Annotated in this window: 102 protein-coding genes, 1 tRNA gene and 1 rRNA gene (1 of these 104 running past the window's edge); 67 read left to right on the top strand and 37 right to left on the bottom strand. The window is 38.4% G+C overall.

All coding sequences use genetic code 11. The features are described from left to right. Window positions 1-331 carry the 3' portion of a chemotaxis protein CheB gene (locus G521_RS0113700; protein ID WP_026899022.1) on the top strand. 254 nt of this gene lie to the left of the window's left edge, so the window shows 331 of its 585 coding nt (coding positions 255-585); the start codon falls outside the window, past its left edge; the stop codon is at window positions 329-331. Window positions 332-383: 52 nt separating this feature from the next. Continuing rightward, complete coding sequence (locus tag G521_RS0113695) at window positions 384-581, top strand: hypothetical protein (protein WP_026899021.1); 198 nt, start codon at window positions 384-386, stop codon at window positions 579-581. 112 nt (window positions 582-693) lie between these two features. On the opposite strand, the gene G521_RS0113690 is transcribed toward G521_RS0113695, so the two are convergent. The 3 genes from G521_RS0113690 to G521_RS0113680 all read right to left on the bottom strand — a co-directional run bounded on the left by G521_RS0113690 (window position 694) and on the right by G521_RS0113680 (window position 3,739). Next, complete coding sequence (locus G521_RS0113690; protein WP_026899020.1) at window positions 694-1,758, bottom strand: DNA topoisomerase IB; 1,065 nt, start codon at window positions 1,756-1,758, stop codon at window positions 694-696. Between the two features lie 68 nt (window positions 1,759-1,826). Beyond that, window positions 1,827-2,924 (bottom strand): MraY family glycosyltransferase, encoded by a 1,098-nt coding sequence (locus tag G521_RS0113685; RefSeq protein ID WP_026899019.1) that lies wholly within the window; start codon window positions 2,922-2,924, stop codon window positions 1,827-1,829. Between the two features lie 62 nt (window positions 2,925-2,986). Then, window positions 2,987-3,739, bottom strand: a complete 753-nt coding sequence (locus G521_RS0113680; RefSeq protein WP_026899018.1) for a glycosyltransferase family 2 protein — start codon at window positions 3,737-3,739, stop codon at window positions 2,987-2,989. A gap of 97 nt (window positions 3,740-3,836) precedes the next feature. Here G521_RS0113680 and G521_RS0113675 point away from each other — a divergent pair, with 97 nt between their 5' ends. From G521_RS0113675 to G521_RS0113540, 28 genes are all read left to right on the top strand, one after another. Beyond that, window positions 3,837-4,625 (top strand): polysaccharide biosynthesis/export family protein, encoded by a 789-nt coding sequence (locus tag G521_RS0113675; protein WP_026899017.1) that lies wholly within the window; start codon window positions 3,837-3,839, stop codon window positions 4,623-4,625. Beyond that, window positions 4,625-7,036 (top strand): GumC family protein, encoded by a 2,412-nt coding sequence (locus tag G521_RS17345; RefSeq protein WP_051189768.1) that lies wholly within the window; start codon window positions 4,625-4,627, stop codon window positions 7,034-7,036. The genes G521_RS0113675 and G521_RS17345 overlap by 1 nt, the downstream gene beginning before the upstream one ends. Continuing rightward, complete coding sequence (locus G521_RS0113665) at window positions 6,990-7,553, top strand: UpxY family transcription antiterminator (protein WP_081675103.1); 564 nt, start codon at window positions 6,990-6,992, stop codon at window positions 7,551-7,553. The genes G521_RS17345 and G521_RS0113665 overlap by 47 nt, the downstream gene beginning before the upstream one ends. 221 nt (window positions 7,554-7,774) lie before the next feature. Next, the gene (asnB, locus tag G521_RS0113660; protein ID WP_026899015.1) at window positions 7,775-9,556 is read left to right on the top strand and encodes an asparagine synthase (glutamine-hydrolyzing); all 1,782 of its coding nucleotides are present in this window, start codon (window positions 7,775-7,777) and stop codon (window positions 9,554-9,556) included. Between the two features lie 56 nt (window positions 9,557-9,612). After that, on the top strand, window positions 9,613-10,716 hold the full coding sequence (locus G521_RS17340; protein ID WP_051189767.1) for a glycosyltransferase family 4 protein: 1,104 nt from the start codon (window positions 9,613-9,615) through the stop codon (window positions 10,714-10,716). 102 nt (window positions 10,717-10,818) lie between these two features. Further along, window positions 10,819-11,679: an ABC transporter permease gene (locus G521_RS0113650; RefSeq protein ID WP_026899014.1), complete on the top strand. Its 861-nt coding sequence runs from the start codon at window positions 10,819-10,821 to the stop codon at window positions 11,677-11,679. Between the two features lie 72 nt (window positions 11,680-11,751). Further along, a complete protein-coding gene (locus G521_RS18065; RefSeq protein ID WP_081675088.1) occupies window positions 11,752-13,050 on the top strand; it encodes an ABC transporter ATP-binding protein in 1,299 nt (432 codons plus the stop codon). Then, window positions 13,043-13,636, top strand: a complete 594-nt coding sequence (locus G521_RS17895) for a methyltransferase domain-containing protein (RefSeq protein WP_051189766.1) — start codon at window positions 13,043-13,045, stop codon at window positions 13,634-13,636. The genes G521_RS18065 and G521_RS17895 overlap by 8 nt, the downstream gene beginning before the upstream one ends. Further along, window positions 13,609-14,592 carry a glycosyltransferase family 9 protein gene (locus G521_RS0113635; RefSeq protein ID WP_026899013.1) on the top strand — a complete coding sequence of 328 codons (984 nt, stop codon included), beginning with the start codon at window positions 13,609-13,611 and terminating at the stop codon, window positions 14,590-14,592. The genes G521_RS17895 and G521_RS0113635 overlap by 28 nt, the downstream gene beginning before the upstream one ends. Further along, window positions 14,589-15,629, top strand: a complete 1,041-nt coding sequence (locus G521_RS0113630; RefSeq protein WP_026899012.1) for a glycosyltransferase — start codon at window positions 14,589-14,591, stop codon at window positions 15,627-15,629. The genes G521_RS0113635 and G521_RS0113630 overlap by 4 nt, the downstream gene beginning before the upstream one ends. A gap of 125 nt (window positions 15,630-15,754) precedes the next feature. After that, on the top strand, window positions 15,755-16,702 hold the full coding sequence (locus G521_RS0113625; RefSeq protein ID WP_026899011.1) for a hypothetical protein: 948 nt from the start codon (window positions 15,755-15,757) through the stop codon (window positions 16,700-16,702). Continuing rightward, complete coding sequence (locus tag G521_RS17890; protein ID WP_051189765.1) at window positions 16,702-17,628, top strand: class I SAM-dependent methyltransferase; 927 nt, start codon at window positions 16,702-16,704, stop codon at window positions 17,626-17,628. Before G521_RS0113625 ends, G521_RS17890 begins: the two co-directional genes overlap by 1 nt. A gap of 8 nt (window positions 17,629-17,636) precedes the next feature. Next, a complete protein-coding gene (locus tag G521_RS0113615) occupies window positions 17,637-18,854 on the top strand; it encodes a glycosyltransferase (RefSeq protein ID WP_026899010.1) in 1,218 nt (405 codons plus the stop codon). 53 nt (window positions 18,855-18,907) lie between these two features. Further along, a complete protein-coding gene (locus G521_RS17320) occupies window positions 18,908-19,696 on the top strand; it encodes a glycosyltransferase family 2 protein (protein ID WP_051189764.1) in 789 nt (262 codons plus the stop codon). Then, the gene (locus G521_RS17315; RefSeq protein WP_051189763.1) at window positions 19,690-20,571 is read left to right on the top strand and encodes a glycosyltransferase family 2 protein; all 882 of its coding nucleotides are present in this window, start codon (window positions 19,690-19,692) and stop codon (window positions 20,569-20,571) included. Before G521_RS17320 ends, G521_RS17315 begins: the two co-directional genes overlap by 7 nt. Window positions 20,572-20,585: 14 nt before the next feature. Continuing rightward, window positions 20,586-21,407 (top strand): DUF5672 family protein, encoded by an 822-nt coding sequence (locus G521_RS0113600; protein WP_026899009.1) that lies wholly within the window; start codon window positions 20,586-20,588, stop codon window positions 21,405-21,407. A 24-nt stretch (window positions 21,408-21,431) separates the two neighbouring features. After that, entirely contained in the window at window positions 21,432-22,400 is a 969-nt protein-coding gene (locus G521_RS17310; protein ID WP_036679413.1) for a glycosyltransferase family 2 protein, read from the top strand. A gap of 19 nt (window positions 22,401-22,419) precedes the next feature. Next, window positions 22,420-23,094 carry a class I SAM-dependent methyltransferase gene (locus G521_RS0113590; RefSeq protein WP_026899008.1) on the top strand — a complete coding sequence of 225 codons (675 nt, stop codon included), beginning with the start codon at window positions 22,420-22,422 and terminating at the stop codon, window positions 23,092-23,094. Next, window positions 23,091-24,098, top strand: a complete 1,008-nt coding sequence (locus G521_RS17305; protein ID WP_051189762.1) for a glycosyltransferase — start codon at window positions 23,091-23,093, stop codon at window positions 24,096-24,098. The genes G521_RS0113590 and G521_RS17305 overlap by 4 nt, the downstream gene beginning before the upstream one ends. A gap of 27 nt (window positions 24,099-24,125) precedes the next feature. Next, the gene (locus G521_RS0113580) at window positions 24,126-25,157 is read left to right on the top strand and encodes a glycosyltransferase family 4 protein (RefSeq protein ID WP_036679411.1); all 1,032 of its coding nucleotides are present in this window, start codon (window positions 24,126-24,128) and stop codon (window positions 25,155-25,157) included. Then, entirely contained in the window at window positions 25,157-25,882 is a 726-nt protein-coding gene (locus G521_RS0113575) for an FkbM family methyltransferase (RefSeq protein ID WP_026899006.1), read from the top strand. Before G521_RS0113580 ends, G521_RS0113575 begins: the two co-directional genes overlap by 1 nt. A 51-nt stretch (window positions 25,883-25,933) precedes the next feature. Then, window positions 25,934-27,196 (top strand): glycosyltransferase family 4 protein, encoded by a 1,263-nt coding sequence (locus tag G521_RS0113570; RefSeq protein ID WP_026899005.1) that lies wholly within the window; start codon window positions 25,934-25,936, stop codon window positions 27,194-27,196. Between the two features lie 73 nt (window positions 27,197-27,269). Continuing rightward, on the top strand, window positions 27,270-28,502 hold the full coding sequence (locus tag G521_RS0113565) for a glycosyltransferase family protein (protein WP_026899004.1): 1,233 nt from the start codon (window positions 27,270-27,272) through the stop codon (window positions 28,500-28,502). Further along, window positions 28,493-29,800 carry a glycosyltransferase gene (locus G521_RS0113560; RefSeq protein ID WP_026899003.1) on the top strand — a complete coding sequence of 436 codons (1,308 nt, stop codon included), beginning with the start codon at window positions 28,493-28,495 and terminating at the stop codon, window positions 29,798-29,800. The genes G521_RS0113565 and G521_RS0113560 overlap by 10 nt, the downstream gene beginning before the upstream one ends. 90 nt (window positions 29,801-29,890) lie before the next feature. Further along, a complete protein-coding gene (locus tag G521_RS0113555; protein WP_245580873.1) occupies window positions 29,891-31,063 on the top strand; it encodes a glycosyltransferase family 4 protein in 1,173 nt (390 codons plus the stop codon). Next, window positions 31,047-31,901, top strand: coding sequence for an FkbM family methyltransferase (locus G521_RS0113550; protein WP_026899001.1), 855 nt, complete (start codon window positions 31,047-31,049; stop codon window positions 31,899-31,901). Before G521_RS0113555 ends, G521_RS0113550 begins: the two co-directional genes overlap by 17 nt. After that, window positions 31,898-33,307 (top strand): exosortase Y-associated Wzy-like protein, encoded by a 1,410-nt coding sequence (locus G521_RS0113545; RefSeq protein ID WP_026899000.1) that lies wholly within the window; start codon window positions 31,898-31,900, stop codon window positions 33,305-33,307. The genes G521_RS0113550 and G521_RS0113545 overlap by 4 nt, the downstream gene beginning before the upstream one ends. Further along, entirely contained in the window at window positions 33,308-34,519 is a 1,212-nt protein-coding gene (locus G521_RS0113540) for an XrtY-associated glycosyltransferase XYAG1 (protein WP_026898999.1), read from the top strand. A 197-nt stretch (window positions 34,520-34,716) separates the two neighbouring features. Here the strand turns inward: G521_RS0113540 and G521_RS18440 are convergent, their stop codons facing one another. Both G521_RS18440 and G521_RS0113530 read right to left on the bottom strand, forming a co-directional pair. Beyond that, the gene (locus G521_RS18440) at window positions 34,717-34,845 is read right to left on the bottom strand and encodes a hypothetical protein (RefSeq protein WP_262496288.1); all 129 of its coding nucleotides are present in this window, start codon (window positions 34,843-34,845) and stop codon (window positions 34,717-34,719) included. 59 nt (window positions 34,846-34,904) lie between these two features. Continuing rightward, entirely contained in the window at window positions 34,905-36,761 is a 1,857-nt protein-coding gene (locus G521_RS0113530) for an alpha-amylase family glycosyl hydrolase (protein ID WP_026898998.1), read from the bottom strand. 177 nt (window positions 36,762-36,938) lie between these two features. Here G521_RS0113530 and G521_RS17885 point away from each other — a divergent pair, with 177 nt between their 5' ends. The 5 genes from G521_RS17885 to G521_RS17290 all read left to right on the top strand — a co-directional run bounded on the left by G521_RS17885 (window position 36,939) and on the right by G521_RS17290 (window position 42,445). After that, a complete protein-coding gene (locus G521_RS17885; protein ID WP_051189761.1) occupies window positions 36,939-37,772 on the top strand; it encodes a LytR/AlgR family response regulator transcription factor in 834 nt (277 codons plus the stop codon). A 384-nt stretch (window positions 37,773-38,156) separates the two neighbouring features. Continuing rightward, the gene (locus G521_RS0113515; protein ID WP_026898996.1) at window positions 38,157-38,417 is read left to right on the top strand and encodes a hypothetical protein; all 261 of its coding nucleotides are present in this window, start codon (window positions 38,157-38,159) and stop codon (window positions 38,415-38,417) included. Between the two features lie 473 nt (window positions 38,418-38,890). Continuing rightward, on the top strand, window positions 38,891-39,931 hold the full coding sequence (locus G521_RS0113510) for a sugar-transfer associated ATP-grasp domain-containing protein (protein ID WP_036679403.1): 1,041 nt from the start codon (window positions 38,891-38,893) through the stop codon (window positions 39,929-39,931). Between the two features lie 6 nt (window positions 39,932-39,937). Continuing rightward, the gene (locus tag G521_RS17295; protein ID WP_051189760.1) at window positions 39,938-41,281 is read left to right on the top strand and encodes a phenylacetate--CoA ligase family protein; all 1,344 of its coding nucleotides are present in this window, start codon (window positions 39,938-39,940) and stop codon (window positions 41,279-41,281) included. A gap of 108 nt (window positions 41,282-41,389) precedes the next feature. Then, window positions 41,390-42,445 (top strand): ATP-grasp domain-containing protein, encoded by a 1,056-nt coding sequence (locus G521_RS17290; RefSeq protein ID WP_051189759.1) that lies wholly within the window; start codon window positions 41,390-41,392, stop codon window positions 42,443-42,445. A gap of 64 nt (window positions 42,446-42,509) precedes the next feature. Here the strand turns inward: G521_RS17290 and G521_RS0113495 are convergent, their stop codons facing one another. Beyond that, on the bottom strand, window positions 42,510-43,136 hold the full coding sequence (locus G521_RS0113495) for a sugar transferase (protein WP_036679402.1): 627 nt from the start codon (window positions 43,134-43,136) through the stop codon (window positions 42,510-42,512). Window positions 43,137-43,384: 248 nt separating this feature from the next. Further along, window positions 43,385-44,551 (bottom strand): glutathione-independent formaldehyde dehydrogenase, encoded by a 1,167-nt coding sequence (locus G521_RS17285; RefSeq protein ID WP_051189758.1) that lies wholly within the window; start codon window positions 44,549-44,551, stop codon window positions 43,385-43,387. Between the two features lie 189 nt (window positions 44,552-44,740). Here G521_RS17285 and G521_RS0113485 point away from each other — a divergent pair, with 189 nt between their 5' ends. Then, the gene (locus G521_RS0113485; protein ID WP_155975809.1) at window positions 44,741-45,280 is read left to right on the top strand and encodes a hypothetical protein; all 540 of its coding nucleotides are present in this window, start codon (window positions 44,741-44,743) and stop codon (window positions 45,278-45,280) included. Between the two features lie 93 nt (window positions 45,281-45,373). Here G521_RS0113485 and G521_RS0113480 read toward each other — a convergent pair whose 3' ends face one another. Both G521_RS0113480 and G521_RS0113475 read right to left on the bottom strand, forming a co-directional pair. Then, entirely contained in the window at window positions 45,374-45,919 is a 546-nt protein-coding gene (locus G521_RS0113480) for a nuclear transport factor 2-like protein (RefSeq protein WP_026898992.1), read from the bottom strand. Between the two features lie 118 nt (window positions 45,920-46,037). Beyond that, a complete protein-coding gene (locus tag G521_RS0113475) occupies window positions 46,038-48,818 on the bottom strand; it encodes a DUF5916 domain-containing protein (RefSeq protein ID WP_081675087.1) in 2,781 nt (926 codons plus the stop codon). A gap of 416 nt (window positions 48,819-49,234) precedes the next feature. On the opposite strand from G521_RS0113475, the gene G521_RS0113470 reads away from it, so the two are divergent. Together G521_RS0113470 and G521_RS0113465 are read left to right on the top strand one after the other, a co-directional pair. Beyond that, window positions 49,235-50,701 (top strand): patatin-like phospholipase family protein, encoded by a 1,467-nt coding sequence (locus G521_RS0113470; RefSeq protein WP_026898990.1) that lies wholly within the window; start codon window positions 49,235-49,237, stop codon window positions 50,699-50,701. Window positions 50,702-50,703: 2 nt separating this feature from the next. Beyond that, on the top strand, window positions 50,704-51,378 hold the full coding sequence (locus G521_RS0113465; protein ID WP_026898989.1) for a hypothetical protein: 675 nt from the start codon (window positions 50,704-50,706) through the stop codon (window positions 51,376-51,378). 65 nt (window positions 51,379-51,443) lie between these two features. On the opposite strand, the gene G521_RS0113460 is transcribed toward G521_RS0113465, so the two are convergent. The 4 genes from G521_RS0113460 to G521_RS0113445 form a co-directional block, all read right to left on the bottom strand. Continuing rightward, window positions 51,444-51,650 (bottom strand): hypothetical protein, encoded by a 207-nt coding sequence (locus G521_RS0113460; RefSeq protein ID WP_026898988.1) that lies wholly within the window; start codon window positions 51,648-51,650, stop codon window positions 51,444-51,446. 108 nt (window positions 51,651-51,758) lie between these two features. After that, window positions 51,759-52,616 carry a pirin family protein gene (locus G521_RS0113455; RefSeq protein ID WP_245580872.1) on the bottom strand — a complete coding sequence of 286 codons (858 nt, stop codon included), beginning with the start codon at window positions 52,614-52,616 and terminating at the stop codon, window positions 51,759-51,761. Window positions 52,617-52,695: 79 nt separating this feature from the next. Beyond that, on the bottom strand, window positions 52,696-55,146 hold the full coding sequence (locus G521_RS0113450; RefSeq protein ID WP_026898986.1) for a TonB-dependent receptor: 2,451 nt from the start codon (window positions 55,144-55,146) through the stop codon (window positions 52,696-52,698). A gap of 70 nt (window positions 55,147-55,216) precedes the next feature. Then, entirely contained in the window at window positions 55,217-55,597 is a 381-nt protein-coding gene (locus G521_RS0113445) for a hypothetical protein (protein ID WP_026898985.1), read from the bottom strand. A 292-nt stretch (window positions 55,598-55,889) separates the two neighbouring features. Between G521_RS0113445 and G521_RS0113435 the strand changes: the two genes are divergently transcribed. Continuing rightward, window positions 55,890-57,074 (top strand): MFS transporter, encoded by a 1,185-nt coding sequence (locus tag G521_RS0113435; protein WP_026898984.1) that lies wholly within the window; start codon window positions 55,890-55,892, stop codon window positions 57,072-57,074. A gap of 65 nt (window positions 57,075-57,139) precedes the next feature. Continuing rightward, a complete protein-coding gene (locus G521_RS0113430; protein WP_026898983.1) occupies window positions 57,140-57,592 on the top strand; it encodes a GNAT family N-acetyltransferase in 453 nt (150 codons plus the stop codon). Between the two features lie 72 nt (window positions 57,593-57,664). On the opposite strand, the gene G521_RS0113425 is transcribed toward G521_RS0113430, so the two are convergent. Next, window positions 57,665-58,102: a VOC family protein gene (locus tag G521_RS0113425; RefSeq protein WP_026898982.1), complete on the bottom strand. Its 438-nt coding sequence runs from the start codon at window positions 58,100-58,102 to the stop codon at window positions 57,665-57,667. 49 nt (window positions 58,103-58,151) lie between these two features. Next, entirely contained in the window at window positions 58,152-59,684 is a 1,533-nt protein-coding gene (locus G521_RS0113420) for a glycoside hydrolase family 32 protein (RefSeq protein ID WP_026898981.1), read from the bottom strand. Between the two features lie 233 nt (window positions 59,685-59,917). On the opposite strand from G521_RS0113420, the gene G521_RS17280 reads away from it, so the two are divergent. The 5 genes from G521_RS17280 (at window position 59,918) to G521_RS0113390 (ending at window position 65,975) form a co-directional block, all read left to right on the top strand. Beyond that, the gene (locus G521_RS17280) at window positions 59,918-61,306 is read left to right on the top strand and encodes a TrkH family potassium uptake protein (RefSeq protein WP_051189757.1); all 1,389 of its coding nucleotides are present in this window, start codon (window positions 59,918-59,920) and stop codon (window positions 61,304-61,306) included. A gap of 51 nt (window positions 61,307-61,357) precedes the next feature. Further along, window positions 61,358-62,032: a potassium channel family protein gene (locus tag G521_RS0113410; RefSeq protein ID WP_026898980.1), complete on the top strand. Its 675-nt coding sequence runs from the start codon at window positions 61,358-61,360 to the stop codon at window positions 62,030-62,032. Window positions 62,033-62,248: 216 nt separating this feature from the next. Then, window positions 62,249-63,802, top strand: a complete 1,554-nt coding sequence (locus G521_RS0113405; protein WP_026898979.1) for a SulP family inorganic anion transporter — start codon at window positions 62,249-62,251, stop codon at window positions 63,800-63,802. Between the two features lie 195 nt (window positions 63,803-63,997). Then, window positions 63,998-64,357, top strand: coding sequence for a hypothetical protein (locus G521_RS0113395; RefSeq protein ID WP_026898978.1), 360 nt, complete (start codon window positions 63,998-64,000; stop codon window positions 64,355-64,357). A gap of 1 nt (window position 64,358) precedes the next feature. Beyond that, window positions 64,359-65,975 carry an FAD-binding protein gene (locus G521_RS0113390; RefSeq protein ID WP_026898977.1) on the top strand — a complete coding sequence of 539 codons (1,617 nt, stop codon included), beginning with the start codon at window positions 64,359-64,361 and terminating at the stop codon, window positions 65,973-65,975. Window positions 65,976-65,996: 21 nt separating this feature from the next. Here the strand turns inward: G521_RS0113390 and G521_RS0113385 are convergent, their stop codons facing one another. The 4 genes from G521_RS0113385 to G521_RS0113365 form a co-directional block, all read right to left on the bottom strand. Continuing rightward, the gene (locus tag G521_RS0113385) at window positions 65,997-66,461 is read right to left on the bottom strand and encodes a YciI family protein (protein WP_026898976.1); all 465 of its coding nucleotides are present in this window, start codon (window positions 66,459-66,461) and stop codon (window positions 65,997-65,999) included. Window positions 66,462-66,577: 116 nt separating this feature from the next. Then, window positions 66,578-69,253 (bottom strand): DNA ligase D, encoded by a 2,676-nt coding sequence (gene ligD / locus G521_RS0113375; RefSeq protein WP_026898975.1) that lies wholly within the window; start codon window positions 69,251-69,253, stop codon window positions 66,578-66,580. A gap of 109 nt (window positions 69,254-69,362) precedes the next feature. Continuing rightward, window positions 69,363-70,043, bottom strand: a complete 681-nt coding sequence (locus G521_RS0113370; protein WP_026898974.1) for a LytR/AlgR family response regulator transcription factor — start codon at window positions 70,041-70,043, stop codon at window positions 69,363-69,365. 102 nt (window positions 70,044-70,145) lie between these two features. Then, a complete protein-coding gene (locus tag G521_RS0113365) occupies window positions 70,146-71,684 on the bottom strand; it encodes a sensor histidine kinase (protein ID WP_026898973.1) in 1,539 nt (512 codons plus the stop codon). A gap of 426 nt (window positions 71,685-72,110) precedes the next feature. On the opposite strand from G521_RS0113365, the gene G521_RS0113360 reads away from it, so the two are divergent. From G521_RS0113360 to G521_RS0113335, 6 genes are all read left to right on the top strand, one after another. Then, window positions 72,111-72,920, top strand: a complete 810-nt coding sequence (locus tag G521_RS0113360; protein WP_026898972.1) for an MlaE family ABC transporter permease — start codon at window positions 72,111-72,113, stop codon at window positions 72,918-72,920. 5 nt (window positions 72,921-72,925) lie between these two features. Then, on the top strand, window positions 72,926-73,699 hold the full coding sequence (locus G521_RS0113355) for an ABC transporter ATP-binding protein (protein ID WP_026898971.1): 774 nt from the start codon (window positions 72,926-72,928) through the stop codon (window positions 73,697-73,699). Window positions 73,700-73,702: 3 nt separating this feature from the next. Beyond that, the gene (locus G521_RS0113350) at window positions 73,703-74,680 is read left to right on the top strand and encodes an MlaD family protein (protein WP_026898970.1); all 978 of its coding nucleotides are present in this window, start codon (window positions 73,703-73,705) and stop codon (window positions 74,678-74,680) included. Between the two features lie 156 nt (window positions 74,681-74,836). Continuing rightward, a complete protein-coding gene (locus tag G521_RS0113345; RefSeq protein ID WP_026898969.1) occupies window positions 74,837-75,697 on the top strand; it encodes a glycosyltransferase family 2 protein in 861 nt (286 codons plus the stop codon). Then, window positions 75,687-76,265, top strand: a complete 579-nt coding sequence (xrtY, locus tag G521_RS0113340) for an exosortase Y (protein ID WP_026898968.1) — start codon at window positions 75,687-75,689, stop codon at window positions 76,263-76,265. The genes G521_RS0113345 and xrtY overlap by 11 nt, the downstream gene beginning before the upstream one ends. Window positions 76,266-76,283: 18 nt before the next feature. Continuing rightward, complete coding sequence (locus tag G521_RS0113335) at window positions 76,284-76,838, top strand: WcaF family extracellular polysaccharide biosynthesis acetyltransferase (RefSeq protein WP_026898967.1); 555 nt, start codon at window positions 76,284-76,286, stop codon at window positions 76,836-76,838. Between the two features lie 65 nt (window positions 76,839-76,903). Here the strand turns inward: G521_RS0113335 and G521_RS17275 are convergent, their stop codons facing one another. The 11 genes from G521_RS17275 to G521_RS0113280 all read right to left on the bottom strand — a co-directional run bounded on the left by G521_RS17275 (window position 76,904) and on the right by G521_RS0113280 (window position 88,433). After that, entirely contained in the window at window positions 76,904-79,618 is a 2,715-nt protein-coding gene (locus tag G521_RS17275) for a hypothetical protein (protein ID WP_051189756.1), read from the bottom strand. A 71-nt stretch (window positions 79,619-79,689) separates the two neighbouring features. After that, entirely contained in the window at window positions 79,690-80,214 is a 525-nt protein-coding gene (locus tag G521_RS17880; RefSeq protein WP_051189755.1) for a DUF4402 domain-containing protein, read from the bottom strand. Continuing rightward, on the bottom strand, window positions 80,214-82,802 hold the full coding sequence (locus G521_RS0113320) for a T9SS type A sorting domain-containing protein (protein WP_026898966.1): 2,589 nt from the start codon (window positions 82,800-82,802) through the stop codon (window positions 80,214-80,216). Before G521_RS0113320 ends, G521_RS17880 begins: the two co-directional genes overlap by 1 nt. Before the next feature lie 34 nt (window positions 82,803-82,836). Next, entirely contained in the window at window positions 82,837-83,676 is an 840-nt protein-coding gene (locus G521_RS0113315; protein ID WP_051189754.1) for a fimbrial biogenesis chaperone, read from the bottom strand. A gap of 120 nt (window positions 83,677-83,796) precedes the next feature. Continuing rightward, window positions 83,797-84,291 carry a DUF4402 domain-containing protein gene (locus G521_RS0113310; protein ID WP_026898964.1) on the bottom strand — a complete coding sequence of 165 codons (495 nt, stop codon included), beginning with the start codon at window positions 84,289-84,291 and terminating at the stop codon, window positions 83,797-83,799. Between the two features lie 263 nt (window positions 84,292-84,554). Further along, window positions 84,555-85,556, bottom strand: coding sequence for a GTPase ObgE (gene obgE / locus G521_RS0113305; RefSeq protein WP_026898963.1), 1,002 nt, complete (start codon window positions 85,554-85,556; stop codon window positions 84,555-84,557). Window positions 85,557-85,667: 111 nt separating this feature from the next. Beyond that, window positions 85,668-86,240, bottom strand: a complete 573-nt coding sequence (locus tag G521_RS0113300) for an adenylate kinase (RefSeq protein WP_026898962.1) — start codon at window positions 86,238-86,240, stop codon at window positions 85,668-85,670. A gap of 101 nt (window positions 86,241-86,341) precedes the next feature. Next, window positions 86,342-86,415: transfer RNA gene (locus G521_RS0113295), tRNA-Arg, on the bottom strand. 123 nt (window positions 86,416-86,538) lie between these two features. Continuing rightward, complete coding sequence (locus G521_RS0113290) at window positions 86,539-87,003, bottom strand: redoxin domain-containing protein (RefSeq protein ID WP_026898961.1); 465 nt, start codon at window positions 87,001-87,003, stop codon at window positions 86,539-86,541. 7 nt (window positions 87,004-87,010) lie between these two features. Beyond that, complete coding sequence (locus tag G521_RS0113285) at window positions 87,011-87,928, bottom strand: SDR family oxidoreductase (RefSeq protein WP_026898960.1); 918 nt, start codon at window positions 87,926-87,928, stop codon at window positions 87,011-87,013. 250 nt (window positions 87,929-88,178) lie between these two features. Continuing rightward, window positions 88,179-88,433 carry a hypothetical protein gene (locus tag G521_RS0113280; protein WP_026898959.1) on the bottom strand — a complete coding sequence of 85 codons (255 nt, stop codon included), beginning with the start codon at window positions 88,431-88,433 and terminating at the stop codon, window positions 88,179-88,181. Window positions 88,434-88,682: 249 nt separating this feature from the next. Between G521_RS0113280 and atpD the strand changes: the two genes are divergently transcribed. From atpD to ilvA, 12 genes are all read left to right on the top strand, one after another. Further along, a complete protein-coding gene (atpD, locus tag G521_RS0113270; RefSeq protein WP_026898958.1) occupies window positions 88,683-90,188 on the top strand; it encodes a F0F1 ATP synthase subunit beta in 1,506 nt (501 codons plus the stop codon). Between the two features lie 86 nt (window positions 90,189-90,274). Next, entirely contained in the window at window positions 90,275-90,526 is a 252-nt protein-coding gene (gene atpC / locus G521_RS0113265; RefSeq protein ID WP_026898957.1) for an ATP synthase F1 subunit epsilon, read from the top strand. A gap of 612 nt (window positions 90,527-91,138) precedes the next feature. Continuing rightward, the gene (locus G521_RS0113260) at window positions 91,139-92,029 is read left to right on the top strand and encodes a branched-chain amino acid transaminase (protein WP_026898956.1); all 891 of its coding nucleotides are present in this window, start codon (window positions 91,139-91,141) and stop codon (window positions 92,027-92,029) included. A gap of 5 nt (window positions 92,030-92,034) precedes the next feature. After that, a complete protein-coding gene (gene ilvD / locus G521_RS0113255; protein ID WP_026898955.1) occupies window positions 92,035-93,708 on the top strand; it encodes a dihydroxy-acid dehydratase in 1,674 nt (557 codons plus the stop codon). Window positions 93,709-93,724: 16 nt separating this feature from the next. Beyond that, window positions 93,725-95,455, top strand: coding sequence for a biosynthetic-type acetolactate synthase large subunit (ilvB, locus tag G521_RS0113250; protein WP_051189753.1), 1,731 nt, complete (start codon window positions 93,725-93,727; stop codon window positions 95,453-95,455). Between the two features lie 73 nt (window positions 95,456-95,528). After that, the gene (locus G521_RS0113245; RefSeq protein WP_026898953.1) at window positions 95,529-95,792 is read left to right on the top strand and encodes an ACT domain-containing protein; all 264 of its coding nucleotides are present in this window, start codon (window positions 95,529-95,531) and stop codon (window positions 95,790-95,792) included. Between the two features lie 12 nt (window positions 95,793-95,804). Then, entirely contained in the window at window positions 95,805-96,878 is a 1,074-nt protein-coding gene (gene ilvC, locus G521_RS0113240; protein WP_026898952.1) for a ketol-acid reductoisomerase, read from the top strand. Window positions 96,879-96,885: 7 nt separating this feature from the next. Beyond that, window positions 96,886-98,286: a 3-isopropylmalate dehydratase large subunit gene (gene leuC / locus G521_RS0113235; RefSeq protein ID WP_026898951.1), complete on the top strand. Its 1,401-nt coding sequence runs from the start codon at window positions 96,886-96,888 to the stop codon at window positions 98,284-98,286. A gap of 4 nt (window positions 98,287-98,290) precedes the next feature. After that, window positions 98,291-98,893 carry a 3-isopropylmalate dehydratase small subunit gene (gene leuD / locus G521_RS0113230; RefSeq protein ID WP_026898950.1) on the top strand — a complete coding sequence of 201 codons (603 nt, stop codon included), beginning with the start codon at window positions 98,291-98,293 and terminating at the stop codon, window positions 98,891-98,893. A 1-nt stretch (window position 98,894) separates the two neighbouring features. After that, window positions 98,895-100,001 (top strand): 3-isopropylmalate dehydrogenase, encoded by a 1,107-nt coding sequence (gene leuB, locus G521_RS0113225; protein WP_026898949.1) that lies wholly within the window; start codon window positions 98,895-98,897, stop codon window positions 99,999-100,001. Continuing rightward, complete coding sequence (locus tag G521_RS0113220) at window positions 99,985-101,499, top strand: 2-isopropylmalate synthase (protein WP_245580871.1); 1,515 nt, start codon at window positions 99,985-99,987, stop codon at window positions 101,497-101,499. Before leuB ends, G521_RS0113220 begins: the two co-directional genes overlap by 17 nt. Window positions 101,500-101,501: 2 nt before the next feature. Continuing rightward, the gene (gene ilvA, locus G521_RS0113215) at window positions 101,502-102,749 is read left to right on the top strand and encodes a threonine ammonia-lyase IlvA (RefSeq protein ID WP_026898947.1); all 1,248 of its coding nucleotides are present in this window, start codon (window positions 101,502-101,504) and stop codon (window positions 102,747-102,749) included. Window positions 102,750-102,756: 7 nt separating this feature from the next. Here the strand turns inward: ilvA and G521_RS0113210 are convergent, their stop codons facing one another. Continuing rightward, complete coding sequence (locus G521_RS0113210; protein WP_081675086.1) at window positions 102,757-103,617, bottom strand: alpha/beta hydrolase; 861 nt, start codon at window positions 103,615-103,617, stop codon at window positions 102,757-102,759. A 148-nt stretch (window positions 103,618-103,765) separates the two neighbouring features. Here G521_RS0113210 and G521_RS0113205 point away from each other — a divergent pair, with 148 nt between their 5' ends. After that, window positions 103,766-104,239, top strand: a complete 474-nt coding sequence (locus G521_RS0113205; protein WP_026898945.1) for a ribonuclease H-like YkuK family protein — start codon at window positions 103,766-103,768, stop codon at window positions 104,237-104,239. A 6-nt stretch (window positions 104,240-104,245) separates the two neighbouring features. On the opposite strand, the gene G521_RS17265 is transcribed toward G521_RS0113205, so the two are convergent. From G521_RS17265 to G521_RS0113190, 3 genes are all read right to left on the bottom strand, one after another. Then, entirely contained in the window at window positions 104,246-104,836 is a 591-nt protein-coding gene (locus G521_RS17265) for a DUF4468 domain-containing protein (protein ID WP_051189752.1), read from the bottom strand. 74 nt (window positions 104,837-104,910) lie between these two features. Then, window positions 104,911-105,978 (bottom strand): porin, encoded by a 1,068-nt coding sequence (locus G521_RS0113195; RefSeq protein ID WP_026898944.1) that lies wholly within the window; start codon window positions 105,976-105,978, stop codon window positions 104,911-104,913. 72 nt (window positions 105,979-106,050) lie between these two features. Beyond that, window positions 106,051-107,430: an ammonium transporter gene (locus G521_RS0113190; RefSeq protein WP_026898943.1), complete on the bottom strand. Its 1,380-nt coding sequence runs from the start codon at window positions 107,428-107,430 to the stop codon at window positions 106,051-106,053. Window positions 107,431-107,897: 467 nt separating this feature from the next. Between G521_RS0113190 and G521_RS0113185 the strand changes: the two genes are divergently transcribed. Beyond that, the gene (locus G521_RS0113185; protein ID WP_026898942.1) at window positions 107,898-108,392 is read left to right on the top strand and encodes an SRPBCC family protein; all 495 of its coding nucleotides are present in this window, start codon (window positions 107,898-107,900) and stop codon (window positions 108,390-108,392) included. On the opposite strand, the gene G521_RS0113180 is transcribed toward G521_RS0113185, so the two are convergent. Further along, window positions 108,376-109,341, bottom strand: coding sequence for a TIGR01212 family radical SAM protein (locus G521_RS0113180; protein ID WP_026898941.1), 966 nt, complete (start codon window positions 109,339-109,341; stop codon window positions 108,376-108,378). The two genes, G521_RS0113185 and G521_RS0113180, sit on opposite strands and share 17 nt — an antisense overlap. Window positions 109,342-109,457: 116 nt before the next feature. Between G521_RS0113180 and corA the strand changes: the two genes are divergently transcribed. Both corA and G521_RS0113170 read left to right on the top strand, forming a co-directional pair. Continuing rightward, the gene (corA, locus tag G521_RS0113175) at window positions 109,458-110,411 is read left to right on the top strand and encodes a magnesium/cobalt transporter CorA (protein ID WP_026898940.1); all 954 of its coding nucleotides are present in this window, start codon (window positions 109,458-109,460) and stop codon (window positions 110,409-110,411) included. An 88-nt stretch (window positions 110,412-110,499) separates the two neighbouring features. After that, the gene (locus G521_RS0113170) at window positions 110,500-113,868 is read left to right on the top strand and encodes a methylmalonyl-CoA mutase family protein (protein WP_026898939.1); all 3,369 of its coding nucleotides are present in this window, start codon (window positions 110,500-110,502) and stop codon (window positions 113,866-113,868) included. Between the two features lie 42 nt (window positions 113,869-113,910). Here the strand turns inward: G521_RS0113170 and G521_RS0113165 are convergent, their stop codons facing one another. Both G521_RS0113165 and rrf read right to left on the bottom strand, forming a co-directional pair. After that, entirely contained in the window at window positions 113,911-114,891 is a 981-nt protein-coding gene (locus G521_RS0113165; protein ID WP_026898938.1) for an acyl-ACP desaturase, read from the bottom strand. Window positions 114,892-115,048: 157 nt separating this feature from the next. After that, a 5S ribosomal RNA gene (gene rrf, locus G521_RS0113160) occupies window positions 115,049-115,160 on the bottom strand. Between the last annotated feature and the right edge of the window lie 183 nt (window positions 115,161-115,343).

Here is a 115,343-nt window from a genome sequence, read left to right as displayed (position 1 = left end):
GGCCGACTACCATCTGCTGATAGAAAAAGACCGGACATTTTCCCTGGATTATTCTGAAAAAATTAATTTTTCAAGGCCCTGTATTGACCTCACTTTTCAAACTGCTGCCGAAGTTTACAGGGAATCTCTGGCCGCCTTATTATTATCAGGAGCCAATGCAGACGGAGTTGAAGGATTGGAATTAATTCAGCTAACCGGAGGTCTTACAGCCGTTCAGAATCCGGAGGATGCTAAAATATCTTATATGCCTCAGCATGCGCTCGACAAATTAAAACCCGATTTAATTCTTAACAAGGATGAGGTAGCCGATTTTATCAACAGGCTGCACTAAACTTATTTACGAACAATACAACACTATGTTGGTTATTTAAAAAAACAGGAACATGAACAATCAAAGCAAAAAAGCAGAGAAACTGGAACCACAGGATTCAGAACAAAAAAATATTACTCCAGCAAATGATCACAAAGCGGTAGTAAAACCGGAAGATAAGGTATATACCAAAGATGAAGCAGAGTTTGAAAACCCCGCAAAAAAACGCGAAGAAGGAGAACAGCCGGTGAACCCCGGAGAAAAGAGATAATTGTATTTATACCCGGAAGAATCCGAACTGCACGAAACCAGAAAATCTTTTACATTCATCAATTGAAATTTCCGGTTTCGTGTTTTATAGACCAATATTCATAGAGCAGCTTTTATTTTTTTTGAAGAACTCTCTTTTTCCGTTCAGACTTTAAAAAATTAAGCAGCACCTTCTCATCCGAATTTAAACCCTTGTCTGAAGGTAAAGAAGCTAATTTCTTTACCTTTTTTAAATACGGGCGCAAATCTGCATTTAAATAAGAATCTAAAAGCGGAGGAAATACATATGATTTTTTACAGATTGTTCGGGTGTTGCCCAGTTTGGACGCCACTTCATCCAAAGCACTTACAATAATCTTCTTTTTTAAAGTTTCGTTTTCCGGATACTCCACAAAAGAAAGCTGCCGGAGCATTTCGAGTGTACCGGACCAGGTGCGGAAATCTTTTGCTGTAAAATCACAGCAACTTACTTCGCGGATATATCTGTTGATCTTTCCCGAATCAATTGAACGCCTCTCGCCATCTGCAGTATAATATTGAAATAATTCCTGTCCCGGAATATCCCGGCATTTTTTTACCAGATTTACCAGTTTCTTATCATGAAGATCAATTTCGTGCTCCACTCCCTTCTTTCCTTTAAAGGACAGCTTTAATGTATTGCCGCTGATTTTTACATGCCGGTCGCGAAGGGTGGTTAAACCGTAAGAGCCATACAGATTCTTATACTCTTCATTACCTACCCGGATAAGTGTTTTTTGCATTAAATTGACAGAAATAGCCAGAACCTTTCGCTCATCCAAATCTTTTCGACGAAGATCTTTTAAAATGTTTTTGCGAAAATCAGGCAACTTACTTCCAAACTCAAGTAATCTGAAATATTTGGTTTCATTGCGATGCCTGCTCCAATCATGGTGGTAACGATATTGTTTGCGACCAGCCTGATCAATACCAGTTGCCTGCAGATGTGCATTGGCTTTTGGAGCAATCCATACGTTTTCCCATGCAGGCGGAAGAACCAGTTTACTTATTCTTACAAGTAATTTGTCATCTGTAATTTTTTCTCCCTTTTTATCCAGATAAACAAATTTACCATTCAGCTTTTTACGGCTTATTCCGGGGCTTGAGTCGGTTAAATATATCAGGCCTGCATCTTCCAGTAACTGTTCTGTTTCGGTCATCCTCCAATAAGCAAAATATGCCTTAAAATGTTTAGCCCGAAAGGCAACACCACAAAGAAATTACAGGATTATGAATTTTGGATAGAAACTGCCCGGCGTTCAAATATGCTTATGAAGACGGTTAGCATCACATTAAAAAGAATACAGATGCAAAATAGGAGTGCAATTAAAAGATCATTGCCCATATCCTTATAATAAAGCACAAGCAATATAATTGATATATTAAAGCACATTAATGCAAAAGTGGTTTGCATATGAGAAAAGCCCAATCGCAGAAATCGGTGATGGATGTGGTTATTGTCTGCAATAAAAGGAGAGCCTTTTTTCAGGATGCGCAGGACAAAAACCCGTATAGCATCAAACAGCGGACCGATTAAGATACCCATTGCAATTGCAGGAGCAGAGACAAAGCCCACATTTTTCATAGTGCTTAACGTATTCAGCTCTATAAATTCAATGCTCATAATTGCCGCCATTAATCCCAGAAGCATGGAACCGGCATCGCCCATAAAAATCTTAGCGGGTGTAACATTAAACCAGAGAAATCCCAGACTAGCCCCGAACATGGTAAAAGCCATGCATGCATATTGGATATGATTCATGTAAACGAATAATATCGCAAAAGAAAGACTCACGATAACTGAAGTTATTCCTACAAGTCCGTCAATCCCATCAATTAAATTGAAGGCATTGGTAATAAAAATAATCACTAAAATGGAAAGAAAAACGCTGGAGAAATAAGGCAGTTCATAGATCCCAAATACTCCATGAAAACTTGTAAGGCGTATATCAGCCAGAAAAACGATGATTAAAGAAACAAGCAGCTGGATAAAGAATTTGGTACTTGGATTAACGCCCCAGAGATCATCTTTCAAACCCACAGAAAAGAGCAGGATATACGAAGTAATGATATAATTATTTATTTGTGTATTGCTAAAATTAGAAAAGAGCAATGTACAGATGATAAGACTTGCGAAAACAGCAATACCGCCCAAACGGGCTATTCCGTAATCATGCGATTTACGGGCTACCTCCGGATTATCAAATAAAAGGTGCTGCTTTGCTACGTGAATAATGGATGGAATAACCAGGAATACTAAAAAAAATGAAAAGGCAATGATGAGAGAATAATATAAGGGAGAATATTCCGGGTTCAACCAATTCATAGATATAAGTTAGTTGAAAATTTAACAGAAAAATTACATTTCATAGAGTTGTGCAATATTTGTTAGTTATGGTTAATAAATTGCTCAATTTTACGAATAGGTTTTAATATAAAAAACAGCCAGGAGAAACTAATTCCATTTTTTTTCATCGCCCTGCGATCATTTAAGCTCGCATTTATTCTGTTTTTTAGTGATTTATTGCTCAACCCTCCTGTTCTCATTTTCACAAATACCCTGTTCAGAAAAGATGATTTTTGATTGTGTTTAAATAGAAAGCGAAGCATCAGCTCGTAATCTGCAGCACTTTGGTAAAGCAGATCATAATTTCCATACCGGGCAAATAATTTTTTTCTGGCGTAAAAAGTTGGATGAGCGGGCATCCAGCCATATTTCATGGAATTTCTGTTAAAGGATTTCGAAATCCATTTACGAATTATTTTTGCAGGATCATTTCTTGAAACATACCATAAATTACCGTACACAATGTCGGCACCGCTTTTATTAAACTCTTCAGATATATCGCTTAAAACCCCATTATCCGCAAAATAATCATCCCCGTTTAATACACCTATAATCTCGCCGCTGGCCATATTAATGCCTTTATTCATGGCATCATAGATTCCCAGATCGGGTTCTGAAATATACTTGCTGATAAATGACCGGTATTTTTCAATAATTGCCGGGGTAGAATCTGTAGAATTACCGTCAACAATAATGTATTCGATATTGCTATAAGATTGATTAATAACAGATTGAATACAACCTTCAAGAAATTCTTCAGAATTGTAAGTAACAGTTATTAATGATATTTTCATTTGCTCTACAAAAGAATGGATAAAATGTTTAAAAATCCTTTATTTTTGATCGTATTATTAAATAATATCTCTACTTTAAGTCAAGCAGATACCATTCATGACAGACAAAATAAAAGAAGGCAATTTCCTGGTACTATGTATTTGTTTAATTTTTCTTTCCAGTTCCTGTACCACAAGGTATCGCAATGCGCTGTTCACAAGTGATAATGATCAGATTACCGACAGCATAAAAACTATTCATATTGTAAATTCTCCTGAACAATCTGCCAACGTTTATCGTATTAAACCGCACGATGTTCTCGCTATACGTAACCTTCAGGATATAAGTTTTATTTCTACGGGAGCAAACAGCGGGACCGCGGCAACAATTACAAGTTTTACTGTTGCAGAAGACGGAAGTCTGGTTTTGCCTGCTGTTGGAAAAGTAACTGTTGCCGGATTATCCCGCAAACAGGCGGCAGATAAAATTCAGCAGCTTTATAAAGAAACGTTATTAAAAGATCCGATCATCGAACTCTCAATCATCAATTTAAAAGTTACTTTACTCGGAGAATTTGGCACCCAGGGAGAATTTCTTCTGGAGAATGAAAATACTTCCCTCATCGATATACTCGGCAAAGCCGGAGGTTTCAGCCCCAGGGCAGATCCTAAAACATTAAAGATCATTCGCGGCGACCGTTCCAATCCCGAGATCATCTATGTGAATTTAAAAAATATAAAAAGCCTGGCAAGCCCTAAGCTTATGCTTCAAAATAACGATATCCTGTACATAGAGCCATTGGGTGTGTATAATGCTTCTGAGAAAATTAATTCTGCATCTACCATTTTACAGCCTGTATTGCTGATCATCAACTTTGCTTTCCTGATTTATAATTTCACCAAATAATGAAAAGCGAGTTACTGCAGGAAAATAAATTAGCTAATCAGGATATAGACTATAAGAAAGTCCTGAAAATACTCTGGAGCCGCTGGTACTGGATAGCTGCCTGCATATTGGTCTCATTGGTTATATCCTACATTTATCTCTGGTACACCCCCCCTATTTATTCTACATCGGCCTCTATTAAATTCGATGAAAAAAAATCAGAGATCTCTGAACTATTAAAGGTTAGTAATTTCTACGACCGCACCAACAAAATGCAGTCTGAAACCTTTGTAATTCAATCGGGGCCTGTATTGCTGAATGCCATTTCCCGTATCGATTATAAAATTTCCTATTACATTAAAGGCCGGGTACGCAGCACAGAAACCTACCCGGATATTCCTTATCCCATAGAGATTATTTCGCAGGATTCGGTAAATTTCAACAGAGAATTATTTGAGATCAGCAATGCCGACCGCAATACCTTTAATCTTTCGCACAGCGGCGGAGCCAAAGGAAACAAAAAGAAATACAGCTACGGCGAAACCATATCCATGCCGGGCCTGAAATTCAAAGTTAAAAACAGTTCTGCTGTTACCGGTTCCCTGTATAGTTTCAGATTTAATACGAAATACGATTTCATAGGCCGGGCGACCGGAGGTTTAAGCATGCGTGAGGCCGGCAAAGGTTCTAATGTACTGATCCTGGCTCAAACAGATGCCAACCCACATTTTGCGGCTGATATTTTAAATGCAATCATCAAAGAATACATCATATTCGACGGCTCGCAACGCAGTCAGGCCGCATCTCAAACTATTGAATTTATTGAAGGACAGCTCAAGTTTTTATCTGATCAGGTAAAAGAATCGGGAACAGCATTAGAACAATTTAAAAAGAGCAACCGGCTTATTGATATAAATACCAATACCCAGTTAAGTCTGGGAAAATTAACAGAGCAGGAAAGCCAGAAAAGTACGTTAAAACTAGAGGCCCTGGCTATTCAACAGCTGGAACAACAAATTGCCAATAACAGCGATAAAGTAAACCTGAATTTCAATCTTGAAGAATCCGGGGGAGGATTACTTTCCGGATTAATTGCTCAGTTAAACGAGCTTATTGTTGATCGGGATCAGAAACTGGTTCAATATAATTCCAACTCGCAGCCTATACTCGAAATCGATAAGCAAATAGCGGTTGTAAAATCTGCCATAATTAATAACATTAAGCTTGCCCGTGAGCGTAATCAACGTACGCAACGATATATAGACAACCAGATCGGACTGGCGCAGCAGGGTTTAAACTCTCTTCCAAGCGCCGAGCGGGATTTTGTGAACCTGCAATCCGTTTTTGATATCAACCAAAAAGTTTTCTCCTACCTTTCTGAAAAGAAACTGGAAGCTCAGATCAGTAAAGCCGCTGTTGTTCCGGGTGCTACAAGCGTAAATGAAGCGCCTCCGGGTTATATTATTGCGCCGGTTGCAAGTAAAATTTACACCAACGGACTCATGTTCGGATTAGTGGCAGGCATTGGTATCATCCTGCTGATCAGAATTATCAATCCTTACATTTACGATAAAGAGACCGTAGAGAGCCTCACAAATATTCCCATCATCGGCATTATCAGACGGTTTCCCAATTATATAGATAAAGATAACCGACAGATTTTATCCCTCGAAAAGCCAAAATCCATCTTTGCCGAATCGGTGCGATCTGTAAGAACCAACCTGAGTTACCTTGCAAGTGAAGAAAAAAGCAAGGTCATCTGCATTACTTCTGAAGTTGCCGGAGAAGGGAAATCATTTGTTACAGTAAATCTTGCCAGTACGCTTTCGTTGATTGATAAAAAAGTAGTGCTGGTTGCCGCCGATTTAAGGCGTTCAAAACTCCATAAAACCTTTAATGTAAATAATCAGAAAGGGCTCAGCAATTACCTCTCAAACCAGTTAAGTCTGGAGGATATAACCATCAAAACAGATGTGGAAAACCTGGATTTTATCCCTTCCGGACCGGTACCTCCGAATCCTTCAGAATTGCTTCACAACGAAAAAATGAAGGATTTTATCCGCATCCTGAAAGAAAAATACGATTTCGTTTTAATAGATACGGCGCCTGTGGGACTTGTTTCTGATGCCATTCCTCTCATCCGGCAGGCCGATATTAATTTGTATGTAATCCGCTCGGGAGTTTCCAAGCATTCTTCGGGTACTGTACCCGACCGCATATCGCGGGAGTACGGATTAAAAAATGTGGTGATTGTTCTGAATGCATTTACCGATGACGCTCTTTACAGTCGCTATTACTCCACCAATTACGCCACAAGTTCTCAGTCTACATATTATTATTATTCTGATTATGTGGGATATTCATCCTCCGGTTATTATACCGATGATGAAAAGAAAACCTGGTGGAAATTCTGGCAACGTTTCAAAAATTAATCTGCTTTTGAGTACTAATTCAGAATATAACTGGTATCCGGTTTATACCAATCCACGTGCAGAAAAAAAAGCTGCAGAATTGCTGCTGCAAAAGGGAATTGAAGTTTACCTTCCCCTGCATCGCCAGTTAAAGCAATGGAGCGACCGTAAAAAATGGGTCGAAGAACCGCTGATCAAATCCTACCTATTTGTATACATTAGCGTACAGCAGCAAATGGAAGTTCTGACAACCAGAGGAATAAGCCGGTTTATTTACTTTTCCGGCAAAATTGCCAGCATGCCGCAGCGACAGATAGAACAATTGAAATTACTTCTGGCTTCAGAAGTCGACCTGGAACTGGTAGACAGAAAGTTTGAAAAAGGAGAGCAGGTAAAGATTATTGCCGGCCCTTTAATGGGCCTGAAAGGTGAATTAGTTAATTTTCATTCGCAAAAAAGAATGATATTGCGCCTTGATCATACGGGACAGGCCGTGCTGGTGCAAATACCGGCGGTGTTTTTAGAACCGTTGATCTGAGTTGATCTGCCTGCAGGGCAGAAATTACAAACACAATACCCGCCGGCAACATGTGAAATGTGACTGACGCGGCGAAGCTGTGCGGAGAAAGAATATATGTTTATTGGTTTATAGGGTTATAAAGCATCAAATAAAAGGAATAGAATCATAACCTTATAACCCATAACCTTATCACCCTATCACACTATACCCCATAACCCTTTTACAAACTACCATAACACATGTGCCGCATAGCCGGAATTCTTTCTGATCATTCTCAACCCGAAAATCTGTACCGCCAGGTGAAAGCCATGTGCGACAGTCTGAGACATGGGGGACCAGACGATGAGGGAGTATTTTTAGATGAAGAAGGTAAAATTTGCCTGGGTAACCGCAGATTAGCCATACAGGATTTAAGTGCTTCAGGGCATCAGCCCATGCCTACCGCAGATAATAAAATTCATATCACGTTTAACGGCGAGGTTTATAATTTCAGACAACTGAGAGTAGAACTAGCAGCTTTAAATATTCAGTTTCATTCAGATACCGATACAGAGGTAGTGCTTAAGGCCTACCAGCAATGGGGATCTGAATCATTTAAACGCTTAAAAGGCATGTTTGCCTTCGCAATTACAGACCTTAGGCAACAAAAAACTTATCTGGTAAGAGATCCCGGAGGAATAAAACCACTCTATTATTCGCAGCAGGGGAAAGACCTGATCTTCGCCTCAGAAGTAAAGGCTTTTGCGGTCTGTCAATACAATTTCCCTGAAAACGCAGACTGGAAGGTTTACCTGCTTGCCCTTGGCCATATTCCAGAGCCCTATACGACCTTTAAAAATATTCACAGTTTGCCCAAAGGGCATTACCTTTGCTGGAACCATCAAACATCTTCAGCAAATATTCAGTCTTTTTACAGCTTTCGGTATTCTGAACAGATTACCGATAAGGAAGAAGCCATACTAAAAGTACAGCATGCAATAGACCATTCGGTTAAAAGGCATTTAATTTCAGACGCTTCAATCGCCGTTTTTTTAAGCGGAGGGATAGATTCAAGCATCCTTGCCCTGGTTGCCGACAGTTATCTGAAGGAAAGATTAAATACTTTATCAATCGACCTGGAAGAAACGGATTATTCGGAGTTAAAATACCAGAAACTGGTAAGCAACTTAACTTCCGGAGAACACCGCCAGGTTCAGATTAACTATAAAAGTTTTGAAAGTAATTTCAGTTCTGTCATCCGGGCTATGGACCAGCCCAGTACAGACGGGATTAATTCCTGGTTTATCAGCAAATGCGCAAAAGAAAATGGAATGAAAGCTGTAATTTCGGGTATTGGTGCCGATGAATTATTTGGCGGATATCCTTCTTTCCAGAGAACCAAAACCATCCATGCTTTAAAAAAATTGCCTAAAAGATTTCTCAGGCTGGCAGAAAATCATCCCGATCCAAAATACCGCCGCTTTTATTATCTGAGTTATGAGAATCCACTGGGAGAATATTTATTTTCAAGAGGTTTTTTTACTCCGAATACCATTGCAAGGGTTCTGGATGCCGAGCATAAAGAAATAGATCAGCTACTTGGGAATTTCCCGGGCGATGCACATTTCAATACTTTATCCGGAGGAAACAGGGCAAGCTGGCTGGAGACTAATCTGTATATGCAAAACCAGCTTTTAAAAGATACAGATTATATGAGCATGAGCCATGGCGTTGAGGTAAGGGTTCCTTTCCTTGACCGCGACCTGGTGGAACTCGCTTTATCCATTCATCCCGACCTGAAATACAGCAGAACCCAAATCAAGCCTTTGTTAATTAAAGCTTTTGAAAATCTTCTGCCCCGCCAGGTTTGGGATCGGCCTAAAATGGGCTTCTCCTTCCCGTTTCAGGAATGGATGAAAAAATACAAAAGCATGTCAGAGCCTTCGTTATATAAAAATAAAGTTTCAAGAAAATTAATGGAAGATTTTGGTAATGATAAGCTGCACTGGTCATCCGCCTTTGCGCTGTATCATATTGATTAATCTTTTACTGTAGTCTAACCTCTTTGAACCCAAAAGTCCTGTTCCTAACATTAAACATGTTCAGTCTTACCGGCGGAATTGAAAAAGTATGCCGGGTATTAAGCAGGGTTCTGTTTGATCTTGGATTTGATCTCAAAGAAGTCAGGGTGTATTCGCTGTATGATAAAACCGGCGACCGCAATTCAAAATATATAAATAAATCATCATTCCGGGCTTTTAACAAAGGAAGAATCAGTTTTGTACTCTCTTCACTGGTCAGGGGATTAGAAGCGGATATTGTGATTCTCAGCCATGTCAATCTTTTGTTCGTTGCTGTACTGATCAAATTATTCGCTCCAGGGAAAAGAATTATTGTTTATGCTCATGGAGTGGAAGTTTGGAGAAATCTACGCTCCTGGAAAAGCAGTTTCCTGCGTAAACATTGTGAAATATGGGCAGTGAGTGAATTTACTGCAGAAAAAATGCGTGAATCCGGATATGCCGATCCGCAGAAGATATATATCATACCAAACTGCCTGGACCCTTTTCTGGAAGTTCCGGATGAGTTCAATAAACCCGCTGAATTGTTAGACCGCTATCAGTTTACAGAAAACCAGCCTGTATTATTCACACTTACAAGGCTGTCATCATTTGAACTTTATAAGGGTTATGATTTGGTAATAGCCATTATACCCGAATTAATTAAAAATTACCCAGATATCCGATACCTGCTGGCAGGAAACGCTGATGCAAATGAGCGAAAGAGGCTTAATAAACTGGTTACAGATCTGGGCGTTACAGAGCATGTCATTTTTACGGGCTTTATTACCGATGAAGAACTCAGCAACCATTTCAGGCTCGCTGATATTTTCATCATGCCAAGCCGCAAAGAGGGTTTTGGAATTGTATTTATTGAAGCCGCCGCATGCGGTTGTATGGTAATCGGGGGAAATCAGGATGGAAGTACCCAGGCATTGCTGGGAGGCGAACTTGGCACACTGATCCATCCGGAAAAAAAAGAAATGCTTTTGGATGCCGTAAAGCAAAACCTCGAACGCCCGAATACAGCTTTATCATCAAAAGCAATTCAATCTCTTTGCCTTGAACATTTTAGTTACGGGCAGTATTTAAAAAGAGTGCAGTGCTTGTTGCTGGACAACAGATTGCTTCGTGCCTCGTAATTCGTGCCTCGCAATGACAGATTGCTTCGTACCTCGCAATGACGAATTGCATCGTACCTCGCAATGACGGATAAACTCGCAATGAAAACCATTAAACAATAAATGAACACCCTTCAAAACCCTGCCGAGACATGGGATATGGTGATCGAGCCGAAGACTTCCTGGTTCGATCTGCGACTGAATGAACTGTGGCAGTACAGAGATTTGCTGTTCATCATGGTGAAGAGGGATTTTATTGCCGCCTACAAACAAACTATCCTCGGACCGATATGGCATTTCTTACAGCCGCTTTTTACAACCATTGTTTTTGTGATCGTTTTCGGGCGCATTGCCCGAATTCCTACAGATAATGTGCCGGCACCACTATTTTATCTCTGCGGTTTAACATTATGGAATTACTTTTCGGCCTGCCTCAACGGGACGTCCAATACCTTTATCGCCAATGCAGGAATATTTGGCAAAGTGTATTTTCCACGACTGATTATACCGCTATCGGTAGTAATTTCCAATGCCATCAAATTAGGTATTCAACTCCTGCTGCTGATAGCCATGATGGCTTATTATGCCGCCTCCGGTTATCAGTTCAATATTGGTTTAACACTATTGTGGGTTCCGGTACTGATACTCATTGTCGCATTGCTGGGCCTGGCTTTGGGAATCCTGATCTCGGCCTTAACCACCAAATACAGGGATATGTCGGTATTGATGGGTTTTGGCGTACAATTATTAATGTATGCCACCCCGGTAATTTATCCATTATCCTACATACCCGAAAAATATAAAACCATCATCGGACTGAATCCCCTTACCTGGTTAACCGAAGCTTTCAGAAAGGGAATACTGGGAGAAGGAGTTCTTAATCTGCCCATGCTGGGATACGCGGCCGGAATAACGATCATCCTGTTGCTGGCATCCATCATGGTATTCAGTAAAGTGGAAAAGTCATTTATGGATACGGTATAACGAATCAAACATAACCCTATAACCTCCTAACCTTATAACCCTATCTAACCATAACCTTATAACCTTTTACCAATGTCCTCCCCCGTCATAAAAGTCGAAAATCTTTCTAAACAATACCGCCTCGGGCAGGTAGGCACAGGGAGTTTATCGCATGACATAAACCGCCTCTGGCATCGTGCACGGGGAAAAGAAGATCCATATTTAAAAATCGGAGAAGAAAACAAACGGGATACCAAAGGAAGCTCTGATTATGTATGGGCATTGAAGGATATCAATTTCGATATTGAGCAAGGCGACCGTGTAGGTATAATCGGTCGCAACGGCGCCGGAAAATCCACCCTTTTAAAAATCCTTTCCCGCACCACCTCTCCTACAACCGGCTCGGTAAAAATCAAAGGCCGCGTAGCAAGCTTGCTTGAAGTAGGTACAGGTTTTCACCCCGATCTGAGCGGCCGCGACAATATCTTTTTAAACGGCGCCATCCTGGGAATGAGCAAACGGGATATCAAAAGTCGCTTTGACGAAATCGTAGATTTTGCAGGAGTTGAACGGTATATCGATACCCCCGTAAAACGCTACTCATCCGGAATGTATGTGCGCCTGGCTTTTGCCGTAGCCGCCCACCTGGAATCTGATATCCTGATAGTGGACGAAGTTTTGGCTGTTGGAGATGCAGAATTTCAGAAAAAGTGTTTGGGGAAAATGGGGGAAGTGAGTAAGGGACAGGGTAAGACGGTATTGTTTGTGAGTCATAATATGGAAGCAATATTAAGACTTTGTCAAAAGTGCCTGTATCTTCATAATGGAGCAATTAAATGTATTGGAAGTCCTTCAATAACCATAGAAAATTATTTAAAAACAAGTAAGAAACAGGATCTAACTATCAATCTTTCCTTAATTAACAGAACATCAGAAATAATACTTCAAAAAAGGGCTTATTTTCAAACAATAAGTCTGGGAAATATAGACAGTGAGGCATGGACAATAAAATATGGCAACCCCATTTCTTTTGAACTGGGAGTTTTATTAAGAGATAATATTCAATCGCTCGAAATAGGTTTAGCAATATATAATAATAATGATTTTGAAATTGCATCCTCACTATCCTCAGATGCAGAAAAAATTGAAAATTTAATATCCGGGAATCATGTAATCACTTATTCCTTTCCAGAACTTGTTCTGCTACCGGGAACATATAAAATTGGATTAGGAATTCGCTCTGAAAGAGGTTTTGAGGATTATCTTCCACAGGTATGTCAGTTTGAAATTATTGTTTCCGAATATAGCGCTGTAGACCACACTAATACAAGAAAAGGAGTTTTGGTACCCAAAAACCAAATTACAATAGAACCATCCAAAATTCATGACTAAATTCTTAAAAAAAATTCTTAAAAAGCTTTCTGGCAGATTAGCAAATACTCCTTATGAACCTGAGCCTAATAAGCTAAATACTTTTGGCCAAAGCGAAACATCAAAATGCCGAAATCGTCTCGCTCCTTATTGCATAGGTTATGGTCTTGATTTAGGATTTGGAGGAGATCCAATAACCAGTTCTGCTATTAGAATGGATTTCCCTCTCCCCTACACACATGTTGGTGATTATCCGGTTCAACTGGGTGGTCAGGCTGAAAACCTTTACTGGTTTAATGATAATGTTCTTGATTATGTTTATTCATCTCATTTATTAGAGGACTTCCAGGACACTGAAAAAATTTTAAGAGAGTGGTTACGTGTAATTAAACCGGGTGGAAAGTTGATTATATTTTGCCCTGATGAACAAAGATTTAGAATCCATTGCAAAGAAACGGGGCAGCCCTATAATACTGCACATGTTCATGAATTCTTCTCATTAAAGTATGTGATTACATTATTGGAAAAAATTGGGGAAACAAAAGTTATTTACCAGGCTGACAACGTAGATATCTACTCATGGGATTTGGTTTGCGAAAAACTTTAGGCTTAATTAACTATACTTTAGGAATAAGTTTTGGGAAATTTGAGCGGCTGAGGAGGATAAGTTTTATTCTATGGACAAGTTATTTTAAAACCCTTTACGGCAATCCTCCTTACATTCTATTTTGGGGTCCCGCCTTGGGAGATTATTTGTTATTTACCCCGGCAATTGCATATCTTTTTAAAATTACCCGCAGGAAAATTTGGGTACTAACCCATTATCCTGAAGTTTTTGAGAATAATCCAGCTGTATTAATCATTCCCAATAATAAGGATTGGAAGATAGAGATTTTAAAGATGATGAATTTCCGAATGATCCAACCGGAATACACTGAATTCATAACTGACGATAAACAAAAATCTCCTGATAATCATATCATCCGGGAGATTGCCCGAAAAATGAATATTATTAATTTCAATATTATCCCTATCCAGCCGTTAATTTATCTGAAAAGTAACGAAATAGTAAAGAAAACAGGAAAAAAGCCGCGTATCATTATCCAGTCAGGCAGTACTGGTGCAAATTATTTCATGCTTAACAAACAATGGCATCCGGAACGTTTTCAGGAGCTGATAAACCTTTTGTTACCCACGGCAGATGTGATACAATTGGGGAGCGTAAATGATTATAAACTCGAAGGGGCGGTGGATTTAAGAGGAAAAACCAGTCTGCGTAATGCTTTTGGCTGGCTTGCCGGAAGTGATTTATTTATCGGCCTGGTGGGCTTTTACATGCACGCCGCCAAAGCGGTAAATTGCCATTCCCTGATTATTTACGGCGGCAGAGAGCATCCTTCTCAATCCGGATATGCAAATAATATCAATTTATTTACAGAAATGCCATGTTCCCCATGCTGGCAATGGAACCAATGTGATTATAATAAACAGTGCATGGATCTTATTAGCGCAAAGCAAGTGTACAAAGAGGTAGCAGCACATTTAAGCAGCTTACAACCATGATAGGAGTTTCTGTAATTGTATGCTGCCATAATAGCGAGAAGCGTCTGCCTGAAACTCTTAAACATCTAGCTTTTCAACTAATTCCTGAACAACTAAACTGGGAGGTGATTGTGATCAACAATAATTCAACTGATCACACAAACTCGGTTTCATATTCCGAATGGGCCAAATACAACCTAGCAATCGAAATTAAAGTAATCGATGAATCCAAACCCGGATTAAGCGCAGCACGGGAAAAGGGATTCTTCGAAGCCCGTTATGACTACGTACTCTTTTGCGATGATGATAACTGGCTATCAGAAAATTACGTATCTAATGCATTTAATATCATACACGGAGATGCCACGATTGGTGTTTTAGGAGGATGCGGGATCTTTGAACCTGAATTACCTGTCAATTCCGATATTGCCCAATATGCTTCTTATTTCGTTAATGGGCCGCAAACGTGGGCAGAATACGACCATTGGGTTTACGGAGCAGGAGCAGTATACCGGAAAAAAGTGTATTTAGAATTAAAGAGAAATGGTTGGAAGCAAATAACTTCAGACCGGATAGCTAAAAAACTTATTTCCGGGGGAGATGTAGAAATTTGCTTTATGTTTTATTTACTGGGTTATCGCATTATTGCAGACGACCGCTTACAATTCCAGCATTTTGTCCCTCTTAATCGCCAAACTTTAACCTATATTCTGAATCTCTCATTCTGGATAAATTACTCATACGTGTTTTTACATTGCTATGTAGTCCTTATTAACAATGACCAGCGATCGATCAAAGATATTTACAGCAAATGGTCCAAGAGCTTAGCTAAAACAACTCTTCAGCAACTTAAACTCCTAATCATTTCTAAATTAAAACCTGGCAAGAATCCCTTTGTGGATGAGAAAATAAATCTTCAGAAAAACCTGGGCATTTTATATTCCATTTTCAGGAATCAGAAAAAGATCAGCCTGCATCACGCCTGTATAAAATCTTTATTGAAAGATGCAACAGATTTCCAGAACAACCAATCAATTGTAAAACGCTTACCAGCTTAGCACCAGTTATTCAATTGTTACAAACTTTCAATGAGCATGACAACATTCGAAACAGTTCAAAAGGTTTTTTAAAAAGAGAAGAATCTGTTTAAGTATTATCCATTTTACCAATCTGTTAGCTAATCATGTCAGAGTTTAATACTCCAGTATTACTATTAATATTTAATCGACCTGAAACAACACGCCAGGTTTTCGAGCAAATTAAATCAATCAGGCCTAAACATTTGTTTGTCGCAGCGGACGGCCCTCGATTAGACCATGACGATATAAATTTATGCAATGAGTGTCGTGATATTATAACTAATATAGATTGGGATTGTGACTTAAAAACTCTGTTTAGGGAAAATAATCTCGGATGCGGAACGGGACCAGCTAAAGCCATTTCGTGGTTTTTCGAACATGTAGAAGAAGGAATTATTTTAGAAGATGATTGTTTACCTAACAGAAGCTTTTTTAGGTATTGTGAATTACTGTTGAAGAAGTATAGAAATGAGCATCAAATAATGCATATTGGAGGAAATAATTTCCAACGAGGAATTCAGCGAGGAAGTGGCGATTACTACTTTTCCATTTACAATCATATTTGGGGATGGGCAACTTGGAAACGAGCTTGGAGGCTTTACGATATGAATATGAGTGATTTTAATAAAGATCATTTGTCTAAACTACTGAAATCATATTTCAAAGCTAAACAACACCAGGAATATTGGTTAAATATTTTCGAAAGATGCCATAAAGATAAACCTTCTGATATCTGGGACTATCAATGGACTTACACAATCTGGAATAGAGGGGGATTTTCAATAACACCACAACGAAACTTAGTTTCAAACATTGGCTTTGGAGAGAGAGCCACTCACACTATAGAAAAAGAAAGTTGGCTTTCTAAGCTCCCATCAATTCCTCTAATTATTAAAAAACATCCGGAAAAAATTGAATTGAACTACACTGCAGATTATTATAGCTCAGTCAATGTTTTTAAATTGAACACGAGAAAGGATGAACTAGTGTGCTTTTTAAGAAGAGTAAAACAAACAGCAAAGACTTTATTGCAGCTTAAGAAAAATATTTAATGATTAACGTCTCTATTAATCCACTTCTGAAAGACCATCCAACCGTTTTAATAAAGAAATATTCCACGCAAAAGATAATTACCAATTACAAGAAGACATTTGATATTGATGTTAAGCGATTTTTCGAAAAGCTCCCTACTATTGAATTGCGTGAATGTATTAGTACCGGTTACAAGTTTTATTATCCTTTTGGTTTGGCTGGAGATGGAAAGTTCTATTCATCACTCCAGAAATGGGACTGGTATTATATGCCATGGAAATGGGAACATCAAAAAGCGTTTGAAATGATCGAACCCCATATGAAGGTCCTAGAAATAGGTTGTGCCGAAGGTAGTTTTTTAAAAAAATTAATTGAGAAACTCAATGTCAATGCTATAGGGTTAGAGTTTAATGAGGATGTTGTTGAACAAGCAAAATTAAACGGTTTACCAGTTTATAACGAATCTTTAGAAGACTTTGCTGTTCGCCAAGAAGGAAATTTCGATGCAGTCTGCTCATTCCAAGTACTAGAGCATATTGCTAATGTTAAATCCTTTTTAGAAAATAATATTAAATGCTTAAAAAAAGGTGGAAAACTAATTATTGGGGTTCCAAACAATAAATCGTTCCTAAGATTAGATGAATGGACTCTCTTAAATATGCCGCCGCATCATATGGGCCTTTGGACTGAGAAATCTTTAAAGAACTTAGAAAATCACTTCCCAATAAAATTGAAAGCAATTACCTTTGAGCCTCCTCAAGATTACCATTCTAATTTTTTCGCTAGCACTATAAATCAATATATTAATAAACAGTACGTCAGGCCCTATGGCCTAGTAGGTAAGTTTGCAAATAAATTTTTTAAAAAGGCGATTCTGATGTATCTAAATATCAAATATCCATCCTTAAAAAATGTGACAATTTTAGCTGAGTTCGTTAGGTTATAAATACTAATATGCTCAAGGTTGTACATATAACAACAAATATTCATGGTGGAGCGGGGAAGGCTGCGTTAAGGTTACACGAATGCATGCTCGATAAGACTGAAGTCAATTCATGGATAATTTCTGCCGAAAGTGAAATATCAAATTCTGCTCTTAACCAATTATCAGTCAAAACTAAACATCCAAACTACTTTCAACGAGTTGTAAAAAGATGTGGTTTCCCGATACGTAGGTCAGAAAAGAATATAAAATTGCTGGAGAGATATAGAGGCAATTATGAGATATTCTCATTCCCTACCTCAGATTACGAGTTAGAAAAGTTAGACTTAATTAATGGAGCTGATATAATAAACCTGCATTGGGTATCTAATTTTGTAAATTACCCCACGTTTTTTAAGGCCTTTAAAAACAAGCCTATAGTTTGGACACTACATGATATGAACCCGTTTATGGGAGGTTTTCATTACAGGAATGACTTCTTGAATAATTCTAAAATTCATAAGCTAGATGCTGCCCTTTTTGAAACAAAAAGAAAAGCGATCAATCAGCTTAAGAATTTGAATATAGTAGCACCATCGACGTGGTTAACTAACGAAGCTACTAAAAGTGGCTTATTTAATTCCAGTACCACATTTGAGACAATTCCTTACAGTTTAAACACAAACATTTTTAAACCAAAAGATAAGCTGGTGTCAAAAAGAAAATATTTAATTAACCCCAATTTGCCTTGCATCTTGATAGTTGCTCAAAATCTTAGTAATCACAGAAAAGGATTTGACCTATTACTTGAAGCATTAAACCAATTAAAAAATAAAAACTTTCAACTGATATCCATTGGCAATTCCATATTGAAATTTAATGATAATATCACAGTATTTCACCTTGGAACAATCAGCGATGATGATGAGTTAGCGACTGCGTATTCGGCGGCCGATTTACTAATCATCCCCTCACGCGAAGATAATCTACCAAACGTTATGCTCGAATCTCTGGCCTGCGGTACGCCTGTATTAAGCTTTAAAACTGGAGGAATGAAAGATTGGATAATCCCAGATTTCAATGGGCTTTTAGCTTCGGAAGGATTCAACGGCATACAAAGCGCACTTGAAATATTCTTAACTGGAAGTCAATATTTTGATCAAAAAAAAATTAGCTCTTTTGCTCATAGAGAATTTGGCCCATTAAGACAATTTGAAAATTATTTCAAATTGTACAGTTCCATAATGTAAGATTGAAAATCTTACGGATACAGGTCATTAAGGTTTTTCCAATATAGTAATTAATGTCAAATCCCTTAATTTCAATTATTATTCCGACTTACAATGCAGGGAGTGTTTTAAGAAACTGCCTTCAAAGTATAATTATCCAATCGTATAAAAATATAGAAGTATGGGTAATTGATGGAAAATCAACAGATGACACTTTAGCCATTATTGAAGAATATTCTCAAAAGCATCCTACTATTAACTTTATTACAGAAAAAGACAAGGGAATATATGATGCTATGAATAAAGGCATAAAATTGGCAAAAGGTGACTGGCTCTATTTTATCGGAAGTGATGATCAATTAAATAACTGTGACACAATAAACGACATCTTTGATACCCAACTTTCAGATTTTGACATTATTTACGGAAATGTCTATAACAAAAATGTAAACAGGGTATACGATGGTTATTTTTCTCTCGATAAGCTTTTTATTAGAAACATTTGTCACCAGGCAATTTTTTTCAGAAAAAGTGTTTTTAAAGAAACCGGGCCCTTTAATTTGAAATATAAAGCACTTGCCGATTGGGATCATAATTTTAAATGGTTTACTTCCACGAAAATTAGAAAAATTCATGTAGACAAAACAGTTGCTTTTTTCGCCGCAGGTGGATTCAGCTCATTAAATACAGACTCCAGATTTTTATGCCATAAAAATTTGAAATACTTAAATTACAGTAAAAAGGAATTACTTTTATTAGACAAATTGAGAGTTTTAAAACTAGAGTTACGAGGTGCAATTTTAGAAAGAAGAGGTAGAGATTTTATTGAAATTGTTTTAAATATACCTTCAATATTATGGTAGCGGAAGTTTCCGTTATCATACCAAGCTTTAATCACGCCCGATATTTAAAGCAAAGAATTGGTTCTATATTAAATCAAACTTTTCAGGATTTCGAATTAATCATTTTAGATGATGCATCATGTGATCAAAGCAGAGAAATTATTGAAGAATATCGAAACCACGTAAAGGTTTCACACATAATTTATAACAGCCAAAATAGTGGAAGTCCATTCAGCCAATGGGAACGAGGATTATTATTAGCTCAAGGCAGATTAGTATGGATAGCTGAAAGTGATGATTTTTCCGATCCTTCATTTCTGGAGGTTATGGTAAAAATTCAAACAGAAAATACAGAAGCAGGGATTGCCTTTTGTAATTCACACTGGGTGGATCAAGATGGTCAATGCCAGGATGATCTATCGATCTATAAGCAGTCATTTATCAGGGAAGGTCCTTTTGAAATTCAAAACTCTCTTAGTAAATACTGTTCTATTCAAAATGTTAGTGCATGTGTTATAAGAAGGGATTTGGCTTTGAAATCAATTCATGGCTTAGGCACTTATAGATCATGTGGTGATTGGATCTTTTACACCAGAATTTTACAACATTCCAATTTAATTTTTCACCAGGAAAAATTGAATTATTTTAGATGGTATCATAATAACACCTCGAATGCTGCTCAAAAAGAGAATCTATGGATTACTGAGGGGATTGACGTTTTAACTAATATTGATTTTAAAAAAGTGCAATTATCTTTTAAAGATTTCGGTTCGCTATTAATCTTTTGGACAAAAAGTATTCAATCATTGCAATTCAATAAACAATCGAGGCCATTTTTAATTCTAAGTCGAGTTCTCTTTAAATATTCGCTTTCTAAATTTAAGCTTACTTCTTAGCATTTAAGTAAATAATGATAAGTAGCCAGAATCTTTGCGTAATTATACCGGTTCATAAATCTAACCTTACCCAAAATGAACGTCTGTCTTTGATACAGTGTAGAAATATCCTTATTTCCTTTGATGTTTTCTTAATATACCCAGAAACAGTTAACATTTCTGAATATGTAGTTGCATTCCCCGAATTGAAGCTTCAAAAAGTTACCCCACTTTGGCTTGATTCAATAGCTTCTTACAACCGGATGAAATGTTCAGTGAAATTTTACAAGAAATTTCAGCAGTATAATTACATGCTTACTTATGAACTTGATTCCTATATTTTTTCCAGTGAATTTGAGAAAGCCAATGCATTTAACCATGATTATATCGGAGCGCCCTGGTTCAAAGATCATGCTAATGCCACACAAAAAAGCAATATAATTCCGGGTGGAAATTCCGGTTTTTCTATAAGAAACATTCATAAATGCCTTTATGTTTTACACTGCCTTGCTTCGGTTTCCGGGTATTGGAAAGCTTTTAGAAAGCTTGGTTTACACCGAATAATCAGATTTACTTTGATCTTAAGGTTATTTAATTCCTCGTGGAGGATTAAAGGAAAAAATGTTTACTTTTTTGGCCTGATTTCCAATAACCAAATCAATGAAGATACCTTTTGGTCAGTAGCAGTTCCGCAAGTTCTAAAATTCAACATTGCCCCATTGGAGCATGCCATCAAGTTTAGCTTTGAAGTAAATCCTTCGATACTATTTAATAAAAACAATAAAGAACTCCCTTTGGGCTGTCATGCCTGGGAGAAATACGAAAAAGATTTTTGGAAGGCTCATATTTCAAGCTAGTCTGAATTTGAGCATTAGTATACTATGGAAAAATTAAATGGGTGGCCATGGGAAGTGGCAGTTGATCCTAAAATATATTCAGCCAAAATTAACTGGCCTAAGATTTCGATTATTACACCCAGCTTTAATCAGGGAAATTATATTGAAGAAACTATACTTTCTATAATCAAGCAGAATTATCCCAACCTGGAGTATATTATTATTGATGGAGGAAGTTCTGATCAAACTTTGGACATTATAAAAAATTATGAAAATCAAATTACCTATTGGATAAGTGAAAAAGATACCGGACAGGCGCATGCTATTAATAAAGGGTTTAAAATAGCTAGTGGTAAAATAGTAAATTGGCTAAATAGTGATGATATTCTTGCACCAAGTTCCTTATTTAATATTGCAGAGAACTTTGATGATGAAACAGATATTATTGCAGGCAATGTTATTGATTTCAAAAATAACTTTGAGATACTACACCATGTAGAAAATAAAAATCTGAACTTATCGAGTATTCTTAGAATAAATCAATCAAATCATGTATTTCACCAGCCTGGCGTTTGGTTTAATAAAAAGAATTTAGATCTAATAAATCCTTTAAATGAGGCCTTACATTATCAGTTTGATTGGGAGTTTACATTAAGATATCTTTATTTATTTCCACGAGTTAACTACCTGAACAAAACACTTGTATTTTTCAGATATCATAAGGATTCAAAAACTGTTTCAAAGCGAGAAGAGTTTTTTAAAGATTCTGTAGAAGTCTTTAATAGTCTCGCCCTATTTACGGTAGAAAATCCAAAAATGAGCCTTAAAGCCCATAATAAAGCATACTCTTTGTTTTGGAATCATTCAATCACCCAATTTACCCAGAGAAATAGAACTAAAAACCGTTTCGTATTATTTTTATATGTTTTGTATGAGATTCTAAAGAGACCCGATAAAAGAACTACTAGATTTACAATAGGATTATTAAGAAAAATTTTGTCACGCGAAATATAAAATTTTAAATAATCGTTTCATGAAGCTCAATAAAAACCTAAATATTAACCGATACGAGTGGGTTGAGAATATATTAAACGAGTCAGAGTTAATTAGAAGATCAAAAAAGCCAATATTATTCGATATAGGGGCCAATGACGAAATTTTACTAAAATTCTGTAATACATCTATTATTCAATACAATAGTTTTGACATTTCACCAGTTGGCAGAAATACTCGATCCTGGGATTTGGAAATACCCTTCCCATATAAAAAGGAGAAAGCCGATATAATTACATTATTAGAAGTAGTTGAACATTTAAATAATCCATGGCAATGTTTAAAAAATCTTTCAGATATAATGAAAATTGGAGGCCTTTTACTACTAACAACCCCAAATCCTTCATGGAGTAATTCCAGGCTCCATTTATTTTTAAAGGGGAAATTAGCAACTTTTACACAATCAGACTTGGACTTGAATCATCACGTTTTTACCCCCTGGCCACATATTTTAGAAAGATTATTAACAGATAACGGTTTTGAAGTAATTGAATATGTTACTCTTGATGGACAAACGTACCTATTTGATAAAAATTTAAGAATATCTGGCTTGTTTCCACAAATAATATACAGGGTATTTAAAAAGACTATTGAATTTTTTGATCCTTCTTCAAAAGGAATGAGTTATGGGATTATAGCAAAAAAAACACGATGAAGCCATTACATATTTTTTATGAAGAACCCAATCCAGATCGTTGGATAAAATTTGACCGTTATCCCAGAAAATTAATTAGAAGATTATTTAGAGGTCCGGAACCTATCGGGGGCGTGAAGCGGTGGTTTGTTAATCTAATACATGGATTGGATAAATTAGGTTACCCATATATCATAAATAATTATAAAAAGCTTTCAAAAAATCCCTGCGTATGGGCGCTGGTGATTGGAAAACCTCATGTAATTGAAAAGATTCCAAATCACATAAATATTATTTATGGGCCAGGGATAGGTTCTCATCCGTTGGAGGATAATCTTTTTGAAAAAAATAATAATATCAAGCATATCTTAATCTCCAGTAAATGGTTTAAAGAAATGTATGATCGCGATCTTCCTACTCCTGTACCCACGTCAATTTGGGCAAGTGGTATTGATACAAATCTTTGGAAGCCTGATCAACCAAAATTATTAAAAGGTGCAATTTTAATTTATGACAAAATACGCTGGGATTGGGATTTATATAATGAAGAATTACTTAAACCCATTAATAAAAAACTGGAAAAAGAAGGTATAACAATCTATTACATAAAATATGGTAACTATAAAGAAGAACAATTTAGAAATTTGCTTTCGCTGGTAGACGGCATGATTTTTTTGTGCGAGCATGAAACTCAAGGCTTTGCATATCTACAAACTTTATCTTGTGATATCCCCATATTGGCTTGGGATAGAGGTGGGGCCTGGAAAGACCCAGCAATGTATCCACATAAAGTAATATTTCAGAATGTTAGTTCTGTGCCTTATTGGAATCAGGATTGTGGTGAAAAATTTAAAGACTTCAATGAATTTGAATCCATATTCATACTCTATTGGGAAAGGGTATGTAATTTTGAATATTCTCCAAGAAAATACATAATTGAAAACTTTAAGTTAGAAGATCGGGCGCAGGCTTATATAAATTTAGTAAATGACATTACATCGCATAGAGCTACCTCGCTCGATTAATCATCAATTTTTGAGAATCACCTAAATATGAATATAGCCATAACCGTTGATCCTGAGATTTCGGTGCCACCGCTGTATTACGGAGGGATTGAGCGGATCGTATCCATGCTGATTGATGAATTTATACTGGCGGGGCATCAGGTGACACTATTTGCGCACGAATCCTCAGTCACTCCTGCTTTGCTACAGCCCTATCCAGGGAAAAGCAGCAAATCGAAAATAGATACCATTAGGAACATGCATTTGCTTTCTACTGAAATTTATAAAGGAAATTTTGATGTGTTACAGAGCTTTTCCAGGCTAGCCTATTTAACATTTATCTTACCATTTCGCATACCTAAGGTAATGAGCTATCAGAGGAAACCTACTGTTGCACAAATTAAAAAAGCCCAAAAGTTAGCGAATTCCGGTTCGTTAACTTTTACAGGATGCAGTGATTATATTAGTTCCCAAATCCGACCCTATGGAAATGTAAGTACTATTTACAACGGATTTCCACAAGACAAATATATTTATAAAGAAACAGTTGCCTCAAACGCCCCACTGGTTTTCCTGGGCAGGATTGAACCAATCAAAGGACCTCATCATGCAATTGAGATTGCTGTAAAATCCGGCAAAAAATTAATAATCGCCGGAAATATACCTTCCGAATATCAAAACTGGTTCGATAACACCATCGCCTCTGTTATTGACGATGATCAGATCAGGTATATCGGACCGGTAAATGATGAGGAAAAAACTGAGCTTTTAAGCAATGCTCTCGCTTTTCTAATGCCTATTGAGTGGGACGAACCCTTTGGGATTGTTATGGCAGAAGCGATGGCATGCGGAACTCCAGTGATCGCACTGGAAAGAGGTGCTGTGCCCGAAATTATTACCCATGGAATTACTGGTTTTATCTGCAGGAATATGAGGGAATGCATCGAGAAAGTTTCCCTGGTTCATACGCTCAGCAGAAAAAGTGTGAGGGATAGCGCTATGGCCAGATTCAGTGCAAAAGTTATTGCTAAAAATTATTTAGAACTCTATCAACAAATAATCAAGCAAAGAAACAGCTAATGGCTCTTTTATCATATATCAAACAACTAATTCCATCTACTTTAAAAGCAAGTATTAGAAGTCGGTTGGGTATACCTTCACAACAAAAAAGTTTTAATAATCTTAAAAAATCAGGCATTAGTCCTAAAATCGTACTCGATATTGGGGCTTATGAAGGTAATTGGGCCAGAGATTTAAAAAACATTTTTCCGGATGCTCAGATACTAATGATAGAAGGTCAAACTTCTAAATCAGAAATTCTGAAGACTGTTTGCAAGAATAACACAGGAATCGATTATCATATCGCCTTATTAGGAGCAAGCTCGAAGTTGGTAAATTTTAATATTTACGATACGGCAAGTTCTGTACTGGAAGAAAATAATCAGACTGAAGCTATCAAAGAAGAGAGGGAACTAATCTGTCTGGATAATTTACTTCTAAATTCTTTATATCATAAACCAGATATGATCAAAATTGATACACAGGGTTATGAACTTGAAGTATTAAAAGGTAGCGAGAATACATTAAAATATGCAAGTATGGTGCTGCTGGAAGTATCATTAATAGATATTTATAGAGATTGTCCGCTCGTAGCAGATGTATTAGCTTTCATGGCGGAGCGTGATTTTGTGCTTTTCGACATTTGTTCGCTTATGCACCGCCCTCTTGACGGTGCCTTATATCAAAGCGATTTTCTATTTGTTAAGAAAGATTCAATATTAAGAAAAAATAAAAAATGGATTTGATTATGAATTACTTAGCTATATTTAGTATAGAAAATAACTGAAGCTCTGTAAATGAAGTGTATTGTTTCACATCCGAATATCGCTCCATATATTAAAGAGAGTGTCCTGGCTTACCAGGAACACGGTTTATTAAAAAAATTTAGAACTACTTATTTTCAACATCCTGAATATCCTTTTACCCGAAGTCTGATACGCTTTTTTCCGCAGTTTGAAAAAGAATTCAAAAGGAGAAATATTGAGGAAATTGCATATCAACATTTAAAAGGACATCCATTCTTCGAAATGCTAAGGGTTTTCTCAGCCCGGACTCTTCATCCCTGGATTGAAAATAGAATTTGGGAAAAAAGCGAATACAATTTCGACAGATGGGTAGCAAGCACTTTGCGATCAGATATACAGTGGGTTCATACCTATGAACATGCGGCTTTATGGACTCTGCTTAAAGCTAAAAAAATGGGAATTACCAGCTTTCATGAACAAAGCAGCCAGCATCATCAGTTTTTATTAAAAATTATTAAAGAACAATTAGCCTTATATCCCGAACTTAATTGTATTTCCACCAAGTTAATGCTGGATAATCAGGCAGTTAAATCAGAAATCAGAAAGGACAGGGAATTAAAAGAATGCAATTACATCCTTTGTAATTCTCAATTTACATCCATTACGCTGGAGCAGGCAGGAATTTTCAGAAAAAAGATATTGGTCATTCCGTATGGATTTCCCGAAGTTAAATCTCCTAAAACAGAACGAGGAGGGATGAAAACTACTTTTTTATTCTCAGGGAATCAGTGCTTGCGGAAAGGTATTCACCTTTTATACAAAGCATGGATAGCCTGCAATTTTGACCCTTCCAAAGCAGAACTAATTATAGTCGGCAAAAATCAATTGCCTGAAAGTATCAGGCAAGGTCTTCCTTCTTCCGTTCAGTTTATACATAATATCCCTCACCAGGATATGATGGAACTTTATAATCTGGCTGATGTTTTTGTTTTTCCTACTCTTGCGGATGGTTTCGGGATGGTGATCTCTGAGGCAATGTCTAAAGGAGTACCGGTAATTACTACTTATAATTCAGGTGGTCCTGACGTGATAGAACATAATAAAAATGGCTTTTTAGTGGAGGCCGGTAATGTCGAGGCCTTTGCGGAGCAGATGAAGTGGTGTTTTGAGCATCCTCAAGCAACCCGGCAAATTGGCATCCGGGCAATGGAAACTGCCGCCGCTTATCCATGGAAGGCTTACAGGAAAAAACTGGTTGAAGTTGTTTTGGATAGGGTTAATACAGACTTGAAATCAACCGATCAGGTTATATAAAAAATCTGATCATCCATTAATACAAAACAACCATTTTAAAACTTACTAATATTTTTAGTTAAATCCCAGTTATTTGAATCGCAAAATCTGCATCATTACCCCAGGCACTATAGCAAGTAACCCGCGTGTTGTTAAAGAAGCCGAAGCATTGAGCGAAGCTGGCTATAAGGTTCACCTGATATATACACGGCATGTTAATTATCTAATTGATTCGGATGAGGCTATTTTAATGGAACATCCTGAATGGACATATGATTTTTTAGATTGGGCAGGATCTGATTTAAAAGCAAAAATCTTAAAATATTCCACCGGCCTGATTAAAAAAATTTCCAGTTTTTTACTGAAATTCGATTTATATTCCGCCCAATTAACTCCTATTCTGATTAATCGCTTTTACGCCTGGCAATTAAAGAAAGCCATCGACTGTAAGGCTGATTTGTATATTGCCCATTATCCGGATTCCCTCGCCATTGCTGCCCGGGCAGCAAAAATCAATAAGGCTTTATTTGCTTATGATGCGGAAGATTTTCACCGGGGAGAAGATATTCCTCAGGAAATGATTAAAGCAGTTTCCTTGCTTGAAAACCGGTTACTTAAACTGGCGAGCTATATCAGCGCAGCCAGCCCTTTGATTGCTGAAGAATATCGAAAACTTGTTCCAGATGTAAAAGTTGTTTCTGTAGAAAATATGTTTCCTTCTAAAAACCAAACCCCTTTTGTTGAATTAAGCCATAATCCTATTAAATTTTTCTGGTTTTCCCAAACTATTGGACCAAAAAGAGGTTTGGAAGAATTTATTAGCATTATAAAATTGTTGGGAATAGAATATATTCAGCTTACACTACTAGGTAATTGCGATAATCATTTTAAAACTCAACTCCAGAAAAAATGGCTCAATTCTAGTTTAAATCCCGAATCCTTAAACTTTGTAGAAACCTTGCCAGAAAAAGACATTTTTAGACTGGCGGCCACGCATCATTTTGGATTAGCCCTTGAAATCCCATATTCCATAAACAGGAATATCTGTTTAACCAATAAGATCTATACATACATTCTTTCCGGAAATTTTCTAATTCTTAGTAAAACTAAAGCACAGGTTGAATTCCATCGAATCTTTCCTGATTCAGGCATTAGTATAGACCTTAATCAGGCAGAGGAGTCTGCAAAGCAAGTTCTAAGTATACTAAACAATCCTGTTAATCTCAATGAAAAACGGCTGAAAAATTTTGATCTTGGCCAGAGTAAACTAAATTTCGATCAGGAAAAAAAAATACTGTTTAAAGAGCTGGCAAATTTATGGAACTGAAACGGGTACTCATCATTTCCCCTTACTTTCCCCCTTCTAACGCCGCAGATATGCAGCGGATTCGCATGAGCCTCCCCTATTTTAAAGAATTTGGTTGGGAAGCAGAAGTCGTTACCGTATATTTCCGCCATTCTGAAATGGTCAAAGATGAGTTATTTTTAGAGAGTATCCCTCCGGAAACAATTATTCATTATGTGGATGCTTTTTCTAAAAGGTGGACCGGGAAATTCGGATTAGGAAGTCTGGCTCTGAGATCATTGTGGCATTACAAGCAAAAAGTTAACAACCTTCTAAAAAGCAAAAAATTCGACCTGATCTATTTTTCGACTACACAATTCCCGCTTTGCATATTAGGCGCTTACTGGAAAAAACGATTTGGTATTCCCTATGTGATTGACATGCAGGATCCCTGGCATTCTGAATATTATCAGGATAAGCCCAAAAATGAGCGACCAAAAAAATATTGGTTTTCGTATAGGCTTAACAAGTATTTAGAGCCTATTGCAATGAGAAACGTTAATGGGATAATCAGTGTTTCTGAATCATATATTAAAAAATTAACACAGAGGTATAAAAACATAACAAGCATACCCACTTCAGTTATCCCATTTGGCGCTTATAATAAAGATTTTGAAATCACTATAATACATAAAGCTGATTTAAAGCCAGCCTTTAATAAAAACAAGGATTTTATTCATCTTGTATATATTGGACGCGGGGGTTATGATATGCACGATGCCATAAAATTATTATTCAACGCGTTTAAAAAAGGGTTAGGTGATTTTCCTGATCAGTTTCAGAGAATTCGTTTTCACTTTATCGGTACCAGTTATGCTCCTAAAGGCGAAGGAAAGAGGACCATATACCCCCTTGCTAATGAGCTTGGTATTTCTACATATGTTGAAGAACAAACTGACCGTATTTCTTTTTATAGAAGTATCAGAACCCTTTTAGAAGCCGATGCCTTAATTGTACCCGGATCCAATGATCCGCAATACACCGCGTCGAAAATATATCCGTACATTTTAGCAAAAAAACCATTAATCGGAATATTTAATTCTTTGAGTAGTTCTTCAAAAATAATTCAGGATTGTAATGCGGGGATAGTCTCAGACTTAACAGATGAGAAAAAAGCGACAGAGGAGATTTTTTCGTTTCTTCACAACACCACTTTACTTAAGAAGCAAATTAATCTTACCGATTGGTCTAAATTTAGTGAATTCTCAGCTGAAAGTATGACCATGAAACAGTGTGAATTATTTAATAAGACTTTAACATCTTATCAAAGTTCCCGTTAATAAAATTCATGAACAGCTATAATCAATTATAAATTGATATCAAGAATTTCTCACTTACTTTAAAAAGCCATTCATGTCTATAAGGAGCAAATGATGAAAAGACTGGCAATTGTAACAACTCACCCAATTCAATATTATGCCCCCATTTTTCGTCTACTGGCAGAAAACAAAAATGTTCAACTGAAGGTATTCTATACCTGGGGAGAATCCTTTCAAAAAACTAATGACCCTGGATTTGGAAAAATAATTGAATGGGATATTCCATTATTGGAAGGATATTGGTATGAATTTTTAATAAACACAAGTAAGAAACCCGGCTCAAAACATTATTCAGGCATAATAAATCCAGAAATTATATTACGGCTGAATGAGTTTAATCCCGATTCTATACTAATATTTGGATGGGCCTACCAAAGTCATTTACGGGTGATGCGCCATTTTAAAGGCAAAATTCCTGTTTGGTTTAGAGGGGATTCAACACTTTTAAATGAAAATATTGGAATAAAAGGATTATTTAAATCAACTTTAAAAAAAATCTTTCTCAAATGGATATATATACATGTTGACAAAGCATTTTACGTTGGTCAAAACAATAAATTCTATTTTAAAGCTTACGGGTTAAAAACCAATCAATTAATATTTGCTCCTCACGCAATTGATAATGAAAGATTTTCTAAAAAATATAATCAAGAGGGGCTGAAATTACGAGCAGGACTTTCTATCCCGGAAAGTTCAATTGTCATTTTATTTGCCGGAAAGCTGGAAAGCAATAAGAATCCATTTTTATTACTTTCTGCTTTTAAAAATTTAAATTATAATCAATCCTGTCATTTAATTATAGCAGGTAACGGAGATCTGGAAGAAGCCCTAAAATTAGAAGGACAATCAGATAATATACACTTCCTAAACTTCCAAAATCAATCTTACATGCCGGTACTTTACCAGTCCTGTGACATTTTCTGCTTACCGTCCCAAAGTGAATCCTGGGGACTGGCAATAAATGAAGCTATGGCTTGCGGGAAAGCGATAGTGGCATCAGACAAGGTAGGCTCTGCTATAGATCTTGTAAAACCCGGAGAAAATGGCTACATATTTAAATCGGGAAATTTAAAAGATTTACAAGAAAAATTAGAACATTTGATCACTAGCAAATCGCTGCTTCATGAATATGGACTTCGATCTTCAGAAATAATAAGTGACTGGAACTTCTATCGTATTGCATCTGTAATTGAACAAACTTTGAAAAATGAACCGGCTAGATAAAATTAAGTTAAGATTAACTCGCAATTGGAAATTTCCAGGTCAGGAAAGGCTGGGGAGATTATTTAAACCATCACAAAGCCTGCAGGTTTCTTTTCAAAATAGCATTATCTGGCTAAGTGACGAGCCTTTAGCTATATTCAGTTCGGCAAACAATTATATTGAAGCAACTATTTTAAGTACAGGAACTTATGAGGCGGAAATCGAAAAACTCATAGCTATCTCACTTAAAGAAGGAGATACTGCTTTGGATATTGGCGCCAACATTGGTTTGCAAAGCTTACGAATGGGAAGGTATTGCGGTAAAAATGGCCGGGTTCTGGCATACGAACCATTAAATTATTTACAGGAAAAATTTAATAAAAATATTGCATTGAATGGCTTAGAAAACGTCCAATTATTCCCTTATGCGCTTTCTGATTATGATTCCGAAATATCTTATTTAATTGATGAAACTGCCTGGAATCAGGGGACTTTCAGTTTGGGTAACTTAAAATCAGGAGCTACGTCTCAAAAAGTTATAATAAAAACCGGAGATTTGCTCCCGGAAATTATTGAATTGGATTCACTCCAACTAATTAAAATTGATGTAGAAGGTTTTGAGTTACAAGTAATGCAGGGATTAACTCGCTGCATCAGCAAATTTAGACCCAGAATCATTTTCGAATATGATGAAAATTACTGGGTTAAAAATAATCAACGCATTCATGAATGTTTTGATTTTTTAAATCGCTTAAATTATACCGTATATCAAATTACAGATATAGGTTGTTTACTTATAACAAACCCGGTTAGTATAGAAAGTGGAAACATCTTTTGCATTCCTGAAAAATCTCTATGAACAGTAGTATAAGACCAGAACGTTACCTGTTACTGTACATCCCCTGGCTGATCAGCTTACTACTTACTGACAATGCGATCCTATCTTATTTTACGGCCTGGCTGGGATCGTTTTTCATTTTTACAATCACGATTAAAGGTTTAATAAAACCAATCCCGGCCGATCTGAAATTCAGCGAGCAATTAATGCGGCCGCTTTTTCTGCCGCATATCATCTTTGCCGGGTATATGTCCTGCACTTCTATTTTTTATTTTCTGAGTGTTTTAGGATATGTATATTTTGAAGCACCAAATTATAATTATCTAATTGATCAGGAGCAGTTAAATTTAGTAGCCCAATGTCAGAGGTATTACTCTCTGGCACATGCAACCTTTGTTGCGGGTATACTGGTGCATATGGATTACAGCCAAAAACCTAAATATTATCTCAATATAAAAGATTCTGCCAGCTTTCTATTAATATCAGCTCTTGTACTCCTGCCGGTATCCGCTTTATTTTTACTGGTGCCCGGCCTCAGTCAGTTTTACTTTCAATTCCAGGCTTTGAGTTTTATGGCCGGCACCTTAGCATTTGCTTTTGCAATCCCACTCCAAAAGCCCGCTAATACTATTTTGTCCGCTGTTCTCTTCTTTACAAATGTGTCACAGGCTCTGTTATCAGGATTTAAGGAACCCATTATCATCAGCTTCCTGGTTTTGGGAATATTCTTATATCCATTTTATAAAAAGCTGGTGCTGATCAGTTTTCTCCCACTAATCTTTGTTTTATTCATTTTATTGCCTACTTACTCACGGGTGTTCAGGGCAAACGCCTGGGCAGGAGAAGAGACTGCAGAGAATGCATCAGAAATTGCACTGGATGCAGTTTTCAATCAGTCAGAGGAAGAGGCAGATGAGTCGAACTGGGCCTTTTTAACCAATCGCTTAAGCGAGATTAATATGTTTTCGATTTATGTCGGTAGTACTCCTTCAAAAGTTGATTATTATGGTTTTGAGATAATCAAGCAAGCCGCTGTAGTTATCATACCCAGATTTTTCTGGCCCGGAAAGCCTATTCCCGAGGAAATGGTAATGGAGCGGGTATATAATGCAGGGGTGGTAAACAGGGGTTCTAATGTTTCTGCAAAGCCCCCGATTATTGTAGATGCTTATCTCTCCGGTGGAAATATCGGTATTGTAATTACTTTATTTATCTATGGATCAGTGATGCAATTAATTTCCATGAAAGCTGAGAAACTTTTCGGAGGTTATATTATCGGAACAGCATTTATTTTCTCGGGACTTTTTGAGATTATGTGGCGTGGAAACAGTTTTGAATTCCTGAGTAACTCAGTCCTTTGGAGCTTCATTACAATGATTGTTATTTTCTATGCATTAAGGTATTACAAAATCATTAAAGAAATTTAATTGAAAATCTTTCACATCAATGCTTCCTACAAACCTGCTTACATTTATGGCGGTCCTACCATGTCGGTTTCTAAATTATGCGAAGAGCTGATTAGAGAAGGAACTGATGTGGAGGTTCTCACAACCACTGCTAACGGACAAACAGAACTGGATGTAAAACCGGGATTAAAAATAATTGTGGATGGGGTTCCTGTTACTTATTTCAAGCGCTTAACCAAAGATCATTCGCATTTTTCGCCCGGCTTGCTCCTCAACCTTTGGAAAGTTCTTAGAGAAAAATCAAGAGGTAAAGGAAAATCATCAGATAATATTGTTCATGTTCATGCCTGGTGGAACCTGGTGTCCGTTGGATCCTGCGTGCTTGCAGTACTATTATCTAAACCAGTAATACTTTCTCCCCGCGGCACTCTGAGTAATTATTCATTCGGCAACCGAAAAAGTTTTGTAAAGAGTCTTTTTCATCGAATCATTGGAAAATCATTATTAAAGCAATGCCATTTTCATGTAAGCACTGAGAAAGAAAAACAGGATATACTTAACATAGTCAGCCCAAAAAGTATACATGTTATCCCGAACTTTGTAAAGCTTGATTTTACTCTGCGGCAAGTCGAAACTTCTAACCAGGAACCTGCTATTTTTCAACTCATATTCCTATCCCGTATTGAAGAAAAAAAAGGACTTGATATTCTTTTCAAGGCATTACATGATCTCCCCTTTTCCTGGCAATTAACCATAGCGGGTACCGGGCGATCAGACTACATTACTTACCTTCAGGAACTTGCCTTTCAGCTTAAAATAACTGATCGGATCAGTTGGATTGGTTTACAGGATCATCAGCAAAAATTTCAGCTTCTGGCTGATCATGATCTGATGATCCTCCCCTCTCATGATGAAAGTTTTGGAAATGTGGTGATCGAAAGCCTTTCAGTAGGCACTCCCGTATTGGTCAGCTCAAAAGTTGGTCTGGCAACTTATATAGAAGAAAATAATTTCGGGTGGGTTAGTCCTGCAAGTGACGTTCAATTTCGTAAAAGCATTATTCAGGCTAATGCGGATGTGAGTCGCCGACAAAAAATAAGACAGCAGGCACCGACTCAGATTATTAAAGATTATGATGATCAGTTACTCCTTGATCGTTACATTTCTCTTTATGACCAGATCTCTACCACATCTGAGCTGAAACAACTCACCTCCAATACCTCCTCACGATAAAGCCCGGCCATACAATCCCGTAAGCGGCCATCATCTTCAGGCTGTAATTCTGTTTTTTTAGTGTATCCTGTTTCATGCGGTTTTTGGATTCACTGAGAACAGATTCCTTCAATTTGGAAGATGAGGTGCGGATCTGGCTGCTTAACTCTGTATGATGCGTTTTCTTTCCCTCCTTAAATTTTTCGTTTATCCGTATTTTATCGCAGTTCCGCTAAATCCCTTTCGGGTGAATAGCTGAATGTGCCTTTCGGAAAAATCTCCGTAGCATATTCATTTTCTGAAGAATCTGAGCCGCTATGAAGCCAGATGGATTTGCTATGCTTCATTAAATCACTTTTGACCATCCGGTCAGATTGCTTACTTTCAAGAGGGAACGGTAAAATCCCTACCTGCTTAGTTCAAGAACCCACATTTGCATGGGCAATATGCTTGCGTTATCGGCGGTATTTAGAAGCTGATCCGAAATCACGTTCCTGGCTTTACTGAAGCCTGCAGTTCGCTCCGGAAAATTTTTAAAATTAATCGTCCGTTCTTTCTTATCCGTATTCATTATGCACATTATGGTTTGATCATTATCGTATCTAAAATACACATACAGTCCCTCAGATGGTACATAGTGCATCATTTCTCCTGTTTTCAAAGCCGAAGAACCTTTGCGAAAGGTTCCCAGCTTTTTTACAAGCATCTGCACAGAAAATTCATCTGCTGTTAAGCCCTCCCCGGTAAAAGCGTTTTTCTTATCGCCCGGCCATCCGCCCGGAAAGTCTGAACGTACCAGGCCGTCGGGATTGGTAAAACCCTTTAGCAACACTTCAGAACCATAGTAAAGCTGCGGAATACCGCGGCAGGTAAGTAACCACTGCATGCCCATTTTTTGCTTCTCTACATTCTCTCCCACCACAGAAAAAAATCTCGGTTCATCATGGTTATCCAGTAGAAGGACGTTCCGCCAGGGATCTTTATTGAGAAAATCATTACTAAGGGTATTATACAGCTTGTTAACACCTTCCGTCCAGCCAAAGGGTTGTGTTAATGCCGGAATGATCCCATAATACAGGTTCTGGAAGTCAACGGATCCCTGCAGATTACTCTTATAGGGAACATCCATCACATTTGCGTTGAAATATGCCTGGTTAGCGGAGCCAAACACCCTGGTTTCGCCAAACAGGGTGATATCAGGATATTCATCCATGATGGCCTGGTTACAACGGTTGGCAAAATCAAGGTCGCTGTAAGTGTACGTGTCAATGCGTATGCCGTCAATACCAAATTCCTGGATATACCAGATCATGTTCTGAATCAGAAAATTGGCCATATAGGGATTTTTCTGATTAATATCCGGCATTCCCTCATCAAACCAGCCATCACTCATCCGCTTGCGGTCGGAAGGTGCAGCGTAGGGGTCAAAAAGGGTTTGTTCTTTATAAGTGGTCTGGGTGAATACCGTCCAGCGGTGCATCCAGTCGTTCGCCGGCGGATCCAGCTCTAAGAAATGTTCTAAACCGATATGATTGTAGACCGCGTCCATGATCAGTTTCATTCCGTTTTTGTGCAGTACATCACTCAGCTCTTTATATTTTTCTGCGCCTCCGAATCGTGCGTCAATCCTGTAATGATCTGAAATTGCATACCCATGTTCGGTTCTAGCAGGCCTGTCATTTTCCATCACAGGCAATAGCCACAAGGCGGTAACACCTAGATCCTTGAAATAATCCAGATGATTGGATATTCCCTGAAAGTCTCCGCCGTGCCGTAAATACATGGAATCGCGGTTTAACGACTGATCTCTCATACCGGCTACGCGATCATTGGATGGATCTCCGTTACTAAAACGGTCGGTGATCAGCAAGTCAATAAAGTCGGCAGAAGTGACACCCTGTGCGTATTGGGTTCCTTTTCCCGGCCGCTGCTTTCGCAGCTCCCATGAAATTGTCTGCGTTCCCCCGCCGCCCTGCAACGCTATGGAAACAAGGCCCGGCTTTGCCGTTTCAGAAATTGAAATATCAAGGGCCAGATATCTTCCATTATCGAACGAATGAGTTTTAATGATCTTTATACCGGGATAGGATATGTTTACTTTCTTACCCGCGATATCCTCCCCTGTACTTCTTAACAATAACTGTATATTTTTCATTTTCATGCCAACCCACCAATTTGAAGGATATACCATGACCTGTTTAGCCGAAAGACTATTGTAACAGAATATTATTGAAAGAACCAGGAGGAGTTGAGTTTTTTTCATGCTTGATCGTATTGATTTGCCGAATGTATAGGGTATTTGCAGGAGGTAAAAATTTCCGGTACAAACAACTGGTTTAACATGACAAACAACACGATTACCCGGTCTCAAAGAGTTGAAAGTAAAAAGCCTTAATAATTTTAATAAATTCGACACCTGGAATGTGCTATTATAAATTGAATGACACCCAATAATTTATTTACTGACAGCGGAAAAATCAAACCGGTTGTATACCTGGCGTATTGGCTTATATATGTGTTGCTCTTCGTATTCATTCAGGGATGGCAGGCAGAGCAATACAGTACCGTTTTTTTCAACGAACTCTTAAGCCTTTTGCCCCGGATCTTTTTTGTTTACCTGGTTACTGACTGGCTTGTTGATAAATTTCTACTCAAGCTCAGACCGATCCTGTTTTTAACCCTTTACCTCATCCTGATTATCTTCTTCGCCTTTGTATTAAGGCTGATCGATAACTTTATTATCCTCAAATATTTTTTACCTCATTGGGGAGAGGAACCGCTGTTCAGCATTCCACCCTATTTGAATAATGTCATCAAACTTCAGTTTGTAGTAACCTGTCCGTTCGTTTTCAAGCTATTTTATTATTGGCAAAAAGAAAAAAAACAAATATCCTTTATTCAGAATGCACAGCAGACACCACAGCCTGCCGGGAATCCTCCTGAAGATACAGCCAGGGTTGAGGGAGGTTTTATTTCCATCCGCTGCGAGCGGAAAGTGGTGAAGGTTTTCCTGGATGAGATCCATTATCTGGAAGCTCAACGAAACTACGTGATCGTTTATACGAAGAATGAAATCTATCGAACCTATCTTTCCATTTCTGAAATGCAGGAAAAACTCCCCGGCGACCAGTTTCTGCGAGTCCACCGGTCGTTCATAGTTTCTTTAAATAAGGTAAAAGCCCATACCAGCAGTGTGGTGTTTGTGCTGAACCAACACATCCCGATCGGACGCGTATACAGCGGCAATCTTGATGGCGTTTTGTGGAAAATATAGATGAGGATGATCGGTTGGAATTATTGAGGGGATTGAACAGGAACTCTTTTCAGCAGGTGCGTTTGAAATGGCCGGTTTGAATTCATGATGAATCCCTGCGCTAGAGTTAATTATCCAGACGGGGGTCTTTAAAGATGCCATTCAATTTTACTCAGCATTCGAGTGCATTCAGCATTGTTGAGATCCCGGGTCAAGCCCGGTATGACAGAGGACAAGTGAAGCAATATCATGCTAATTTGGGATGCCGGGTCAAACCCGGTATGACAAATGACAAGCGAAGAAATCTCTTGATAATTAAAGATACCGGGTCAGGCCCGGAAGAATAAAGTACTTTCAAACCTGGATTATTTTGTAACAAAATATTTCAAAATCAATCTTATATTCATGAAAAAAATCTGGATTGGAACATTCGAAAACTCGGAAATAAAAATTGAAAACACATGGTTTAATGGGGAGCGCCTTTTTGTGAACAATGTTTTACAGGATGAAACATACGGATTTGTGGGCACAAAGCTATTGGGCCATGTAATTGATATGCAAGGCAATAAATTGTTAATTAAAGCCAACCTGGGTGGTTATTTCTATATCTCGTGCCGGTTATTTGTTGATGACCGGAAAATTGAATTATTGGAATCTAAATCTTAATTAGAGAGCAGAAAATTATTCCGGGCTTTTTTTGGAGTATTAAGAAGAAGTTCAAAAAACTTTGCTTATTGATTCGTAGAGGCAAGACATCCTCTTTAGTAATCAGAAAAAAATCAGATTCAGATTTCATTTTCAGTTTATGCCTGTCGTTTTCTAAAAAATTGAGCCTCCTAATGCTCAGGTTATTAATATCCTCCTGCGGCTAAGAGCTTATTCTTTAAGCCTGATGCTATTTATTAATAGTTCCTGGTTTTGATATCAATCTGAAGGATTGTTATTTACGTAAATTCTTAGGATTCAAAAAAATCGAGGGATAAATCATTTTTTCATATGATATGACCATCCTGAAATAAGGAGAATCTAAATGAAATTATTTTGATTGCGATTCCAAACCTTATTTTTATAAAAATTAAAATATTCATTTGCTACTATAAAACCTTAACTATAAATCGCTGTTTGATATAAAAATAAATATGAAAGAAAATTTACGGCGGATTCATGTTTTTATTAAGGATCCTTATAAAAAAGGGATTCTTGTTATGATTAAGGATGTTGTGAATTTATGGGCTGTAAAAAGAAGTTTTCCGGTTCATTATTTCGGGAGGTTTTTATATCGAAAAGACTCGGGTAATTGCCGTGATTTTTTGAATATGAAGGAATATACCTCCATTATCCGATCTAAAAAACTTAATAATCAGGAATACCTTCCGCTTTTAACCAACAAATTATCCTTTGCTCTTTTCTGCGATAAACATAAAATTCCAAGTCCGTATGTGTTGAGTTATAATTTTAAAAATAACTTTTTCTGCAATGGCAAAATCCTCCGGATAGCTGATAAACAAGATTTGCTGAATTATTTCAAAGAGATTTTCGAAACAGGTAAGCGCAAAAAAATTTTCTTAAAACCTCTGGGCGGTTACGGAGGTAAAGGCATTATTTCTTTAGAATATCCGCATTTTGAAACGGAGCTGGATAAAGTAGCGGATGATATACTCCAGCACTCCTATATACATCAGGAAGGTATTGATCAGCATCCTGAAATCAGTAAAATATATCCCAAAAGTGTGAACACCATTCGGATTGACACCTACATTGATGATTCGGGAAAAACGCACATTCTGGGAACGGCGATGCGCTTTGGGACAGGCGGAAAATCTGTAGACAATGTTTCTTCAGGCGGTTTTTTTGTGCCTGTAAATTCAGTTACCGGATGCCTGACTGATAAAGGAACTCAGGCTATGAAGTTTGGCGGAGGGCGTTATTTTAAACATCCCGATTCCGGCTTTGTATTTAAAGATTTTGAGATTCCATTTTTCAATGAAGCTTTGAAATTATGCCTGGATCTTTCTACATACATTCCTAACCGGCTTGCAGGATGGGATATTGCCATTACCGATAAAGGACCATTAGTTATTGAAGGCAATCATACGCCTTACATTTTGATGGGCGAGATTGCTTACGGCGGTTATGTAAAACATCCTTTATATAAAGAACTTATCGCCAACAGTAAATAATAAGGAATGATTCGGGAAATAGAAAAACTCAGAAAAGCTTCATTTTGGATCTCCGATTTTTTAAAAGGAGGCCCTGTCAATAAAAACTATGAGGAGATCAGGTTTATCCTGGAAAATTATGATTCTCCCGAATCAATTCGTAAAAGAGATTTGAACTTGTCTAATTTACTTATTCACGCAACCGGGACGAGCCCTTTTTACGCAGAGTTTAAACACTTCAAATCTTTAAGTGACTTTCCGGTAATCAACAAAATTATTATCCGTGACCGTTTCACTGATCTGCAATCAAAAAAATTTAAGAATAAAAGAAATCATACTGTTCAAACCAGCGGTTCTTCCGGAATTATATCTACCACGCTTCAGGACACAAATAAGAGAAACAGGAATACCGCAGACACCATCTACTTTAAAAAGCTGGCTGGTTTTGAGCTTGGTTACAAATTATATTATATCAGGAAGTGGTTTAAAATGCATACCAAAAGCCCCTTGATTACCTGGCTAAGAAATATAAACATGGTTGATGTCAGCAAGTTTTCTGACGAATATCTTGCTGATTTTATTAAAACTTTAAAAAGAGACCGATCTACAAAAGTATTGCTGGGCTATTCATCGGCATTGAGAGATATTTGCAAATATCTGGATAAAATAAATTCCGGGCCGGTTGAAACAGACATTTCGTGTATTATCGGCATGTCTGAAGCATTAAGTGATTATACCAAACATTCATTAGAGAAATATTTTAATGCGCCCGTAGTTTCAAGGTATTCCAATTTAGAAAACGGAATACTTTCTATGCAGCTTCCCGGCCAGGGAGATCATTTTCATATCAACTGGGCAAGCTATCATATTGAAATTTTGCATCCGGAATATGATCAGCCGGTTGAATACGGAACTTTAGGGAGGGTGGTTATTACTGATTTGTTCAATTACTGCATGCCCATTATCCGCTATGATACCGGCGACCTGGCCATCATGACCAATGACAATAAATACTTTAATAAAGCCCCTGCTTTTGCTAAAGTAGAGGGCAGAAAAATGGATTTATTATACGATACCAAAGGAAACGCTCAATCTCCTTTTATTGTATTTCACATGGAATCCTTCCTGCAAATCAGGCAGTTTCAATTAATTCAGGAATCCGAAAAATCATATGTTTTAAAATTAAATGCTGATCCGGATTTTAAAGAAGGCGATGAGCTTATCCGCATTTACAGAGAGTATTTTGGGGATGATGCAATTATAAACATAGAGTATGTAAGTGAAATTCCTCAACTATCTTCGGGTAAACGAAGATTAACGGTTAATAATTATTTGCCTGAGAAGGAATACAGCTCATCCGTAAATTCATAATTAAAAACGCTTAAAAAATCAATAAATCTATTTTATAATTAGTCTCGTATTTAAAATAATGAGATTGTTCGGAGCTAATTATCAATGAATTACTTATAAATAATAACTATGAACATTTTATTTACCTGTGTGGGGAGAAGAAATTACCTTATAAAGTATTTTAAAAAAGCATTACGCGGTAAAGGAAATATTGTAGCTGTTGACAGTCAATTATCTGCATCGGCCCTTGCAGAAGCTGATATAAGTATCCAGGTGCCGGCAATTTACGATCCTCAATATATTGAATCTTTACAATCTATTATAGAAAAACATAACATACATGCCATTATCTGTCTGAATGATCTGGAGCTTCCCATTATGGCCCGGAATAAAATGAAACTGGAAAAATCGGGCGTTAAAGTGCTTGTCTCGGATGAAAAATTTATCGATATCTCCTTTGATAAATGGAAGACTTATAAATTTTTCAGCAACCTGGGAATTCTTACCCCTAAAACTTTTTTAACAGTTGCGGATACGCTTGATTCGATTAATATGCATGATTTAAGCTACCCTCTGATATTAAAACCTCGCTGGGGTAGCGCTTCCATCGGCATCGAAATCGTTGAAAATGAAAATGAGTTCCTACTGGCTTATCAGTTATTAAAAATTAAATTAAAAAAATCAATTTTAAAACATTCATGCGCTGAGGATGAAGAGCAATGCATTCTGATTCAGGAAAAAATAGAGGCGGATGAATATGGCATGGATATTTTAAATGACTTTAACGGCAAATACTACAGCTCCTTCGCCCGAAAAAAACTAGCCATTCGCTCCGGGGAAACAGATAAAGCCATGTCTGTAATTGATGAGGCTTTTGCCGATGCGGCAAAGATAATTGGTTCAGCAACCGGACATATAGGAACGATGGATTGCGATTTTTTCTTGCTGAACAATAAGATTTATTTTTTAGAGATGAATCCAAGATTTGGAGGAGGATATCCATTTTCTCATGAAGCAGGAATTGATACTCCTTCTATATATATATCCTGGTTACAGGGTAATTTTGATATTTCCAGATTTAACAATTATAAACACAACGTGTCATTTTCCAAATACGATACGCTTATTTCATCCCTGAATCTCAATTCAGAACCTGAAAGTGTAATTGCTTCTATTGCTGGTTGATAGCATTCAAAGTTGTCTGTTTATTAATCTCCCCTTTATAAAATTTAATGAAGTATTTGCTTCATTACGAGGGTATATAATGAGGATTTTTATTCCTGTAATCTTTAAGCGTTTTTAAAGAAGTAACTACCGTAATATCCTTTCCGCTTACAACATTATGAATGGTTTTAAGAGCAATTTTGCAGTCATTTATAAAGGATAGAGTTTCTACATACTGCACATCCAGTTCCAGTCTTTGAGGTAATTCAATATTGTTTCTACCCGAAACCTGAGCAAGGCCGCTTATTCCCGGCCGCACATGATGCCTTGTATGTTCCCGTTCTGTATAATAGTATAAGTAATTTTCCAGTAAAGGCCGGGGACCAATAAATGACATATCGCCAATCAGAACATTCAGAAGCTGGGGAATTTCATCAATGGAAGTTTTTCGGATAAATTTTCCGGCAGAAGTAATTCTGTCTGCATCGGGCAGTAACTCTCCGTCTGCATCGTACTTATTAACCATCGACTTAAATTTTAAAAGCCGAAAAATTTTACCATTAAGTCCCGGACGGTTTTGAGTGAAAAACGGATTCCCTCTGTAATAAATGCTTAAAACAAGTATAGCTATTATAAAAATAGGGGAAATCAGAATAAAAATCAGAATTGAACAAATAAAATCAATGAGTCTTTTAAAAAACAATTTATACATCAGGCTTACAATTATATAATTTTCTAAAGACTCAATATCTGCAAATAAACAATTTATCTGTTAAAGAACATTTAATACTCACCATTTCTTCAGCATTTATTGTCGTAATAATTAGCATGCATATTGTGAAATTTAGAGGCCTGATCCATCATTATTCTTCATTTTAAAATTTAAAGACTATTTCACCTGCCCAATAGAGCAGGCGAAATAGCATTCATTGATCAGCGATTTATAAACCCGCCGCCGGATTATTTTGAAGTAGCTTTTTTAGACTTTTTCATTTCCGGTTTTAAAATCACCTTGGTCCATCCTTTATCGCGGGCATCAAAGTGTTTGTAAGCTTCGGGAGCTTCATCAAGAGAAAGCTCATGGGAAATAATGGCAGATGGTGAAGCTTTTCCTGCTGAAATGAGCGTACAAAGCTGCCGGTTGTAAGATTTCACATTGGCCTGTCCGGTTGCAATGCGCTGTCCTTTCATCCAGAATTGCCCGAAATCAAAATCCATATGTCCTTTTTTCTGAAGCTCTTCTTTTGATTTAGGATCTTTAGGTACAAAAACTCCAACTACTCCAATAGAGCCTGTTGCTTTAACCGCCTGAACCAATTCATTCATGGTTATATTGGAGTGTTCTTTTCCATGCTTATCACAGCATTGATAACCTACGCATTCACAACCTTTATCGGCACCCAAACCATTGGTAAGCTCAAGCACCTGTTCAACCGCAGAACCTTTTGAAAAATCGATAGCAATTGCCCCCAGTTTTTCGGCAAGTTTAAGCCGGTCTGCATGATTATCAACAACCATAATCTTGCTGGCACCTTTAATATTTGCAGAATGCGCCGCCATAAGTCCTACAGGCCCCGCACCATAGATCACCACCGAGTCTCCGGGTTTTACATCTGCCAGTTCAGTGGCGTGATATCCTGTAGGAAAAATATCCGACAGCATAACATAATCATTTTCTTTTTCAACAGCATCTTCAGGTAATTTCAAACAATTGAAATCGCCATGAGGCACCCGTAGGTATTCTGCCTGTCCGCCGCTGTACGGTCCCATTCCGGCAAATCCATACGCAGCACCGGCTGTTCCCGGATTCATGGTCAGGCAAAATCCCGTAAGGCCGCTTTCACAATTCTGACAGTGGCCACACCCGATATTGAAAGGCAGGCAAACCATATCGCCTACTTTTATCTGAGTCACAGCTTTTCCGACCTCTACTACTTTTCCCAAATTCTCATGGCCAAGTATTCTTCCCGTTTCCATATCTGTTCTTCCCTCATACATGTGCAGATCAGAGCCGCAAATATTGGTTGTCGTTATTTTAACCAATACATCTGTTGGCTCTTCTATCTCCGCATCGGGCATTTCAACTACCCTTACATCCAATGGGCCATAATAAACTAATGCTTTCATAAGTAATTTTTTTAGGTAAGTGAGTTAAAGATTAACTTACAGGTTTTGAGTTTGTTTGAATTAAAACATCAATACAAGCATATTTTTTGATTTAATACTTTCAAAAAGCTGATATCTGACGGGTAGATTTTAAGGAAGGAATAAAGATTACTTTTTGAAATGATTATATTAGTTCTAAAATTTACCAGTATGAAAAAGGAAAATTTGAAGGATGCAGAAATCATTTTGATGGCAGCAGCCGCAGCCCTTACTCTCATCGGTTTCATAGCTTTAGCAGCTAAAAGGTTTTCTGCCCCACGATTTAAGTTCCTTCAACCAAAGGATCATTCTTACCTTAAAATTGACAAAAGAACGCTGGAAAAATATGTAGAGCGTAAAGGAGCAAAAATAAAATTTGATTTTACCGAAGATAATGGCAGGGTAAAGTTAAATTTTATTGGCTTTACAAGAGATAACCGGCAATGCATTAAGAAAAAAATGGATGCTCCGAATTCAAAAATCAAAAAGTTAGAAAATATAGATTTTGGCGTATTCTCTGAGGATGAAAATAAACGGCCTTTACACGATATCCTTACCAATGAGCCTTTAAAAGACTGGTATTTAACTCCTGAAAAATCTAATATCAAATCAGGATATGTAGGTTATGACATGCGTGATTTCGATTCAATAAATATCCGGACATCTGCACTGCTTGCTTACAGAATCAATCCCTGTCCTCCTGGATGTTAAAATATAGAATCTTAAAATAAAAATCTTCTAAGCCAGTGACTTAGAAGATTTCTTGTCTTGTAAAAAAGATTGTGAAGATTCAAAGACAAGACATTAAGGTCTTGCAGGTCTTTTATACTGACTGTACCAGATAATTTTGCCGTCTTTAAGCTGATTAATATCATGATAATAGGCAGAATCAACTTTACCATTTTTATAGGTATCCGTTTCTTTGTACCATGTTACAATGTATGCATCTTTCTTATCCGGCGAATACATCTTGTTCCATGAATTCATTTCTATAGCTACTGAACTTAAACTGTCGCGGGAAGTCTTCCACATATTCAACAACTCAGATCTGGTTACTTTATATTTTTTCCCGGTATTCATATCATACTCAACCGAATCTGCCATTGCATTTCCCAGTCCCTCCATATTACCCGAAGACCAGTCTTTATAAGTCATTAAAACCTTGCGGAGATCCTCATCAGATACATTATCAGACCAGTTACTCGTGTATGTCGCAGTATATGGAAGGTCAGCTGCGGGCTTCCCCGAAACCGTACTATCCGACTGATTATTAACATCTGCTTTTTTATCTCCTGTATTACAGGATGCAAAGAATGCAAGCAGGCAAATAAACAAAATGAGCTTTTTCATAATGATTTATCTAATATTAATTATTTACATACTAATATAATTAATCCATATGGAATCATTAAGATCAAAATGTGATGAAAATGAGCAAGTTAGGGTGCGATTTTTATTTACTTATCACCTATTTTAAAAAGCGATAGGTTAGTTTTATTAATAAAGAATTCCTAGACTGATCTGCAAAAGCGTTTTTCCATAGACTTTCTGTCAGAGGGGTAGCCAGATCCGAGGCAACATCGGGTGTATTTCCCTGAGCCCAAACCAGATATAATTCCGAACCTGCTTTGTATTCCCATCTCATGATCAGATTTGATCTGAACTGAACAAAATTAAAATCAGGCTTACTAAAACTATAATCTGTCAGGCCATCTGCATCATCATCCACGTAGTACAGGCCATTATTAAAACTGATTTCAGATGAATTGAAAGCCCGAAAACGATCGTCATATTTTTTGGCTAATGGATCAGCAACATAGGCGAACTTAGTATACAAGGGACGGGTAATAAATGGCTGACCATAATACTGAAGTGTCAGATCCGGAGTAATATTATAGCTTAATCTGCCGGTATACCGTAACGTTTTCTGAGACACTTCTCCAACTATAGTTCTTTGCTGATTAGCCCGGCTGGTATTGCTTATAAACTGATCCTGCCTTCGCCAATAATCTGAATAATTTGCGCTAAGGCTGATTCTAAGCGCATTTAGAGGTTGAAATGATACGGATAATCCGTAATCCTTTCCTTTTACAGTATTTTGAAAACCCCAGGAATTAGACATTTCCAAAACTCCGTTTACCTTCTTTCTGTTATCAGTTGCTATATAAAAATTATGACCTATGCCGGCGGGGCGCCTGATGGCAGATGCTCCTCTTAATGCATTATTCGAAATATCATACGGATTCCAGGTTAAGCCTGTTCCCGACTGCCAGTTATTTTTAAAGGTTGCATGCGAATTAAAATTAAATGCCTGATAGATAAACTTTCCGCCATAATCCCAGCGTGACCAGTGATTGTAATTTAAGCGGGCATTTCTGAAAAATGAAAAGGGTTTCTGAAAATGCAAACCAGCCCAGGTAAAGTGATTAATTTCATTTGATGTAAGCATAAAACCCAGATCATTTAATTCCAGGCCGGGAGAACGGGTTGTAAACCCTGTTTCAAATTTAAATACCTGACCTTTTTTACCGGACTTCCCTCCGATTTTACCAAACCTGATGGTACTGCCCATGCCACTCAATGAGGTGCGGTTGCTGTCTATTGATAATTCACTTGCTCCGGCACGCTGAAAGAGATGTTCAAACCCGGTCTGTGTAAGCAAAATGGCTTCTTTTGATCCACGAACATGGCTTAACACCATATTTCCACGGATATACCAGGTACGATTTTTCCAGTAATGCAAAAAGTCAAATCCGCCGGTCCAGGCATTCCGGTGCAGCATTTCCTGTAATCCTCCTTCGCGGTTTACAGCTGTTATAATTCCGCCTATAATGGTGTTGCCGCCATCAAAGTCCTTTTGCATACGGCCCACAAAATAATTACTTAACGGCTCAACCAATTCTTTACGCCTTTGACCTGCCACATCGATAGTTGCCATTTCTCTTTGAGTAATACTTTCCAGAATCCCTATACTCCACCCGTTTTTCGTTTTTCCGCTAAATTTTGCCGCTCCCAGAATAGAGGTATTTTGAGGTACAGAAACAAATTCTCCCGTGTCAACTGCGGGATATTTATGGGGCGAACTCCCAATACGCCGGGAATAAAATAACAGATCACTGTCATAGTCTCCACCCGCCTCTGAGCCTGTGAGTTGATAATCAAAAATATTTCTGCTCTCTATGAAGAAAGGTCTTTGTTCCTGAAAGAAATTCTGGAAGCCATCTATGCGAACCTGGGAAGGGTCTGCTTCTACCTGTCCAAAATCAGGATTAATGGTAAAATCAAGTATCAGGTTATTAGTGACCGCCAACTTCCCATCCAGCCCTCCGCTTAGCTTAACATCACGGCCTGTGGCAAAAGGATTGCCAGGTTCTTTTTTATACGTATCAGCCTGCGAAGTAATGTATGGGGCCAGTTCAATCTGCCGGTGTACAGGTATGCCTTGTATTCCATGAAGTTCGCCGAAAGCGCTGACCCACACACCCGAATTTTGCGGAATATATTGCCAAACAGACCGTTCTTCCTTTCTGAACAAACGCCTTGTAAACTGGATCCCCCATACTTTATTATGCTCATTCCCATATCTAAGCTGACTCAGGGGAATTTTTATTTCGGCGGTCCAGCCGCTGGAATTAATATGGCTTTTACCAAACCATATCGGATTCCAGCTGGCATCCCAGTTATTCCCGTTATTGGAAACCAATTCATCACCGCGTACCCCGGAAACGGAAAGTGTAAAAGAAAATGCGGTGCGAAGATCATGATAGCTGTCGATATTTACTTCAACCCAATCTCCCGGAAATTCATCCCGGCGCCCCATATGTTTGATAATAGAATCCGTTGCCCGGTCATGGCAGTCATAAGCTATATATAAATATTTCTCATCGTAAATAATCTTAAAACGAGTGGGCTGTGACGGCGCTTTTCCCTCATTGGGTTGAAGCTGGATGAAATCTCCACCCCAGTTTACAGAATTCCAGGCTTCCTCATCGGGAATTCCATCCAGAGTTATTTCAGCTTTAAATGCTGCGGTAAAATATTTCTTTTTAAGGGTCACTGAATCAGAAGTACTTCCCCTTGCGTATCTGTTAAAAAAGATAAAAACAGTTAGTAGAATAAGTATAGTAATTAACTTCTCCTTTAATATATCAGGCAGACCTGAAATATTTTGCAAGCCCGGAAGTGTACTTATTGTATTGCTTGCTGAAATATTTATTTTAAAATCATAGGGTGCCGCAGGTTTAAGCATGGCAATTGATTTTCATGAATTTAATACCAGGATCATGAAAGAATTCACCTGATCTATATCCCCATTCAGAGTTAATCAGACTTAAATTAATACAAATATAATTGGATTTTCAATCATAAAATAGCTGTATCAGCATTATTGTAAATGGTGCCGGAGCTAGCATTTTTATTAAACAGTACAATCATCAAAAATTATAGTAATGCTGCAAAAATTCAAAAAGATGTATAAAAAATTGCCTGATAAATTGATTTGCATCAGCACCTCTTTACTTTTTATATTTAATAGCTATTGAGTTTTTGCAGTTTCATTGCTGTAAAAACTTTCAATTCCTGAAAAACAAAAAAGACATTTTAGATTTCTGTTTCCTGATGAGCTGAAGGAACCGATACACTTAATTTTTAAACCAATCAAATTATATGGCAGGGCTTACCGTTGACAAATTTACAGAAAACGAGGTTGTCAAAAAATGCCTTAAAGATCTTCAGGAAGAATTTCCGGAAGGGAAAAATCCGCTGGTAGTTTCAGACGTGCTTGACAATGCAGGCCACCAATATGTCAATCTGGTTCAGAAAGGCGGAGGTGTTCTGGGTGTTGCATTGGTTGGATATACGTATATCCTTGAAAAAATGAATATTCGCTTTATTCGCCTTGCGGGTACCAGCGCAGGAGCCATCAATACCGCATTGATGGTAGCCGCAGGAACCAAGCAGGATGCAAAATCAGAATATGTATTAGACGCTATTTGTAAGCTCAAATTTATTGATTTTGTAGATGGTCATCCCTTTGCCCGCTGGGTGATAAGTAAATTCATAACCCACCAGGATTTTGGGGTAAAAGTTAAAAGGTTCTTTTCCGCAATTATATTTACACTGGTAATTTTGCTTGCAGGAGATTTCATTTTTCTTGGATTGCAAAACGCCATAAGCTGGATTTCCATTTTCACAAAAGTCTTTTTCGGACTTACAGGATTATGCTTATTATTTATCGCGGTCTTAATAGCCTATGTATCCACCTTACTCAAGCGACTAAAAAACTCGGGGTTCGGTATCAACCCGGGAGATTTTTTTTATGACTGGATTAAAGAAAAGCTGCATGAAAATAATGTAATTACAGTTTCAGACCTGATGAGCAAAGCATCTGCACCGGTTCCGGGTCTTCATTTACGGGTAGCCAATTCAGAGGAACTGAAGGGACTTGACGGAGACGTTACTTTTATATGCTCCGAATTAGTCTCTCAAAATAAAATTCAGTTTCCAGAAATGTGGAAGCTTTTCAGGAAAAACATGGACGATTTACAACCGGCAGGTTTTATCAGGGCATCTATGTCTATCCCGGTTTTTTTTGAATCTTATTTTATTGAAGATATTCCTTGTACAGATGAAGAAATAAAACAGATCTGGCTGGATAAATTCGGAGAAACAGATCCTCCCTCCTCTGCCCGGTTTGTCGACGGCGGGATTTTATCCAATTTCCCGATAAATCTGTTTTATAATCCAAAAGTGGATACACCCAGACTTCCATCATTTGGTATCGACCTTGACGATAGTGTACCTGATGACGCAGGGAAAAATTCAAAAATGTGGAGCATGACCGGATACTTCGGCAGAATTTTTAATACCATCAGATTTTATTACGATAAAGACTTTTTGATCAAGAATAAAATATTCAAAAAAGGAATTGGAACTATTCCATTACAAGGCTATAACTGGCTCAATTTCTTTTTGAGCGATAAAGACAAAATAGATATGTTTAATAAGGGTGCCCAAGCTGCAACAGAGTTTCTCATGCAGTTTAACTGGCAGGAATATAAAACAGATCGCATAGAAATGAAACTGAAAATAATTGAAGAGCAACTACATAGCGGAAACGCTGAAAATCAATAAACATGTGGACATTCATTATCAGCTGGACCACTTTCAGTATATTTTTTGGAGTAATACTTCTTTTAAGTTTTGTAATGAAGTTAAAAAGCCTTCATTTTTATACCAAAGATGTGGTTATAAAAAGATTTAATATTATGGATCTGGAACTTCCGGCAACGCCCAATGAACTGGTAAATACCCTTAAGGGGCTCTATCAATTGCCGGGATCGATTTCTAAAAATGCAGTTAGTGCTTTAAAATCGCATTTGTATTTAGATTTTTTGTTTATGCCCTTTGCATACGGGGCTATCTTTATACTCTGTATGCTGGTATCATCAAAAATGGATTACCCTTTCGGGATCATTTTGTTTCAGGTTTTGGCCTGGATCCAACTGATTCCATGGCTTTGCGATATTATTGAAAACGTCTACATTTTAAGGAAAATAAAGCCCGAACCCGCTATATCAAGCCCTGCTACTCACACCGCCTATCTTATAATGGAAGCATTTAAATGGGGCATTGCTTTCGTATCAATTATTGCCGCCTCTTCCATGATTTCCTATTTCTGGCTAACCGGAGATTATGCGGTTAGCTCTTTTCATTATCTGCTGATTGTGTTAACAGAAATAGCGTTGTTTTTTATAATGGGTAAGATTTTTATAAAATCTAAAAAGAAGGCAATCAAAAATTCTATCTGAAACATTATCTCTGAATGCAAAAAAAGACCGCCAAAAGTCAATTATGACGATCTTTTGATGACAAATTACTTTCCAAACATACCGCCGATTTTGTCTTTCAGACCACCGGTCAGATCTGCTGCAGAGTCTCCTTTAATTAAAGAATCTAATTGAGAACCCATGCCTGCCGGCATTTTATCCTTCAAAAAAGATACTACCGTTTGAACTGCTGTTGTTGCCTGCGACTCAGAAATACCTGTTTTTTCTGAAACCATTTTAATGAGTTGATCCATATTAACCTCCATTTTTAATTATTCTACTGATAGTACAATTAAAAAAACTGTTTGTGAGCGAATAATTAATTTTAATCATTAAAAGGCCTGAAAGAAATCAGTTTCCCATTATCCTTTCCAGGAGCCAAACTTTCCCTGCTGATAATCCTGGTAGGCCTGCCTGATCTCCAGTTCTGTATTCATTACAAAAGGACCCTGAGCCACAACCGGTTCATTAAAAGGCAGCGCATGTCCCAGCAAAATAATACTCTCTTCAATAGCTTCTATGATCAGATCATCTCCTGTATTAGTAAATTCCACCAGTTCATGGATTTTTGCTGTCTGTCCGTTTACGTTCACAGTGCCTTTAACAACATAGAAAAAAATATTTCTGTCTGCCGAAATGGAAACCTGGTACTTTCCGCCCGACGCAAAATAAATGGTTGCCAGCCGGATGTCTGCCATTGGCTGGAAAGCACCCTCTGTTTCTTCCCAGTTTCCTGAAACTGCCTGAATACGTACGCGGCCATTGTCAACTTCCGCAACCGGAATATTCTCTTTTTGAAGGCCTGTATATGAAGGCTCAACCATTTTAAATTTTGCCGGAAGATTTACCCATAATTGCAATATCTCAAGCTCACCTCCTTTTTTCAAAAATTCATCCGATGAGATTTCGGCATGAATAAGGCCTCTGCCTGCGGTCATCCATTGAACTCCGCCCTCATTTATAACACTTTCTGCTCCGCTGCTATCCTTATGAGAAAGATCTCCTTTCAGAATAAATGTAACTGTTTCAAAGCCGCGGTGCGGATGAGGGCCAAAAGGCAGTCCTGTGTTATTTTCAGGATAAATCTGGAATCCGTGATGGTTTAAAAACAGGAAAGGATCTATCTGTTCAACCGATTGGGTTGGAAGTGCTCTATAAGTCAGCAAATCTGCAATCGGAGCATATTCTGCTTTGTGAATGGTTTTTACAATTCTCATCATTTTATTGCTTTTAAACTTCTAAATACCTGAATTTTTAAGGTATAAGATTACAAAGGTCAGGAATAATATAAATTAAATACTACTTCACTTCATATCGGAAAACGAACCTTCCGATCTGCCCATCGGCATTGATGCCTTCTATAACTATTTTGTGAGTTCCGATATAATCTGAGTTAAAATACTTTATTTCCGTTTGATCTTTAATGCCAACCGAAACGTTCGGATTCCAGTAGACTGCTTTACGCAAATCTGCATTTCCGGAAGTTGGGGCATTCTGCAAATCATATCTGGGAGAATAAAACTCACGGTTTCGCTGATATCCGATTACCGTAACCGGCAGCATCCCGGGTGTTCTGGCGTTCAATGTATTTCCATACCGGTCACTTCCCGTTTTAGAGGTGATGACCAAAACTCCGTATGAACCCTCAATTCCATAGAGTCCGGTTGTTGCGGCACCTTTTAATACTTCCACACTTTGAATTCCATCTGCATTGACAGAACTTAAGTCAAAATATTCCTGCGTTAAACTTATCCCATCCAATATCACAAGCATCGGTTGCGGCCCTTCAAACATTCCGCTTTCAGGCGTATCGCGATTATATATTTTACCATTGGCGAGCTTTAACCCGTTTACGCGATTGGATAAAAACACGGACAAATCATGCTGATTAAGCAGATCTGCGGCGGTAAGCACCGCATCGGCCCTGCCGGCCCCATTGAGATTTGCGGAAATAAGTACCTTCGGAATCTTTTTAGCCGTTACCGATACAGCATTTAATAAAATACCATTATTGCGGTATTGAAGTTCATTTAAGCGGGCATTCTCAGGTAAACTTTTCTCCTGTCCGGCAATTTTAAATGATGTAAAATTATTCAGAACAGCTTTTTGATCTTCCTGATTAAACAGTTCAATTTTCATGTTTTTGCGGAAACCGGCACTTATAGATGAAATAACAAAGCGGGCGGTATCTGTCACATTCATATCAGGAAATTTAAAATATCCGTTTTCGTCTGTTTTGCTCTGAAGAATGGTAGAAGGGAATCCCCCTTTAAAAAGAGTTACTTCACCCAAAGCAAAGGGTTTGCCCGAAGGCAGGGTCATTTTTCCGGACAATTCAATACCCTCCTCCCGGTTTTCCTTAATTTCCGGAAATCTTTTAGAGAGAACATTCTTCCATGAAAATTTGCGCCAACCCTGAGTAAGTAAAAGATGGTCGAGATGACGGGCCCTGTTCTCATCCTTAAAATCGTTAAAGTAATAATTAGGTGATTCTATAAAACCTTTTAAATCTGAGCTGAGCAGCAGATCAGAAAATATGCTGACCTCATCATTATCATTTCCGCTAAGTTCACTTTCATTATACACCGAAACAGAGAGATTTCCGATCTCGGGCTGACCAGCCTTATTCTTCATGTACAAAACAAAATTTACGGCTTCTCTTTTATTAAACTTCGGTTTAATATCTGCCAGAATAAGCAGTTCTTCATATTTATTGACAAAAATTAGGCGCTCGGAAACCGGATTCTTTTCCGGATCAAAGAGGGTAAACTGAGCAGTGCCACTGCTGAGCAGGTCTTTTGATATCCAAACTGTATTTTGTGCCTGATTGTTTACGCTAAACTGCGACACATATTTACTTATTCCGTCCTGCGAGGCAATCAGTGTAAGTATACCCGTTTCCTTTAAACCGGGACTCACTCCAACCCGCACACGTACACTATCTGCTAAACCCGTTACCGAAATGGTATATCCCTGAGATTTAGCGGCCGGAATTTTTTCCTGCAATTCAGATCCATCTTTAAATTTTACTCGGGCGGTATAAGTTTTTCCGGGCTGGGGAGTGAAGGCAAAAACACCCATTCCCAGATGTTCTGAGTTGAATTCTGCAATTAATTCGCCGGCATCATCTACAATGCTCCCGCTTGCATCAATACCAAAACCATTTTTAGCAATTGATTTGAATGCTACTTTAGAGCGGATACCTGAAACCAAATCTCCTCCTTCGGGAAAAAACTGAATACTGTTAGCCGCTGCGGCAGAAATAACAGCAGCCTTTTCGGTATTATTTTTAATCCGGATACTGCGTTCATAATAGAAAGCCTGACCGAAATTTTTCATACCGGGTGTATATGCCCGTAAATAATACATGCCCGGCATGATGCTGTCTGTAACCGGAATATTTCCCCATGCCAATCCTGCTTCTGATTTTAGTTTTGTGCGGTAAACCACCGCTCCGCTACTATTCAGTAAATCGACATTCAGTATTTTGCTTGCCGCGGAAGGCCGGTTGTAGAAAGAGTTTACAATATATGACTTGAACCATATCGTATCCGGAGTATTGTAAAAAGGCTGATTGGTATGTATATGAATTTTTTCAACCTGGTTTTTTTCCAGCAGATCCTTAAACTGAGCCATTTTTTTTAACAGCGGGTCATCAGATTGAAATCCGTAACCGGCAGTAACCACAAACAAAAGAAGTATCAGCAGGCATTTGGATTTTAACTGATTAGGCAGGAAGGTGTGAGTCATTTTTAAAATGTTTTTTGAATTGGTCAATAGTAGTTCAGCAGATATTTTCTGAAAGATTTTCTGATCAGGGTTATTTTCCCGGGCCGGGATGTGTAAAAAGTACGTATGCGAAAAGAATTGCAAAAATGGAATAAAGTAATGCTGCAATCCAGATATAAGTGAACCCCGATCCGATAAATGAGATTTTAATCAGAGCTATTGCACTTATCATAAAATGTGTAAAGTTTCCAATTGCCACCGGCCTGCTGTAAATTCCTCCTATTAAATTTGCTTTAGCAGTCCAGTTTAGCATGGCAAACCCAAGGTAAAGCGACCCTAAAATCTGGAGAACTATTACTGCAGATTGATTCAATCCCAAATGAGCAGAAACCTCGAGAGGAAAAAAAGAAAGGAATATGCCCGCCAGGCCTAAGACCACCGCACTTGCAGACATTAAGATTTTGGTGTTCATATCAGTTTTTAAAATTCTACGCTTTATAAAGGTTAATAATCAACTTTCGTAAATTACTTCTGTAAGAATATCAATAATTAATATATTTCTGCCCGATGTCGATATAATATTTACACTTAAGAAAAATTCCAACGCTGCACCATCCGGATTAAAATTCATATTATTAAACAGAATCAGGCATTTTCATCCTGTCAATGAACTTCTTTTTAAAAGAAAGGAAAACTTTCTCCCTTTACCTGAATTAACAATAATATTGCAAACCGTTTCTCATCTATCTTAAACGGATCAATTAATGACCAATTCTAAAGATTCAGGCAACATTTATACTTTTCAGTTTGGACTTGTTTGTCTGAGTTCTTTCCTGTTTTCGGCAAGTTTTAATATGCTGATTCCGGAGTTGCCGGCTTACCTGAGTTCTATGGGCGGCGCCTCTTACAAGGGGCTTATCATTGCTTTGTTTACACTTACAGCCGGGTTTTCAAGACCCTTTAGCGGGATGCTTACCGATACAATTGGCAGAATACCCGTTATGGCTGTGGGGTCTATCGTTTGTTTTATCTGCGGCTTTCTGTATCCGGTATTAACCACAGTGGCCGGGTTTTTATTTCTCAGATTGATACATGGTTTTTCAACAGGTTTTAAACCAACAGCTACTGCGGCTTACGTTGCTGATCTGGTGCCAGAAAACCGGTGGGGAGAAGCAATGGGTGTTCACGGTGTATGTTTTAGTACGGGTCTGGCAATCGGTCCGGCCATTGGAAGTACTATTACAGACCACTTCTCCATTAATATATTATTTTACTGCTCTTCTATATTTGCATTGCTATCCATCATAATACTGGCAAATATGAAGGAAACGCTAAAGGAAAATCAATCCTTCCGTTTTTCTCATTTAAAAATTAACAGAAAAGATATCATTGAATGGAGAGTAATACCTGCCGCTATGATTACTTTTCTGAGTTATATCAGCTATGGTGTAATCCTGACCGTTATTGGAGATTGGAGTAAATTTCTGGGGACCAGTAATAAGGGGATGTTCTTTATGGTTTTTACGTTATCCTCACTATTGATCAGGTTTGTTGCCGGAAAAGCATCTGACCGGTACGGCAGAATACTGATTTTAAAAATCTCGCTGGGTCTTCTGGCAGTTTCATTATCCTTAATCGGACTTGCAAATTCCTCTTTTACTTTAATGGCTGCATCCGCATTATACGGAGTAGCTACCGGCATGCTGTCGCCCACCGCAAATGCATGGACTATTGATTTGAGTGATCCAAAGCATCGCGGAAAAGCAGTTGCCACAATGTATATAGCGCTGGAAGCAGGAATTGGCATAGGAGCTTTATTAGCCGGATGGCTTTTCATAGATGATATTTCGATGATCCCAATAACCTTTTACCTTTGCTCTGCAATTACTATTATTGCATTTATGTACCTGATGATTCGCAATACCAAACCTGGTCATATTCCTGCTTAAAGCAGCTAAATTTTATATATTTTGTTTTCTTCCGGGCCACACTAATTCTGTGTAAAAACCATTATATGCTTAAAATAATCAGAACCGATTCCAGCAATCCAGATTTTATTGAACTGGTAAAATACCTGGATGCGTATTTAACAGAAAAAGATGGCGATGAGCATTCGTTTTATGATCAGTTTAATAAAATAGACAAAATAAAATCCGTAGTGATAGCCTATAAAAACGGCAAGGCAGTAGCTTGCGGAGCAATAAAAGAATATAACCCGGGTATTATGGAAATAAAACGGATGTATACATCTCCTGGAGAGCGGGGTAAGGGAATTGCTGGCCAGATTTTAAACGCTTTGGAAAAATGGGCCATAGAATTATCCTGCCAAAAATGCATATTAGAAACCGGAAAAAGACAAGCGGAAGCGATACTTCTTTATCAAAAAAACGGTTACAGGCTTATTCAAAATTATGGTCAGTATGCCGGAATCAACAATAGTCTTTGTTTCGAAAAGATGTTGAAATAATGAATGATGCTTTAGCTACTACCAATAAAAACACAAGCCTTTAATAAGGCTTGTGCATGAAGTTTACCGTAACTACTTTTCAGTATGATAATCATAATTTACCATCCAGTTGATCCCGAATTTATCGGTCATCATACCAAATAATGCGCCCCAGAAAGTTTTTTCTAAAGGCATACTGACAATTCCTCCATCTTTTAAACCGTCAAAAATTTTGTTTGCCTCCTCCTCGCTATCTGTATTAACGGATAAGTGAATATTATTTCCATCAATAGTTTTTTCTAGCCATTCCCCTCCAACATCACTGCCCATTAAAACCGTTTCTTTGCTGATGGGCAATGAAATGTGCATGATTTTTTCTCCGTCTATTTCCATTGCAGGCTGCCCCTCAGATGGCGGCATTTCATTATACCTGCTTACCTGAAGAAATTCTGTTCCGAAAACAGATTTGTAGAAATTGAAGGCTTCCTCGCAATTGCCTTTAAAATTCAGATAGGGATTAATTTGTGCCATGAGTTTTTTATTTAATGTTAAAAATTATGCTCAGTTAGATGATTATTTTTTACTTCCAGATTCCTTCAATTTTAGAAAGGCTGAGATTGTTCGGTTTCATTCCCGGAGAAAATTTAAGAAAAAGTTTATTCATGGTTTGTACAGGAAAAAAAATATCGGTCATAACTGTTAAGCCTTTATCAGCAAATAACTCTACAGATGCAGCATCAAAAACCACCGTCAGATCCATTGAATTGCTTGCTGCTAACCTGGGTGCGGTATGCTTTTTAGCAAATCCGGCTTCAAAATCTTTTTTCCCAGCTTTGGACCGGTCTATAAAATACTGGCCGGCTTGTTTGTCATAACCAATAATCAGTTCTTCACCAAGATCATTTGCGATAAGGATAGAGAAATCTTCCGGTTGATCGCTGCTCAGTTTCAACTGAAACTGGCCTTTAAAATCTTTTATAACTTCAGATAAATTCATGTTTTCCTGTAGCGTTGAGGCAGGAACTTTTATAACGGAAGAAACGATTTTATCCAACTCCTTTACAGGAGCGGATGCAAGATAAAATGAATTATTCACCTTCTTTAAACTTAATTCCCGGGGAATGGTCATTGCACTTCGCCAGGGATCTGTTGGTACCAGATTAGCGTACTGCCAATTGCTCATCCATCCAATAAAAATTTTTCTTTTAGCTGTATTTGACCAGGTAACGCCTGCGTAATTATCGGTACCCCAATCAAGCCATTTAGTTTCTGTACTGTGCGGAGTAAATTTTGATCCATCAAAATCTCCTGTAAAATACTGGGTTGCCGAACCACCATTCGGGCCGCCCGGATTAATGCTTACCAGCAACACCCATTCTGATTTTCCGTTCAGCTCAAGCTGAAACAAATCCGGACATTCCCAGACCCCTCCATGTGCACCCACATTTTCTCCAAAATCACTTTCCTTTTTCCAGGTTTTGAGGTTGGGGGAAGAATAAAAAGTGATCTTGTCTTTTGTGGCTAAAGTCATCAGCCATTTTTTATCTTTTTCGTACCACATAACTTTGGGATCACGAAAATCAATAATCCCCGGATTCTCAATCACCGGGTTTCCTTCATATTTCACCCAGGTTTTACCCTCATCCAAGCTGTAAGCCAAACTTTGTTTCTGAAAATCGATCCTTTTCTCTTTTTCTCCCGCAGGATCATGATGTGTAAATATGGCCACTAAGGGGGTTTCCCCATTGTTTGCAAATCCGGTGGTATTGTTTACGTCAACCACCGCACTGCCAGAAAATATGTACCCTAAACTATCGGGAAATAATGCAATCGGCTTGTGTTCCCAGTGAATCAAATCTTTACTGGTTGCGTGTCCCCAATGCATTGGCCCCCAAACGCTGGCTTCCGGATAATACTGGTAAAACAAATGAAAAACTCCTTTATAAAAAACCATCCCGTTTGGATCATTCATCCATTTTGATACGGGAGTAAAATGAAACTGAGGGCGATGAATTTCTTTGAAATCAATAATTCCACTTTTCTGTTGAGAATTCGCCTCTCTGTTTACAAGGAGGAAAATAAAGAAGAAACAAAAACAAGCAATTTTTTTCATTGTATATATTATTTAAAAATCTTAAACCGCTACGGTTTTGCTCTAACAAAATACATATTTAAAATATGACTGCAATCTTCATTCATAAAAATTAAATGCATTACAGATAATAAGACCTTATTTTAAAACAACGATTGAAAGAATCAGCAATTCTAAATCTGCCCCAGTTGGCGTAAAGTTCATTCTTTTGCTATGTTTGTGGCTTTCCAAAGAAATATCCTCAGGTAAACTGCATGATCACCAAATACTATATTAATCCTACCTATCTCTTTGTGCTTAGTTTTCTGTTACTTATAAGTATCGGGACAGGATTTTTGTTACTGCCTTACGCATCAAGCGGCGGTACAATAGCGTTTTCTGATGCGGTTTTTATGTCAACCAGTGCAGTTTGCATAACAGGATTAGCAGTATTTGACATCAGTAAACAATTAAGTTTATTCGGGCATTACGTAATTTTAATTCTTATCCAGCTGGGTGGTTTGGGAATAATGACCTTTACCGGTTTCTTTGGATACTTTTTAACCGGACGATCGTCTTTCAAAAATCAGATCATGTTTTCTGAACTGATGAGTGAGAAGAACATGAGTAACGTACTTCGCTCACTGATTAAGATAGTCCTGCTGACTTTCTTCTTTGAGCTTATGGGAGCTATTTTAATATATGCCAGCACCTCGCCACAACAATTCAGCACTAACGGTGAACATGTATTCTTTTCTGTATTTCATTCAATTTCGGCTTTTTGCAATGCCGGGTTTTCTACCCTTTCAGCCGGATTATATGATCAAAGTACCCGCTTTAATTATCCATTACAATTAATAATTGCTGCCCTTTTTATTCTTGGTGGAATGGGATTTGCCATTATTTTAAATGTGCAGGTTTTCCTAAAAAGATGGGCGGTTCTGCTTTATAATCGGGTGCGGCATGGTAAAGCCATCAAATACAAAGCCTGGGTTATGACCTTTAATTCTAAACTGATTTTTTATACCACCTTAATATTATTGGTGTTTGGGTTTGTTTCCTATTTCTTTTTAGAATATAATAATACCCTGGCAGAACACCCTACTTTATACGGGAAAATGGTTACCGCATTTTTTGCCGGTTCAACTCCGCGGACCGCAGGTTTTAACACTGTAGACATGACGGCTATGTCGTTTCCTGCAATTATGATCGTCATGTTATTGATGTGGATTGGCGCCTCACCAGGTTCTACAGGAGGAGGAATTCGAACTTCTACCATCGCGGTAGCCACGCTTAACATAATTAATACCGGCAGAAATCAGCAGAATATAAATATTTATAAGCGTGAAATCTCAGACGAATCGGTCAGAAAATCGTTTGCAATCATTTCTCTGTCTTTAATATGGCTGGGGATATCTATTTTCCTTTTATCCTTAACCGACGGGGATAAAGGTCTGATTGCCCTGGCTTTTGAAAGTTTTTCGGCATACAGTACCGTGGGATTAAGTATAGGAATCACTCCATCTCTCAGCACAGCAGGAAAGTATATACTTGCAAGTACAATGTTTCTTGGAAGAGTCGGAACATTAACTTTGCTGATCGCACTAATCAAAAATATTCATCCCCGACCCTATCAATATCCGGAGGAACATGTGTTATTTTAACAGGAAAACTATTTTAACAAGTATTAAGACAGCAGTTTAACAAGATTAAGGATGAAATTTATAGTATTTGGTTTAGGTCATTTTGGTGAAGCTCTGGCAGTGCGCCTTACAGAAATGGGTCATGAAGTGATTGGCGTTGACAACAGCATGAAGAAAGTGGAACAGCTGAAAGATGGAATTACGCATACTATTTGCATGAATTCTACAGACAGAGATGCAGTGAGTTCCTTACCATTAAAGGATGTTGATGCAGTGATTGTTGCCATTGGCGAGGATGAATCAGCCTCTTTGTTAACCACCGCTTTGCTAAAACAGCTGAATGTTAAACGGATTATTGGCCGTGTGGTATCTGACCTGCAAAAAACGGTTCTGGATGCGATGGCTATACAGGAATACGTGCTTCCTGAAGAAGAATCTGCCGAGCGGCTGGCAATGCGGCTGGACCTTGAAGAAGTAGTTGATTCCTTTAAGATCAGTGAAAAATATAGTATTGTTGAAGCCAAAGTTCCAAAAAGATATATTGGCAAAACTGTGGAAAAAGCCGATTTCATAAATTCTTACAAGGTGTTGGTTTTAACCCTGATTAAGGAAAATATGATAGATGGAAATAAAAATCTCTCTAAAGAAGCCTCCGGTATTGCCACTGCCCAAACTGTTTTGGAAGAGAATGACATTCTGGTATTATTTGGTGAACTTATAAATATCCGGAGTTTGATTAAAGATTAAACTTAGTTGATTTTGCATCGATCCTGAAATCCAGTACTAATTTCACAATACAAGTAAATTGTGAAAGCTATTTTTGGAATTTGTACTATCCTGTTTTAATAGATCTGCTTGATTGCAAAATATCAGGCATCATGAAAACTGGTTGTCTAATTTGAATCTTTTTTTTGCAGTTATCCAGAATTCTCAGCTATTCTTAATCCAATACCGCGATATTATATGAAAAAGTCATGGTTTAATCTGTTCGATTTCACTCAAAAAGTTAATTACAAAACTGAAATTCTTGCAGGAATAACCGTTGCCATGACGATGATGCCCGAATCTTTATCATTTGCAATTCTGGCCGGTTTTCCTCCCCTGATGGGTTTATATGCTGCCTTTATTATGGGTTTGGTTACCTCTATTTTTGGAGGGCGGCCCGGTTTGATTTCCGGAGGCGCCGGCGCAACCGTTGTGGTTTTAATTGCCTTGATGAATTCAAATGGTATTGAATACGTTTTAGCCGCGGTCGCCCTGGCGGGTGTTTTACAAATCCTGACCGGATTATTCAGATTGGGAAAGTTTATCCGCCTGGTTCCGCAGTCTGTTATGTATGGATTTGTTAACGGTCTGGCTGTGATCATTTTCATGTCACAGCTGGGGCAGTTTAAAACGGTTGTAAATGGGCAAACGATCTGGATGAGAGGTGAAGCTTTATGGATTATGGCCGGACTTACTGCGTTAACAATTGCTATAATTACATTTGTTCCCCGCTTAACAAAAGCTATTCCTGCTTCTTTAATAGCAATAATTGTCATTTTCCTGATTGTATTAGGATTTAATATCGACACCAGGCTTGTCCGGGACATTGCATCTGTCAGCGGGGGCTTCCCTCCTTTTCATGTTCCGCAAATTCCGTTTAACCTGGATACCCTTAAAATTATCTTTCCATATTCTCTGATCATGGCGGGCGTAGGTTTAACCGAAGGTTTACTAACCCTCAATCTGGTAGATGAGATTACCGGAACCCGGGGAAACGGAAACCGGGAAAGTATTGCTCAGGGCAGTGCGAATATTTTAAATGGTTTATTTTCCGGAATGGGCGGCTGCCCGATGATTGCCCAAACATTAGTTAACCTTTCTGCGGGAGCCAGAGCCCGCCTATCGGGAATAATTGCCTCGCTGACTATTCTCTTAATTATATTGTATGGCGCACCTGTAATAGAACTGGTTCCCATGGCAGCTTTAACCGGAGTAATGATTATGGTTGCAATCGGCACATTTGAGTGGGTAAGTTTTAAAATCATCAATAAAATGCCCCTTCCGGATATTTTTGTTGGAATTTTGGTAGCGATAATTACCGTTTACTTACATAATCTGGCCCTGGCCGTACTTATTGGAGTGATTATTTCTGCACTGGTTTTTGCCTGGGAAAGTTCAAAACGAATCCGGGCAAAAAAATATCTGGATGAGAGCGGCGTAAAGCATTACGAAATCTACGGACCACTATTTTTCGGTTCAGTTGCTGCTTTTAATGAAAAATTTGATCTGGCCAGCGACCCCAAAGAAATTATAATCGATTTCAAAGACAGCCGGGTTGCCGACATGTCCGGGATTGAAGCACTGAATAAACTAACTGAGAAATATCGCCAGGCAGGCAAAAAACTACATTTAAGGCACCTGAGTGAAGATTGCCGCAGATTACTTAAAAACGCAGATCAGATAATTGATGTGAATATTATAGAAGATCCGGCCTATCATGTTGCCATAGAGAAAATGGACAGGAAGGCCTAGATTATGAGATACAGTATGTGCTGATATTGTACGGTAATTCCTTGCAGTTCGCTTTTATTTTCAATAAATTTATAAGGCTTCAGGAAATAGTATTTCTGATACGAGCCCATTAAAATGAAGGTTTAGCAGGTTATAAATCACGTAGACTTTCTAATATGGCGAGTATATTTCTTAACAAACCTGCTGCTCCATGCGATGAATATAAAAAAGCCAACTCGCCCAAGGCTGCTTCTTTTGTCCCTGTTAGCTGCACTCTTTTTAGTTCTTCAGTCCTGTTATTCAGTTCGCCTTGTCAATACCAGAGGTGTTCCTGAGCCTGATCCTTTAAATAATTCATCAGGATTTTACCGTGGTAAAAAAGTAATAGAAATTGACACGACCATATCCCTTAAACTGCTTCAAAGTGAATTTACCCTCCTGGAAAAATGCAATGAGGGTGGATTTCATTCACTTGAATACCGGGTTACATTTGGCGGGGTTTTGCTTAGCGGAATTACTTTTGGCAAAAAGCGGATAGTAAAAATAAAATACGTTTGTTTAAAGGAATCAAACTAAAATGGCACATACCAGTATTCATCCAATTGGTACATGGGATACATTTCATAACAATGGTCCCTTTCCTACTAAAACGCTTTATAAAACCACATTGGAGGAAAAAGGTAATATGCCTTCCGATATTGAGCGCTATAACGATGCTTCGGTAGAAATCAGGAGATTACTGAAAGATGCGCTGGATCATGGCGAAGGTTTCAGGGCCTACGGTTCCGCCTGGTCTATGTCGCACATTGCCCATCACAAAGACCGCATGCATTACAATGGGGAAATGAATATAAAAATTCCTGTTTCCGCTGAAATGCTTGAACAGAATACCAGCTTTAAAAATCAGAACCTTTATTTATTTGAATGCGGAAATACGATTAAGGAAATTTCTGAATTCGTATTCAGACGGGGGCAGTCTCTGAAGGCAAGCGGTGCGAGTAACGGACAGACCATCGGCGGTTCAATTTCAACGGGTATACATGGTTCGGCCCTAGATTTCGGATCCGTTCAGGATTTTGTTGTAGGGATAAACCTGATTACCGGCCCTGCCGAAAGTGATATTGTTTACCTGGAACGTCATACACAGCCGGCATTAAATAAAACATTTACAGACAGTATCGGGGCCAGAGTGATCAGAAATGATGGATTGTTTAATGCGGCGCTTGTAGGATTAGGTGCTTTCGGATTTGTGCATTCGGTGCTTATTGAAACCGAAGATCGCTTTTTGCTCAACCGGTATGTACGAAAAATCAGTAAGGAGGAGGCTATACAACTTGCCGAAACACTCAATTTTAAAGATTCAAATTTCAGGATATCAACAGAAGTGGATGCTGAGGGAAAAGGAAACCGGCCGTTCCATTACAAAGTATTTATAAACCCTTATAATAATGATTCCGACTATGTGGTAGAAGTAATGTATAAAAAACCCTACCGGGAAGTTTATGAGGATCCTTTTCCCAGAATAAAAACAGCCTTGTATAAAGATCTGATCATTTTATTTGGAAAGATAGCCGAGCGTTATAAAAACAGTATTCCTAAACTTATTAAGCTTTTGGAAAAAGACGTATTACCCAAACCGGATGATGATGTTACCGGCACATTGGCCGAAATTTTCTGGGATGCTCCGCACCAGGGACCTGCATTTGCGTGTTCAGTAGGTATTGACCACCGGGATTCCGGTAAAGCGCTTCAATTATTAGTGAAACTTGCCAGAGAAGAAGGCCCTATTCCGGGGATATATGCTATGCGCTTTGTAAAAGCCTCAAAAGCTACTCTGGCATTTACCCGGTTCCCGGTTACCTGCATGCTGGAAATAGACGGCGTTTTATGGAAAGGAAATAAAAACATGCTTAGCCTGGAGCAGTTTTCTGAAAGGATGATTGATGTATTAAAATCCAATAATATTCCATTTACCCTGCATTGGGGTAAAAATGCAGCATGGTCATATCCTGGACTTATTCAGCATATGTATGGAACTGATGCTGTAAAATGGAAAGAATACAGAAGCGCTTTACTTTCCAGGCAAACGGCCTCTCTTTTCTCAAATACATTTCTGGAAGATATTCAGCTATCAGAATATGTAGCTGATACTCCGCCGGGGCTAATTGATTCTATCGAAAACATTCCTGTTTAGATCTGCAATTTCGCCCCTCTTTTAAAATTTCGTTTTTTCGATTTTTTCGTGAAATTCCAAATATGCCGGTAATGCGGCCGAACCATACCATTCGTATATTTCTGAACTGAATATATTTGCCTTTATAGCCGGATCGGTTTGCAGCAAATCTTCAATTTCGTTTTTAGTTTTCACAGCAAAAATAAATAATCCCCTATACTGCTTATCATTTTCCCCCATGGGTCCGGCAACTATCAGCTTACCCTCTTTTGCCAGGCGTGTAATATTATCCATATGCCCTTTGAAAAGAGTTTTTAAGGTTTCCTTATCCTGAGTTTTATTTGAGCCTGTTTTCAGGATGACGAAATAATATTTTTTCATACCATATTCATCAGCTCCCAGGCTGTCGGCAAGAGCCTTATTGTATTTTGGATTTTGAGTTTGCGACTTCGCAGTGAATAAAGAAGCAGCTGAAATAAAAAAGAATACCAGAAGTTTTTTCATCATGACAGGTTTTTTTTAATGCTAAATATATAAACATTTAAATATCCGCCGGAGGCGAGGTTTTGTAAAACATCCATCACTAAGACCATCATTCATGTAAGCCAAATTTACATCAGCAATTAAAATATGCTTTGTGCTTTTTCCAGTGTTTTTTCGAGATTTATCCCTTTACCCAACACTCCTTTAAACAAATCACCTTCTGTTTTCAGACGATCTATGCAATTATTAATCGTGAAGTCCTTCATTTTTAAGCCCGGTTTAACTTCATCCCAATGAAGCGGCATTGAAACGGTTGCTCCCGGTTTTGGACGCAAAGAATACGGACATGCGATAGTAGCACCGGGACGATTTTGCAGAAAGTCGAGATACATTTTTCCATTGCGTTTTGCCACCATACGTTCTAAACTTGTAAAAGCCGGTAGTTGCTTTTGCACAATACTCACAATAATTTTAGCAAACATTTGCGACTGATCATAGGTGTATTGAGCATCCAGCGGGATATAGATATGAATTCCGGTAGAACCGGAAGTTTTACAAAAAGAAGGAACATTTATGGTGTCCAAAACTGTTTTAACTTGCTGTGCAGCTTCTATTACCTGGTTAAATGTCTGCTTATCAGGATCGAGGTCTATCACACAATAATCCGGGTTATCCGGTGAAGTTATTCTGCTGAACCAGGGATTCATTTCTATACAACCCAAAGAGGCCATCCACAATAAAGCCGCCTCATCTGTTCCGACAAGATATTCCTTTTTTTCGCCCTCGCCATTAGTATACGGAAATGTTTTAACCCATTCGGGAGCTTTTCCTTTTACATCTTTCTGATAAAAACTGGGACCATGTATGCCGTTAGGGAAACGATTAAGAGATAGAGGACGGTCTTTAAGATAAGGAAGAATATATTCGGCTACCTGATAATAGTAATTAAACATATCCCTTTTGGTAATGCCGTCTTCGGGCCAGTAGATTTTGCTCAGATTGGTAAACTTGAGATCATGCCCGCAAATTTTTCTTACCTGAGTTTCATCTTTAGGATTTAGAAATGTTTTCCTGCTATTATTTTTCGGGGGTTTTACAGCCCCGGAATGAACAGATTCACTTTCCTCTTCAACCAATTCATTAGTATGAACGGGCGTTTCCCTAATCACATCTTTTGCATTTTTATCCTCCCGCATGCCCTGGAAAGACGGATGGCGAAACACGCCGTCATCTGTAACTTCAGTAAAACTTACTTCGCATACCAGACTGGGCTTTAACCAGGTAGCTTTGGCGTTAAGGGGATTGGGCCTGAACCGCGAAGGTTTATTATAATCCGGTTCGGCAGCAAAAGGGCTTTTATCACTAATTAAAGGTTTAAAAGCCGCCATCATTTCCTTTTGAAGGCTGACAGAAAAACCGGTTCCAACTTTGCCGGTATACTGCAGCTTTCCGTTTTCATATACACCCAGCAGCAAAGAGCTGAAAGGCCTTGAGGTATCCTGATTTCGGGTAAATCCTCCAATAACCACTTCCTGACGCTTGCTTACTTTAATTTTGAGCCATTCCCTGGAACGTAGATTGGGAGAATATGTACTTTGTGCTTTTTTGGCAATTATCCCTTCCAATCCCATCCGTTCTGCGGCATTAAAAAAATCAATACCGCTGGCACTGAAAACTTTGCTGAGCCTGATTCGATCATCATCCTGAGGAAGTATTTTTTTGAGAATTGCCTGCCGCTGCAAAAGCGGCAGATCCATCAGATTTTTACCTTCATACCAAAGCAAATCAAATACATAGAAAACCAGTTCTCCGTCGGCTTCACTCCTCCAGTTTTGCAAATGCCCGAAATTGGAAATTCCCTGTTCGTTCAGCACCAGAATTTCTCCGTCCAAAACCGCATTTATTTTCCATTTTTTTAAAATCTCATAAACCGGATAAAATTTCTCAGCAAAATTTTTGTTGTTTCTGGATACAAGTTCTACTTCACCCTCATTTATGAATGCTAATGAACGGTAGCCGTCCCATTTAACTTCGTATACCCAGTCTGAATCATCAAATGGTTTATCCACCAGGGTAGCCAGCATGGGTTTCATCCCGGAAGGAATTTTTGATTTTTTCGCCTGTTTCAGATAGCGCTCCACATTTCCTCCGTCCTCTTCATCAGCATCAACAGAAACTGCTTCTTTGGTTTTAGCCGGTTTTTTTATTTTTTGTTCCTGATTGCTGCTCCAAACTTTATCAGCAGTTTGTTCAACAGTTTCAAGGGTTTTGCCTGAAAGAACAGATTTATCGTTTTTAGTAATATCCTCCGGAGAGGCAAACTCATCTTTATGTTTGATTAAAAGCCAGCCATTTTCTCCCATACCGTTTGTGCGAACGAGGGCGAATTCTCCCTGAAGTTTTTTTCCGTGAAGATGAATTTTGAGCGAGCCTTCTTTTAATTGTTGGAGCAAATGCTTTTCCTGCGCTTTTTTGGTTTTTAATTTTTCCAGGGGCTCATAAGTTCCTTCATCCCAAACAATCACGGTACCACCGCCATATTCTCCTTTGGGAATAATTCCTTCAAAACTGCGGTAATCAAATGGATGATCTTCTACCATCATTGCCAAACGCTTTGTTTTAGGGTCGGTAGACGGGCCTTTTGGAACTGCCCAGCTTTTTAGCACGCCGTCCATCTCCAGCCGGAAATCATAATGCAGGCGGGAGGCGGCATGCTTTTGTATAACAAACACGAGTTTACCGGCTTTACTCTTTCCGGCTTTAGGTTCAGAAGTTTTCGTAAAATCCCGCTTCCGGGCGTATTTTTCCAGGCTCATCAGATCTGATAATTTGTTTGGCTATTAAACTTAAACAGCAGATGAAGGAGAAAAGTTTATTGCAGGAATTTGCAGGTAGAAAGTAGAGGAATAAAAAAAAAACTCCCGGTTACCTGCTCCCCAGAACGGACAGGTTCTGAACGTATGCATCACCAACGGGAATTTTCAAACCCATGATGGTTAATTGATGGCGCTCAATTTTGTCTATTTTATTTGCTGAAGCGATGTATGACCGATGAACCCGAATAAATTTCCCGGAAGGAAGGAGATTGATTACTTCATTAAAGGTAATGCGTGAAAGAATACTTTTTCCCTCCAGAACGAAAGTAACATAATTGCCGGCTGCCTCAAGATAGCGGATATCCTCAAAGCAGACTTTTACTTGTTCATAGCCATTTTTCACAAACAGAAAATTCCGGGCATCGCCCGTATTTCTAAAGTTATAAAGTTCAAAAGCTTTATTGCAGCTTTTTATAAAACGAGCCAGAGAGAATGGCTTAAGCAGGTAATCTACTGCGTCAAGTTCAAAGCTGGTTACGGCATGCTCGGTGTAGGCAGTGGTAAAAATCGCCAAAGGCTTTTTACTTAAGCTGTTTAGAAAATCAATGCCCGAAATGTCGGGCATTTTAATATCCAAAAAAATCAGGTCCACGGGCTCATTCTGCAAATATTCCATTGCTTTAAAAGCATCCGTAAAAACAGCATCCAGTTTTAGAAAAGGCACTTTTGAAGCATGCGACTTTACAATTTCTAAAGCAATGGGTTCATCATCTATAGCTATGGCTCTCATTTATTTCTAATATTCCCTCAATGACCGAAGATTTTCAGGAAGCTAATTTACTTCCTTTACGGACAATGGACCTGTTAAATCAGATTTATTAACCAACTCCATTCAGTTTAATTGAAGAGTTAAATGGACAAAAAACTCGCTACCGGTTTCCCTGATCATTAATTCATGCTTTTTAGGATATAGCAATTGCAGCCGCTGTTTTATATTATTCAGGCCAATTCCACTTTTATTTTTTTCTGGGTCATTATCCGGCTTGAGATGAATGCTGTTCTGGACATCAAAAAATAAGGTATCCCCTTTTGTCTGAAGTGTGATCCGGATATGGGAAGGCTCCCTTAGGCTGATGCCATGCTTAAAAGCATTTTCAACAAAAGGGATCAGCATCATTGGTGAGATTTGCAAATTGGAAACCTGTTCTTCAATGATGGATTCTATTTGAATATTCGAAGATATATCGGTTCGGAGTTTTTGTAGTCCGATATAATTATTAAGATATTCAACTTCACGGGCTAAGGATATTTTTTCCTGGATATTTTCCTGAAGCATAAAACGCATCATTTCTCCTAATTTTTGAATGCCCTCCCCGGTCCGATCGGCATTTTCATGAAGAGCCGTTCCGTACAGGGTATTGAGTGCATTAAACAAAAAATGCGGATTTATTTGAGATCGCAGAAAGTCCAGGTTCGCATTTGAATGTCCCAATGCCGTCTGAAGTGTAAATACTTCCTGATTGCCTGCGATTCTGCGCTTATAAATTACCCATCCCACAGGAGCGGTAATTAACAACTGGAAGCCGGCGTTAAAAAGATTAACTACGGCTACCTCACCGCTATGATTAAACATAATTAAAGAGAGGAGGGAAACCGGCAGTACCGATAACAGTACGACCAAAAATATCTTCCCCAAATAATTTCGGAACGGATTTTTCTTTTCAAGCGCACGGGGTATAAAAACATGAAATGAATACCAGTATAAACCAATTGCAAACGGAAAAACAACTGCCCAAACGGCAATAATTTCATCGGCTGCATTTCCAATCAGTAACAGGAAAACACTGATCATCCATAGCACAAATGCAATTAAACCTTCGCGGGTTACAATTTCATATTTAGCCTGTATCAGTTCAGAGTTCATTAGCAGATATTGAGCTGCATATTTAATTACCGTATAAAAGCCAAACATCAGCATCAGCCAGCATGAATAGGCAAATGACTGCTGAAAAATATAATTATAGCCTGCCTGATCGCTCTTTAATTCGGCAAGCAGATAGGTTTTTAAATATGTGTCGGCCACGCCCAGCGTTAAGCCTATTGCAAAAAATAAAAGAATGCTTAGTAAAATATTAGTGAGGAGCGACTGCCTTTTTATAAAAGCCGGAATAATAAGAAAATTTAAAAGTAAAAAACTACCGTAGAATGTGGTATATCTTACAATTTGAGGGAAAAAATAATTGCTGTAAAAAGAGTATTCAGATCTGTTCTCTTCAAATCCATATTTAAATGGTGTAGGTATGCCATCAATATTAATATTGCTTTGTGTGCCCTTGGCTACCAGGAAAAAAACAGCGAATACATACATTGTAGTTGCTGCCCAAAATTCTATTCTGTTTAAATTTAGAGGCTTTTTTGTTAAATCGTTCATATTTAATTTACGTTACTTCTTCGACAGCTTTAAAACTTTATTATTGAACTGACCTGACAAGTATAGACTGCCTAAAGCCAAAGAATAAATAAATGTGCTGAATCACCCTAAAAATGTGATGAATGCCGGTTTTAATCAGTTTATAAAATCCTGAATGTCATCTCATCTGTTCTAAACAATATTCTGTTAAAGTCGAAAATCCAGATTTGAATTTTAAATATATCCATAGCCAGCAAATAAAATTTGCGGACTGTATTTGATTCACTTAGACCAAATAACCGTCAATTATAGGTTTTCTGTAATAATATCAAATGAAACCAGAAATCTGGCAGACTTTAAAATTTGATATTATCTTTGCAAAAAATTAAATGCACGAAAATTGCATGGGAGGTTCAGCGATTAACATCGTCAATATCAACAAAATTAATGGAGAATAAAGCTGACACTTCAACCGTGTTAAAAAAAGAGGCAAAAAATCCGGGAAAACTGACCAGGATGTTTTTAACTCTGTACGATGTATTTCAATTTATAGTTCGATTTTTCAGGGAAGGATTTCTGCCGCCCTATGAAGGAAAAGAATTATTGCGTCAATGTTATGATATTGGCTACCGCTCTTTACTTCTCATATCCACTACCGGATTTATTACCGGAATGGTTTTCACCAAGCAGTCCAGACCATCGCTTGCCGAATTTGGGGCTACTTCCTGGCTGCCTTCTTTAGTTGCCATTGCGTTGCTCAGAACACTGGCTCCCCTGTTAACCGCCTTAATTGCTGCCGGAAAAGTGGGTTCGAGTATTGGGGCAGAATTAGGTTCTATGAGAGTAACCGAACAGATTGATGCGATGGAGGTTTCGGCCACCAACCCGTTTAAATTTTTAGTTACAACCCGTGTTCTGGCTTCAACTATCACCATTCCAATTCTTACTTTTTATACGGCCATGATTGGCATGCTTGGCGCATTGCTTAATGTTTCTTTAAGTGAGGGGACCAGTCCGACAGCCTTTTTTCAGACTGCTCTGGAATCCATTACCTTTTTGGATATAACTGCTTCTACAATAAAAGCTATTCTTTTTGGCTTTACAATTGGTATTGTGGGTTGTTACCAGGGATACAATTCTTCTAAAGGAACAGAGGGCGTAGGTAAAGCGGCGAATTCATCGGTGGTTATCGGCATGTTCCTGATCTTCATAGAGGAAGTGGTATCTGTACAATTCTTTGGCTTATTCAGGACCTAATCTATATGAAACAAAAAAAACTTACGGATAGCGGCCTTGAAAAAGTAATTGAAATTAAAGGATTATATAAATCTTTTGGAAGTTTTGATGTATTAAAGGGAGTTGAACTGGACTTATTTAAGGGCGAAAATCTGGTCGTTCTGGGCAAATCCGGAACCGGTAAATCTGTACTCATCAAAATAATCTCGGGATTATTAACTCCCGACGCAGGCGAAGTATTGGTACTGAATAAGTATGTGGAGCGCATCAGCTACCGCGAATTACTGGAACTGAGATTAAAAGTTGGATTTTCTTTCCAAAACAGTGCTTTATACGACAGTATGACTGTGGCTGAAAATCTGAAATTTCCATTGGTGCGTAACCAGCGGAATTTAAGCAAGGGCGAAGTGAACAGAGCTGTTGAGGAAGTTTTGGATTCGGTAGGTTTATTGCAAACCATTAATCAAATGCCTTCCGAATTATCCGGCGGACAAAGAAAAAGGATCGGCATTGCCCGCACCCTGATCTTACAGCCGGAAATCATGCTTTATGATGAACCCACCGCCGGACTCGATCCAATTACCTGCCTCGAAATCAATAACCTGATAAACGAAGTTCAGGAGCGTTTTCATACAAGTTCTATTATTATAACCCACGATTTGACGTGTGCAAAAGCTGTCGGCAATCGGGTTACCATTTTGTTAGACGGAAAATTTGAACGCCAGGGAACTTTTGATGAAGTTTTTATTACAGAAGATGAACGGGTTAAACCTTTTTACGATTATAATTTTATTCAATAAACAATGCAGGTAACAGACAATCGCCGTAAAATTACGGTTGGAATATTCATTTTTCTTGGCCTTGTGATTTTCATCATCGGGATATTTACCCTTGGAAGTCAAAAAAAAGTATTTGTAAAAAGTTTTAGCATCAATGTGGTGTTTGACGATATTCAGGGAATAAAAACAGGAAATAACGTCTGGTTCTCAGGAGTCAAGATCGGGACCATTAAGAAAATTCAGTTTTACGGAACTTCGCAGGTACAAGTATTCATGAACATTGAAGAAGAAGCTCATCAATATATTCATAAAGATGCGATGGCCAGCATTGGTTCTGACGGTTTGATCGGAAATAAAATTATCGTAATTACAGGAGGAACGCCTAAATTTCCATTTGTTGAAGATGGAGACAGATTGCGTGTTAACACCACCCTTTCTACAGATGAAATCATGAAAACTTTACAGGTTAACAATAAAAACCTGCTCGATATCACTTCAGATTTTAAAGTTCTTTCCAGAAATCTGGTTGACGGAAAAGGTGCCGCAGGCGCTTTACTTGCCGATGAACAAATTGCCCAGAACTTTAGAACTATTGTTTTGAATCTTAAAAACACTACCGCTGCAGCCAATAAAATGGCTTTAGAATTGGATGCTTTTACCCGTACGTTAAATACAAAAGGCGGACTAGCAGATAATCTACTGACTGATACCGCGGTTTTTGCAAAACTTCAAACTTCTGTTAACGAACTTCAGAAAACCACTAAATCCGCTGCTGCGCTTACAGAAAACTTAAATGAAGCATCTTCCAAATTAAATCAGTCGGATAATGCCGCAGGCTTATTATTAAACGACCAGAAAACTGCAGAACAGGTTAAAATGATTATGAAAAACCTGGAAGGCAGCAGTAAAAAACTGGATGAAAATATGGAAGCGCTGCAGAGTAATTTTCTCTTAAGAGGATTTTTCAAAAAGAAAGCAAAAGAAGAAGCAAATCAGCAATAAGGTAGCCGGATTTTGACCCTATACCTTAAACAGCCTAATTAAAAAAAAGCTGCAGATTATCGACAGTTTTAAACTCTGTTTCTGCAAAAAATTCCCATTTGCAAACTCAGGTATTCCATTATCTTTGGCACTTTATAATGTCCCAGATTTAGAAGAATGCCTGATTTCTCTTTCATTATTTTAACTTTTAATGAGGAATTACACATTCCCAGATTACTTGAATCTATAAAAAGTTTAGGTGCTCCAACATTTGTACTTGATTCGGGCAGCACCGATTCAACGCTGCAAATATGCCGGAATTACGGCGTAAGTGTTGAAACCAATCCCTTTGAAAATCATCCCAGGCAATGGGATAAAGCATTGAAAACTTTCCCTGTTCAAACTCCATGGATTATTGGACTGGATGCCGACCATATTGTAAGCCCAGAATTACTTCAACAGCTTTCCCAATTCAGAGATGCAGATTTTACCGATGTGAGCGGAATCTATTTCAACCGAAAAAATTTTTTCAAAGGAAAATGGATCCGGCATGGCGGATATTATCCGAGATATCTTTTAAAAATGTTCAGGTTCGGGACCGGCTATTCTGATCTCAACGAAAATATGGATCACCGGTTTATCGTATCCGGAAAATCTATCATCTGGAAACAGGGGCATCTCATTGAAGAAAACCTCAAAGAAAACCGCATAAGTTTTTGGATCAGCAAGCATAATCATTACAGCGATTTGCTGGCAAACGAAGAAATTGAACGGATGAACAAACTTCGTTTTCAAACCATAAAGCCTAATTTTTGGGGAAGTCCCGATGAGCGGATCGCTTCACTGAAGAATTTATGGTGGAAGCTTCCGCTTTTTCTGCGTCCTTTTTTATATTTTACATACCGGATGATTTTTCAATTGGGAATTCTGGATGGAAGAACCGGTATCCTGTTTCATTTTTTACAGGGATTTTGGTTCCGTATAATTGTTGACGTTAAAATTTCAGAGATTTTAAAAGAAAAAAAGAATGAGCAATAGTGCCGGCCTTAAAAAATTATGGGATAATCCATCTTTCCGATTTGTATTTCTGTTCACTGTTTTTTTTGTGTTGTTCTATTACTTCAATATTTTTTTTATGGGCATTACAGCTCCCGGAAATTATTACAGCCCTTTTCTGGATGAGCATCTAAATTACATCAGGGCTTTAAGAACTTTTCTGATCTGGGCTTCAGCCCTTATATTAAAGAGCCTGAATTATACCATTTATACATCCGAATATACTTTGCATGCATACGGAATTGGAGGCATTAATGTGGTATATTCCTGCCTGGGATTTGGAGTGATGAGCTTTTTTACCGCATTTATAATTGCATGGCCGGGCAAATCCTTTCAAAACAAAATTATTTTTTTAATTGGCGGCATAATCGGAATTCAGGTATTAAATATTGCCCGGTTTATTTTGATAACTCTTTTCTGGAGAAGCTCATCATTGCCATTTAAACTGGACCACCATACTTTGTTTAACTGGGTATTGTATATCATTTTGCTGGGAAGCATTTTTATATGGACCAATACATATCAGAATCAGCGTAAAAGCCTTAATTAAAATATCCAGCCGACTAACGTGAACAAAACTCAACTTAAAAAACGTTTCGATAAAAAAGATTTTGATGCCGGAGCTTCTTCTCTCAAAATTTTTATCTGGTATTTTATAAGTACTCTTTTTTTCCGTTCGGGGCTTATTCCATTCAGCGTAATTCTGGTCATGATATTACGCTTATTCGGAGCAAAAATTGGTCGTGATGTACGAATCAAACCTTTCGTAAATATAAAATATCCCTGGAAACTAAGTATTGATGATCATACCTGGATTGGGGAAAACTGCTGTATAGAAAACCTGGCCCGGGTAAGTTTAGAAAAAAATGTGTGTCTTTCGCAGGGATGCATGATATTAACCGGCAATCACGATTACAAATCACCCTACTTTGACCTTATCACCCGTGAAGTTTATATTGAAGAAGGTGCATGGATAGGTGCAAAATCAGTAGTTTGCCCGGGGATAAGAGTTTTTTCGCATGCAATTCTTACAGTAGGCTCCATAGCCACTCAAAACCTGGAGGCTTATACAATTTATCAGGGAAACCCCGCGGTTAAAGTTCGTATCAGAACTATTGAATAAAAGTAAATCGGTGTAAAATTTCCTGATGTGCCTTACAGATATGTAGCTGATGATCTATTTCGGTTTTATTTTTTTGCCGGGGATTTTGCAGGAATAATATTGCCTTTTGGATAGAGCTTTTTCGCAGGGCTAATTCCTGATTTTGCTTTAACAGGTTTTTTCCTGAAGGTTTTTTGAACTTTTTTGCGGGGAACAATTACAGGCTTTTTAGCCACTTTAAGTGTTGGTTTTGCTTGAATATCTATAGAGCCTTGAAGAGTGAAATCTATCGCATCTTCTACATCACCCTCCCGTGTATTTATAATTTCAAAACTGATTTTTTCCGGAGCAGCCGTCATATTTAATTTATGAAGCTGAGCGCTATCCAATGCGGCTGTATATTTCCCGGAAGACAAGCCCAGATAATTGAAATAGCCGTCAGATTCTGTGAGCGTGCGGGCTACCATTACGCCTTTGGCATTATAAATACAAACCAGAATCCTTCCAAGTCCTTTTGTACTTTCCTTGTCTGTAATGAATACAGTACCGCTCACTTCACCAATAACCGATACCGGAATTTCAACCAGTTTTAACTGGTTTGGATTAATCGCGACCTTCAGTATCTTTTTCTCCAGATTCCATGAAATATTATCGAGGCTGTTTGGGTCCAATTCAAGCAAATAACTTACATAAGGTTCCAGATCAAACACCCGCAAAGTGGTATCCTTAACGCTGCTTTCAATCCGGCCGCCATTTAAGCGAATTTTCAGACCACTCACTTTAGGTTCAGATTCATCACGTATTCCGTTTCTGTTCAAATCCAGAAAAGAACTAATAATCATTCCTCCTCTACCCACGCTGCTTCGATTATTTACTCCCAGGAAACTGGACTTTTGATTATACATTAAACTTCCGCGGGCTGACTGAAGCAAGGACGTGCCGGTGTTTCCTTTCCGGGTTACAAAAGCAGTCTGTGCAAAAGAAAAATCATACCTGAAACCCAAACTCAGGTTATTGAAGCGGCTTTGAAAATTTTCCTCGTAATTTAAATTCAAAAATCCATGTTTCATCACCAGTTTTTCCAGACCAACCCTCATGGAAATAAGATCATTTTTCTGATACCAATATTGAGCTGAAGGAGTGAATATAAATCCCGCGGGTAATTTTACTGACATGGAAATATTGCTGTAAACATATGGTGTAAAAAAATCATTCAGTAAAGCATACGTGTTGATGGTTGTACTTACCCCTTTTATCACGCCAGACACCAGCCACTCGGCAGTTGAGAATTTACTTCCCGGCAAAAGGATCTGATTGAATGACATGCGGGAAAAGAAAGATATGCCTGCTGCCTTTAAAGGCATGGAAAGCATTACTTTACGTTCTTCCAGAAAATTATGATTTATGGCCTGCTGCCCTTTTTTATAAAGGTTATAATTCAGCTCTAACTGCATATTAGCAGGAAGCCTGTAGGTAAGAATATTTTTAAACCTTATCCCATGGTCATACTGACTGCTTACTAATAAGTTTGAAGAAAGCCTTAAAGACGTGCTGATGAAGGGAATATTCTTAGTGTTTGCCAGAGATGAAAGATATTCCATTCCTCCGCCCAAAGTTATCCGTTTACTGAGGCCATAGTTCATTGCTAATCGAGAATATTTGGTATTCAGACCATCTTCTACAATACCTGCACTAATGCTGTATTCAAACTCTTTTTCAGGGAGGAAATTAAAAGGAATACTGATGTTTTGCTGACTGAACCGTTCTTCACCGAAAGGGCCGTAAAAGCGAAGTTTAACTTCAGAATTTCCATAAACCAGCGGAACTTCGAAAGCGTAAAAGCCGGAAGGATCGGCTTTTTTATAATCCACCAACACATTATTTACATAGAGCTCAACCATCCAGCCCGGTTCAGTTCTGTTGCTCAGGTTATAAGTACCGAATGATCTGCGGTAAGTTGTAGGTGTGTTGCTGAGCTGAAACCCTACAATGGGTGCAAAAATCGAAGAAGTAGATTGTGAAAAAATCTTGCCAACTGAAGTTTGTTTCAAAAACTTATTTTCATTATCCGCATAACGCCAGAGGTAGTATTGTTGTCTTTCTTCAAAAGGTTCTCTGCTTGAGTAATTAAGTGAAATATTGGTCTCTCCGCCAGCTATAATTGCGCCCAGATTTAAATTCAAACGGGTATCCTGTCCGGTTAAAGTTTCAGTAGCATTGGTCACCGACCAATCTGCCATCCCAAGATGAAATGCAGGATGATCGCGGTTAATCAGCGAGTCCGCTTTTAACTCTCCTTTCAGTGAGCGTACGTTTTGCCGCATTGACTCCTGGCGGAGTTCACGAATAAGGGGTAATTCGAGTTTCGTATTTAAATCAACTGATAAATTTCTGAAATTAAAAGTGCAATTGAGTCCAAATATTTTACCGAAAACACCCGACTTTAAATACAGATTATCCTGTACACGAATTATATCATCCTTTGACAAGGGAAATATCTTTTCCTGGTATTCAATCAAATTATGAAGATTATCAATCAGGTAATTGGCCTGCTGATCTATAAAAAAACCGGATATGGTTTCATTATCTGAGTTTGATGTATTCCTGATCTTTAAAAAATTGAAAATATCGGTTACCGAGAGGTACACCGCCTGGCCTTTTATGAGGGCTGGAAGTTCGGTTCCGCCAATTCCCTGCACATTCAGAAATACAGATATTTCATCAAAAGGCAACTCTCCATCTTCATCATCGGCAATTGCATCATGAGGATTTATAAGAACAAGTATGGCAACAGCAAGCAACAGGTTTTTACAAAAAGCAGTATATCTGTACTTAATCCACTGTGAGATATGTGAGACAAGTAATTTGATGGCTATTCCTGTATAAATGTAACTGAGAACGTTCCACTATAAGCACCGGGAGGATTTGCCACCGGATTTCCAACGGTTAAAATCGCACCGATTCTTACCTGATGACTGGAAGGAAAATTAAGTGTTGAAATAAAAGTACTGCCTGTGCTGGCTTCGCCTATTTTCATAGTCATTGAGCCTCCGTTACTTCCGGTTAAGGTGATGTCCGGGCCGTTCAAAATATGAATTAAGGTTCCCGGAAGAGCCTGCACTTCAAATATCGCGGGCGAAAACAGGTAGCCCAGATTGGCCAGAATTACGTCACCGCTTACAGACCTGGAACCATTGGCATATACAATTACGCTGCCGCCGGAAATGCCCTGGTAAAAAGCCCCGAAATTTAACCCATTTAACGGATTAACCACCACAGACAAGGGCCGCGGCGGTTTTTGCTGGGCCATTGCGTCTTTGCGAAAACTTGCAAGCGCAAGAAAAACCGTTATGAAAATAACAGCCGACTTAAATGATATGTGGTTAATAAGTATCATTAATTGACGACTATCTTTTTATAGAACATTCCCTTTTCTGTATAGGAATTGACAATATATATTCCCGGCCCTAATTCAATCTTAAGTTCATGGTTTGCAAAACCCATAAAATCCTGGCGGTTTAAAACCTGGCCTTTCATATTGCTGATCATGATTTGGCCTTTCGTGCTTTCGGCTATTCCGGATAACTGATAAATTAATTTACCATTAGAGTAATACGCATTTAGAGAATTAAGCGAATGGGATTGTAAGCTAAGATCTTTCAAACTGAATAAAACTGAAAATCGGTTTTCAAATTTTCCGGCATTAAGCTGTAAGCTATATTTCTGATCCCGGCGTAAATTATGAAGCTTATTATTTTGAGCATCTCTCAAGTAAATGTTCCAGCCGGCAGGAATACTGCTTAGGTTTGATGCCACGAAATCAACCTGTCCGCTCTCTTCAGTTTTTAATCCCAGAGGAACTGTGATCAAAGAATCATACGTCCGCGGAAGCGCATTGATTGAAAGATTAAATTCATCTGAAGAAATGGAATATAAATTAGGAACTTTCCTGTCCGTATTCATCAGTTTAAGCGCATCCGTTTGCCTGTCAAATTTGCTACTTGATTCATCTTCAAAATAGATCACGGTAGGATCTGAAATAAAATCATTATTAGAATAAGCTGCCTGCAAACGCAGCATTATTTTGCTCTCGGTTAAATCAGATTGATTAAAATTTTCTGCTAAACTGCTGAGTATCTCTCCTTTTCCCTTAAGGATTTTGGCGGAGGCATTACTTGTAATCCGGGCCGAATTATTTATTGTAAGACTTCCGGAAACAGGAAAAACCCCGTTCGAAACGTGTACGAAAAAACCCTGCATTGCCGGAATAATATTGCTGCTGATACCTCCATCACTGGAAACACCGTTGACATAGCTGCTATATAATCCGTCGTACTGATCGGTACTGCCTGCCTTAAAAAAATACAGGGCATTATCAATATTCGTTTTTATCCATCCGGAGGCATTATTCCAATTTACCGGAGAAGGATAGGGATTTCCTACCAGATTAAATCCCTGCGTAAAAGTATGGTCGTGATTGAACAGTGTGCGAGAAACGGTTGCGTTATTTACTACACCGCTTATGCTGAATGTTTTTGGAGTAGCGGACGTTCCAAAGTTAAACGCATAGCCCTGCATGGGATTTAATATCCCAGCGGGATTTGTATAATTAATCCAGCCTGCAGTAAGCATATTTTCATTGTTGGCATATACAGATGGAAAAGTAGCTGCCAGGTTCAGATCATCAGCTAATTCATTAACGGTGGCTCCCTGGAAAGGAGAGCTTAGATATTTATATCCAAACCCGGATGTTAAATATCCCTGAATGGTAACGTTTCCTAAAATCTGACCCGCTCCGCTCCCATCAATCACGGCACTTTGCGTGGAATTAGAAACAAGTGTCAGAAAGCCATTGCTGTTAAAATTACCGCTAGTCACTTTCAGTATTCCGGTCAGGTTTATTGTGCCGCCCATTGTGGTACCTGTTGAATTATTAATTACCAGATCTTTGATCTGATTGCTGGTAAATAAACCTGCAGCAATAATTCTGGGAACAGATCCTCCTAATTCAACAGCGCCATTAATTGCATTAAATGTCCCGCTATTGCTGATGGTTCCTGCGATTTTTAAATTCCCTCCAGAAATTATTATTGAAGCTCCCGACTCAATAGTCAGGTTATTAGCGTAACCAATTCCAGAATTCAAAACGGGGTATCTGGCCAGGCCCGAAGGGATTATTACATTTGTGGCCGGAACCGGAATAACTCCGCATTGCCAGTTTGCCGAATTTAAATAGTCAGTACTTAAAGCCCCTGTCCATCTCCCGGCAAAATTAACAGTAATATTAATAACATTAGACACCTGACTGGCACATGGTCCGGAACTAACTATCCGGCGAAAATAAGTGGTTTGACTTAACATTGGCGGAGCGTAGGTAGAGGTTGTCGCTCCCGGTATATTCAAGAAGTTAACATTATCAAGCGAGGATTGCCATTGATATAAGTAAGTACCATTACCTCCTGTTGGGCTTAGGGTACTGGTTAAAGCAGCAGGAACAGCATTAAAGCACACTACCTGATTAGATCCTATTGATCCCGGGGTTAAAACCGCGTTTATAATGAATGATAACGAGGCGCCATTTCCTCCGCTCCCATTAAAAGTTGGGCTTGTAGAACCTATTGAAATTTTATAACCATTACCTGTAAGAGCTGTAGCAGGAATCAGAAAAGTGCGTGTTAAACCAGTTGTTGGCTGATTATTTTTTGTTTCATAGGCCCAATTTAGCTGGAAAGTGGACATTGCTGAAAAATTTGTTCCCGTACTATTGCTTAAATAAATAGTGTAATTTGAAGAATTTGAATATCTATTGTTAACATTGCCATTTCTGGCGGTAAAAGTTACAGTAACTTCAGAGCCTGCACAAACAGGAGTAACAGCAACATTAGTTACAGTAATACTCTGAGACCGACTTTCTAATCCAGCAAATAAGAGTATCCCAAAAAGAATAAATTTTAAAGAGAAATACTTTATATCTATTACTGACATTTTTAGATCATCTAAAACAATCTGAAATGTTGTTTTAATTTAACTGAAATACGCTTTTAGTTATTAATTCTGATTTTGCATCAGATTGAGTAGTATATATTACTTCCAGCTTTCCTTCGCTGAAATTCACTTTGTTTTTCTCCAGATTGAGTATAAATTTTCTTTTCAAATTAGGAGTATATACCGATACTCCTTTTGCAGTGCCCACCTGAGTTGATATGCCTTTGGGAGAAATATGATTTACAGTTAAATCACCGTATACCGACATATTCCCCGTACGGTTAAACTGCAATTTTAGTTGAGGAATATTACCTTCCAGCAACTGATATGATAAATTAGTAATATTCACTTTGGCCGTTGATTCACCGGAGCGGATGATTATAGGAATACTGATCCCGAAAATCGGAATTAACTTTACAGAGATCGTTTTTGAAGTATCTTTTTTAATTTCTCCCAATGGCTTTTCATCCGGCACCGCTCTGAAATATAAATGTGAACGGTATTCTCCGGGTTGCAACAAATTGGTGCGGGTTAACTGAACTTTTACTACCTGCGCTTCATTGGGGCCCAAAACCACCGAACGCGGAAAAATCCGCAAATATTTATCAGCAAAGTTTTGCAGTGAATCCGGCTGGGTAATTTCCTCGAAATTTCCATCTTCTTTCATCCGGTACTGGAGGAAAGTAATATTGTACTTTGCTGAATCACTTCCGGTATTTGCCAGGTTAAGTTGTACTATTCTCTGAGAGCCCTCAAAAACAACTCTTTTAGGATTAATCAATAAATTTCCCTGGGCCATTAAGCCTAAAGAAGTAAAAACGAAACAGAAAAAGCTAAATAGGAACCGGATGATAAATTTAAAGGAGGCAGACACTTTGTTTTTATTAAAATATATAATGGAGTATAATCAGGGTTATAATTCACCTTGATGTTTCAAAAAAAAAGCTGCCTAAGCAGCTTTTTTGAGAGAGCATTATTTATTAAATAGGATATGTTAGTTGTAGTTAACAGTTACGGCTAAACCGGATGCGTTTGTATATACTCCAGTAGGAACTGCTGCAGGAATATTTAATGTAGCACCAACAATAATAGTTTTAGCACCGGCAACCAAAGTACCTGTAGCACCAAGATCAGAAACAAAATTATCAACAGTCATAATTCCGGATACAGATCCATTAAGGGTGATAGGAGAAGCTGGCAATGTAATTGAAAACGTTGAGGCATTAGAACCCGTTACATCAAACTGTGCTCTTGTTTGCGCACTTCCAAATAATGTATGAACAGATGCAGTACGAACACCTGCAACATCAAGAACAACCGTACCGGCTGCCGGGTTTGTAAAAATCTGACCGAAGTTCAAATCTGCAGTTTTAGTAATTGCAATCGGGCTGATAATAGTAGCTGATGAAGAAGCTGTAGCAGTTGCCTGTGCAAAAGAGTTCGCTGAAAATCCAAGAACTGCAAGAGCTAATAAGTAAATTTTTTTCATGTTCTTTTTATATATGATTTAGATTGAACATGCTTAGACAACTTCTATACCCTGCTGATAAGAAATGAGAATTGCAACGCAAGTCGCTGACAATTAACCCAATATAAATAATTCACAAAAAACTGTGAATTATTTCACATAAGTGTGGCGAGAATTTAAATCCCCAGAACGGGAACAAAATCGCATAATGAGGAAAAATTAAGTAAAAATGAATTACTGAAAGTAACCAGTGGAGTACCAGGTTCTTAAATAAGAATCAGGAATTAAGCCGGGGAATTAATTGTTTTCCAAAGCATATCTTTTAGTTCAAGAAGTCCTTTTTGAGCTACGGAAGAAATAAATACGGAGGGTATATTCGGAAGATCCTGTTTCATTTCATTAACCAATTCTTCATCCAGCATATCTGATTTACTGATAGCAAGAATTCTTGGCTTTTGCATTAATTCAGGATTGTAATCCTGCAATTCATTTAATAAAATCTGATATTCTTCTTTAATGGTTCTGCTGGTATCAGCCGGAACCATAAATAGCAATACTGAATTTCGTTCTATATGACGTAAGAACCGGATACCAAGTCCTTTGCCTTTTGAAGCTCCTTCTATAATTCCCGGAATATCAGCCATTACAAAAGATTTGTTATCCCGGTAGGAAACAATACCAAGGTTAGGAACAAGGGTGGTAAAAGCGTAATCTGCAATCTCGGGCTTGGCTGCAGAAACTACAGATAATAAAGTTGATTTTCCGGCATTTGGAAATCCAACAAGGCCTACATCTGCCAAAATCTTCAGTTCCAGAACCATCCACTCTTCTTTACCGGGCTCTCCCGGCTGGGAATAACGTGGTGTTTGTGCCGTGGCGGTTTTAAAATGCCAGTTTCCTAAGCCCCCTCTTCCGCCCTGAGTTAAAATTTTAGTTTCGCCTTCGCTGGTAATTTCAAACATTACTTCTCCGGTTTCTGCGTTCCGGGCAATTGTACCCAAAGGAACTTCGAGCACATCATCTTTACCCATACGGCCGGATGATTTACCGCTGGAACCCGGAAAACCATTTTCGGCTATTACATGCTTGCGATATTTTAAGTGAAGTAAGGTCCAGAGCTGGCTGTTGCCTTTCAGAATTACATGACCTCCGCGACCACCGTCACCACCATCAGGGCCGCCCTTGGAGGTTAAAATATCCCGGTGAAGATGAGAAGAACCTGCCCCGCCGTGACCGGACCGGCAGCATATCTTCACATAATCGACAAAATTTGAGCCCTGGGACATATAGGTAAATTTAAAAAATTTGAATGGAATGTATAATCAATCCTCAATCAGGCAGGTGATTAAGATTAAGGATGAATCAGATCCGGAAAATTCTGGAATTTGAACCAAGTCTTAAAGATCATTAATAACACGGCAAATGGTTGAGAAAATCTGATCAACTCCTCCTACACCGTTAATTGTTGAAAATTTATCCTGCTCTCTGTAGTAGTTGGCTACCGGGGCGGTTTTACTGTTGTATTCTTCAATACGTTTTCTGATTACCTCAACATTGGCATCATCCGGACGACCGGAATCTTTACCGCGAAGTAAAAGACGATTTTCAAGTTCTGTATTCCGTACATCTAAAGCAATCATGCAGGAGATTTCAGAATTTTTAGTTTCTAATAAACTATCCAAAGCCTTAGCCTGAGCTACAGTACGCGGAAAACCATCAAAAATAAATCCTGGAGCGTCTTTATTAGAATCAAGTTTATTACTGATCATGCCAATAACCACTTCATCGGGAACAAGCATTCCCTCATCCATAAGTTTCTTAGCTTCCAGTCCCAGTTCAGTGCCCTGCACAATTTCGTTTCTGAGAATATCGCCGGTAGATAAATGAACCAGCTTATATTTCTCAATAAGTTTTTGGGATTGTGTTCCTTTACCGGCACCCGGAGGGCCAAACAATACTAAGTTCAGCATTCGAATTAATCTTAAATGTTTTAGGTAGTAACGAGCAGCTCGGACTGCTATAAACTTTAAAAAGCCTTTCCGAAAAGGACGAAAAGGCTTTTTGTGCAATGTGCACCTGAAGGGAGTCGAACCCCTAACCTCCTGATCCGTAGTCAGGTGCTCTATCCAATTAAGCTACAGGTGCCTTTTAAACGGAGTGCAAAAATAGGATTTGTATTCCATTTAGAATAATATTTTACAAGAAATTTTTAAAATAACCTGCATCTCATTAATTTTTAAGTGTTTATAATTAAATAAATCAACTGTTTTACTTAATTAAACATTCTTTTATTGCTGTAAATGATGGAAGGTCATTTGCATCTTCCAGTATTTCAATATAAATAATTTTATGATCACTATCCAGAACAAATACCGCTCTTTTTGAAACGCCCTTTAGACCGTAAATAAAATCTTCATAAAAAGCTCCGTATGCCGGTGAAACTTCTTTATTAAAATCAGAAAGCAAATTGAACTGATAATTGTTTTCTGATTTATATTTTGCAAGTACAAAAGGTGAATCTATTGATACAGCAATCATATCCGCATCGATTGTTTGATAATCTTCGAATGAATCTCTCATGGTACACAATTGTGTTGTGCAGGTTCCGGTGAAAGCCAAAGGAAAAAAATGGATCACCAGATTTCGGCCTGTATAATCTGACAATGAAACTTCCTTAAGCTCAGAACTTACTAATTTAAATTCCGGAGCTTGCTGTCCTATTTCTAATCGCATGGTATGATTATTTCTTGTTTATTCTGCTTTGCAGTTGTTTATCTACAATTGCAAGACCTTCCTTAAATGAATGTGGCCTGTAGCCCAATTCGTCTATTGTTTTATTTAATACAAAGCCTGTTCTGGCTGGTCTTTTAGCCGCCTGATTTAAACTATCTGAGGAAATCTCGTTAATCAGATTTTTATTTAAATTCCAATACTCTGCAACCTGCTCTACCAATTCAATAATACTCATCATGTCCTTTCCTGATGCATTATAAATACCTGTTGCTCCGCTCTTTGCTGCTAATAAGCAACAGTCTGCCAAATCTTCAGCCAGGGTAGGCATACGCCACTGGTCGTTCACAACATTAATAGGATCTCCTTTTTCTAAAGCGCCTTTGGCCCATAAAACAATATTACTCCGGCTCATATCATTAACAATTCCGTAGACTATAATGGTACGCAAAATAGTCCAGGGACATTTAGCAGTTTGCAGGATTTTTTCACCTTCCAGTTTAGTAAGTCCGTAATAGCTTAAAGGATGCGGTTCAGCATCTTCTGTGTACGGTCCGTTTTCCCCATCGAAAATAAAATCTGTAGATATATGTATTAAATGAATATCAAGAAGCTCACATTCATGAATCAGATTTTTAACGGCCTCTACATTTAAGGTCCAGCACTTTTCTTTTTCAATTTCACAAATATCCACATTAGTCATGGCGGCGGTATGTATGATTACATCCGGGCGGAATTGATGCAAGACCTGTTTTACATTTTCAGCATTGCAAACATCGAGCTCTGAATAAGTATAATCTCCTTCGCCCGGATACCGGTCGGCACCTATAGAAGTAGCAATTAATTCCATTTCTGGATTCTTCAGAATCGCATCAGTTAATTTCTGTCCAAGCAAACCATTACTGCCGGTTACCAAAATTCTTTTCATGTCTCAAAGAACTTATATTCTGAGGTAGTAAACAATAAAAAATCAATTTTCTGGCAATTAATAAAAAGAAAAAAGTGGATTACGATGGGGAACAATCTATATATAGGTGATAGAACTACAGCAAGAATGGAGAGTAAGAAGAAAAAATCAAGGCAGATTTTCGAGAATTAATGCTAAAAGATCAGGGAATAGAAAAAATTGAGATAAACAAAAAGGACCGGTTTAAACCGATCCTTTTCTGACCATTTAATTAGCCATTATTTTTACTGTTGCCTCTTGTAATTGCTACAATAATTACAATAAATATTGCCACACCTACTGCCCAAACCCAAGGCTGGCCATACCATACACTTCCGCCATCTGTATTAATATCTACATCTACTTTTTCAGGAACATCCTGAGCGAAAGATGTTATTGATGCAAATAATGAGGTTAATAATACAGCTAAAGCCATAAAATATTTTTCAGGCTTGTTCATTTTTGAAACAGTTGTTGAATTCTTCATGATACTAGGTTTAATTGGTTATTAATTTAATTTACATAAACATTACAAATAATCTGCCGATAAGTTTCTAAACGAAATAAACATAACTGCATCAATTACCGGAGCATTGATTTTTAGGGTAAAAAATCACTGTAAAAATCTTTTGAATAAGTATTTGATTTCCGCGGATAAAGAGTATTTTTGCAGACCAAAAAACAGCGCCCATATTGGGCTAAATTTTGATTTAATTACGTTTTACCAAAAACTTATATGCCAAACACTGGAAAAATAGCACAGATCATCGGACCGGTTGTGGACGTTAGCTTTGCTGATGAAGCCCATTTACCGAAAATTTACGATGCCCTTGAAATTGTTAAAGAGAACGGACAAAAAATAATTTTAGAAGTTCAGCAGCACTTGGGTGAAGACCGTGTTCGTGCTATTGCGATGGACTCAACGGATGGTTTGGTACGTGGAATGCGTGTTGTTGACACAGGTTCTGCTATTAAAATGCCTGTTGGAGAAAAAATTAAAGGCCGTTTATTTAACGTTGTTGGACAGGCTATAGATGGTATTGGTTCAATCGATAATTCTGATGGCTACCCTATCCATAATACTCCGCCAAAATTTGATGAGCTTTCTACCGAAACAGAAGTTCTGTTTACAGGTATAAAAGTAATCGACTTGCTGGAGCCTTATGCAAAAGGTGGAAAAATCGGATTATTCGGTGGTGCAGGTGTTGGTAAAACAGTGTTAATCATGGAACTGGTTAATAACATCGCGAAAGCTTATGCAGGATTATCTGTATTTGCCGGTGTTGGTGAACGTACCCGTGAAGGAAACGATTTACTTCGTGAATTTATTGAATCTGGTGTAATTAATTACGGTGATGCTTTCAGACATTCTATGGAAGAAGGCGGATGGGATTTAGATTCAGTAGATCAGGAAGCTTTAAAAGATTCTAAAGCTACTTTAGTATTCGGTCAGATGAACGAGCCGCCGGGTGCACGTGCACGTGTTGCCTTATCCGGTTTAACTGTAGCTGAATATTTCCGCGATGGTGATGGCGAAGGTCAGGGAAAAGATATATTATTCTTCGTCGACAACATTTTCCGTTTCACGCAGGCAGGATCTGAAGTATCTGCATTATTAGGCCGTATGCCTTCTGCTGTGGGTTATCAGCCAACTCTTGCAACCGAAATGGGTTTGATGCAGGAACGTATTACATCTACTAAGCGTGGTTCAATTACATCTGTTCAGGCGGTTTACGTACCTGCGGATGATTTAACTGACCCTGCTCCGGCAACAACTTTTGCTCACCTGGATGCAACCACCGTATTATCACGTAAAATTGCCGAATTGGGAATTTATCCTGCGGTAGATCCTTTAGATTCTACTTCACGTATCCTAAGCGCAGCAGTTTTAGGAGATGAGCATTACGGAACCGCACAACGCGTAAAAGAAATCTTACAACGTTATAAAGAATTACAGGATATCATCGCCATTTTAGGTATGGATGAGCTTTCTGAAGAGGATAAACTGGTAGTAGGCCGTGCACGTCGTGTTCAGCGTTTCTTATCTCAGCCTTTCTTCGTAGCAGAACAGTTTACAGGTCTAAAAGGTGTATTGGTTGATATTAAGGATACCATCAAAGGTTTCAATATGATCATGGACGGTGAAGTGGATGAATATCCGGAAGCTGCATTCAACCTTGTAGGAACAATTGAAGACGCTATTGAAAAAGGTAAAAAATTATTAGCTGAATCAAACTCTTAAGAGAGATTTGAGACATTAGATTTGAGATTTGAGAGAAGGACATTATGTCTGCAATCTCAAATCTTTAATTTTATATCTAAACAAACATGACATTAGAAATTTTAACTCCAGATAATACTGTTTACCAGGGCGAAGTTGTTTCGGTTACTGTACCGGGAACAATGGGTTCATTCGAAGTTTTGAAGGATCACGCTCCCATTATTTCTACTCTTGAAGATGGAAAAGTAATTATCAGAACCGGAGCTAAAGCCGAGGAAATATTTTTTATCACAGGCGGTGCTGTAGAGGTGCTTAACAATAAAATTATTGTGTTGGCCGAAGGTGTAATTCAGAAATAATATTTACATTTTAAAAAAAACCTCCTGAGATTTCAGGAGGTTTTTTTTTGCCCGTGATTTTTCAAAATACATTTACAGGAGAATATCTCCTCAATACATCTCCGGGAAAAGAATAAATTCTTGTTCGCAAAATCATAACAAATTCTTATAAAAACTTTCCCAAAAATTTGATCATTGAAAAATCAACTTTTTTAAAAAATAATCTGTTTTAAGCAGAAAATTAGATTTTTTTAGACCAATTACCATTTCGGTATACGGTTTTAGCACTTGTTTAGAAGTTGTCAGAACAGTCTTTTACAAATTATGTAAAGGCTTATTTTCCTTGCGCCAAATTAAATTCTCTGGTAATACCTGTATCATAGAATTTTACACTTTTTTTCACAAAGCATATTAATTGTATTGACAGCGTATTTTGAAATAGTCATATTGGAATACGGCAAATACCTACAAACAACAATGAAACAGACGAGCCATTTCACTCATCACAACACATTGACTTTCAACTGCAAACAGATGAATGAAGATTGGTTTACGTCTAAAAATCAGCAATTAAAGAAATAAATTAATACGGGGCCTCTATGCAGAGGCTTTTTTTTATAGAACACAGAAATCATGAACTATTACAACGACCAAACGCTTATTTATCTGAATGGAGAATTCGTAAAAGCTGCTAAAGCGACCACAGATCTGTATGGTCAATCCCTGCATTACGGATACGCGGTTTTTGAAGGAATCCGGGCCTACAATACGCAAAACGGCCCGCGAATATTTAAAGCTGATGAGCATTATGAAAGATTAAAAAAATCCTGCGAACTGGTGCACATTCCCTATCCTTTCATTAAGGAAGAACTAATTGATGCTACCTACTCCATACTCTCTAAAAATAAATTAAAAGATGCATACATACGTCCTTTAGTGTATTGCGGTCCGAATATGTCATTAACCAGGGCAGAGCAGGTTAATATTATGATTTGTGCATGGGAATGGGGAGCCTATTTAGGTGATAAACAAATCCGGGCATGCGTCTCATCATTTGAGCGGCCAAACCCAAAATCAATTATGGTAGAGGCCAAAGTATCAGGTCACTATGTAAATTCTATAATGGCTACAAGCGAAGCCAAATCCAAAGGATTTGATGAAGCTATCCTGTTGGATATGAAAGGCTTTGTGGCAGAAGCGCCGGGAGCAAATATTTTTATTGAGAAAGATGGTCGCTTATTAACTCCACCAAAAGGCAATATTTTACCGGGTATTACCAGAGAAACTGTTTTTGAAATCTGCCGTTCGCTTGAAATTGAAGTTGCTGAACAGCATTTTACCGCTGAAGATCTGAAATCCGCCGACAGCGCTTTTTTATGCGGAACTGCAGCCGAAATAATAGGCATCGCATCAATTGATGATGAAATTTATCCTTTGAGCTGGCATGAATCATTGGGATCTGTAATTCAGCAGCATTACAAAAATCTGGTAATAGAAAAAGACAATTTCGGAGTAATCATCTAAAAAAAATGGAATTAAACCGCTACAGCAAAACCATTACTTCGGACGAAACACAGCCGGCTGCCCAGGCTATGCTTTATGGCATCGGACTGACTACAGACGATCTTAAAAAAGCACAGGTTGGTATTGTAAGCATGGGATATGAAGGCAATACCTGCAACATGCACCTGAATGATCTGGCAACGCATGTAAAAAGCGGAGTTTGGCAAAATGATTTGGTTGGCCTCATCTTTAATACAATTGGCGTAAGTGATGGCATTTCTAATGGTACTGAAGGAATGCGCTATTCGCTGGTGTCCAGAGACATTATTGCCGATTCAATCGAAACTGTTTGCGGTGCCCAATATTATGATGGTTTAATCGCAATCCCCGGATGTGATAAAAATATGCCCGGCTCCATTATCGCCATGGGCAGATTAAACCGTCCGGCGATTATGGTATATGGCGGCAGCATTCATTCCGGAAAATACAAAGGAAGGTCACTAAATATCGTTTCTGCCTTTGAAGCTCTTGGAGAGAAACTTTCGGGCCAACTAAAGCAGGAAGATTTTGAAGGCATCATTCAAAATGCCTGTCCCGGAGCCGGAGCTTGCGGCGGAATGTATACCGCAAATACCATGGCTTCGGCAATTGAAGCATTGGGTATGAGTCTTCCATACAGTTCATCATATCCTGCTTTGAGTGAGGAAAAAAAAGAAGAGTGTAAAGCTGCTGGAAAAGCCATCCGGATTTTGCTTGAAAAAGATATAAAACCTTCCGATATCATGACGAAGGAAGCCTTCTTGAATGCTATTAAAATTGTAATGGTTCTGGGAGGTTCAACCAATGCAGTTCTGCATTTGATTGCCATGGCAAGATCAGTAGATATTACGCTGACCTTACAAGATTTTCAGGAGATCAGTGATCAAACCCCGGTTTTAGCCGACATGAAACCCAGCGGAAAATATCTGATGGAAGATGTGCATGAAATTGGTGGATTGCCTTCTATTCTAAAATACCTGATCAATGAAGGTGTTATAAATGGAAATTGCCTGACTGTTACAGGAAAAACGCTCTCAGAAAATGTAGCGGAGGCAAAAGATCTTGATTTTACTAGTCAGGACATTATCAGGCCCTTGACAGATCCTATAAAAAAGACAGGTCATTTGCAAATGCTTTACGGAAACCTTGCTTCTCAGGGTTCTGTGGCCAAAATATCCGGCAAAGAGGGTGATCATTTTGTAGGACCAGCACGGGTTTTCAACGGCGAATTTGAACTGATACATGGTATCAGCAGCGGAAAAGTAAAAGCAGGAGATGTAGTAGTTATCCGGCAGGTTGGGCCCAGAGGCGCTCCGGGAATGCCCGAAATGTTAAAACCCACTTCAGCTATTATCGGAGCCGGTTTAGGAAGTTCGGTAGCATTAATTACCGACGGTCGTTTCTCAGGTGGCACACATGGATTTGTGGTCGGTCATATTACTCCTGAAGCTTACGAGGGCGGAGGAATTGCCCTTGTAGAGGATAATGATATTATTGAAATTAATGCTGAAGCTAAAACTATAAACGTCCGCTTAACAGACCAGGAATGGGATAAAAGGAAAAGCAATTGGGTTCAACCGGTTTCTAAAGTAACCAAGGGCGTATTGCTTAAATATATGCGGCAAGTTAAAAATGCAACTGAAGGTTGTGTAACAGATTAAAGAAAGGGATGAGATCATGAAAACAGAAGCAATTGCTACACAAAAAGACAGTTCCGGAATAAATCAACAGATCACAGGATCAGAAATTCTGCTGCGCTCATTAATCGCAGAAGAAGTGCAAACATTGTTTGGCTATCCGGGCGGAGCTATAATGCCGGTTTATGATTCCCTTTATTCTTTCTCTGATCAGCTTAAACACATTCTGGTAAGACATGAACAGGGAGCCATTCACGCTGCTCAGGGTTTTGCCCGTGTAAGCGGAAAAACCGGAGTAGTTTTAGCAACCTCGGGGCCGGGTGCCACTAATTTAATTACCGGTTTAGCTGACGCGATGATCGATTCTACCCCTCTGGTTTGCATTACCGGACAAGTCGCTTCGCATTTACTGGGCACAGATGCTTTCCAGGAAACTGATATTATCAATATTTCATTGCCTGTTACAAAATGGAATATCCAGGTAACCAGAGCCGCAGATGTAGCTTCGGCAGTAGCCAGAGCATTTTTTATAGCTAAAAGCGGTCGCCCCGGACCAGTACTGATTGATATTACCAAAGATGCGCAATTTGAAATGGCTGATTTTCATTACGAAATTTGCCATCAGCTTAAAACCTATAAACCCATTCCCAACCCGGATCAGCGAAGCATTGCGGAAGCGGCGAAATTAATCAATGAAGCCAGCAGGCCGTATATACTTTCAGGGCAGGGAATTATTTTATCCGGTGCACAAACCGAATTAATTGACTGTGCTGAAAAAGCAGGCATCCCGGTTGCTTCTACCCTATTGGGCTTATCCGGATTTCCGGCCAGTCATCCTTTATATGTGGGCTATCTGGGAATGCACGGAAATTACAGTCCGAATGTAAATACCAACGAGTGCGACGTGCTTATTGCGATAGGAATGCGCTTTGATGATCGTGTAACGGGGAATGTAGCGAAATATGCACCCAATGCGAAGGTGATTCATATTGATATTGATGAATCGGAAATCGGGAAGATTATCAAAACAGAGGTAGGAATTCATGCGGATGCTAAGCACGCATTAACGCTGTTGCTTCCACACCTCAAAAAAACTGAGCATCCCGAATGGCTTGCCTCATTTAAAAAACTGGATGAACTGGAGAAGGCAATTATTCAGCAGGATTGTCATCCTGAGTGTGAAGGTTTAAAAATGGGCGAAGTGGTTCGAAGATTAAACCAGATTACCCAGGGAAATTCGGTGGTTTGCACGGATGTTGGTCAGCATCAGATGGTAACTTCGAGATATTATTCCTTTAATGATTTAAGAAGTTGCATCAGTTCCGGTGGATTAGGAACGATGGGTTTCTGTCTTCCGGCTGCAATGGGTGCTAAATGCGGCGCTCCCGAAAAAGATGTGATTGCCATTATTGGTGACGGAGGATTTCAGATGACTATCCAGGAATTGGGAACAATTATGCAATACCAGATTCCTGTTAAAATCATCATTCTTAATAATAATTTTCTGGGAATGGTGAGGCAATGGCAACAGCTGTTTTTCGATAAGCGCTACTCCTTTACAGAGATGGACAATCCCGATTTTGTAGCGATAGCAAAAGCCTACCGGATTGAATCTCAAAAAGTAGAGTCAAGGGATTATTTGGATCAGGCCCTTATGGATATGATGAATCACAAAGGCCCGTATCTGCTCGAAGTTGTGGTAGAAAAAGAAGAAAATGTATTTCCGATGGTACCCACAGGTGCCGGAGTAGCAGAAATGAGACTTACATAATGAAACAAGGAATAAGGAGCAGGGAAAAAACTCATATCTAATATCTCAATTCCAAGATCTCAAATATCATATAATGAAAAAAGACTTTGTATTAGAAGTTCATTCGGAGAATGGTTTTTCAGTTCTCAACCGGATGATCAATATTTTTAACCGCCGCCGTGTACGCATTAAAAGATTACTGGCTACAGAAATGCCCGGCGATTATAAAAATGGGATGGCTAGTTTTATTGTACATGCCACCGAAGAAAATATGGAACGTGTGCGGCTTCAGCTTGAAAAGCTAATTGAAGTAGAGCGTACAGACGTCAGGGAAATGAACCTAAATCATCAAGCATAAAAATAAATAATCATGGCAAAATTAAATTTTGGCGGTACAGAAGAGCAGGTAGTAACCCGCGAGGAATTTCCACTTAGCAAAGCTCAGGAAGTTTTAAAAGATGAAGTGGTAGCAGTTATCGGCTATGGCGTTCAGGGACCGGGACAGGCTTTGAATCAAAAGGATAACGGCATCAATGTCATAGTGGGTCAGCGGAAAAATTCCGGTAGCTGGGATAAAGCTGTAAAAGATGGATTTGTTCCCGGAGAGACTCTTTTTGAAATAGAAGAAGCTTTAGAAAAAGGAACCATAATATGTTATCTTCTGAGTGATGCCGCTCAAATTGAACTTTGGCCAACCGTTAAAAAACATTTAACTCCCGGCAAAGCACTTTATTTCTCTCACGGTTTCGGCATCACATTTAATGAACAAACCGGCATCATACCGCCTCCGGATGTGGATGTATTTCTGGTTGCACCAAAAGGCTCCGGTACATCTCTTCGCCGCATGTTCTTACAGGGACGCGGGTTAAATTCCAGTTATGCCATATTCCAGGATGCCACCGGGCGGGCATTTGAACGGGTGGTGGCTTTGGGCATAGCTGTAGGAAGCGGTTACCTTTTTGAAACAGATTTCAGGAAAGAAGTTTTTAGCGATCTCACCGGAGAACGCGGAACGCTGATGGGCTGTATCCAGGGAATTTTTGCTGCTCAATACGATGTTTTGCGTAGTAAGGGCCACTCTCCTTCCGAAGCTTTTAATGAAACCGTTGAAGAACTCACCCAATCTTTAATGCCTTTGGTAGCTGAGAACGGAATGGACTGGATGTATGCCAATTGCTCAACAACAGCACAACGCGGTGCGCTTGACTGGTGGAAAAGATTCAGAGATGCCACAAAACCTGTTTTTGAAGAACTGTATGAAAGTGTAGCTGCAGGCAAAGAATCACAACGATCCATTGATTCTAACTCTCAGCATGATTATCGCGAAAAGCTGAATATGGAATTACAAGAACTTCGCGAAAGCGAATTATGGCAGGCAGGAAAAACCGTTCGAAGCCTTCGGCCGGAAAATCAGTCTGTAAAAACAGAAGAATTCGTCAAATAAAAAAACAATGGCAAAAACACTGTTTGATAAGATCTGGGATGCGCATGTGGTTAGCCAAAAATCCGGTTTCCCGGATGTGCTTTATATAGATACTCATTTTATTCATGAGGTAACCAGTCCGCAGGCTTTTGAGGGCTTAAGAAAACGCAACATCCCGGTTTTCAGGCCCGGGCAAACGAAGGCTACTGCAGACCACAACGTTCCAACTATCAATCAGCATTTGCCTATAAAAGAAAACCTGTCGCGTTTGCAGGTTGAAATGCTTACTAAAAATTGCACTGAATTTGGCATTGATCTTTATGGATTGGGTCACCCTTTTCAGGGAATAGTGCATGTTATCGGACCGGAACTTGGTTTAACACTTCCGGGAATGACCATTGTTTGCGGAGACAGCCACACCTCTACTCATGGCGCTTTCGGCTGTATCGCTTTCGGAATTGGCACTTCTGAGGTAGAAGAAGTTTTGGCGACCCAATGCCTGCTTCAGCAAAAACCGCCTTGCATGAAGATTGAGGTGAATGGCAAATTGCAAAAAGGAGTTCTTTCAAAAGATATCATTCTGCACATCATCAGCAAAATTGGCTCTGCGGGAGGAACCGGTTATTTTGTGGAATATGCCGGTGATACTATTAAAAATTTAAGTATGGAAGCTCGCATGACCATTTGCAATATGAGCATAGAAATGGGTGCCCGCGGCGGGTTAATTGCACCTGATGAAACTACTATCACGTATATTAAAGATCGTGAATTTACACCAACAGGCAATAAATGGACTCAGTTGCTGGATCATATAAACAGCTTACAAAGCGATAATGACGCCCATTATGATAAAGTTTTACAGTTTAATGCTGAAGATATAGCACCCATGATCACCTACGGAACCAATCCGGGAATGGGCACAGCAATTTCAGAATCCATACCCGATTTTTCCGGTATTCCTGAAAAAGAACACTACTCGTTTCAAAAATCTCTGAATTATATGGGATTAGAAGCAGGAAAATCTTTATCAGGGAAATCCATTGATTATGTATTTATCGGGAGCTGCACCAATTCCAGAATTGAAGATCTGCGCCTGGTTGCAGAATTTGTAAAAGGCAAAACAAAATCTGAGCATGTAACGGCCTGGATTGTACCTGGATCAAAACAGGTTATGGAACAGGCAATAGCCGAGGGATTAGACAGTATTCTGGCAAGTGCCGGATTTGAACTTCGGGAACCGGGATGCAGCGCATGCTTGGCAATGAATGAAGATAAAATCCCTCCAGGAAAATATTGCGTTTCAACTTCGAACCGAAATTTTGAAGGACGTCAGGGTCCCAATTCCAGAACTTTTTTAGCCAGTCCGCTAACTGCTGCAGCAGCTGCGATTTCAGGAAAAATAGTTGATGTGCGTGAATTTATAGACTGATCAGATGGCAAAAAAAATATTTAAAAATCTCAGTTCCACTATGGTTCCCATTAATATGGAGAATATTGATACGGATCAGATTATCCCTGCCCGTTTCCTCAAATCGACCATTAGAGAAGGATTTGGGGAAAATTTATTCAGGGATTGGAGATTTACTGAAACTGGCGAAATGCGTGAAGAATTTCCACTGAATAATCCTCTTTATAAGGGAAAAATTCTGGTAGCCGGCAAAAATTTTGGATGCGGCAGCAGTCGGGAACATGCTGCCTGGGCCCTGGCAGATTATGGTTTTGAAGTAGTGATCAGCAGCTTTTTTGCAGATATATTTAAAGGGAATGCACTGAACAACGGATTATTGCCAATCCAGGTTTCGGAAGATTTTTTACAGACCTTATTTTCTCTCATCGATCAAAACCCGGAAACGTTACTTGAAGCAGACCTGGAAACCCAAACGGTAAAAATAGAAAAACTGGGTTTAACAGAGAAGTTTGAGATTGATCCGTATAAAAAAACCTGTCTTTTAAATGGTTATGATGATATAGACTTTATACTGGCCCAAACCAGCCAGATAGCAACTTACGAATCGGGCAGGAATTATTCATACTAATATGAAAAAGCATATTTTAGTTATTCCGGGAGATGGAATCGGAGCAGAAGTAACTGTTTGGGGCAGAAAAGCGCTGGAGCAGATCGCATTAAAATTTGATCATGACTTTAGCTTCGATACAGCCCAAATGGGTCATGAAGCCATTGAAAACTGCGGAAATCCCCTCCCCGATGAAACGCTTGATAAAGCGAAATTAAGTGATGCTATTCTTTTTGGTGCAGTTGGTCATATTAAATATGATTTAGATCCTTCCCTTACCGTTCGCCCGGAGCAGGGATTATTAAAAATCCGTAAGGAGCTTGGGCTATTTGCCAATCTGCGTCCCATTTTAGTCTTTGATGAGTTACTGGGCGCTTCGAGTTTAAAACCCGAAATACTGAAAGGAACAGATATTCTTTTTTTCAGAGAGTTAACGGGCGATGTATATTTTGGTGAGAAGCAACTAAGTGCCGACAGAAACACAGCTTCCGATCTGATGATCTACCATCGGTATGAGATCGAGCGAATAGCAGTTAAAGCTTTTGAAGCAGCCCGAAATCGCCGTGGAAAAGTATGTTCAGTAGATAAAGCCAATGTTTTGGAGAGTTCCAGACTCTGGCGTGAGGTGATACAGGAAGTTGCGCTCCGATATCCGGATGTGCAAACTCAGCATTTATTTATTGACAATGCAGCCATGCAGCTGATCAGGGATCCAAAGCAATTTGATGTGATATTAACAGGGAATTTGTTTGGCGATATCTTAACGGATGAAGCTTCGCAAATTGCCGGCTCCATGGGCATGCTTGCATCCGCATCTGTTGGCGACAAAATGGGTTTTTTTGAACCCATTCATGGTTCTGCCCATGATATCGCGGGAAAAAATATTGCCAATCCTTTCGCCTCGGTTTTATCGGCAGCATTGCTGCTTAACATTGGATTCGGACTCAAAAAAGAAGCGGATATATTGACTAATACAATCTCTGATTTGCTGAAAGAGGGATACCGTACTCTGGATATATCCACACCGGAAACCTTAGCGAAAAACATTTTAGGAACTTCCGAGATGGGCGAACTCATTATAGATAAATTAAAAGAACTGTTCCCTAAACCTTATGACCATGTTACATGATCCGAAACGAATTTACGTATTTGATACCACCCTTCGGGATGGAGAACAGGTGCCCGGCTGCCAGCTAAGCAGCATTGAAAAAATAGAGATCGGGAAAGCTCTGGAGGAACTGGGGGTAGATATTATTGAAGCAGGATTTCCGGTGTCGAGTCCGGGAGATTTTAACAGCGTGGTTGAGCTTTCAAAAGCCATTCGCGGGCCAATCATATGTGCTCTAACCAGAGCAAATAAACAGGATATTGATATTGCAGCTGAATCTTTAAAATTTGCTAAACACGCCCGGATACACACCGGCATTGGCGCTTCCGACATGCATATCAAATATAAATTCAACAGCACACGGGAGGAAATTTTAGAAAGGGCTGTATCAGCCGTGAAATATGCCAAAAAATTTGTAGAAGACATCGAGTTTTATGCCGAGGATGCGGGTCGTGCTGACCCGATTTTTCTGGCCCAAATGGTTGAGGCGGTTATTGCAGCCGGTGCTACCGTAGTGAACATACCGGATACTAACGGATATTGTCTTCCTGATCAGTATGGACAAAAAATCCGCTTTCTTATGGAAAACGTCAAAAATATTGACCGGGCTATTCTGGCTGTACATTGCCATAATGACCTCGGTTTGGCTACCGCGAATACCATTGCAGGGATACAGAACGGTGCAAGGCAGGTAGAATGCACGATCAATGGAATTGGCGAAAGGGCCGGAAACACATCTATTGAAGAAGTTGCGATGATCCTGAAAACCCATCACTCCCTTGGATTGCATACGAATATCAACAGCAAAAAATTCTATGATATCAGCCGGATGGTTAGCCGGATGATGAATATGCCAGTGCAGCCAAACAAAGCTATTGTTGGGAAAAATGCGTTCGCTCACAGTTCAGGCATTCATCAGGATGGTGTATTAAAGCATCGTGAAAACTACGAAATCATTAATCCCGAAGATGTTGGAATTCCGCGATCGGATATTATTCTGACTGCCCGCAGCGGCCGCCATGCATTAAAGCATCATTTAGAAAGATTGGGATATATTCTGGAGCGTATTGATCTGGAGGAAGTATATCATCGCTTTTTAGAAATGGCTGATCTCAAAAAGGATTTAAATGATGAAGACATTCTTTTATTAATGGGTGATGGCTGTGAAAAAAATTACATCGATGGCGTAAAAATAAAACTCCTTCAGGTGATTTGTGGAGATCCATTCAATCCTATGGCTACGGTTAAACTGGATGTAAATGGACAAGAGCAGGAAGCCAGTGCAACCGGCAACGGTCCGGTTGATGCTACTATCAAAGCAATTCATCAGATCATCGGAAAAGATATTTCCCTTAACGAGTTCCAGATCCAGGCAATGCATGGCGGAAGTGACGATATAAGTCGGGTAAATATGCGTGTAAGTTTCAATAACAGAAATTATGATGGATATGGATTTAGTACAGATATTGTAAAAGCATCGGCCAATGCATACCTGGACGCTTTAAATAAAATTACCTGATAATGGAAAATGACACCCAAGTTTTTAATGTACAAGCAGCAGCGGAGCGATTAAAGGATATTGTAAAGCACACACCTTTAGAATTCCATGCAGGCTTATCAGCTAAATACAATTGTAATATTTATTTGAAACGCGAAGATCTTCAGGTAGTACGTTCCTACAAATTGCGTGGAGCGTTCAACATGATTTCTGCTTTAACTTTTGAAGAAGCATTTAAAGGAGTAGTTTGTGCAAGTGCGGGAAATCATGCGCAGGGCGTAGCTTACAGTTGCCAAAAACTGGGAATTAAGGGAACTATTTTTATGCCCGAAATAACGCCAAAACAGAAAATAAAGCAAACCCGGATGTTCGGTGCGGAGTGGATAGAAATTGTTCTGACCGGCGACACGTTTGATGATTGCCTGAAAGAAGCATTAAAGTTTAGCGAAAAGCATCAGCAGGTGTTTATCCCTCCTTTTGATCATCCCGGCATAGTGGAAGGACAGGCAACTGTAGGAATGGAAATTTTGAAAGACCTCCCCGAAACCGATGTAATTATTATGCCTGTTGGTGGCGGTGGATTAGCCGCCGGCGTTGGTTCTTATATCAGAGATATTTCTCCTTTATGTACATTAATTGGCGTTGAACCAGAAGGCGCACCATCTATGTCGGAAGCATTTTTAGCCGATAAACCGGTTTTATTAAAACAAATAGACCGTTTTATTGATGGTGCCGCCGTTAAGCGTGCCGGGACTTTCACATTCCCAATTTGCAAAGAAGTTCTGGATAAAATGATTTTAGTTCCGGAAGGAAAAGTCTGCTCTGTGATTCTTGAACTCTACAATGAAAATGCAATTGTTGCAGAACCTGCAGGTGCTTTATCTGTGGCAGCACTTGATCAGTTAAAGGATAGCATTTCAGGCAAAAACGTAGTTTGCATTATCAGCGGGGGCAATAATGATATAGAACGTATGCAGGAAATTAAAGAGCGATCATTATTATATGAAGGCTTAAAGCACTACTTTATTATCAGTTTTCCACAGCGGCCGGGTGCATTAAAAGATTTTGTAAATTTAGTCTTAGGAAGAGATGATGACATCACCCGTTTTGAGTTCATCAAAAAAACCAACCGCGAACGCGGGCCTGCTTTAGTGGGTATTGAATTAGGTTCTCCACAGGATTATCTTCCGCTGGTTCATCGTATGGAATTGCATCATTTCGATTACAAAGCAATCAACGGAAATAAAACTCTGTTTGAATTCTTAGTCTGATGGGATCCTATTTCAGATATAAAGAAATCCAGGAATTAATTTCATTTAAAAAATCGGGGGTTTTATCAATGCCTGCAAACTCATGTCCCAAATCATCATACACTATCAGTTTGTTTGAAACATTAAATTGATCAAGCCTGGTTTTAAGTTCGGCAGATTGCTGAAATGGAACAATTGCATCAAGCTTTCCGTGAAATATAAGTGTTGGTGCTGACGAGCCGGACACATGCGTAACCGGACTTGCCTGTATATACAAATTGGGATTTGCATTAAAACTGGTACCAAGAAATCCTTCCAGAACCCTGCTCTGTAATAAATTTGAATTTCGGAAATCGCTGAAATTAGTTGGGCCAGCCATGGACACAACCGTTTTAATTTTGTTGTTAGCGTTATTCTGATAAGAATATAAAAGTGATAAATGAGCTCCGGAACTAGCTCCAACAATCGCGTAAGCTGAGGAAGATATTTTATAATTTGAAGAATTGGCTTCCAGAAAGTCAAATACTTTTTTAATATCATTGACCTGGGCGGGATGAATATTATTCTCCGCAGTATTGGTTAAACGGTAATTCATATTCACCGAAGCGTAACCCTGATCTCGCATATATTCTGCTAATTCTGTCAGCATTGCTTTATCTCCACCCGACCAAAAACCACCATGAATAAATAAGATTACCGGAGTTAGGGAATTCCGTGAGGCAGGCAGATAGATATCCATATTATTTTGTGAATGATCCGCATACTTAACATTAATTAAATCTTGCTTGCTTAAGGCAGGTATCGTGTCATTAGTTTCCTTGCAACTTATATTAATCAGAAGCAATAAAAGAGCTCCCATTCTAACATATCTTAAAAATAAATTCTTCATACTTAATAATAATAAAAATTACTACACCCTATTATACTCCTTCAGAATATTTTAATTCAATATATAACTATTTGTAAACAAATGCTTTATCTTTATTAATAGACTATGGAAAATTAAAATCATTAACTCATCTTTTTATTTAATTCGTATGATCTGGAAAAAATTTAACGGAGAAAAAATACAAATTCCCATTTATGAAGAAGTTGAACAGGTAATTGAACGAGAAATCAATCTTGGTCACAAACTGAAAGTTTGCATCGGAACAGATTCTCAGGTAAAAGGTTCAACAACCGACTTTGCGACGGTTATTGTTTTTATCAGAGAGCAAAAGGGCGGTTTTATGTTTATTCATCAGGAAAAAAGCACTCAGAAAATGAGTATAAAAGAACGGATGCTGATGGAAGTTGCAAAATCTATTGAATGCGCCTATTCTCTATGCGACTTACTGGATCTTTATGATGTAGATTTAGAAGTGCATGCAGATATTAATACAAACCCAATGTTTAAATCTAACCAGGCCCTGCATGAAGCTATGGGATATATTCTGAGTATGGGATTTGTATTTAAAGCAAAGCCAGAGGCTTTTGCCAGTTCAACCTGTGCTAATAAAATTGTTCAGTAATCTGCTTCACCAATCCTTCCCGATAAGTGTTTTAGATTTATTTGTATTTTCAGAAGTGCTATATTCGCCAGCGAGATATTTTTTAAAGCTTTCGCCGATTTTTTTAGACTGCTCTGCAGTTGTTCCGATAGTATTTTTCCATTCCAGAGCATTAAGTTTTCCGGGATCTTTTTCCAGAGGAGTATAATTTGTGATTAAAGGAACAAAATTCCCATAACGGTCCCGCTGGTATGGCAGAAATTTAAAATCGGTTAACCAATAGCGATATTTTCCTTCTTTAATTTCGCATGTAAAAGTAAATACCATTTCTCCTTTCGGATGACTTAGAACCAAAGCCTCCTTGTTTAAAATAAATTTTCCCGCTCCGTTTAGCAAACTATCTGCCTGTAAGAAGGATGTTTTAAGTTTTAAATTCTTCTTTTTGAAAAAATAAAGAGAGCGCTTGCTTAAACTATCCTTTGAAATTTGCGGAACATCAACTACTTCGTAATAAATATATTTTCCCCGCTCATCCAATAGAAGGTCATTTTCAAATGGCTGAGAATAACTATAAGCAGGTATAAAAAAAGATAGCAGGACTATAAATATTATTTTCATCGTAGTAAATTGAAAGTTGATGAATTATTCTAAAAGATCCTGACTCTTATTGTAGGTGTAATAAATTATCAGGATTAAAAAGCAAAAACTGCAGCTAAAGAAAATTGAGACGCATTTTCTGTAGGTATTAAGTTGTTTTTGGTAAAAGATCCGGCATCGCCATTATCAAATCTAACTTCCGGAATAAAAGTAAATGATCCTGATTTCAAATTTCCGGATAATGTAAGCGATGTAAAATCATTCCCTATTGTTGAGCCAGCATCTTTCACTTTAAAATACTCGCCTCTGGCGCCTAAACTAAAGCCGGGAGTTATTGAATACTGAGGATACAATGCAACACCGCTATACCCTCCATTATCATTGGAAACGCTGTAATCAGCAGCATTTAAACCCAGCTTAAATTTTTCAGTAATTTGGTAAGATGTCGTCAGATCAAGAATAGTTCCGGTTCCATCGGCCTGGTTAGAGTATCCTGATAAAACATTTAAATACGCTGACCAGCCTTCGGCAGGGGCCAGCATTAATTGAGCTCCTACATGAGAAACTCCATTAAAGTCCTGGTAAATATTCCAGTCATTAAACAATCCAACCATCAGGCTTGCTTTTGGAGAAAATGAATAAGTGGCTTTTATACCTGCATTTTGGAAAGGTCCGGCACCAAATAAATAAGAGGTTGAATAATTAAAATTGGCGACTGGTGAAATTACTTCATATCCTACGAAAGTGCCCATATAGCCTGCTGTCATAGAAAATTTGTCTGTAAAAGCATAGTTCACGTATAAGTTCTGAATATTAAAACTTGAAAATCCTTCCACACCATTTTCGCTGGTAACCGGAGCCGCATTAGGGATTGATTGAAAAGTTCCTCTGGGCCCGAATGAGAGCTCACCAACAAAAGATGCTTTTCCGGAGTTTTTCTTTAATGCGATATCAATCATCCCAATTGAAATGGAATTATGCTCATCTGCAAAATAGGTTAAGATATTATTCGGAACGTTTTCAAAATCGTATTTGTAATATGTATCTACAGAACCCGAAATTTGTAAAGGTTCTGAGGTTGGCTCTTCCTGAGCTACCTGAGCCATCACAAGTGTTGTGGCACTTGCCAAAAACATGCTGATACCGGTAATTTTTTTAAACATAACGTTGAAATTTAATTGCTGTAAAAAATTAGATCAATTGTTAATAATTAGTTCTGAACTGCATAGAGAAACTTAATAGGTTACTTTTTCATGAACCTCGTGCCCATTAACAATTAAGGTACCCTGAGAATATTTTTCATTATGCTGACTTGCATCAAGGCCTTCTTCTTCATCTTCAGAACTAACCCGGATAGGTTCAATGAGGTTAATGAATTTAAAAATTACATAAGAAACTATGAAACTGTAGGCAACAACTATTGCAACACCTTTTAATTGGGTAAAAAAGAATGCAGCATCTCCATAAAACCAGCCATCTGCACCTGCAGCATTCACAGTTTTGGTTGCGAAAATACCTGTCAGCAACATTCCAACAATACCTCCTACACCATGACATGGAAATACATCCAATGTATCATCTAATGATGTTTTTGACTTAAGATGCACCGCGTAATTAGAAATTATTGCCGCTAATACTCCAATAAAAATACTTTGAGGAATTGCTACCAGACCGGCTCCGGGTGTTATTGCCACAAGTCCAACTACGGCACCGATACAAAAGCCTAATACAGATGGTTTTTTACCTCTTAATACATCAAAAAACATCCATGACAACCCAGCTGCTGCTGCGGCTATATTAGTGGTTGCAAAAGCAGAAACTGCAAGGGCGTTAGCTCCAAGTGCAGATCCGGCATTAAAACCAAACCATCCAAACCACAGTAAACCAGTACCTATTAATACATATGGAATATTTGCCGGTGGAATTTCCTGGCGTTCCTGATGCACTTTTCTTCTTTTAAGTACTAAAGCCCCGGCCAATGCTGCCATACCTGCAGAAATATGTACTACCGTACCACCTGCAAAATCAAATACTCCGAGTTTAAACAGAAAACCTTCCGGATGCCAGGTCCAGTGAGCCAGGGGGGCATATACAAACAAACCAAACAATACAATAAAAGAAATATAGGATGTGAATCGGATTCGCTCGGCAACTGCTCCCACAACCAGACCCGGCGTGATAATAGCAAACATGAGCTGAAACAGAGCAAATAAGGTGAGCGGTATTGTTGGAGCTAAACTCCAGGAGGGGCCGGAATTTACTCCCTTAAAGAAAAAGTAAGTTGAAGGATTTCCAATGATCCCGTTAATTGAATCTCCAAAGGCTAAGCTAAAGCCAACTGTAATCCAAAGCACGCTTACAATTCCTGCGGCAACCACACTTTTGATCATAGTAGAAATTACATTTTTACGATGAACCATTCCGCCATAAAAAAATGCAAGACCTGGAGTCATTAAAAAAACCAGAGCGGTTGCTACTAAAATCCAGACAATATCTGCACTATTATACTTTCCGTCATCATTAAAATTAGGCAAAGCAGGAATAAATAATGAAGACAAAGCAATTGCAGACAAAACTGCAAAAGGAACTACTTGTTTTAACTGAATTTTGTTCATCTTAATTATAATTAATGGATCAAAAACTAAATGAATTGATAATATTATTATAAACATACAAAATAATTGCATTATTTAAAATTTTTCAATAAAAATTTTATTAAAATCAATATTTAAATAGATAAAATTTAAAAAATATTATAATATCAGTACAGATTACAGAGAATTAAATAGAAAACTGATTTAATTATTTTATTAAGTATATATTATTCAAACAAATTTACTTCAATAAACAATTAAAGACTATATATCAATTGAAAAGAAGAACATATAGAGAATTAATAGAATAAAATCACATCAAATGATACAAACAGAGCAAAAGACCTTCTATTTAAATATGAATTCAGAAATAATGCATGATATATTTAGCAGATTAAGAGATTCCTAAAATTGTCATTGCGAAATCACTATTTACAATACTTCATATCTGTGTCTTAAATCATGATAGATTTACAAAAAACTCTCAATTGAAAACATATTCATTTACTTTCGAGCAAAATCTTCCTATCAGTCTTTCAGAAGCCTGGAATTTCTTTTCATCTCCTGTGAACCTTGCTAAAATAACTCCGGCAGAAATGGGCTTTGTTATTACTTCAGAATTTAAACAGGAACAAAAGATGTATCCGGGAATGATCATTACTTATAAAGTAAGTCCATTGCTTGGAATCAAAATGGATTGGATGACCGAGATTACCCATGTAAAGGAGGGAGAATATTTTGTAGATGAACAACGATTCGGTCCTTATGCCATGTGGCATCATCAGCATCATTTTAAAGAGATTACCGGAGGAGTGAATATGATTGATATAGTAAACTATGCTATTCCATACAGTTTTGCCGGGAGAATTGCCAATAGGCTAATTGTAGAAAAAGAAATCCGGAAAATATTCAGCTTCAGGGAAACTAAAGTCGAGGAACTGTTTGGAAAATATAATGAGGAAGCAATTACAGCACTGAAATAATTTCAGGAATATATTTGCTTCCCTGAACTACTCCCCTGCTTTCCAAACCTTTATCAATATAAGACTGAATCTGAGATTTTTTCATGCCCCAATTGGGTGCGATCAGCAATTCATAATCTGATAAACCAAATATTCTCTGAAGTACAATATCAGGTCTTAATAGCGGAATAAACTCGGCAAGAAAATCGGTATACTCATCAATAGTAAATAGTTTAAAAGGTTCTTTTGCGAACCTTGAGCCCATTATAGAGCCTTTAACTATATGCAGATGGTGTAATTTTACAAATTTTATTTGAGGGAAGCGGTTAATTTCATGGGCGTATTTCAGCATCATATCCTGAGTCTCCCAGGGAAATCCAAAAATTGTATGAACACAAATATCAATTTTTCTTTTATCGGCTAAAATCAGGGCATTTTCTAATTCCTGATGAGTACAACCCCGGTTAATTTTTAACAGTGTATCATCATATATAGATTCCATTCCCATTTCCAGATCCACATCAAAGCGATCTGAATAACTTTCCAGCAAATCTATTTTTTCCGGATCAATGCAATCCGGGCGTGTTCCTACTGACAATCCTACTATATTTTCCGTGTTAATACTTAAGGCCTCGTCATACATCATCTTTAAATAATGGGTTGGCGAATAAGTATTTGTATTAGGCTGAAAGTAAACTATAAATTTTTCAGCCCGGTAGTTTTTTATTGCTCGTTCCATTCCCTGTTCAATTTGTTCGCGAATTGTGGGAAGCCGGCGTGAAAGCTCAGGAGTAAAAGAATCTACATTGCAATAGGTACAACCACCATAACCTTTACTTCCATCGCGGTTTGGACAGGTGAAACCACCATCAGCTATAATTTTATATACACGCTGACCGTCATACTTTTTTTTAAGATATGCACCGTAATGGTTGTAATTCTTGTGTCCGAAATCTAATGGAGTGCTCAAAACTTATATTTTTGTGATTGCTTGCTAACGTTTTCTAATCCTTTGATAATAGGAAAACCATACTTGCAGATTTTTCAAAGATACATATTCAGGTTCACAACCATAAAATCCATTCTATGCTAAGAATTTACTACAAGAAAGACCAGCGTTTAGCCAAAGAAAATGAGCTGGAAATGCTAAGAGGCATTCCGCTTCAGGATTTAGTGTGGGTGGATTTACAGAACCCAACCGTTGAGGAAAAAATCACTATTGAAACTTACTTTGACATTAAATACTCCTCGGAAGAAAAATCATCAGAGATTGAAAGTTCGTCGCGTTTTAATGAGGTAGAAGATGAACTGATTATTAATACCAATTTCATTTCGTTTAAGCCAAATGGTTTTGAATATTCAACAGCTTCAATAGTTTTAGAAAAAGGTATTTTATTCACCTACCGGGATGATGATTTGAAGACCTTTATGGAATCAGTGAAGAAGATTCGCTCAAATGCTTCCATATTTACAAACGGCTACCAGGTTTTATTAACCATCCTGGAAACAGCAATTGACCAAGATGCTGATGTAATAGAAAGTCTGGCAAAGGAAATTGCCGAACTTAACCAGAAGCTAACTTTAAGCAGAAACCGCTCTGATGAAGAAATCCTTTTAAAGATTTCATCCTTCCAAAACAGCAATATGCTTCTGCGTGAAAATATAATAGATAAGCAACGACTCATTTCTGCATTAATGAAAAGCAGTTTATTTCCCGAAGAATATATGAGCGTTTTACGAATTATGATTAAAGATATAAGCTCTTTAATTGAGCACAATAAATTTGCTTTTGAAAGGCTGGAATATCTTCAGGATACATTTATGGGTCTTGTTAATATTGAACAAAACCGTATTATTAAAATATTCACGGTAGCTACCGTAGCTTTTATGCCTCCAACTCTTATTGCCAGTATTTATGGAATGAATTTTAAATTTATGCCGGAACTGCAATGGGAGTATGGATATATTATTGCCGTTCTGTTGATGATTCTGTCATCTGCTTTCACTTTAATTTATTTCAAAAAGAAAAGCTGGCTGTAAATTACTATCCTCTTACAGGCCTTAGCCTGCACTTTCAAAAAACACTCAAAAGCGTATAAATGATTACATTTACGCAGATTTTAGAAACATGGAAACTATCGAAATTTACAAGCCAAAACATAAAATACGTTTTGTTACAGCCGCCGCATTATTTGACGGACATGATGCTACAATTAATATCATGCGCCGAATCCTGCAATCATCGGGTGCTGAAGTTATACATTTAGGTCACAACCGTTCTGTAGATGAAGTAGTTAACTGTGCAATTCAGGAAGATGTTCAGGGAATTGCCATGACATCCTACCAGGGTGGACATATAGAATATTTCAAATACATGTATGATCTTTTAAAAGAAAGAGGTGCTGGTCATATTAAAATTTTCGGAGGCGGCGGAGGAGTAATTCTTCCCTTTGAAATTGAAGAACTTAAGCAATACGGTATCACTCAAATTTATTCACCTGATGACGGCCGCAAAATGGGTTTGCAGGGAATGATTAATGATATGATGAAGCAATGTGATTTTTTAACAAAGACCAAACTGAACGGTGAATTTAAAGGCATTATAAATAAAGAGGTTAAGTTCATTGCTTCTGCAATTACAGTTGCAGAAAATCATCCGCAGGAAGCTGAAGAATTCCTGAAAGAAGTTAAAAAACTTATTGGCCAAAAAACAATTCCCGTACTTGGTATAACCGGTACCGGCGGTGCAGGCAAATCATCTTTAGTAGATGAGCTTGTAAGGAGATTTCTGGTTGAAACCGACAAATCTTTAGCAATTATTTCAGTAGATCCATCTAAACGTAAAACCGGCGGCGCTTTGCTTGGAGATCGTATCCGGATGAATTCCATAAACGATCCAAGGGTTTACATGCGATCACTGGCAACCCGGCAAGCAAATTTAGCGTTGTCCAAATATGTTCAGGAGTCAATTGATATTTGTAAAGCTGCAGGTTATGATCTGATCATTGTAGAAACATCAGGAATCGGGCAGTCGGACACAGAAATTACCGAGCATTGCGATGTGTCATTATATGTCATGACTCCGGAATTTGGCGCTGCCACTCAACTGGAAAAAATTGACATGCTTGATTTTGCTGATTTGGTAGCAATAAACAAATTTGATAAACGCGGAGCATTAGATGCTTTACGCGATGTCAGAAAGCAGTATAAGAGAAATCATCACCTATTTAGTGCAAATGATGAAGACCTGCCGATTTTTGGAACAATGGCATCTCAGTTCAATGATCCGGGAATGAATAATTTGTTTTTATCCCTAATGAACGCCATTAGTAAAAAAACCGGATTAGATTTTACTACCCGAATGGAATTGAGCGATGCCCAATCTGAGAAAATATACATTATTCCCCCAGATCGTACCCGCTATTTAGCTGAAATTGCGGAAGCAAATAAGGATTATAATGAATGGGTTAACAAGCAGTGCAAAATTGCACAGCAATTATTCCAGATAAAGGGGGTTTTAGATTTAGCAGGGGAGAATAAAGATCTTAACATTGGAGAAGGTTTGAGTGAGGCCTATTCAAGGTTGGAAGAAAACCTGGATGGTGAATGCCGCAGGTTACTTCGTGACTGGCCAGAAACCATTAAGCGTTATAAAGCAGATGAATTTATATTCAGGGTTCGTGATAAGGAAATTAAACAATCCCTATATTATGAATCCTTATCTAAACTGCGTATTCCGAAAATTTCTCTCCCACGCTATGAGGCATGGGGCGATATTTTACGATGGATATTAACTGAAAATGTACCGGGAGAATTTCCATATGCAGCTGGTGTATTTCCTTTAAAACGTGAAGGAGAAGATCCAACCCGGATGTTTGCCGGAGAAGGCGGCCCTGAGCGTACCAATAAACGTTTTCATTATGTATCTTTAGATCAGCCTGCTCATCGTCTCTCTACGGCTTTCGATTCAGTTACCCTTTACGGGGAAGATCCGCATATACGCCCTGATATTTACGGGAAGATCGGAAATTCTGGAGTAAGCATAGCTACTCTGGATGATGCTAAGAAATTATATTCTGGTTTTGATCTGTGTCATGCATCCACCTCGGTATCCATGACCATTAATGGTCCGGCACCAATGCTCCTGGGTTTTTTCATGAACGCGGCAATTGATCAGCAGTGCGAGAAATACATTATTAAAGAGGGTATTGAAGAACAGGTTCAGGATAAAATAAATTCCATTTACCAATCTAAAGGAATAGAGCGTCCCAAATATAACGGCGATTTGCCGGCAGGAAATAACGGACTTGGTTTAATGCTTTTAGGAGTAACGGGCGACCAGGTTTTACCGGCAGATGTTTATCAAAAAATTAAGGCTTACGCCATTGCAAGTGTTCGGGGAACAGTTCAGGCAGATATTTTAAAAGAAGATCAGGCACAAAACACCTGCATCTTCTCTACCGAATTTGCATTGAGAATGATGGGAGATATTCAGAAATATTTTATTGATCACCAGGTTAGGAACTTCTATTCTGTTTCTATTTCAGGATATCATATTGCAGAAGCAGGAGCAAATCCAATTTCTCAGCTGGCCTTTACCCTTAGTAATGGTTTCACTTTCGTGGAATATTACTTAAGCCGCGGAATGAACATTGATGATTTTGCACCAAACCTATCCTTCTTTTTTTCCAACGGAATTGATCCAGAATATTCAGTAATCGGTCGGGTTGCCCGCCGGATTTGGGCCAAAGCGATTAAGTATAAATATAAGGGAAATGATCGTTCTCAAAAATTAAAATATCATATTCAAACTTCAGGCAGGTCATTGCATGCACAGGAAATTGACTTTAATGATATACGTACAACATTGCAGGCGCTTTACGCGATCTATGACAATTGCAATTCGCTTCATACAAATGCGTATGACGAAGCCATAACTACTCCTACAGAAGAATCTGTACGCAGGGCAATGGCTATTCAATTAATTATAAACCGTGAATTAGGATTAGCAAAAAATGAGAATCCGCTACAGGGATCTTTCATAATTGAGGATCTTACAGATTTGGTGGAAGAGGCAGTGTTAACCGAGTTTAAACGGATTAATGATCGTGGCGGAGTTTTAGGTGCGATGGAAACCATGTATCAGCGGGGAAAAATACAGGAAGAATCGCTGTATTATGAAACGTTGAAGCATTCGGGTGAATTCCCTATTATTGGTGTAAACACTTTTCTTAATAAAAATGGATCGCCTACAATTGTTCCATCAGAAGTAATCAGGGCGACTGAAGAAGAAAAGGAATTTCAAATCACAGCTTTGAAATCTTATCAAGCAAGAAATCAGGATGTTTCTTCTGATCTCCTGAAAAACCTTCAAAAGAGAGCAGTGAATGGTGAAAATATCTTTGAAGATTTAATGGAAGTTTGTAAAGTTTGTTCTTTGGGACAAATTTCAAATGCTCTTTATCAGGTAGGCGGGCAATACAGGCGAAATATGTAAATATTATTAAACAAAAATGCCCTGTTAATCAGGGCATTTTTATTATCCAGCTATCCAGCTAAATTTATATTCTAAAGAAGGATTCTTCATTCGTTCAGCCACTCTCATTAGCCTCGAAGGCAAGTTTACAACATAGTCACGGGCTTTTTCACCTGCATCATTCAAATCTTTTAATCCTTCAATTTGCCAGTCATCGATTAGTTGCTTCATGATATCCACATAATCAATAGCTGTGTACACTCCTAATCGTTGAGCAGCATCTGTGAAATGGCCAAAAGTTTGCCCCATCTTCAAACCAACTTCGCGAAGAAAATGTGCTGGCATAACAATTTTATTACGCATCATATCTTCAAAAGCAATCATTGCTTCATTGGGATCAACTTCAAAAATTCGCATCATGAAGTCTTTATAAGCCTTGGCATGACGGGCTTCATCTGAAGCTATCACTCCGCACATTTTAGAAAGTAAGGTATCTCCATCACGTTTAGCCAGAGAAGCAACTCTTCGGTGAGAAACATTTGTAGCCAATTCCTGGAAACTGGTATATATGAAATTACGGTACGGATCGTGTCCGGTACCAATATCAAAGCCATCGGCAATAAGATATTGCGTAGATATTTCCATCTGGCGCATATCAACTCTCCCGGAAAGATATAAATATTTATTTAACAGGTCTCCATGACGATTTTCTTCAGCAGTCCAATGACGAACCCATTTCATCCATCCGCCCTGCTCATCTTTCGAAATCCCGTCAACCATTGTTAACCAGGATTCATATGTAGGAAGTGCTTCTTCAGTAATAGTATCGCCAATTAAAACTGCGACCAGATCGTAGGAAAGATCTTTTGCATTTTCTTTCAGATCTCTGATTTCATTAAAAAAATCAGGTTTGGTTGAATCAGGTAAAAAATCAGAAGGCTGCCAGTTAGTATCAATAGGCTTGAGGTATTCGTGCATTTTTTCGAGCATATATTTTTCAATATGCATTAATACTTCTCTACGGGATCCAATACTGAAATTCATATGTATAAATTAAGTGGGTAAAGATAAGCATTAACCTTGATTTGCTTAGAAGCTATTTGCAATTTGAGTGTCCCAAAATCAAGTATTTAGTCCCTAAACCGATTTTTTTTTTACAAAAAAAAGCCTTGTCTTTAAGGGACAAGGCTTTGATTATAAAATTGGGCACCGACCTACTCTCCCACCTGTTACGGCAGTACCATTGGCTCTGGCGGGCTTAACTTCTCTGTTCGGAATGGGAAGAGGTGGACACCGACGATATAGGCACCTAAAGCTTTTGAGCTTCCGTTCATCCGTTTGAAGTTCCTTGGAACTACTCACTTCTGAATTTCACTACTAATATCTTAACACACTGGAAAAAGTACTTGAATAAGAAAACAACAATATATTCTATCTGCCTTATGCATGCCAAGCCGCAAGGGTTTGGGTGCATGAAGAAAGCTTCGGGTAATTAG

Source organism: Daejeonella oryzae DSM 19973 (assembly GCF_000422945.1).
GTDB lineage: Bacteria > Bacteroidota > Bacteroidia > Sphingobacteriales > Sphingobacteriaceae > Daejeonella > Daejeonella oryzae.
The sequence above is the reverse complement of the archived record's forward strand: the minus strand, read 5'-3'. Positions and strand labels throughout refer to the sequence as shown.

Coding starts and splice junctions, on each gene's coding strand:
- G521_RS0113575 (WP_026899006.1), top strand. CDS start 25,157: ATGGCTCTTTTATCATATATCAAACAACTAATTCCATCTACTTTAAAA.
- G521_RS0113560 (WP_026899003.1), top strand. CDS start 28,493: ATGGAACTGAAACGGGTACTCATCATTTCCCCTTACTTTCCCCCTTCT.
- G521_RS17895 (WP_051189766.1), top strand. CDS start 13,043: ATGACTAAATTCTTAAAAAAAATTCTTAAAAAGCTTTCTGGCAGATTA.
- corA (WP_026898940.1), top strand. CDS start 109,458: ATGCTAAGAATTTACTACAAGAAAGACCAGCGTTTAGCCAAAGAAAAT.
- G521_RS0113475 (WP_081675087.1), bottom strand. CDS start 48,818: ATGCTTAAACCTGCGGCACCCTATGATTTTAAAATAAATATTTCAGCA.
- G521_RS0113580 (WP_036679411.1), top strand. CDS start 24,126: ATGAATATAGCCATAACCGTTGATCCTGAGATTTCGGTGCCACCGCTG.
- G521_RS0113390 (WP_026898977.1), top strand. CDS start 64,359: ATGGCACATACCAGTATTCATCCAATTGGTACATGGGATACATTTCAT.
- G521_RS0113320 (WP_026898966.1), bottom strand. CDS start 82,802: ATGTCAGTAATAGATATAAAGTATTTCTCTTTAAAATTTATTCTTTTT.
- G521_RS0113425 (WP_026898982.1), bottom strand. CDS start 58,102: ATGGCACAAATTAATCCCTATCTGAATTTTAAAGGCAATTGCGAGGAA.
- leuD (WP_026898950.1), top strand. CDS start 98,291: ATGGCAAAAAAAATATTTAAAAATCTCAGTTCCACTATGGTTCCCATT.
- G521_RS0113600 (WP_026899009.1), top strand. CDS start 20,586: ATGATAAGTAGCCAGAATCTTTGCGTAATTATACCGGTTCATAAATCT.
- G521_RS0113650 (WP_026899014.1), top strand. CDS start 10,819: ATGAACACCCTTCAAAACCCTGCCGAGACATGGGATATGGTGATCGAG.
- G521_RS17880 (WP_051189755.1), bottom strand. CDS start 80,214: ATGATACTTATTAACCACATATCATTTAAGTCGGCTGTTATTTTCATA.
- G521_RS18065 (WP_081675088.1), top strand. CDS start 11,752: ATGTCCTCCCCCGTCATAAAAGTCGAAAATCTTTCTAAACAATACCGC.
- G521_RS17295 (WP_051189760.1), top strand. CDS start 39,938: ATGATTCGGGAAATAGAAAAACTCAGAAAAGCTTCATTTTGGATCTCC.
- G521_RS17290 (WP_051189759.1), top strand. CDS start 41,390: ATGAACATTTTATTTACCTGTGTGGGGAGAAGAAATTACCTTATAAAG.
- G521_RS0113615 (WP_026899010.1), top strand. CDS start 17,637: ATGCTCAAGGTTGTACATATAACAACAAATATTCATGGTGGAGCGGGG.
- G521_RS0113190 (WP_026898943.1), bottom strand. CDS start 107,430: ATGAACAAAATTCAGTTAAAACAAGTAGTTCCTTTTGCAGTTTTGTCT.
- G521_RS0113280 (WP_026898959.1), bottom strand. CDS start 88,433: ATGAAGAATTCAACAACTGTTTCAAAAATGAACAAGCCTGAAAAATAT.
- G521_RS0113625 (WP_026899011.1), top strand. CDS start 15,755: ATGTCAGAGTTTAATACTCCAGTATTACTATTAATATTTAATCGACCT.
- G521_RS0113545 (WP_026899000.1), top strand. CDS start 31,898: ATGAACAGTAGTATAAGACCAGAACGTTACCTGTTACTGTACATCCCC.
- G521_RS0113360 (WP_026898972.1), top strand. CDS start 72,111: ATGGAGAATAAAGCTGACACTTCAACCGTGTTAAAAAAAGAGGCAAAA.
- obgE (WP_026898963.1), bottom strand. CDS start 85,556: ATGTCCCAGGGCTCAAATTTTGTCGATTATGTGAAGATATGCTGCCGG.
- G521_RS0113570 (WP_026899005.1), top strand. CDS start 25,934: ATGAAGTGTATTGTTTCACATCCGAATATCGCTCCATATATTAAAGAG.
- G521_RS0113455 (WP_245580872.1), bottom strand. CDS start 52,616: ATGATGAGAATTGTAAAAACCATTCACAAAGCAGAATATGCTCCGATT.
- G521_RS0113550 (WP_026899001.1), top strand. CDS start 31,047: ATGAACCGGCTAGATAAAATTAAGTTAAGATTAACTCGCAATTGGAAA.
- ilvC (WP_026898952.1), top strand. CDS start 95,805: ATGGCAAAATTAAATTTTGGCGGTACAGAAGAGCAGGTAGTAACCCGC.
- ilvD (WP_026898955.1), top strand. CDS start 92,035: ATGGAATTAAACCGCTACAGCAAAACCATTACTTCGGACGAAACACAG.
- G521_RS0113495 (WP_036679402.1), bottom strand. CDS start 43,136: ATGTATAAATTGTTTTTTAAAAGACTCATTGATTTTATTTGTTCAATT.
- G521_RS0113635 (WP_026899013.1), top strand. CDS start 13,609: ATGGGATTTGGTTTGCGAAAAACTTTAGGCTTAATTAACTATACTTTA.
- G521_RS0113290 (WP_026898961.1), bottom strand. CDS start 87,003: ATGCGATTAGAAATAGGACAGCAAGCTCCGGAATTTAAATTAGTAAGT.
- leuB (WP_026898949.1), top strand. CDS start 98,895: ATGAAAAAGCATATTTTAGTTATTCCGGGAGATGGAATCGGAGCAGAA.
- G521_RS0113450 (WP_026898986.1), bottom strand. CDS start 55,146: ATGACTCACACCTTCCTGCCTAATCAGTTAAAATCCAAATGCCTGCTG.
- G521_RS17315 (WP_051189763.1), top strand. CDS start 19,690: ATGGTAGCGGAAGTTTCCGTTATCATACCAAGCTTTAATCACGCCCGA.
- G521_RS0113690 (WP_026899020.1), bottom strand. CDS start 1,758: ATGACCGAAACAGAACAGTTACTGGAAGATGCAGGCCTGATATATTTA.
- G521_RS0113410 (WP_026898980.1), top strand. CDS start 61,358: ATGAAATTTATAGTATTTGGTTTAGGTCATTTTGGTGAAGCTCTGGCA.
- G521_RS0113405 (WP_026898979.1), top strand. CDS start 62,249: ATGAAAAAGTCATGGTTTAATCTGTTCGATTTCACTCAAAAAGTTAAT.
- ilvB (WP_051189753.1), top strand. CDS start 93,725: ATGAAAACAGAAGCAATTGCTACACAAAAAGACAGTTCCGGAATAAAT.
- G521_RS0113695 (WP_026899021.1), top strand. CDS start 384: ATGAACAATCAAAGCAAAAAAGCAGAGAAACTGGAACCACAGGATTCA.
- G521_RS0113165 (WP_026898938.1), bottom strand. CDS start 114,891: ATGAATTTCAGTATTGGATCCCGTAGAGAAGTATTAATGCATATTGAA.
- G521_RS0113220 (WP_245580871.1), top strand. CDS start 99,985: ATGACCATGTTACATGATCCGAAACGAATTTACGTATTTGATACCACC.
- G521_RS17305 (WP_051189762.1), top strand. CDS start 23,091: ATGAAGCCATTACATATTTTTTATGAAGAACCCAATCCAGATCGTTGG.
- G521_RS0113485 (WP_155975809.1), top strand. CDS start 44,741: ATGAAAAAGGAAAATTTGAAGGATGCAGAAATCATTTTGATGGCAGCA.
- G521_RS0113285 (WP_026898960.1), bottom strand. CDS start 87,928: ATGAAAAGAATTTTGGTAACCGGCAGTAATGGTTTGCTTGGACAGAAA.
- G521_RS0113205 (WP_026898945.1), top strand. CDS start 103,766: ATGATCTGGAAAAAATTTAACGGAGAAAAAATACAAATTCCCATTTAT.
- G521_RS0113555 (WP_245580873.1), top strand. CDS start 29,891: ATGATGAAAAGACTGGCAATTGTAACAACTCACCCAATTCAATATTAT.
- G521_RS0113195 (WP_026898944.1), bottom strand. CDS start 105,978: ATGTTTAAAAAAATTACCGGTATCAGCATGTTTTTGGCAAGTGCCACA.
- G521_RS0113530 (WP_026898998.1), bottom strand. CDS start 36,761: ATGAAAAAAACTCAACTCCTCCTGGTTCTTTCAATAATATTCTGTTAC.
- G521_RS17320 (WP_051189764.1), top strand. CDS start 18,908: ATGTCAAATCCCTTAATTTCAATTATTATTCCGACTTACAATGCAGGG.
- G521_RS0113385 (WP_026898976.1), bottom strand. CDS start 66,461: ATGATGAAAAAACTTCTGGTATTCTTTTTTATTTCAGCTGCTTCTTTA.
- G521_RS0113590 (WP_026899008.1), top strand. CDS start 22,420: ATGAAGCTCAATAAAAACCTAAATATTAACCGATACGAGTGGGTTGAG.
- G521_RS0113310 (WP_026898964.1), bottom strand. CDS start 84,291: ATGAAAAAAATTTACTTATTAGCTCTTGCAGTTCTTGGATTTTCAGCG.
- G521_RS0113355 (WP_026898971.1), top strand. CDS start 72,926: ATGAAACAAAAAAAACTTACGGATAGCGGCCTTGAAAAAGTAATTGAA.
- G521_RS0113420 (WP_026898981.1), bottom strand. CDS start 59,684: ATGAAAAAAATTGCTTGTTTTTGTTTCTTCTTTATTTTCCTCCTTGTA.
- G521_RS0113245 (WP_026898953.1), top strand. CDS start 95,529: ATGAAAAAAGACTTTGTATTAGAAGTTCATTCGGAGAATGGTTTTTCA.
- G521_RS17265 (WP_051189752.1), bottom strand. CDS start 104,836: ATGAAAATAATATTTATAGTCCTGCTATCTTTTTTTATACCTGCTTAT.
- G521_RS0113680 (WP_026899018.1), bottom strand. CDS start 3,739: ATGAAAATATCATTAATAACTGTTACTTACAATTCTGAAGAATTTCTT.
- G521_RS17340 (WP_051189767.1), top strand. CDS start 9,613: ATGTTCAGTCTTACCGGCGGAATTGAAAAAGTATGCCGGGTATTAAGC.
- G521_RS0113630 (WP_026899012.1), top strand. CDS start 14,589: ATGATAGGAGTTTCTGTAATTGTATGCTGCCATAATAGCGAGAAGCGT.
- G521_RS17285 (WP_051189758.1), bottom strand. CDS start 44,551: ATGAAAGCATTAGTTTATTATGGCCCATTGGATGTAAGGGTAGTTGAA.
- G521_RS0113685 (WP_026899019.1), bottom strand. CDS start 2,924: ATGAATTGGTTGAACCCGGAATATTCTCCCTTATATTATTCTCTCATC.
- G521_RS0113480 (WP_026898992.1), bottom strand. CDS start 45,919: ATGAAAAAGCTCATTTTGTTTATTTGCCTGCTTGCATTCTTTGCATCC.
- ilvA (WP_026898947.1), top strand. CDS start 101,502: ATGGAAAATGACACCCAAGTTTTTAATGTACAAGCAGCAGCGGAGCGA.
- G521_RS0113460 (WP_026898988.1), bottom strand. CDS start 51,650: ATGGATCAACTCATTAAAATGGTTTCAGAAAAAACAGGTATTTCTGAG.
- G521_RS0113260 (WP_026898956.1), top strand. CDS start 91,139: ATGAACTATTACAACGACCAAACGCTTATTTATCTGAATGGAGAATTC.
- G521_RS0113470 (WP_026898990.1), top strand. CDS start 49,235: ATGGCAGGGCTTACCGTTGACAAATTTACAGAAAACGAGGTTGTCAAA.
- G521_RS17345 (WP_051189768.1), top strand. CDS start 4,625: ATGAAAAGCGAGTTACTGCAGGAAAATAAATTAGCTAATCAGGATATA.
- G521_RS0113210 (WP_081675086.1), bottom strand. CDS start 103,617: ATGAAGAATTTATTTTTAAGATATGTTAGAATGGGAGCTCTTTTATTG.
- G521_RS17310 (WP_036679413.1), top strand. CDS start 21,432: ATGGAAAAATTAAATGGGTGGCCATGGGAAGTGGCAGTTGATCCTAAA.
- G521_RS0113510 (WP_036679403.1), top strand. CDS start 38,891: ATGAAAGAAAATTTACGGCGGATTCATGTTTTTATTAAGGATCCTTAT.
- G521_RS0113395 (WP_026898978.1), top strand. CDS start 63,998: ATGAATATAAAAAAGCCAACTCGCCCAAGGCTGCTTCTTTTGTCCCTG.
- atpC (WP_026898957.1), top strand. CDS start 90,275: ATGACATTAGAAATTTTAACTCCAGATAATACTGTTTACCAGGGCGAA.
- G521_RS0113370 (WP_026898974.1), bottom strand. CDS start 70,043: ATGAGAGCCATAGCTATAGATGATGAACCCATTGCTTTAGAAATTGTA.
- xrtY (WP_026898968.1), top strand. CDS start 75,687: ATGAGCAATAGTGCCGGCCTTAAAAAATTATGGGATAATCCATCTTTC.
- G521_RS17885 (WP_051189761.1), top strand. CDS start 36,939: ATGACACCCAATAATTTATTTACTGACAGCGGAAAAATCAAACCGGTT.
- G521_RS0113350 (WP_026898970.1), top strand. CDS start 73,703: ATGCAGGTAACAGACAATCGCCGTAAAATTACGGTTGGAATATTCATT.
- leuC (WP_026898951.1), top strand. CDS start 96,886: ATGGCAAAAACACTGTTTGATAAGATCTGGGATGCGCATGTGGTTAGC.
- G521_RS0113465 (WP_026898989.1), top strand. CDS start 50,704: ATGTGGACATTCATTATCAGCTGGACCACTTTCAGTATATTTTTTGGA.
- G521_RS18440 (WP_262496288.1), bottom strand. CDS start 34,845: ATGAAGCATAGCAAATCCATCTGGCTTCATAGCGGCTCAGATTCTTCA.
- G521_RS0113515 (WP_026898996.1), top strand. CDS start 38,157: ATGAAAAAAATCTGGATTGGAACATTCGAAAACTCGGAAATAAAAATT.
- asnB (WP_026899015.1), top strand. CDS start 7,775: ATGTGCCGCATAGCCGGAATTCTTTCTGATCATTCTCAACCCGAAAAT.
- ligD (WP_026898975.1), bottom strand. CDS start 69,253: ATGAGCCTGGAAAAATACGCCCGGAAGCGGGATTTTACGAAAACTTCT.
- G521_RS17890 (WP_051189765.1), top strand. CDS start 16,702: ATGATTAACGTCTCTATTAATCCACTTCTGAAAGACCATCCAACCGTT.
- G521_RS0113170 (WP_026898939.1), top strand. CDS start 110,500: ATGGAAACTATCGAAATTTACAAGCCAAAACATAAAATACGTTTTGTT.
- G521_RS0113435 (WP_026898984.1), top strand. CDS start 55,890: ATGACCAATTCTAAAGATTCAGGCAACATTTATACTTTTCAGTTTGGA.
- G521_RS0113445 (WP_026898985.1), bottom strand. CDS start 55,597: ATGAACACCAAAATCTTAATGTCTGCAAGTGCGGTGGTCTTAGGCCTG.
- G521_RS0113675 (WP_026899017.1), top strand. CDS start 3,837: ATGACAGACAAAATAAAAGAAGGCAATTTCCTGGTACTATGTATTTGT.
- G521_RS17280 (WP_051189757.1), top strand. CDS start 59,918: ATGATCACCAAATACTATATTAATCCTACCTATCTCTTTGTGCTTAGT.
- atpD (WP_026898958.1), top strand. CDS start 88,683: ATGCCAAACACTGGAAAAATAGCACAGATCATCGGACCGGTTGTGGAC.
- G521_RS0113300 (WP_026898962.1), bottom strand. CDS start 86,240: ATGCTGAACTTAGTATTGTTTGGCCCTCCGGGTGCCGGTAAAGGAACA.
- G521_RS0113430 (WP_026898983.1), top strand. CDS start 57,140: ATGCTTAAAATAATCAGAACCGATTCCAGCAATCCAGATTTTATTGAA.
- G521_RS0113665 (WP_081675103.1), top strand. CDS start 6,990: ATGAAAAGAAAACCTGGTGGAAATTCTGGCAACGTTTCAAAAATTAAT.
- G521_RS0113345 (WP_026898969.1), top strand. CDS start 74,837: ATGCCTGATTTCTCTTTCATTATTTTAACTTTTAATGAGGAATTACAC.
- G521_RS0113365 (WP_026898973.1), bottom strand. CDS start 71,684: ATGAACGATTTAACAAAAAAGCCTCTAAATTTAAACAGAATAGAATTT.